Here is a 115,343-nt window from a genome sequence, read left to right as displayed (position 1 = left end):
TGAATCAGTCACTGAAATCTTATTTTGATCAGCAACCCGCGTATGTCCTGGATGGCGAAAAGAGTAAAGCAGAAGCCATGGCGAAAAAACTGGCAAAAGGTTTAGAAGTGAAGCCGGGCCAATTAGTCATCCCACTGACAGACTAGCCGACACGGCGTATTTAATTCAGATTGATTAACGGAGGAGATTACTCCTCCATATTACTGCTTTCTGACAACTCATCCCACATAGCTTGCAATGCCTCGCGGCTCAGCTGTGCCAAAGTGCGATAAAAACCACTGGTGGCATGAGCTTCTACTTTACCAAGGAAACGTCCACACCAAGGTAATAAATAGTCGTTAAACAGTTCAATTTGCGCCGCCATTTCATCTTCAGCAGCTTGATCTTCAAGCCAGGAAGCCGCAAGTAATAAACCGCCAAAGTGGTCAGTTGGCCCCTCGCCTAGCGGCATACCGCGTTGCTGAAGAAAGGCTCTAACCTCTGTTTCTGGACGAGCATCTTCATAATCGGAACCGTAAGGTGATACGCTGCGTTCGTCACCCACAAACAGGGCATGATAGTCAGCAGCCAGAACTTCGGGCTGATAATCCTGTTGCAAACGCGCCAGTAACTCACTTTGTTCTAGCGGCCAATGCTGCTCCAATTTCCCTTGGTTTATCAGGGTGAAAAGAGGCTCCAACAGTGGGTCTTGAGGTGGCCGATAAAAAAGCGAACCCAAGATGCGGCACATCAGAGAAAAATCATTCATTTATAACATCCTGTTTATTCTGTGTTTTTAACTTGTTTTTTAAAATTAAAGTTGTGACAACGTCACAAAAAATTATAGCTCGGCTAACTCAGGTATTGGCGGGCGACCACGCTGTTCGAGGTAATTCAGTAAGCGCCGTGGGCTGACATTCAAAATACGCTCTTGCGGGAAATTCACTTCAGCAATAATGCGCTCACAATGCTCAAAAATCCCCAATGAATAAGCAATATGGGAATCCGAACCCAAGGCTAGCCATCCGCCAGCATCCCGCACGGCTTCAGCTATTGCCCGGCAATTCGCTTCGCTCCCTTTACGTGAGTGTGAAAATGATGAGTTATTCAGTTCCAACGCAACATTGTAGTGTGCTGCAGCTTCGGCAATGGCTTTAATATCAATTGGATACTTAGGATTCCCCGGATGGCTAATGATATGCACATTTCCCTGCGCCATGGTGGCTATCATCGCTTGGGTATTGGCCGCTTTATCTTGCGGCGGGAACACCGGCTCATGGAAACCGGCGATCAGCAAATCGATGGCATCAAGCATCGGGCCGGTACAGTCGATGTCACCTGCCAAATTTTTAATATTTGCTTCGATACCGCGCAAAATTCCTACGCCATCAACCAGCCTCGGCCATACCTGCATGTTCATAAAATGCCAATAATGGGGGGCATCAGCCATATCGGGGCCATGGTCTGTAATGGCGAACAGTTTGATATTTTTTAGCTTAGCTTCGGCGATATAATCGTGCAGGGTACTGTAAGCATGGGTGCTGGCAATGGTATGCATATGTAAATCAACAGGATACATGACTACTCCACAAAGTCTTTTAAGGCGGGATAGCTTTTTTGCAGGCAAAGCATAGTGCGCTAATGATAGCAGGAATTCTTCTCATCAGCAGCGCTAAAACCTCGCCGGCAATTGTTAACCCCATCAAGCTGTGGAAATGCTTAAATCAATAACCCCGTCCTACATCAACTAATCCAACCGGTTCCCTTCCCGCTTCGATGGCTTGGATATTGGCAACCACCTGGTCCATTGCCACTTCAGGTAAAGTGATAGCAGCAATATGTGGGGTAATAGTAATCCGAGGATGGCTCCAGAAAGGATGCATCGAAGACAAAGGCTCTTCAGCAAACACATCTAACGTAGCTGCGGCTATTTGACCAGCACTCATTGCCGCTAATAAATCCCGCTCTAACAAATGCGCTCCCCGAGCAATATTGATGATATAAGCATTGGCATTCAATTGTGAAAAGAGTGACTGATTAAGGATACCGGCAGTCTCTGGGGTATTAGGCAACAGGTTAATCAGCAATTGTGTTCCTTGGATGAATGCAGGCAATTTTTCTTTACCCGCAAAGCTGGTGACGCCCTCAATGCACTTTAGTGTGCGGCTCCAACAACGAACGGTAAAACCAAACTCAATCAGTTTTTGGGCAACACGTTTTCCTAACACACCAGCGCCAAGGATACCTATCGTGAATTTATCGTGCTGATGTGGCTCCAGGGGTTGCCACAGCTTCTGTTGTTGTTGCAGTTGATATTCGTCCATGCGGCGAAAATAGCGTAATACTGTAGCAACAACATATTCCTGCATCTGTAACGACATTCCAGCATCTTCCAGCCGAATCAGTGGTACTCCTGCAGGTAATGTCCCTGGATAACGCCGCTCTTGATCCAAAATCGCGTCTACCCCTGCCCCCAACGCAAACACCCCTTTCAGTTCAACACAGCTGGCAAGCATTTCCTGAGGCGGCTGCCAAACCAGCGCATAATCCGCAGGTTGCGTGTCACCACGCCGCCATTGCCGAATATTCGCGGTAGGTAAGCGCGACTGTAGCCCTGACAACCACTGTTTTGCATCAAAGAATGGATGATAAAAAATAATATTCATTACTTGCCAGCTCCTTACGAAAGTACTGAATAGACTTCCGCGATTAACCCGCAGATGCAAGTGCTACTCGCACGAAATGCCGATGAAATCAGCAAACTGCGGTAACTTTCGCGAAACAGTAACAAAGCATGCATAAGAAGGTTGACGCTGGGCACACTTTTGCCTACATTACGCCGGTCGACCACGTGAATGCGGTTGATGAGAGTAGAGAAGTAACACGGTGAGGTGTCTGAGTGGCTGAAGGAGCACGCCTGGAAAGTGTGTATACGCGTAAGCGTATCGAGGGTTCGAACCCCTCCCTCACCGCCATATTAAAGTGAAAAGCCCATGAGATTCATGGGCTTTTTTCATTTGACGCGACAGAGAATGGCCAATGTCACTCGCCCTGATTCGTTATCTGCTGAAAGCCGTAATAACAGCGCTATCCTCCCTGCCAAATCCCTTCGTTTTCAAACAACAGATAAAAATAGCCGCGACTCCGCTATTTATCGACCTTGGGACTCTGTTTAAGAAAGTATTCGGTGACAGTCAGTGCCTACAAAAAAATATGATGGGTGTGAAGTTTCATCAGGAATATCTACAAAAATTAGCCTGTTGCCATAAAACTCTCCCCATCATTGGAGTCTCTTATTTAAAGGAACAGCAAAATAACAAAAACCTTTCTTTAAGAATACACACGCCTGATGGAAATTATGACGACCTGCCATTTATGGCTCACTCAATATTGAGTGTGTTCAACATTTAAACTGAGGATTTTCCTAAAATATTATGATGGCGTTTTCTGAAACTTTGGTTTAGATCATGTTCCACCTTCTCTTAGGCATGAAATTAAATATTCCATTAATAGTTAATGATTTACAGTTATTCGAATTTTCCGCGGCGTTCCAGATTAACTTCAAACGTAGCGTCAGATATCCATTAAGATGAAATAACAAGTATCCCTATTAAATCATAAGAGCCAATTGTTATTAATTGGTTATGCTGCCCTTGAAAATCACATGTTACAACGTAAAGAGCATTCCAACTCTGAAATATAAACCACAGGGGCATGACAATATGAAAATTTCTTTTATTTTATTATTACTCCTATTTTATCTGCAAAATGCATTGGCTTCTCCCTTGATAGTCGCTCATCGTGCTGGCACTGCCGACTTCCCGGAAAATACCCGACATGCTATCGATTTGTCACTATCAAATGAGGCCAATATCATCTGGATCACGGTTCAACTCAGCAAGGACGGTATTCCAGTCCTCTATCGTCCCAAAGATTTAAGCGAGTTAACTGACGGTAATGGTCTTGTTTCCGAGCACACGTTAGAAGAGTTGCGATTATTAGATGCAGCCTATTATTTTAATCAGGATGGTCAATATGTTTATCGTGGGCGAGGAGTCAAGATTCCTTCATTACATCAGGTACTTTTAAGCTATCCTGACGTGAGATTTATTATTGATATAAAATCCCCCGACGCTGACCCGAAAATAATAGCAAATGCAATAATAGAACTACGCAAAAATATCATATCACCTGAAAGGCTCACTTTCTATTCTACTGAAAGAAAATATCTCGATGCACTCCCTAAATATTTTAATAAATTCGAATCACGTCATAAAACCCGTAAGATTCTGGCTAATGCCGTTATGGCAGATAAATGTGTGATAACCAAAAAAAATAAGGGGTCATTCATTAGTAATCCAAAAAAATATTATGCTTTTGAATTAAGACGTGATGTAAAAGTAGTCGAGAGCTTTACCCTAGGCAAAGGGACGACCCGCACCCAATTAGTTTGGAACCAACGCGCAATGGAGTGCTTCAAGGAAAAGGAAAACGAAGAAGCAAAAGTCTTGCTTATTGGCATAAATTCAGTCGAGGATTATGAATTGGCTAAAAAACTCGGAGCAGATTATGTGATGGTCGACTCCCCTGTTGCGGCAAAATATTGGCACTAAATAAACATAATTTGTTTGTGATTCATCCTATGTGCGTGCGGAATAACCAGATGACAAGCAACAGATAAAAACTGCTTGACCATCTACCTGCTGCTCACTATAGTACCGCCCCGTTGCAGTGCATAGCGCGGTAACAATACGGTGAGGTGTCTGAGTGGCTGAAGGAGCACGCCTGGAAAGTGTGTATACGCGTAAGTGTATCGAGGGTTCGAACCCCTCTCTCACCGCCATATTTGAGCGAAAGGCTCTGACGAAAGTCAGGGCCTTTTTCTTTGGTGCGTACTCCGGATTTTGTTGATTAAAAAGGCCGTCAACACCGGTCTTTCGCTATACGATCGCCCAATGGAGAAAATGGCATTAATTGGCTATAAACCTCCTGATTCCGTCCTTGCCACTTGGCCTGATACAAAGCTTCATCGGCCATTTTTAATGCTTTTAACATCGACATTCCAGGTAAGTGCAGAGATGCCCCTATTGAAGTTGTCGCTTTGATTTTTCGTCCATCGACTAATTTTATCTCTAAGCTTTCAACGCACCGCCGAACGCTCTATAAAGTCCTCATCTCTAGTTGCCGACCTCAGTTAACAGGATATCTCCCCCCAAGGTGGTCAGTGCCTCTGAACTTAAAGCTTATTGCTCAGTTTCTCACATCTGATGCTAAAAAAAGACGCTACCGCTGATAATGGTGACTTTTTATTAAATCGTACGCAAAATTGCCTTGTCTGGTATGAATCGCTTAATTTAAACCACTTTATAAAACGGCTAGTTATCTACATTTCTGTCAGAGATTGATATACATCTAGATTTCATGCTGCTATTTGGCGTATCGTTGTTGTCTGCTACTCGAGACGGACCCTTATTGGCCCGCCATTTATTTTGTCTTTTCTTTATTTGGTTTGCACCTTAGATGAAAACGCACGGAATTAACGGCATTAGGCTGTTCAGCGCGATTATTGACGCTTGCTGGCGAGAAACCTATACCTTTCAACGTCTTACAAAAGATATAATTGCCGGTGTTACTGTCGGTATTATTGCCATTCCACTGGCTATGGCACTGGCAATTGCCAGTGGTGTTCCCCCACAGTACGGTTTATATACTTCAGCTATCGCCGGGATTGTTATTGCAGTCAGCGGTGGCTCCCGTTATAGCGTATCCGGCCCTACTGCGGCCTTTGTGGTTATTCTTTATCCTGTATCACAACAATTTGGTCTAGCCGGTTTATTACTGGCAACATTACTCTCCGGTGTATTTTTACTGTGCATGGGGCTGGGGAGGCTAGGCCGTTTAATTGAATATATTCCGCTGTCAGTCACTCTCGGTTTTACCTCGGGAATCGGTATCACCATTGCCACGATGCAAGTGAAAGATTTCTTTGGTTTACATCTAGCGGAAGTGCCCGAGACTTATGTAGGTAAAGTGACCGCCTTGGCGCAAGCCATGCCAACCATCAACTTCAGTGATACCTTAATTGCTACCGTTACTCTGATGGTATTGATCCTCTGGCCACGTTTAAAACTAAAGTTACCGGGTCACTTACCGGCCCTCATCGCGGGTACAGCCGTTATGGGGGTCTTATCACTTTTTGACCATCAGGTCGCCACTATTGGCTCACGTTTTGGTTATTTACTGGCTGATGGGACTCAAGGCCAGGGTATTCCCCCTATTCTGCCGCAATTTGTCTTACCCTGGCATTTACCGGCGGCGAACGGGGAAGAGTTTGTTTTGAACTGGGCGATATTTTCGGCGCTACTACCGGCCGCCTTTTCGATGGCCATGCTAGGGGCGATTGAGTCGCTACTATGCGCGGTAGTTCTTGACGGTATGACCGGAAAAAAACATCACTCAAACAGTGAGTTAATCGGTCAGGGGCTGGGTAATATGGTAGCGCCATTCTTTGGTGGCATCACCGCAACAGCCGCCATTGCGCGGTCGGCGGCTAACGTCCGCGCTGGGGCTACCTCGCCGGTATCGGCTATTATCCATGCTCTATTAGTGTTATTGGCTTTATTGATTCTGGCGCCGATGTTGTCTTATCTGCCACTGGCAGCAATGGCTTCCTTGCTATTAATCGTGGCCTGGAACATGAGTGAGGCTCATAAAGTAGTCAACCTACTACGCCGTGGGCCTAAAGACGATATTATCGTGATGCTGCTGTGTATGAGCCTGACGGTGTTATTCGATATGGTGATAGCAATCACGGTGGGTATCGTGTTGGCCTCACTGCTGTTTATGCGCCGCATTGCGCGCATGACGCAGCTGAGTGAAATACCTACAGCTGTTGATGAGAAGACGCTAGTATTGCGGGTAAATGGGCCGCTGTTTTTCGCTGCCGCTGAACGGATATTTAGTGAGTTATTGAGCCGCTGTGAAAATTACCACACTATCATTTTGCAATGGGATGCCGTCCCAGTTCTCGATGCGGGGGGACTGAATGCGTTTCTGCGCTTCACAGAGGCCTTAGACGAGCATCAGCAGCTCATTATCACGGATATCCCTTTCCAACCATTAAAGACGCTGGCAAGAGCACGGGTGCAAGCTATTGAAGGTAAGTTGAGTTTCTATAGCTCACTACCGGAAGCATTGGCGGCATTACAGCCGAAATAATTTTCTTCATGATCAACATCTTTTTCTTTTTCGCGATCAAAAAAGGCAGCATAGATAGCTGCCTTTTTATTTATTCACCGCTACAAACGTCAAGGATGCAGGAGAGTGGATTACTTGCTGGTATCCAGTTCTGGGAAGCTTTTCACCAAATCGTCGATAGCTTTCATCTGCACCAAGAACGGCTCCAACTTATCTAATGGCAATGCTGACGGGCCATCACATTTAGCACTGTTTGGCTCAGGGTGTGCTTCAATAAATAACCCAGCCAAACCTACTGCCATACCCGCACGGGCCAGTTCAGCCACTTGCGCGCGGCGGCCGCCGGATGCTGAACCAAATGGGTCGCGGCATTGCAATGCATGGGTTACGTCGAAAATAACCGGATGACCGCCAGTGGCATTGACCATCACATTGATGCCCAACATATCAACAACCAAATTGTCATAACCGAAGTTGCTACCGCGATCGCAAAGAATAACCTGGTCATTACCGGCTTCTTTGAATTTCTCGACAATATTGCCCATCTGACCGGGGCTAACGAATTGAGGTTTCTTGACATTGATAACCGCGCCAGTACGCGCCATGGCTTCGACTAAATCAGTTTGGCGAGCCAAAAATGCAGGTAACTGGATAACATCAACGACTTCAGCAACGGGCTGGCACTGGCTTATTTCGTGAACATCGGTAATCACTTTCACGCCAAATGTCTGTTTCAATTCCTGGAAAATTTTCATCCCTTCTTCCAGACCAGGGCCACGGTAAGAATGAATTGAAGAACGGTTGGCTTTGTCGAACGAGGCTTTAAAGACGTAAGGAATTCCCAGCTTTTGGGTGACGGTCACGTAATGCTCGCAGATGCGCATCGCCAAATCACGAGACTCAAGTACGTTCATGCCGCCAAATAGCACGAAAGGCAGGTCGTTCGCTACCTTGATATCGCCAATGCTAACCACTTTCTGTTCCATACAAATACCTTTCTAAAGGATAAATCGAGATTAATTATAGTGAGTTATTACTCAACAAGGTGATTGCCATAAATATACCCAAAATAATTCGAGTTGCAGGAAGGCGGCCAACACACATGCAGCTTGAAGTATGACGGGTATCAGTGCAACGTCACTCGCTGTTGCTCAATGGAGTGGATCTGCATTTTTATCATTTCAGCAATGGGGTCTTCCGGGCACTGTTCGACAAAATAGCTTAAATCAGAGATAGCAATATGATTGCAATCCAATTGGGCATAAATCAGGCCACGATCGCGAATTTCATACGGGTCATCGGGATCAAAAGCCAACACCGCTTCACTGGCACGCAAGGCCAGCTCCATCTGCTTCTCTTCCATTAATGCTGCTTTCAGCGTATCGAGCATTTTGCGTACAATTAGGGTATTTTCCGCCTCTTCCAAATCCTCATCTTCCAACTCGGCACTCAACCCCAGATTGCCTTTGATCCACACTTCCAGCATATGCTCGTTCAGTGTTTCACCATTCAGCGGGTTAATCAGCCACATTTCTTCATCTAGCCAATCCGCACGCAGAATCAATTGAGTTGGGAAAATAACTGGCATCAATGGCAGCTCCAATTGATGCGCAATGTGCAGGAAAATAACGCCCAGCGACACCGGGGTCCCCTGGCGTTTGTCCAACACGTTATCGAGCCAGATGGCATCTGACAGACGGTAAACCCCGCCTGCCCCACCAAATTTCCATTTACGATAGAACAGATCGATAAGCACTTCTAATTGCTGATCCTGATTGAGACCGGCGGGCATCGCGGCCTTGGCATCATCAACGAGCTGTTGCAGTTGCTTACGCACATCAGCCAGTGGAAAATTCTGTCGAATCTCCTGGGTAACCAGTAACACCCCATCACACAGGGACGCGTTGTTAAATTCGAAATCAGCAATGCTACTCATAGATATCCCATCAGCAGTGGTAACTTAGTTGTTGCCAGTTTTATAATCAAATACAGGCAACCCAATGCGAGTATAAAGGCAAGCCAGCGGCGATTCTGGCTGCGGGTTCGCTTACCTAATGCGACATAGCCAAGCAGGATATAGATAATAACGCCAAATAGCTTTTCAGTCAGCCATGTTCCTTGCGGACTGAAAGGGTAAAATCCAGTGATAAATATCAATACAATACCGCTGACAAACAGTAGCGTATCATTGATATGCGGCGTTATTTTTACCCAGCGTTTCTCCATCATAGCTGAACCGCGACATTTCCAGAAGAAACGTAACACAAACAGCATAATACTGATAACCACTGTCAGTAAATGCAAATACTTCATGGCGATGTAATCAACCCACATGTCTTTCAGTCCTTAATTTATGCTGAACGGGAATTTTCTTGATTAAGTGCCCCACTGGCCCAGCGTCACACGATCATTATTACCATAATCTTTATGTGTCATTACAGCACTAAATCCCACTTCTTTAAGGTGTTTCTGTACTGTATTGGCTTGCTGCCAGCCGTGTTCCAGCATTAACCAGCCTCCCGCTTCTAAATACGCCGGTGACTGGCGGATAATCTCCACCAAATCAGCCATACCTTTTGCTGAGGCCACCAGCGCACTGTGTGGTTCATAGCGCACATCGCCCTCATTAAGATGAGGGTCATTGGCATCAATATAAGGAGGATTGCTAACAATAAGAGTAAATCGCCCACTCACTGACTCAAACCAACAACTTTGCAAGAAATGCACATTATTTATCGCGAGTTTCTCGGCATTATGGCGCGCCAGAGCAACGGCTTCCGCTTTAATATCAACGCCCACCACCGCGCAATCCGGGCGTTCACTGGCTAATGCCAAAGCAATAGCGCCAGTGCCCGTCCCTAAATCCAGAATGTGGCAAGGCGTGGTGGGTAAATGCGCCAAAGCTTGCTCGACCAAGCATTCGGTGTCAGGGCGAGGAATTAATGTAGCGGAGGAAACACTCAATGGCAGGGACCAAAACTCGCGCTCCCCGACCAAATAGGCAATCGGCTCCCCCTGTTCACGGCGCGCCGCCAAGGATTCCAATACCGCCAACTGCTCAGCGGTAATGGGGGTTTCACCAAAAGCCAGTAAATAAGTTCGCGCCCGCCCAGTGACAAAACTCAGCAGAATCTCGGCATCGCGCTTCGGGCTGTCACTTTGGCTAAAACGGGCTGCCGTTAATGACAGCCAGTGCTGATAATCCATTAGTCTTGCTCGGACAACGCGGAGAGCTGATCAGCTTGATACTCTTGCACAATCGGCTGGATCAGCATATCCAGTTTACCTTCCATGACTTCATCCAGACGATAAAGTGTCAAGTTGATGCGATGGTCAGTCACGCGCCCTTGCGGGAAGTTATAAGTGCGATTACGGTCAGAACGATCGCCGGACCCTAACAAGTTACGGCGCTCAGAGGCCTCAGCCAGTTGGCGTTTTTGCATTTCTGCGGCACGGATACGTGCACCCAACACCGACATCGCCTTAGCTTTGTTCTTATGCTGTGAGCGCTCGTCCTGGCATTCCACCACAATTCCGGTTGGAATATGGGTGATCCTAATGGCCGAGTCGGTGGTGTTAACGTGCTGACCACCCGCTCCTGAAGAGCGGAAAGTATCAATACGCAAGTCACCGGCGTTAATTTCTGGCATTTCGGCTTCTGGAATCGCTGGCATCACCGCCACAGTACAAGCGGAGGTATGGATACGACCCTGTGATTCGGTTTCTGGCACGCGCTGAACACGGTGACCGCCCGATTCAAACTTTAATTGGCCGAAGACACCGTCACCGGACACCTTGGCAATCACTTCTTTATAACCGCCATGTTCACCTTCACTGGCGCTCATGATTTCCACTTTCCAGCGGCGAGACTCAGCATAGCGGCTATACATACGGAACATGTCACCGGCAAAAATAGCCGCTTCATCGCCCCCGGTTCCAGCACGGATTTCCAGGAAGCAATCGCGTTCATCATCAGGGTCTTTGGGCAATAACAGAACTTGCAATTGCTGTTCCAGCTCTTCACTACGAGCTTTAGCTTCTTTCAGTTCGTCCTGTGCCATTTCGCGCATTTCGGGATCTTCGAGCATCATTTCTGCCGCTTCGATATCATCTTGCACACTGCGCCATTCTTTAAAACAGCGAGTGACATCCGTCAATTGCGCATATTCACGTGATAACGCGCGGAAACGGTCTTGGTCGGCAATAACATTGGCATCGCCAAGGTGCGCTAACACTTCTTCGTGGCGCTCTTGTAACGCTTCCAATTTAGCAACAATAGAAGACTTCATCCGTGGTTTTAAACCCTGTAATTAGAGGAAACTAGTGCTGATCCAGCCCAAGGCTGTCGCGTAATAATTGCAACCGCTCCATATCGCCATCGCTGGCAGCTTGCTGGAGGGATTTGGTGGGGGCATGAATCAGGCGGTTAGTTAGCTTGTGGGCCAGTTCATTGACCACCTGTTCAACATTAGCACCCTGTTCAATGGCGGCTAATGCTCTTGCCGTCATCTCACTGCGAACCTGTTCAGCTTGTGAGCGGTAATCACGAATGGTTTCAACCGCTCCCTGAGCGCGTAACCAGGTCATAAAATTCATGCTTTCTTGCTGCACTATTGATTCGGCCTGAACTGCAGCAGCCTGACGTTGCGCCATATTGTGTTGAATAATCGCCTGTAAATCATCAACACTGTATAAATAGGCATTCGACAGTTTACCCACTTCCGGCTCAATATCACGCGGCACCGCGATATCAACAAACAACATCGGCTGATTGCGGCGACTTTTCAGTGCGCGCTCCACCATCCCTTTACCAATAATTGGCAATGGGCTGGCGGTGGAACTGATAATAATATCAGCATCGGCCAGACGGGCATCAATTTCTGGCAAAGTGATCACCTCAGCCCCAACCTCGGTCGCCAGCGCTTGAGCACGCTCACGGGTACGGTTGGCGATAATCATATGCTTGACTTGGTGCTCTCGCAGATGGCGGGCGACCAGCTCAATGGTTTCACCGGCACCGACCAGCAACACATTCAATTCAGAGAGTGACTCAAAGATTTGCCGCGCCAATGTACAAGCCGCAAACGCCACCGAAACGGCACTGGCACCAATTTCAGTTTCTGTGCGTACCCGTTTTGCCACAGAGAAAGACTTTTGGAATAACCGCTCCAATTCACCGGAGAGCGATTGCTCGCGCTGAGATTCCGCAAAGGCTTTTTTTACCTGCCCCAGAATTTGTGGCTCGCCCAATACCAAGGAGTCCAGCCCACTGGCGACGCGCATCAGATGGCTCACTGCGTCATTGCCATGATGCCAATACAGACTCTTTTTCACTTCATCCGGGCTGAGTTTATGATAGTTACACAACCAAGTGATCAGTTGTTCATGCAGGTTTTCTTGCTGTTCTACGCTGAGATATAGCTCAGTTCGGTTGCACGTAGACAACACGACACCGCCCTGCACCAACGGCTGTTGGAGCAAGCTAGCGAGTGCCTGATCGATCGATTCCGGTGAAAATGTCACTCGTTCACGTAACGATACAGGTGCGGTTTTGTGGTTAATGCCTAATGCAAGCAGAGTCATGAGAACGGCTTCGAGTAATACTGATGTTAGTATGGATTCTCGTCTGAACCGCATTCTACTTGATGCGCGAGATCAATAAAAGTCACAGTGCAATATCCTAACTATTATCATAAATTATGCTTAAAAATTGGTTATCCGTTGTACAACAATATTGCTTATACCCAATACAAAAGAGAACAAAATATTGACGCTCCGCCTTCAGGCCGCTAGCGTGAACAAAAATGATGCCCTTTATTCGGACGTATCACCCGGATTTGCTTTATCATTAAGTTGCTTGATCAAACGTACCGCCAGTGAAAAAACCTGCGACCGATAGGATTTATACCCATATGCCTCAGCGCAAAATCAGTTTTTATCGCCTGCTTCCATTAGCTACTCTGCTGTTAGCAGCCTGTAGCACCACGCCGCCGTCTGGCCCGGCGACCAGCCCTACATCGCCACAATGGCGTCAGCATGAACAACAATTACAGCAATTGAGCCAATTTCAAACTCGGGGTGCTTTTGCTTATCTGTCAGAAAAACAAAAAGTTTATGCCCGTTTCTTCTGGCAACAAACCGCCCCAGAGCGCTATCGCCTGTTGCTGACCAACCCACTGGGTAGCACCGAGCTAGAATTGGTCGTACAACCGGGTGTGACCCAATTGACTGACAATCAGGGCAAGCGCTATGTCAGTAATGACCCACAAGAAATGATTCAAAAATTAACCGGAATGTCTATTCCGTTAGCAAGTTTACGCCAATGGATTCTAGGGCTACCTGGCGATACGACCGATTTCACCCTCGACGATAAATATCGCCTGAAACAGCTGACTTATCAACAAAATGGCGTAACCTGGGTGGTTAATTATCAAGAATACAATACTCAAGTCACACCAGCGTTACCTAGTCGTATGGAATTGAGTCAGGGCGAGCAGCGCATCAAACTGAAGATGGATAACTGGACGGCCCAATAGTATGACTCACACCAATCAACATATTTGGCCCTCGCCCGCAAAATTGAATTTATTTCTTTATATCACCGGGCGACGTGCTGATGGTTACCATCAATTACAGACTTTGTTCCAATTTCTCGATTATGGCGACGAACTGACGATTGTGCCGCGGGACGATGAACAAATTCGGTTATTGACTCCAATTCCCGGTGTGGAAAACGAGCAAAATCTGATAATCCGCGCGGCGCGGTTACTGCAAAAATACCCCAGTGCGGCGGCAGTATCTCGAGGGGCGGATATTAGCATCGATAAACGTTTGCCCATGGGCGGTGGGCTGGGTGGCGGTTCTTCCAATGCAGCGACAGTGTTAGTGGCACTCAATACTTTGTGGGAATGTGGCTTATCTGATGAAGAATTAGCCGCTCTCGGCCTTCAGTTAGGGGCCGATGTGCCCATTTTTGTGCACGGACATGCGGCCTTTGCCGAGGGAATTGGTGAAAAGTTGCACCCCGCCGAGCCTGTAGAGAAGTGGTATTTGGTGGTTCACCCCGGTGTAAGCATCCCAACGCCCATTATTTTTTCCGATCCTGAATTAAAAAGAAATACGCCAGTACGCCCACTGGCGGCGCTTTTAAGTGCTCCTTACGCAAATGATTGCGAACCGATCGCAAGAAAACGTTTTCGCGAGGTTGAACAGGTTCTTTCATGGCTGTTAGAATACGCTCCGTCACGCCTCACCGGAACCGGCGCTTGTGTCTTTGCAGAATTTGACACTGAGTCATCGGCCCGGCAGGTGTTAAGTATTGCCCCAGAGTGGTTGCACGGTTTTGTCGCCCGTGGCGTGAACGTTTCGCCATTGCATCGTGCACGCTCTGGGAAATTTGAAAACGGTGAGTACAGATAAGAATGCACAGCAAGGGTCTAGATCATGGCACCACTGACCTGAGTTTGTGAAAATACCTGTCCCACTGGTTTGAAAGCCGGTCCATAATGTTGTTTTTGACTTTAAATACCCGTATGTATATTGCAATCAGTATGAATAACCGCCCGTGATTACTGATCTGACAATATCTTCTCTGGACGCATGCCTGAGGTTCTTCTCGTGCCTGATATGAAGCTTTTTGCTGGTAACGCCACCCCGGAACTAGCACAACGTATTGCCAACCGTTTGTACACCAGTCTTGGTGACGCCGCTGTAGGTCGTTTTAGCGACGGCGAAGTGAGCGTGCAAATCAACGAAAATGTACGCGGTGGTGATATTTTCATCATCCAGTCCACCTGCGCACCCACGAACGATAACCTGATGGAACTGGTTGTCATGGTTGATGCCCTGCGTCGCGCCTCCGCAGGCCGTATTACTGCTGTTATTCCTTACTTCGGCTACGCCCGTCAGGATCGCCGTGTGCGCTCCGCTCGTGTACCTATCACTGCCAAAGTTGTTGCCGATTTTCTCTCAAGTGTTGGGGTTGACCGCGTATTGACAGTGGATCTTCATGCTGAACAGATCCAAGGCTTCTTTGATGTTCCGGTTGATAACGTATTTGGTAGCCCAATCCTGCTGGAAGATATGTTGCAGCAGAATCTGGAAAACCCAATTGTTGTTTCTCCCGACATTGGTGGCGTTGTTCGCGCCAGAGCCATCGCAAAATTGCTGAACGATACTGATATGGCGATTATCGACAAACGCCGTCCACGCGCTAACGTTTCTCAGGTGATGCATATCATCGGTGATGTTGCTGGCCGTGACTGCGTATTAGTTGACGATATGATCGATACCGGTGGCACTTTGTGTAAAGCGGCAGAAGCATTGAAAGAACGTGGTGCCAAGCGTGTATTCGCTTACGCAACTCACCCGATCTTCTCTGGTAATGCGGTTGAAAACATCAAACACTCCGTGATTGACGAAGTGATTGTTTGTGACACAATTCCGTTATCAGCTGAAATCAAAGCATTGAAAAATGTACGAACTCTGACACTATCTGGCATGTTGGCTGAAGCCATCCGCCGTATCAGTAATGAAGAGTCGATCTCTGCGATGTTTGAGCATTAATCAATAATCGGGAGTGGATATCCCTGCGGTGCTATTTGGCCGCAGTTAGCCATGATGAGCCTCTTTGGGCATTATGTTGGGGTATGCATGACTGATAGATGATGAAGAACTATACCCTAAATCATTCGAGTTGCAGGAAGCCGACCAACGCACATACAGCTTGAACGATGACGGGTATAAAGCAGATAAAGAAAAACCCGTTGATGCAGATGCAACAACGGGTTTTCTACTTTGGGTCTATAAGTTCTTGGTCTATAAGTTCTTGGTCTATAGATTCTTGATTAACAGATTCTTGGGTCGTCATTCACTCCTCCTGAACATCAGCTCAATTTAAAGCTGTAGTAACAGGCTATGATTTGTCATACACCACGGTCAACACTCAGATTTTATGAGTGGCGTTGGTTATTACGAGTGCAACGTTTATCAAAGTGCTTAACCCACCAATAGCGGTCTGCAACTTCTTCACGCCCGCCAATACGAGCGCCAACCAACCATAACAATGCACCAACAAAAATACTCATTACTGCACCATGGGCAAAGAATTGTGGTAGGCCAAACTGAGTCACTTCAGCCAAAATTGAGTAACCTACCCCAACGACCATGGTCACCAATCCCAGCCCCATCAGCACATTACCAAGCCTTGATGCGGTTCTACGTTTCATAAGCCACCTCCACTTGAGTTGCCAATAAATAATCACTTAGCTGCGCATACAAAAATGCTTGCTTAATGCGATTATTCATGTCCACTTAATAACTTAGTATAGTCAGGCTGCTGATGAAGGTGTTGCGCTGGCGATCACATCTAAGGAATATATTTCGACAAATCTTTACACTTTCCAGACATTTGGCATTGAAATTGAATTATTACATATATTAACTATTCACATATTGAACTATTAATTCCAAATAAATTCATACTGCCAGTTTTGTCATTACGCGCCATGACGGGTAAACTGTCACACTTTAATTCCTTTAGTAATAGCGAATGACGACGTGAGCAGCATTAAATTAATCGTTGGGCTGGCAAATCCGGGTGCTGAATACGCCCAAACTCGCCATAATGCGGGGGCTTGGTATGTGGACTTATTAGCGCAACGCCACAACCAGCAACTGAAAGAAGAAAGTAAATTCTTCGGTTATACCGCACGGTTAAACCTAGCGGGCCAAGATGTGCGCTTGTTGGTGCCGTCTACATTTATGAATTTAAGTGGCAAAGCTGTTGCGGCAATGGCTGGGTTTTACCGCATCCTACCGGAAGAAATTTTAGTCGCACATGATGAGCTGGATATCCCACCCGGTGTGGCGAAATTGAAATTGGGAGGGGGCAATGGTGGCCATAATGGCCTGAAAGACATTCAGAGCAGGCTCGGCAATAATCCAAATTTCTATCGTTTACGCATAGGTATCGGCCATCCTGGCGATAAAAGTAAAGTCACCGGTTTTGTTCTCGGTAAACCGCCAGCTAGCGAACAAACCTTAATTGACGACGCGATTGATGAGTCTATTCGCTGTACTGAAATACTGCTGAAAGAAGATATTACCAAGGCAATGAATCGCCTGCATTCATTTAAAGCCACGGCATAGCGGTTCGTCCGTTCCCCGGAAAGCGACGGTGCGCCGGGGAAGTTATCTTCCACTTTATTCGTTTTTATTGCACAACGCATTGATTCCCTGCTGACCTTCAGCGGTCAGGACAACACCGGCAATAATCACTCTAACACGCCCGAGAAAATGATTACTTTTACCGTCATATTCATCCGCAATATCTTGTAGCGCCTCGCTGCAAAAAAGTTTCTCCCAATCAGCAGCTTTTTTCTTATTATCAGATAAATCGTGGCTACGCTCGAACTTGTCATTTATGGCAGTGAACGTCAATTGAACACTGTCAAAATCCTCATACAACGTCTTTTTTTTGTAACCCACATATCTCACGCTTTTACCTGATTGATTTTCTATCTGCACGCCATATTGATCGACTAACTGGGCAAAAGTTGGCCCCGAAGGTTCAGTTTCTGCCGTCAGAAACCACATACCCAAAATGCCCACCGCGCCCCCAAATAAAATCACTATTAACCATTTATAGATATTCATTTCCATGGGGATAATCCAAATTCAGTCTGTAGACCCTAATGACATGTTATCGGACATTAATCAGAAAACTTCAGATAACAGAAACGTGATCTCGGGCACAGAGTTAGATAAATCAATTACCTATGTGCCATTACGATAAAAGCAATATCCACAACGAAAGAGCATGATCGAGATAAATCGCCATTATGTGTATAATGGCGGCATAAATTTTGATTACATCGGCCTGTTAAATCTAACTGGTTGATTTTTAAGTTATTTAAGGTGATATAAAACATGGGATTCAAATGCGGTATTGTGGGCTTGCCTAACGTTGGTAAATCCACCCTGTTCAACGCGTTGACACAAGCGGGCATCGAAGCAGCTAACTTCCCGTTCTGCACCATTGAACCCAATACGGGCGTGGTGCCAATGCCGGACCCGCGTCTGGATCAACTGGCTGAGATCGTTAAACCTCAGCGCATATTGCCAACGACCATGGAGTTCGTTGATATTGCGGGCCTGGTCAAAGGGGCGTCCAAAGGCGAAGGTCTGGGTAACCAATTCTTGACTAATATTCGTGAAACCGAAGCGATTGGTCATGTGGTACGTTGTTTTGAAAATGACAATATCATCCATGTTGCTGGCAAAGTTGATCCAGTGGATGACATTGACACCATCAATACTGAGTTGGCTCTTTCCGATCTGGAAACTTGCGAGCGCGCGATTCATCGTGTGCAGAAGAAAGCCAAAGGCGGCGATAAAGATGCTAAAGCTGAACTGGAAGCACTGGAAAAATGTCTACCACATTTAGAGAACGCTGGCATGCTGCGTGCGCTGAATCTGACGGCAGAAGATAAAGCAGCCATCCGTTATTTGAGTTTCCTGACACTAAAACCGACTATGTACATTGCTAACGTCAATGAAGATGGTTTCGAAAATAACCCTTATCTGGATCAAGTCCGGGCTATTGCTGCGGGCGAAGGTTCTGTCGTGGTTGCCGTTTGTGCCGCAGTTGAATCTGATATCGCTGAGCTGGAAGATGAAGACCGTGCTGAGTTTATGGCCGAGTTGGGTATTGAAGAGCCCGGTCTGAACCGTGTGATCCGTGCCGGTTATGAGCTGCTGAATTTGCAAACCTACTTCACCGCCGGTGTTAAAGAAGTTCGCGCCTGGACTATCCCTGTCGGCGCAACAGCCCCACAAGCCGCAGGTAAGATTCACACCGACTTTGAAAAAGGCTTTATCCGCGCACAAACTATCGCTTTTGACGACTTTATTACCTACAAAGGTGAGCAAGGTGCGAAAGAAGCCGGGAAAATGCGCTCAGAAGGCAAAGAATACATCGTAAAAGATGGCGATGTGATGAACTTCCTGTTCAACGTCTAAATAGCTTCTGCTGTCTCATGAGGTTTCAGATAACCTTATGGAGAATGATAAACGCCATAAAATCCACGCACTTGCGTGGATTTTTCATTTCACAGTGTCTCAACTCATCTCGTAACAACGCAGTCAAAAATGAGTACATGGATGAGTACAACATACGAGTTTTACCCTCAAACCGATATACGGCACCAATGCAACGCTCGCAGAAGATTACCACAAACCGCTAATTGTCACCTTGCAACCGCTGGAGACTTTAGTCGTTGAAGTAGCACCAGTGACTAACAAAAAATAATTTTCACGTCATCACCAAGCCTGATAGCCACAGTTATCAGGCCTATCGCGATTCAAATTCTAAATGATACACTTGTTCTGGCTTTTGACGCTTATGGTTCAAATGTTACTATAGCTTGCTGAGGGAATTTGAAATCGCGATGACAAAGGAAACGTTTTGAACACGAAAAGCAGAATACGGTTGTGGCCACGGTTGGCGTCATATGCAATGGTTATCTTGCTATTAGCTGGGTGCTCAAACAAATCAAATCGTGACTATGCCAAGCTACCAAAAGGCAGTTACAACGACAAATCCTATACCGTTAAAAAGGGCGATACCCTCTATTTTATTGCCTGGATCAGTGACAGTGAAGTCAGTGACCTTGCCCGCATAAACAAACTAAAACCCCCTTATCGGCTGGAAGTTGGGCAAAAATTACAACTTGATAACTCAGCTTCATCTGGCCGTCTGACGTCAAATAAACCGAAGTCATCAAGTTCTGCGCTGGCTAAATCAACGCCACCGCCCGGAGCAAGCCGTTGCTGGCGTTGGCCGACCAACGGCCAAGTTATATCCAAGTATTCCACTGCCGATGGCGGCAACAAGGGGATCGATATTGCGGGTAAACGCGGGCAGCCGGTCTATGCATCAGCCAAAGGGCGAGTGGTATACGTCGGGAATCAACTGCGTGGTTATGGCAATCTCATCATGATTAAGCATGGTGAAGATTTCATCACCGCTTACGCCCATAATGACACCATGCTGGTCAATAATGCTCAGGACGTGAAAGCCGGGCAGAAAATAGCTACCATGGGGAGCTCTGGAACGGACACCCTGATGCTGCATTTTCAAATTCGTTACCGGGCAACCGCACTTGACCCACTGCGTTACCTGCCGCCGCAAGGAACAACACCTAAATGTTAATTAGTTAACGTTTTTTATGGCTTTGTACTCTTGCAGATAAACAAAAGGCTCCTGTTTAGGAGCCTTGTTTTTTGGCATTAACTTCAAACATTACATCCAGCAATCATTACGCCAGAATTTGCTTCACAAATGCTTTGATTTCTTCAACCTGACAGTTGTCGAAGAAACACTGCTGGAAGCGTTCGCCGCTAACTGCTGTTTTCACCAATTCTGGGTCGATAGCGCGCAGTGTATCCAGGTAGTTTTCTTTAATGACTGCCGCTTTCACTTGGTTCAAGATACCCGCGTTGCGCACTTGTGGCTCTTTACGCTCCAGTGGGTAGCCTTCACCTTTCACACCAGTGAAAGCCTTCTCAAAGATGTAACGCACATTCAGTTCAGCACCCCAGCCAAAACCTTTGGCGAATGGCAGTGCCAGCGCATTACCGTTGTTAATCTGAGCAAACAGGAAAGCATCCGCTGGATCGATGCAGTAACCACATACAACACCAGGATGAATATTCAATGACATCATTGCACCCTGGCCAGTACCACAGCCCGTTACCACGAAATCGACTGCTTTAGAGTTAAGCAGAATGCTGGCCATAATCCCCAGATGGATATAAGTCAGATGATGGTCATTCTCATCACTCATACCTACGTTGTATACCGGGTACGCTTTTTCCGAGGCTACGGTGTTCAGCTCTTTCAGAATTATCGCGTTTTTAGTTGCCTGACTGTTTTCCATCATCAGTGCAATTTTCATTATGTTCTCTCCGATTAGGTCAATGAAATAGAATTCATTGGATAGTTGTTTGGCTTAATTATAACGAACATAGCACTAGTAAAACAACATTTCAATTTTAATGAAAATTAGTTCTACATGCATCACATATCAGAGTAATCCGCAGGCAGCAGCCATTGGTTGGCATAGCCTAACTGACGTTTCTAAGTGAAGTCCGAGATAATACCAGCGAATTGGCCGCTGCTATTGAAGAGGGAAATGCCTTTTTACCCATGTTGCACCAAAGCGGAAGTCTCACACGAAATAAACCCAAATGTGTCTTATGCAAACTAGCAAAAAATTAATCATCGCGAACTCACTGCCGAGACAAATAAACTAAAGCCGCGCAACTCACCTGCGCGGCTTTTTTACATCCTTAGTGATGTAACATTTCGTGGACAATATCATCTTTATCTAAAGTTATCGGGTAAAAAGTCGGCCAGTTATCCATTTCTTTAAGTAGTTCTTCTTGTGACTCATTACCCATGTAAATATGGAAATGATGGGATTTTTGCGGTTCAATAATGTGGTCACTAAATTGGACATATTTAGGCGCTTTAGAGTGGGCATCTTGGCATTCATATAGATAACGCACTCCTTTCTTACCAGATTCATAGTGCATGATTTTAAAGCCGGAATAGTTGTATTGGCAGGAGTTGACTGCTTCAGGGGTATGGAAATCAATAGTATTATTCTCAATACCAATCATAGTGATATCTGTAGCGTAGCCCTTTTTATAATACTCTCTGTACTCCTCAATTTTTTTGTTTTTATTCTTTTTCGCTTTATCGACCAAAACTGGATCTAAATCCCCTTTCAATAGATATGGATTAATAGATTGCCAGACTCCATTCCAATCACTGAGTAGCCTGTCTTTAACCTCTTTATCGGTAAAAACACCCTCACTTGCTTTACGCGCGGCTTCAGATTGTTGATGCTCATGTCCGTGGCTATGTTTGCCATGTGCAAATGAATTAAAGCTGATCAATGATACGCAAACACTGAGTGTAATGATGGATAGATGGGGAAATTTTCTGGGCATGAATAACTCCTAACTGATTGCTGGATATGTAATGTTATATTATTACATATCCAGCAATCAATAGGTATTATCGACGAATAGCTAACGCTTTTTACGATTTCGATGCATATCGATAGCCACCGCACTAACAATAATAATCCCTTTAATAATGTCTTGAATGTATGAATCGACACCAATAAAAGTAAAACCACTTTTGATCAGGCCCAAAATCACCGCGCCAATGACGGTGCCGGTAATGCGCCCCACCCCTCCCATCAAACTGCTACCGCCAATCACGGCGGCGGCGATGGCATCCAGTTCATACGACTGACCCATGCTCGATTGTCCGCTACTGACTCGTGCAGCCAAAACAACCCCAGCAAGACCTGCCAATCCTCCGGCGATGGTATAAACCAACACCAGATATTTATTAACATTAATACCTGAGACTTTTGCGGAAATCATATTCCCACCAATGGCATACACATATTTGCCGTAGCGGGTATGTTTCAGAGCAATATGAAAAATAATGGCAATAACCAAGAAAATAATGACCGGCATCGCGCCTTGCCCGATAGCCGTAAAATCATCCGAGAGAAAACTCACTGGGTTGCCTTTGGTATAATATTGAGCAAGTCCTCGGGCAGAAACCATCATTCCCAATGTTGCGATAAATGGCGGGATCCCTGTACGGGTAATCAAAAAACCATTAATAAAACCACATAATATACCAACCCCGATCCCTGCTGTAATAGGAATTGCCGCAGGTAAATCTAATAAATGTGGATACATGGGGGAAATACTGTCTGATGTTTGCGCCAGGCTGGCGGCGACGACAGCAGTTAATGCAATTAAAGAGCCTGAGGAGAGATCAATACCGGTAGTAATAATGACTTGAGTTACCCCAACAGCAATAATTCCAATAATTGCCACTTGCAGAATAATGAGTAACAATCGATTGGGGTTCATTAAAAATGATTGATCGCGAATAAACCAACCTAAAAGTTCAAAGATTAATGCAATACCAATCATGACAATAAAAATACCGGTGTCTTTAGGTAGCTTTCCTTTTAGCCCGACCACGAATGAATGTTCTTTTATCGAGCCAGTTGTCAGTGATTTATCAATTTTTACATTATTCATTATCATTACCTTCCTACAATTATTCAGAGGCCAGCGCCATTATTTTTTCTTGGCTAGCATCTTGTTTATCTAATATTCCCGTAATATGTCCACCATGCATGACCATAACTCTGTCACTCATACCGAGAATTTCAGGTAACTCTGAAGAAACTAAGATAATAGCAACACCACGATTTGCCAGCTCACTAATTAAACGATAAATTTCTGATTTTGCTCCGACATCAATACCACGAGTAGGTTCATCAAGAATAAGTATTTTAGGTTGGGCTAACAACCAACGTGCAATTAAAACCTTTTGCTGATTCCCTCCACTCAAATTATTAATTATTTGATCCATGGTAGGGGTTTTGATATTTAATTTTTTAATCTGCTCCATGCAATCTTGTGCCATTTTCCCATGACTAACAAAGCCTCTTTTATTAATATAATCTGAGATATTAACAATGCTCATATTTTCGACCACTGACAGCACAAGGAATAATCCTGATTTTTTGCGGTCTTCAGTCAAAAAAGCTAATCCCTGTTCAATAGCTTTTGATGGGGAGCTGATATTGACAGGTAAGCCCTCAATAAAAATTTCGCCACTATCTGCAGGATGCATACCAAACAGGCTTTCCATAACTTCACTGCGACCTGCTCCGACCAAACCAGCCACACCCAGTATTTCACCTCGTTTCACTGAAAATGAAACATCACGGAACAAGCCTTCACGCCGCAACCCATTGACTCTTAATACTTCCTCACCGATATTGTTATTAAACTTGGGGAACATATGAGTTAGCTCACGCCCCACCATCATGGTAATTAATGATTGTTTTGTCAGGTTTTCAGTCTTATCCGTAGCAACAAACATACCATCACGAAAAATACTGACTTCATCCGTGATTTCAAAAATCTCATCCATTTTATGGCTAATATAAATAATACCTTTCCCTTGTTCTTTTAATTCATTAATAATCGCAAAAAGGTGAAAAACTTCACCTTCTGTTAGGGCGGATGTTGGTTCGTCCATGATTAACACATCAGCATCATAGGAGACGGCTTTAGCTATTTCCACCATCTGCTGGCTAGCAATATTTAACTCGCCGACTATCATGTTAGGTTTTAATTTTATATTAAGATGTTGCAATAAATTTCGTGTCTTACTGTTCAGTAAATCATGATTAACTAACCCATAGTGAACAGGTTCTCTTCCTAGCCAGATATTTTCTGCGACTGTCATATGTGGTACTAAATTTAGTTCTTGATGAATCATTGCAATTCCGGCATGGAGTGCATCTAAAGTATCCTCAAAAGTAATCTTCTCACCTCTTACTTTTATAGAGCCTTCATCCGGATGATATATCCCAATCAAACACTTCATCAATGTAGATTTACCCGCGCCATTCTCTCCCATTAATGCATGGACACTACCTGGCTTTATTTTAATGCCCACTTTATTCAGAGCCTTGACGCCAGGAAATTGCTTACTAATCCCCTCAGCCTCGAGAATGTAAGGATACATATCATCATCTCCATACCTTTATTTGGAATGAGTGCCGAATTTGTTAATCTGACAATAATAAATACGGCATTACCTTTCTATAAAAAACAACAAATACACAGATTATCTTTGCGTATAGGCCTAATTTTGAAAAGATATCACCCCACTCCATGAGTATTATTTATTGACTAGCTTTCTAAAATAATTCTATTTATTTTTTGTTTTTATTCGCGAAATCTTGATAGTTATCTTTGGTAATAAGTTGATAAGGGATCATTACGCTACTTTCAACTTTCTGACCAGACGTCAATTTAATCGCAGTCTCTACCGCCCCTTCTCCCTGTCCTTTGGCATCCTGGAAGATACTGATATTGAGGTCACCTTTCTTAATAAACTCAAGTGCGTCCGGCGTGCCGTCAATCCCACCGATCACAACACCTTTTTTCTTGGCCTGTTTTAAAGCAAGAATAGCGCCAATTGCCATTTCATCGTTATTTGAAGCAATCGCATCTATTTGCTGCCCGGATAGGATCCAATCAGTCGTGACATCAACGGCCTCTTTACGGAAGAATTTTGCAGTTTGTTTATCAATAATATGAATATCTGGGTACTGAGCGGCGACTTTCTCGACCCCGCGTGTTCTGTCACGAGTTGCCTCACTCGATAGTTCCCCCATAAGAATCACAACATTACCCTTTCCACCCATTAGTTTTGCAAGTTCCTCCATCTGTAGGCGTCCTGCAAGTTCAGAATCAGAACCCACATAGGCCATACCTGTCGGCAAAGTTATCTCCGGGCGACGATTTACAAAAACTAATGGAATTTTGGCTTTCTCAGCTAATTTAATCATGGGCTTCACGCCTTGAGTATCAACTGGATTTAGAATAATGGCATCAACACCTTGGCTAACAAAATTTTCTACTTGCTGAATTTGTTGAGCAATATCTCCCTTTGCATCTTCAAACTGCCCAGAAACATTGCCCTCTTCTTTCATTTTATTTTGCATGGACTGACGCAATATTGTCAGGAAGTTGTCATCGAAGTAAGCCATGGAAACACCAATTTTAAGGTCTTTAGCATAGGTGCATAGTGGCAGCATACAGATAGCGAGTGAGGTAATAATGATTTTTTTCAGCGTCATGATCTATATCCTTCAATAATGGAATGCATTAACATCTCAATGCCTATTTATTGAAAATAATTTTTTACAAGTGCCTAGTTCAGTACCGTGTAAAATCGCTATTTTAGACATTTTAATGCGCTTCCCGTGAATGCAACCGCCCCATCCCCGGTTTTATTTTTAAAAAAAGTAATATAAAACAATAGAATAGTATTCTTCAATTCTTGTAACGATCCTCTCCTTTATTTTTTAAACGTTTATTTCAAAATTAAGATTATTGAAATTTTTAACACCAAACAACCGAAATATGTATTTTGAACGCAGAGAATAACAAAACTATGACAGGGATCTAACAAATGATGGTAATTTGAGCACCAATGAGGGTAGCCATGAGACTCAGCAAGTGGAAAGCTGCCAGCATGTCATTCGTGAAAGAAAAGAAATAGATAGGCGAGATGAGGTGAGGTGAGGTGAGAAAAATAATGAAAGGAAATAATAGAGTAATGACCACGATGAAAGTTGTGTCATTACTCCGCTATTTTATTTAATAATCATTATAAAACAATTAATTAACTCTATTTTTTACAATGAAAAAATCTCAATATTATCGTTCGGGCAATAGATTTACCCACAAAAGACAGCTGTTAGTAACCAGTGGTTGTAATTGACCACTTTTGATTGCAGGTAGCCACCAACATCCTTGCGAAGCTGTCAGTTCGTGTGTTTCAGTGTGGCTAATAAGCCATTTTCCCCTCACCACATAGACCAGCCCACCATGTGAAGCAGGAAGTTCTTGCAACGAGCTAATTGACACCACACTAGCCTGCCAACAGCCTCGTCGGGTCATGATATTAAAATCCTGGCTAGTCCCACCGAGTAAATTTGCATGAATAGGAATATCACCTGGAAAAGCAAAAGGTTGCAATGGCGTTGAAAGTGTATGCGTCTCCCAGTCTGGGCTGGAGAGAGCCAGCCCCTCACCAGAGAGTAATGTAATCGACCGATCGATATCAGGGAAGATTGAAAACGGGCCATCTTGTTCAATCATCGCGATACTGGCACGCCAGGCAAAATCCTCTCCCCCGACTGGCCAACAGGCAATTTCGCGGGTTTCACCACCACCATTTCGCCATCGGCTAACCGGCAAACTAGCAAAATCAAAAACGGTAAAGCTCATCAGACCTCCTGTTGACAGGCTTTTAGTACCGCCAGAAAAGCCTGTGCAGTTTGCTGTTGCATTGGATGATATCTATCCACTATTACCGCATTGCCCGCCACATAAACATCCCGAATTTGCGATTTATCCCCCGCAAATAACCACCGATTCAGTAAAGAAGCAGATTCTGTGCCATCAATATAAGGATCATCGCCATCCAAAACTAGCCAGTCAGCACGATACCCCTCAGCTAACTGACCAATATTGCTGCCACAAGCTTGCCTCCCTCCAGCTAAAGCTTGGGTATAAAGTAAATCCGCTACTGCTGGATATTGTTCATTCGTCAAACGATTACGGCGCTGATCGCGCAAGCGCTGCCCATATTCTAACCACCGTAACTCTTCCACTATATTCAAAGAAACATGGCTATCAGAGCCTATCCCCCAACGCCCATGGTGTTGCAAATAATCTACTGCGGGGAAGATACCGTCACCTAAATTAGCTTCCGTTGTTGGGCATAATCCGGCTACAGCCTGACTATTAGCCAATCTAACAAGTTCTGACTCATCCAAATGTGTAGCATGAACCAGACACCAACGGCTATCGACCTCTAAATTATCATACAACCACGCCACTGGCCGTTGTCCGCTCCAAGCCAGGCAGTCGTTAACCTCTTTTTGCTGCTCGGCAATATGAATATGCACAGGTAACTGTTTATCAGAAGCCTGTAAAACCTCCTGCATCTGGCTTAACTCTACTGCACGCAGTGAATGAAAACATAAACCCAAGTTTTGCAGGGGCTGATTCGCCAGTTGTTTACTGATAACTTGCTGCTGCTTGAGATAGTTTTCTGTAGTTTGAATGAAGCGGTGCTGCCCCTGTTGGGCTGGTTGACCACCAAACCCGGCATAACTGTAGAGAACGGGTAATAGAGTCATCCCAATTCCCACGTCCTGCGCAGCCTGGCTGAGTTGCGATGTCATTTCCCCTGGGTCACTGTATGGATTACCGTCGACACTGTGATGTAAATAATGAAATTCTGCGACCTGGGTATAGCCACCTTTTAACATTTCTATATACAACTGACGGGCAATTACACCGATATGCTCCGGTGTCAATCGCTGCACCAGCCGATACATCAAATCACGCCACGTCCAAAAACTATCCTGTGGATTACCGGCAATCTCAGCTAATCCCGACATCATGCGTTGGAAAGCATGAGAATGGAGATTGGGCATGCCTGGTACTATTGGCCCTGAAAGCATCTGGCAACCTGCATCACTGCTGCCCTTCATAATGCGCTGAATGTTCCCCTGTTCATTGACAGTTATCTGTACGTCATTCGCCCATCCATCAGGTAAAAAAGCACGTTTGGTAAAATAAACTGACATAGCGATATCCCAATATTTTGTTTAGAGTCAAACGCGCCTGGCAGCAGCTGCGTCAATTAATTAAATCACTTGTATAGACATATACACACGCTAAATTCAACCGTAGACTTAGCATATAAATTTCTTATTTGACGAGGTTAACGTCGTGGCAGAACAACAAGCGGCCTTACAATTGAGTGCCGCAATGGACGATACTCCTGCTCCAATTTATCAACGGGTTAAACTGGCCATCATGCGCCAAATCAGAACCGGAGTCTGGCAGCCCCACCAACGCGTCCCTTCGGAGAGTGAACTGGTTGCAGAGTTAAGGGTCAGCCGTATGACCATCAACCGAGCACTGCGTGAACTCACCAGTGAAGGTTTTCTAATCCGTATGCAAGGCGTGGGGACCTTTGTTGCTGAAGCAAAAGCGCACAGTGCCTTACTTGAAGTTCATAATATTGCTGACGAAATCACCGCGCGAGGCCATCGCCACAGCAGTAAAATTTTGCAGTTAGAGGCGCGACCAGCAAACCCTGAAGAGGCGATTGCTCTAGGTATTCAGCCCGGCCAGCAACTGTTCTACTCGCAAATTGTTCATTATGAGAATGACATCCCCATTCAAGTCGAAAATCGTTGTGTCAATCCAAACACCGCACCCGATTATATGAAACAGGATTTCAACCAGATAACCCCTTACAGTTACCTCACCCAAGCTGCCCCGTTAACTGAAGGTGAACATATTGTTGAAGCGGTGATCCCAAATCTACTTGAGCGCCAGCTACTGCAATTAGATGAACATGAACCTTGTTTACTGATTCGCCGCCGAACCTGGTATGGAAAAGTAATCGTGACTGCAGCTCAACTGCTTTACCCCGGCTCTCGCTATCAACTCTATGGCCGTTTTACCCCACAAGGTACCGTTACGTCCTGATCAATTTTATTTCTCTTCGAGAACTGCGAAGTGTTACGCAATTGTTTAAATCCCTATCTTGCCGATAGTGAATTTATGCGCTAGGTTGTCCATGATTGTATATACAACTTAATACTGAAGATCTTGGGGAGTCAGATGGTGTCAACAATTCACTGTGACAGTTTGTGGTACGGTGCCGATATCGTGACTATGCGTGGCGGGAAATATCACCTGATCTCGCAAGGGGCAATGGCGGTTACTGACGGTAAAATAGTCTGGATCGGGCCTTATAATGAATTACCCATGCTCAATGCCTCACGCGAGGTTGTCTACCAAGGCGGCCTGATTACTCCCGGATTAATTGATTGCCATACCCACTTGGTGTTTGGTGGTGATCGTAGTGCCGAATTCGAACAACGGCTTAATGGCGTGAGTTATGCTGACATTGCAGCCAATGGTGGCGGTATTGTGTCGACCGTAAAAGCGACGAGAAATACCAGCGAACAGCAATTATTGGAGCAAGCTTTATTTCGTATAAAACCCCTCCTTGCTGAAGGAGTGACCTGCATTGAAATCAAATCCGGTTACGGCCTTAGTCTTGAAAGTGAAATGAAAATGCTCCGCGTGGCCCGCCAGTTGGGTCAATTACTACCTGTGACGGTCAAAACAACTTGTCTGGCAGCGCATGCTCTGCCACCTGAATTTGCGGGTCGAGCTGATGATTATATTGATTTTGTTTGTGGCACTATCATTCCCGAAGTTGCAAACGAAAAGTTAGCCGACGCTGTTGATGCTTTTTGTGAACACCTTGCATTCTCGCCTGCACAAGTTGAGCGCGTATTTGTAGCCGCGCAACAAGCAGGTTTACCGGTCAAACTGCATGCTGAACAACTTTCTTCCTTAAATGGGAGCACTCTGGCTGCCAAATTTAACGCCCTGTCAGCAGATCATCTTGAATACGCCACTGAGTCAGATGTCCAGGCAATGGCTAATGCTGGCACGGTCGCGGTATTACTGCCGGGCGCTTATTATTTGTTGCGAGAAACACAATGTCCTCCAATTGAGTTGTTTCGCCAATATAATGTACCAATGGCATTAGCCAGTGATGCCAATCCGGGAACATCCCCCGCACTCTCCCTGCGTTTGATGCTCAATATGGCATGCACATTATTCCGTATGACACCGGAAGAAGCGCTAGCGGGTGTCACTTGCCATGCGGCTCAAGCTCTAGGGTTACAAGATACTCAGGGAACACTGGAGACGGGTAAATTAGCCAATTGGGTCCATTGGCCATTATCACGTCCTGCAGAACTGGCTTACTGGCTTGGCGGTCAATTACCTGTAACTGTTGTTTTCAAAGGAGATACCCGACCATGAATTTAACTGATCCGTTAAGTTTTCGGGCAGGGAAACTGCCTTTACTAATCAGTATCCCACATGCAGGAACACGATTGACTCCCATCGTTGAGGCGGGATTGAGCGATGCTGCTCACCCCCTATCAGATACCGACTGGCATATTCCTCGTCTCTATGATTTCGCCCATAATATGGGTGCCAGTGTAGTCATAGGTCATTATTCCCGTTTAGTGGTCGACCTGAACCGTGCAGAAGATGATCAGCCGCTATATACCACCGCAACTACGGGTTTGTTCCCCGAAACACTGTTTGATGGTCGCCCTTGTTTTATGCCGGGTAAAACACCTTCCCCGCAGGAGCGTCAATCCTACCTGTTACATATCTGGCGCCCTTACCACCAGCAGCTTCAACTTGAGCTGGCACGGCTTAAAGATAAATTTGGCTATGCATTACTACTTGATGCTCATTCGATTGCCTCAGTTATCCCGAGGTTATTTGAGGGACAGCTACCAGATTTGAATTTCGGAACCAACAGCGGGGCCAGTTGCGCACCCTCATTAAGTAAGCAATTGATAGAATGTTGCGAACGACAAACTGCATTTAGCTATATATTAAATGGCCGTTTTAAAGGCGGTTATATAACTAGAGCATATGGTTTACCACAGGCCCACCAACACGCGGTACAACTAGAGTTATCACAGTTAAACTATATGTCTGAAACTGAGCCTTACCCCTATTTGCCAGAACGTGCTGGTCACTTACAACCGTTACTCCAGCAATTAGTCAATACCATGCTGGCATGGGGCGAACAACATTATCAACACTGATTTGCACTAATCCTTTCGCGCCCAATAATATCTGTCATACACCAGCAGTGTGTGCGTTGGCCAAGCTCATTACTCAATCCATCCATGGGCCTCGCCTCTGCGAGGCCACTGTAACCCGCGTTTAAATCGACCCCCGATAGATTTGTCTCTCTATTGCCGTCTTCATGTAACTCGAATTATTTAGTCTATATCTGAATATTTTAAATGCAAAAAAGGCGGGAATAACCCCGCCTTTCTCATTCACCTATTTCCGACACAGAAAAGGGTAATACTTGCAGTTTAAGTTAACTTAGAAACGGTAGGTCAAGTTAACAGCAACAGTATCATCTGTGCCCAGACCCAGAGGGTTGTTTTCATTCAATAAGTTAATCTGGTAGTCAACATAGGTAAACATGTTTTTATTGATGTAGTAAGTCACACCGATTTCAGCATATTTCAGCAAATCAGCACTTCCCACTGCATCCAGGTTTTTACCTTTAGACTGAACATAAGCAATCGACGGGCGAATACCATTTTCGAATTGATACTGAGCAACCAATTCTACGTTCTGGGCTTTGTTCGCGATCAATGCCTTGTATGGTGTCATATTCAAGGTTTCGCCGTACATCGCTGCCAAGTAAACTTGGTTTGCATCATATTTCAGCGCTGTAGCCCAAGCCTGAGCTTTATCACCGGTAGCACTGTTAGCCAGAGTTTTCTGACCCAAGGTACGGTTAGAGTTAGAGTACGCACCTGCGAAGCCGATACCACTGCCTTCGATGTCTTGATAATCAACAGACAAACCGAAACCGTCGCCGTTAGCTTTCTGGATTGCGCGCTCATTCTTAGAGGTATCGCCATCGTCATTGCGGCCCTGATACTGAGCTGCAACATTCAGACCTTTTACCAGACCGAAGAAATCAGAGTTACGGTAAGTTGCCAGACCGGTTGAACGACCCGTCATGTAGTTGTCGGTGTAAGCGATTGAGTCGCCACCGAACTCTGGCAACATATCAGTATAAGCTAGTGCATCGTACACTACGCCATAGTTACGGCCGTAATCAAAAGAGCCGAATTCAGCAAATTTTAAACCAGCAAAACCTAAACGGGTTTTATTGCCTTTATCACCCTGAGATTCTGCATTTTTTGCAGCAACGTTATATTCCCACTGGCCGAAACCGGTCAGTTGGCTATTGATTTGTGTTTCACCCTTAAAACCAAAACGCACATAAGTATCATCAGCATTATTATGGTTTGAGAAAAGGTATTTAGCGGCTACGCGGCCATAAAGATCCAATTTGTTGCCATCTTTATTATAAATTTCCGCTGCATTTGAAAGAGTAGGAACGATACTCAAGGTGACCGCTAAGGCCAGAACACTGCGCTTCATCATTATTTTTCCTTTAAATTTTAATAAAATTAACCTGCGGGCTAAATTAATGTTTTAGCCTCATCGAAGTTAACTTTTAATTTTTTATTGTGACCTGTCTTTGTAAAGCGAAGAAACATTATCACTAAGCACGAAAAGTTAAAACGGTAAAATTGAAGATATATAGGTATAAGTAGGTAAATAATTGTAACAAAATATTTTTTATGGAACTTTCCATAACCCTTTGATTAACTTTATTTTTAGGTAATTACATATAACCAAAATAGTGCATTAGCACCATTTTGGTGCGAAGTCATTTCAATTTGTTTCTTTTTTGTTCTTTTGAGTAATTAGATTTGTAAAATGGAGTTGATATCACACTCCTATTCTATTTTTTATATATTCAAAGCAATTTATGGACTATTTAAAACACAATAAATAAAGGGTTTAATATCCAATTTGGTGCAACAAAGAAAAAAAACATAAATGACTTTGATAGGTTTATAGAAAGTAGGGGTTTAGTATGCTTGTTAATTTGATGGGTTTTAATAAACGACATATTACTTATAGCAAATGGAATAAGATATTTTCTTATTTGGTGAATGAAAAGTGAGCTATTGATGTTAATAGTTAGCTTTTTTGAATATCAAAACCGACATATCACTTTAAATTTAACTTAAGTTGAACGCCCATAAGTGATATTACCCTGCGTAACTATCGAGGGCGGTATTAGTAATATGCCCTTATTTATATTTTTTTTAATTCACTCTCATCCATCTGCACCAACATGATCCCAGCACGTAACCCCAACGCAACCCCAGGATTCGGGAACAAGATCCATTCGTATTCATGTTCAACGCAATAATGTTCATTAAGTTGCTCTGCCAGCAATGTCCCTTGCGTATAGCGAGTGAAATTCACTGTGTCATCCGCCACCCACAGTTTAAAATCTGCATGCTGCTTAAACAGTGATTTCACCACGCGGTAGAATATTATTGCCCCGCTAGAACGCCCCGGCAGCTGTCTACCACCGGCTAATGCGCGCAAACCAGTGATGATAGAACTAAATTGTTCGAGTTGATTCTCCCCAAAGGGCAGCGCTTTACCTAATTCCAGAGTGCAACTTGCCGCCTGACAAAATTCACTACTAAAGTGGGCGAAAGTCCCCCCTGCGGCGGAGTGCATGACTAATGCCTCTAGCTCACTATCTTTTAACCAGCGCAACATGGTCGCTGAATACGGCGTGGTTTGATAAGGTAATAAACCAAATCGAGTATGATAAGAACCGCGAATCGCCGTGTGTAAATCATAATGTAGCCGTGTGGATTGTAAGTCGGCGGCAAAAAACTCGCCCACCCTTTGTTCAAGAGTTTCAGCCCGTCTAGCCTCATCAATAGGTGAGTAATTTTGATGACGCCCACCGAACATGCGATTGATATCGGCAGTGAGATAGCGTTTTCCGGCCCTGATAGCCGGTGGATTGCCTAATATGACCAACAAACGTATTGCCAAAGGCAATTTGCCTGCTAATAGATCTGATACCAATTGGTTTAGAATCTCAATCGGAGCCGTTTCATTTCCATGAATACCTGCCGATAACACCACTGACTGTGAATAACTGCCGTGGGGTATCAGCATCAACACCCCCTCATCCAGCCAGTGCCATTTAAGATTGGGAGTTTCACCGCCGGTAACCTGTGGTGGATTTCCCGAGAGTGTGGCAGACAAAAAATCTAGCATCATCGCTCCTTCCATTGACTTATAGTTTCTTATGGTGCACGCCGCTGGATGACTGGTTTGTTGGTTAATGACCTTGTTTTTATTAATGATTCTGGAACGGATATATTGAGCCAAGGTTAAGTATTTTCGTCAATTCGTCCAATGCTTGTCGCCCTTCTTGCAATAACTGCGGGTCTGCTAAATCCTTAAATTGCAAACGATCGCGATAATGTTTATCGACCCAATTATTCAGCGCTACAAACAAGGCTGGAGTCATCATCACTCGGCTATTCACCGCCGCCAACTCTGTTTCATTTAGCGCGACACGCAAGCGCAAACAGGCCGGCCCACCGCCATTGTGCATACTTTCGCGCAGGTCAAAAACTCTAACTTCATCAATTGGGCCGCCGCTATTTATCAGTTCAGATAGATATCCCCACACCGCTGGGTTTTCTTGTGATTCTTGTGGGATTACCAGCAGCATCTTCCCATTAAGTTTATTCAATAATTGGCTGTTAAATAGATAGGTCGATACCGCTTGTCCGACAGAAACTTGCGCAGCAGGTACTTCAATGGTGACTAGCTGTTGCTCAATTCGCGCCATCTTGCGGCGCAAACTATCCATTATCTGAATATCGGGCACGAATGCGTATTGGTGATGGAATAACACGTTTTGATTACTGACCGCGATAACATCGTTGTGGAATACTCCTTGATCGATAACCGCTGGATTTTGCTGAATAAAAACAGCCTGGTCAGGATCTAACAGATGTAATCGCGCCACGGCCTCGCTGGCCTCCAATGTTTGCCGGGCAGGATATCGGCTAGGTGCTATTCCGCTCTCAAGCCCTTGACGACCATAAACAAAGACCTGGATCGCGGGGTGGTCATATTCGCCCCCCAGACGGTTATGGTTTGCCGCGCCCTCATCGCCAAATAACTCAACCGAAGGCAAAGCATCGTGATGCACAAAATGACGATGGTTATTGAAAATACTTTTTAATATTGCTGACGTTGTATTGGCCTCAATGGCCCGATGAAATTTATTATTCAAGTTTGCAACAGTAAAATGAACCCGGCCATCAGCACTGTCAGCGGAGGGCGAGACTGTCGCTGCATTCGCCGTCCACATGGATGATGCTGAACTCACCGCCGACAACAGCCGTGGAGATTTGCGCGCCACCTCACTCAAGACTTGTTCATCTGAACCACTGAACCCCAGTTGGCGTAAAAAACCTAGCGCGGGGCGCTCCTGCGGTGGCAATATGCCCTGCTTGTACCCTAAATCAGCCAGCGTTTTCATTTTCAGCAAACCTTGTTTTGCCGCTAGCTTCGGGTTGGAGAGTGCATTTTGATGTTTGGCAGAGGCTTCATTGCCAAAAGACAATCCCGCATAGTGATGGGTCAGTCCAACCAATCCATCGAAGTTCACTTCATATCCTGCCATCGTATTCTCCGCTCGCGCCTATGTTCTCATTATGTCGTAGGGCTAATCAGGTAAATCGAAAGAAATCCCCGGCGACAAGGTAGCTGGCAGCGTCAAGCTTTCACTTTCGAGTGACGCCATCGGCCAGGCACAGTAATCAGCGGCGTAAAATGCACTTGGTCGATGATTCCCTGAAGCCCCGATCCCACCAAAGGGAGCTGCGCTAGAGGCTCCCGTCAACGGTTTATTCCAGTTAACAATACCCGCACGCGCCTCCAAGAGCAGTTGATCGAACTGTTCTCTGTCCTCTGAAACCAAACCAATGGCTAAACCGAATCGGGTTTGATTCGCTATTTTTAGTGCCTCACTAAAATCGGTATAGCGAATCACACTCACCAGCGGGCCAAAATATTCTTCATCAGGGGCCTCACTGAGGCCGGTGATATCAATAATACCCGGTGTTAAAACGGTGCTTTGGCTATCGGGGCGAGTCATGGTCAATAAGGATTGCCCCCCTAATGCCAGCAGATGTTGTTGAGCTACCAGCATTTTTTCAGCCGCCTGAGCGGAAATCACCGCCCCCATAAAAGGAGCCGGTTGACTATCCCAGCGCCCGATACGCAGCGCTTTAGCTACCGCCACAAAACGCTGTAAAAATGCATCACCTTGCTCACCGCGTTTAACTAACAGGCGGCGCGAGCAGGTACAGCGCTGACCGGCGGAGATAAACGCAGACTGAATCGCGAGGTTGACTGCCGCATCACAGTCTTTCACTTGCTCGATGATCAGCGCATTATTTCCGCCCATCTCCAGCGCCAAAATTTTCTCTGGCTGACCGGCCAGTTTTTGATGCAAGTGGTAACCGGTATTGGCGCTGCCGGTAAACAGCAAGCCATCAATATCAGGTTGAGCCGCCAGTGCTTCGCCGGTTTCTCGCCCGCCCTGCACTAAATTGAGCACGCCATCAGGAATACCTGCCGATTGCCATAATTTGACGGTTTCTTCTGCTGTCACCGGGGTCAGTTCACTGGGTTTAAACACCACCGTGTTGCCCGCTAACAATGCAGGGACAATATGCCCATTCGGTAAATGTCCGGGGAAGTTATAAGGGCCAAATACTGCCAACACGCCATGCGGCCGGTGCCGTAGCACTGAAACGCCATCCGCCATCGGGGTTTGGCTGCTGCCGGTGCGGGTTTGATAGGCTTGCAATGAAATGGCCACTTTGCCCACCATGGCCTGCACTTCTGTCAGAGTTTCCCAGTGTGGTTTACTGGTTTCCAGGCTAATGGTGCGCGCCAATGGCTGTTTATGTTGTTCAAGTAATGCGGCAAAACGTTGAACAATGGCCACCCGCTGTTCCAGTGGCGTCCGTGCCCAAGCGGGGAAAGCATCGCGCGCCGCACTACAGGCGGCGGCAACATCTGTGCTGTCAGCGGCACGCGCTTGCCATAATAATTGCTGATCCATAGGGTCATGTTTGTCGAAATGAGCACCTTTGCCAGTGCGCCATTGCCCCTGAATAAACAGTGCTGGATGGGTCATTTTCTTGTCTCCGGTGCAAAAAGGCTAATTATCCGAACCGAATCACCGGCGATGACCCCCAGTGCGGCTGCATTTTCAGTGGTTAAATGCAGCAATTCGTCTGATAGATGAGTGTGAATCAATATTGCGCGGAAATATTGGTAACTGTCATTGGTCACTAAATAGGCGGTGCCAGTTGGGTCAATATCGCTATCATCGATAACGACTTTTCGTTGGCTGCTATCACGCACCGCCCGAACTTCATCAATACTGGCTTCCAATGTCGGGCCACCATCAAAGATATCGACATACCCTTGATATTGCAGGCCTTCAGTCTCCAGAACCGCCCGCGCAGGTGCAGTGTGGGGGTGAACCTGACCTATCACCGCACGGGCTTCCTCGGCCAGGAAATCCACATACAACGGGTGTTTTGGCATCAATTCAGCAATAAATGCTTTTTGCCCCGTCCCACTCAAATAATCCGCTTTAGCGAATTCGATAGCGAAAAAGTGGCGGCCAACGTTTTCCCAAAATGGCGAACGCCCCTGCTCATCGGTGTAACCGCGCATCTCGGCGATCACTTTGCGGGAGAAAAACTGACGAAATGCGGCAATAAACAGAAAGCGGACTTTTGATAAGAAAGGGCCGTTTTTATCCTTACGATATTCAGGATCAAGAAACAGAGTGCAGAGTTCGCTGTAGCCAGTGTGGTCATTGCTCAAGAATAGGGTCGGGACTGATTTGTACACATTGAGCGTTTTGGAGGCGTGAACCAGAGTCCCCACGCGGAAGTTATACCAAGGGTCATTCATTCCCACGGCCACTTCAATGGCGCTGACCCCTACGACTTTATCCCGCTCAGTATCTTCCAACACAAACAGATAACCCTGTTCACCTACCGCCAAAGAACCTTGCCAGGTATTCAATGCACGCTCGATTCTCGCTTCGAGATGCTGCTCATTTTGCGGCAGTGAGGTCATGCCAACGCCGGTTTTTCCAGCCAACTCAAAAATATCGGCTAAATCACGGCGCTCTACCGGGCGAACTCTCATCATATTCAAGGTCCTTGCTGACTGCCGAAGTGTTACGGCTTATGTGTTACGGCTTAGCCTTACGACAAACCTGCTCAATACCCAGAGCAAGTCGGGCTAACCCCTCTTTAATATCCTGTCGTGAAATAATCAGTGACGGCGCAAAGCGCACCACATCAGGGCCAGCAATCAAGGCGATTAGCCCATGTTGAGCGGCGGCCTGAATGATGTCTTTAGACTTACCGGCGTAATCACTGTTGAGTACGCAGCCAATCAATAAACCGCGCCCACGGATTTCGGCGAAAACCTTGTGGCGAGCATTAATCTCTGCCAACCCCTCTAAAAACCACTGATGCCTTTCTTTCACACCCGCCAGTACCTCAGGAGTATTGATGAGGGATAAAACAGTTCCCGCAACCGCACACGCCAACGGGTTACCGCCGTAAGTTGTCCCGTGGCTCCCCACATTCAGGGCACTGGCATATTTTGTGGTGGTCAACATCGCCGCAATGGGGAACCCACCGCCGAGGGCTTTAGCGCTGGTCAGGACATCAGGCGTGACGCCATAATGCATATAGGCATACAGCTCGCCGGTGCGGCCCACCCCGGTTTGTACTTCATCAAAAATCAGTAAGGCATTATGGCGATCGCACAATGCCCGCAGGCCATGTAGAAACTCGGTTTCTGCGGGTAACACACCGCCCTCACCCTGAATCGGTTCGACAATCACCGCACAGGTTTGGTCATTGATTAGCGCCTCAGCAGAGGCCAGATCATTGAAAATACCGTGGCTAATTCCACCCGGTAACGGAGCAAAATCCTGTGAGTATTTCGGCTGCCCGCCCGCCGAGACAGTAAAGAGTGTCCGGCCATGAAACGCGTTTCTAAAGGCGACAATCTGATTCTTTTCACCCTGTTGCCCCGGTTTATTGGCAAAATTATCCAATGCATATTTGCGTGCCAGTTTCAGCGCCGCTTCATTGGCTTCAGCCCCTGAGTTACAAAAAAACACTTTCTCGGCGAAGGTGGCATCAATCAATTGCTTCGCCAGACGCAGTACCGGCTCATTGGTATAGCCATTGCCCAAATGCCATACTTTGTCTGCTTGCTCAATCAATGCAGCTTTCACGGCTGGATGCCCATGCCCCAAGGCATTGACAGCAATACCCCCGGCAAAATCGATATAAGATTTACCCTGCTGATCCCACAACAATGCCCCTTCACCACGTACCACAATAAAATCTGCCGGAGCATAGGTCGGGACTATCCATTCATCAAAAGACTGTCGGGTAACCGGGATTGGCTGTTCCATAGAGACCTCTTTAATCAGCGTAAATAAGGATGAGAAACTTGTCGTGAGGAACCACTTTGCCACCCAACAAAATCTCTTATTCTGGAAATAATGAAGAATGAAATATATTCACCTGACATAAAGTGTAGAGCAGCTTTCGTGCCACACCGACCACAATGTGAATAAAATGTTTAATTCCCATTAAAACAAATATTTAAAATGCATAATTATGCAAATAGCCAGCATTCATACTGTATTAATCGGCTAAATTGGCCTATCCCGTGGGTTTCACTCGAAATTATATGCATTCAATGCCAATTTTGATTTTTGCTCTGTCAGATCACACTTTGGCAACATAAAATCAACAATAGATATTCTTAGCGCCCTATAAATGAGCATTGAGCGCATCAATTAAGTGCATTTCTACTGTTGAATAAGTGGGTAAGAAGTGTGGGATTAAGCCGTTTATGCATAACACGTTTACTTATCACAATAGCGAAAGTAAAAATAAAGCGGTCATTTCAGCAGAAGAAAATGTGGCTATGGCTCCATTTTCTGGAGCCGCCTGTCTGATTGTATTGAGAAGCCTTGATTGTATTGAAAAGCAGAGTATTGAGGAAAGGTGGCCGGGCTAACGCGAGCGGCTATCATCACCACAGGTCAGTTGAATTATCAACATAGCCAAAATGCGAATGGCCTTTTCACTTTGTTCCGACCAGGCAAATGAAGCATTCAAACGAAAACAGTGATCAAATTGCTGGCCGGTGGTGAACATTCTCCCCGGTGCAATACTGACCCCCTGCGCCAGTGCTCGCTGGTATAATTCACTGGCATTGAAAGGCGGTTCCAGTTCCAACCATAAGAAATATCCCCCTGCGGGGTGACTGATTTTAACATTCTTGGGAAAGTGCTCCACCACTGCCTGGCGCAGTGCATTGAGCCGCTGTTCCATGATGCGGCGCAAACGGCGCAGGTGAGTATCGTACCCCCCTTGGCTGAGATAATCGGCAATGGCTAACTGGGTCGGAACACTGGCGGAAACCGTACTCATCAATTGCAAATGTTGCACCCGCTGCGCGTGTTCACCTGCCGCGACCCAGCCGACGCGAAACCCCGGAGCCAAACATTTAGAAAAAGAGGAGCAATGCAAAATTTGCCGGTGTTGATCGAGGGCTTTGGCCGGCAACGGGCGCTCAGCGCCGAAATACAATTCGCCATAAACATCATCTTCAATCAGCGAGATATTATTTTGTTGCAGCAAACCCACCAGCCGTTTTTTCTGTGGCCAAGACATAGTGCAACCTAGCGGATTCTGGAAATGCGTCATTAACCAACAAGCTTTGATGGGGTACTGACTGATGACCTGCTCAAGCGCATCGAGATCCATCCCCTGCTGCGGGTGTGTGGTAATGGCGATGGCTTTTAAGCGCAAGCGTTCAATGGCCTGCAATGCACCATAAAATGCTGGCGACTCAATCACTACCCAATCTCCGGGTTGCGTAACCGCCTGTAAACTCAGGCTAAGCGACTCCATCGCACCGGCGGTAATCACAATTTCCTCCGGTGAAACATTCATCCCACTAGCGGCATAACGCTGAGCAATATTGCGCCGTAAACTTTCATTGCCCGGCGGTAAGTTAGTCATTGAGCTTTGTGGTGATATTTTGCGCGCGACACTGGCTAGCGCACGTGACAAGCGGGGTTGCAGCAATAAACTGGGGTCAGGAAATGCAGAACCCAAAGGTATTATGGCGGGATCTTTCCCCGCCTGTAGCACATCAAAAATAAAGGTATTAATGTCTACCTGCTCATCCAGATGCAGTTTTTTGCCGCGCTGTGGCTGAGGCAATTGGGTCGGGCGCGAAGCAACATAATATCCTGATTGCGGGCGCGCCACGATCCAGCCCTGACTTTCCAGTAACTGATAAGACTGCACCACGGTCATTAAGCTTAACCCCGATTGCTTACAACTTTCTCGCAATGAAGGCAGTTTGTCGCCCGCTTGCCAGACCTTGGATTGTATTTGCGCCCGAATTTGTTGCGCTAACTGTTCATATCGCGTCATAGACCAACTGTTATAGGTAAGATTTAATTAATTGTCACTATTATAGCCACTTTAACTTATGGTTAACTAACTGCCAAGTTTACACCCGAAATAATCGCCCGTTGCAGCTCTCCCGAATAATCAATATGGCGCGATTTATTTTCTAGATTGATGAGGCAGTACCATGTTTACAGCGAGGTCGCTATGTTTGGCTTAACCGCTCTCGAGTTGGCCAGGATCCAATTCGCTTTCACCATTTCGTTCCATATCATCTTCCCAGCGATCACTATTGGGCTGGCCAGCTTTCTGGCGGTGCTCGAAGGTTTATGGCTAAAAACCAAAAATGAGGATTACCGCGATCTTTACCATTTCTGGTCAAAAATCTTTGCCGTCAACTTTGGTATGGGGGTCGTCTCTGGTCTGGTGATGGCCTACCAGTTTGGCACTAACTGGAGCTTTTTCTCTGAATTTGCAGGCAGCATCACCGGCCCGCTGCTGACTTATGAAGTCCTGACAGCCTTCTTCCTCGAAGCCGGTTTTCTTGGTGTGATGTTGTTTGGCTGGCATCGTGTTGGCCCCGGTTTGCATTTCTTTGCCACCTGCATGGTGGCATTGGGCACCCTCATGTCGACCTTCTGGATATTGGCTTCCAATAGCTGGATGCAAACGCCCCAAGGCTTTGAAGTGATTAATGGGCAAGTGGTGCCGGTTGACTGGCTAAAAGTGATATTCAACCCCTCTTTCCCCTACCGCTTGCTGCACATGTCGACCGCCGCTTTTCTGGCCTCAGCATTCTTTGTCGGTGCTTCTGCCGCCTGGCATTTACTGCGCAAACGCGATACCCCCGCGATGCGAAAAATGCTGTCGATGGCAATGTGGATGGCCTTGATTATCGCCCCACTGCAAGCCGTTATTGGTGATGCCCATGGCCTAAATACACTGGAATATCAACCGGCTAAAATTGCAGCCATTGAGGGGCACTGGGAAAATAAACCCGGTGAACCTACGCCGCTTATCCTGTTTGGCTGGCCGGACATGAAGCAAGAGAAAACCCATTTCGCGCTGAAAATCCCCTATTTAGGGAGTCTTATTCTGACTCACAGCTTGGAAAAACAGATCCCAGCGCTGAAATCTTTCCCACCGGAAGATCGCCCGAACTCAACCATTGTTTTTTGGTCTTTCCGCATTATGGTCGGGTTAGGCATGTTAATGATTTTGGCCGGTTTTTGGAGTTTGTGGCTCCGTTGGCGTGGTGGTCTGTATCAGTCACGCCCCTTCCTTTATTTTGTATTGTGGATGGGGCCATCGGGGTTGATTGCTATTCTGGCGGGCTGGTTTACCACCGAAGTGGGCCGCCAGCCGTGGATTGTCTATGGTTTACAGCGCACCAGTGATGCAGTTTCATCCCATGGTGAGATACATATGAGCATCAGCTTGCTGATATTTATCCTGGTGTATGGCTCAGTCTTTGGTGTCGGTTACGCCTATATGATGCGGCTCATCCGCAAAGGACCAAAAGCGCATGAAGGTCATCAACAAGATAAAGGTGGCCCCGGTCAACACGCCACGCCAGCTCGCCCTCTGTCAGCAATTCGTGAACCGCTTAATGCTGATGGCGATTTATTGACGTCCGACAATAACCCAAAGAGGAGCTCATGATGGGCATTGATCTTCCACTGATTTGGTTTGTCATTATTGTCTTTAGCACCATGATGTACGTGGTGATGGATGGCTTTGATTTAGGGATTGGCATTCTGTTCCCGCTGGTTAAAAACAGCCGGGATCGGGACTTAATGATGAACAGCGTCGCCCCAGTCTGGGATGGCAACGAAACCTGGCTGGTGCTGGGTGGCGCGGCGCTACTGGGGGCTTTCCCACTGGCTTACGCGGTTATTCTTGATGCTCTGGCTATTCCGCTGACTTTAATGCTGCTGGGGCTCATTTTCCGTGGTGTTGCATTTGAGTTTCGTTTTAAAGCCAGCCAGGAAAAACAGCATATCTGGGATAAAGCCTTTATTGGCGGCTCGCTGATTGCCACTTTCACTCAGGGCATGGTAGTCGGGGCATTTATTCACGGCTTCCCAGTCACCGGGCGCAGCTACAGTGGCGGGCCATTTGATTGGTTTACCCCTTTTGCACTGTTCTGCGGCTTGGGTCTGGTCATTGCGTATGCTCTACTTGGCTGTACCTGGCTCATCATGAAAACCGACGGTCATGTGCAGCAAGTAATGCAAAAACTGGCAAGGCCACTGACATTGATGATGCTACTCATTATTATCATTATCAGCGTGTGGACACCCCTGAGCCACCCACAAATTGCGGCGCGTTGGTTCAGCTTACCTAATCTTTTCTGGTTCCTGCCCGTCCCATTATTGGTGCTATTGGCAAGCGGGTCTTTACTGCGCGCCGTCAAACATGGCGGGCATTATGCCCCATTCCTGCTGACTTTGTTGTTAGTGTTTTTGGGCTACAGCGGATTAGGTATCAGCATTTGGCCTTATCTTATTCCGCCATCAATTACCTTATGGCAAGCAGCCGCCCCACCACAGAGCTTGGGATTCATGCTGGTCGGCGCACTGTTTATTATCCCAATCATTCTGGTTTATACCTTCTGGAGCTACTATGTGTTCAGGGGAAAAATCAATCACGAACAGGGTTATCACTGAATGATGAAATCACAATCATCTTCCCAACCACTTGAGCCAGTAAAATCCCCGTGGTGGAAGAGAGTCGGTTGGATGCTACTGATCTGGTGCGGCAGTGTGCTGGCTTTATTGGCAGTTTCCATGCTGTTCCGTATGATGATGACAGCCGCCGGTATGAAATCCCACTAACACTAATATTGCGGGATTAAACACGGCAAGGCTGCCACGCTTATAGGTTAAAGGAATGCCACTTTATGAAACGTTACCTAATTCCATTAGTTAATCAGATTGCCTTACTGATGATACTACTGGGCATGTTGGGGTTGGCGGGTATGACAATTTCGTCATGGATGGCTCAAAGCATTCAAGGTAATGCGCATGCAATCAATAAAGCAGGTTCCCTGCGCATGCAAAGTTATCGGCTGCTTTCCATGGTGCCGCTAGATAAGGGGGATTTACCCTATCTGGCGGCACTGGAGCAAGATAAAACCAGCAGTGATTTACAGCTTTCACTCCAACGGGAGGGCTTAACTAGCCAATACCAGCAAATTGAACGTTACTGGCAAACGACCTTAAAACCACAACTGCTACGAGCTAAGCAGCCCGATGATGTCGCTACCAGTGTGGCCGATTTTGTCCACCAACTGGATGCATTGGTACTCGCTATCGACCATAAAACCGAGCAGCGCCTATTGCTGGTGACTATGATTCAGTTGGTTTTCATTGTGCTGACTCTGGGGCTGATGATCGCCACTATTTATTATCTCCGCCGCCGTTTATTGCGCCCATGGCTGCAATTGATCTCGATGGCGAACGCAATTGGCCGCGGTGATTTCAGCAAGCGCTTCACTCAACCCTATCAGCGAGACGAAATGGGGATGCTGGGAACCGCATTAAACCGCATGTCGCAGGAGCTTTCATTAATTTATAGTGATTTGGAGCAACGTGTCGTCCAGAAAACGGCTGATTTACAACAGAAAAACCAAGTATTGGCTTTCCTTTATCATAGCAGTCGCCAGTTGCATACCCATCAGCCACTCAGTGAACGTTTGGTGCCAGTGATTGAGCAATTGCAAACCCTGACACCGCTGGAGAATGTACAAATTTGTCTGTATGAAAATCACCTTTACCGCTCACAACTGACTGATGCTTTGGATGGTGAATATTTGCCGCCGCAAAATCGCCCGACTCAGTTAACTATTAGCGGTTCATCTATTGTTGCGGATCGTGCGGCATCACGGGAATCTCTTAGTTGGAGTTTGTCCGATAAGTTGGGTCAATATGGCTTATTACTGGCAAAGCTTCCTTCAGAGAACCCGCTCAATTCAGATCAGCAACAATTAGTGAATATGTTAGTTGAGCAATTGACCAGCACATTGGCACTGGAAAGTCAGGCCAGACACCAGCAGCAATTACTGCTTATGGAAGAGCGTTCCGCCATTGCCCGCGAACTGCATGACTCCATCGCTCAGTCACTTTCCTGTTTGAAAATACAAATTAGCTGTTTGCAAATTCAGGTTCCGGACTTGCCAGAACCCAGTAAGTTATTGATTAAGCAAATGCGCGATGAACTTAATACTGCCTACCGCCAACTACGTGAGTTGCTGACCACCTTCCGTTTGAAACTCAATGCCGCGACATTACAGGCCGCACTTCAAACATTGGTCAATGAATTCAGCGAGCGCGCCAACTTGCCTATTACACTCGATTTCAACTTACCGCCAGATGCAGTTCCTAACCATCAAGCCATTCATATGGTCAATATCGCGCGGGAAGCACTGAATAATATTTATAAGCATGCCCGCGCCAGTGAGGCCGCAGTCAACGTCATGGTCGAGCAAGGTGATATCGTCATGTCAATCATCGACAATGGCCGTGGGATTGGTCAAGCCAGTAAGCGGCCAAATCATTACGGCCTGATGATTATGCATGATAGAGCCGCCAGCCTGAATGGGCATTGTGATATTCGCCAACGGGAATCAGGTGGGACAGAGGTACGGGTGCAATTTACCCCGGACAATGATGATCTTGACTGACGATTTTGTCAGAATCATCAGACCATTTTACTGATAAGCTAAATTTCGTAATCAAGCACCACTTCATCTACTGCTTCCGCCAACACTTTCTCTTTAATGTCATGTAGGGAAAGTGTTGGATTGCAGAGTTGGATAAAGAACCAGATAAAGTTACGTTGTAACTGCCCCCGTTTTAACCCCAACCATACTGTATTGGCATCAAACAGATGCTCAGCATTGAGCCGTACCAGACCTTTGTCGCGATGTGCTTCATAAGACATATCCGCCAAAATACCTACGCCCATGCCCAGTTCGACATAGGTTTTAATGACATCAGAATCTTGTGCGCTGAGGGCAATATCGGGGGTTAATCCTGCATTTTTAAAAGCATTATCCAGACGGGAACGGCCAGTTATTCCTTGCCGGTAAGTAATTAATGGCAAGGTACTCAAGGTTTCCAGAGTAATGTTCGATTCTTGTGTTAATGGGTGATTTTCTGGCACCACAATCGCGTGGTGCCAGCGATAATAAGGAAATGCTGCGACAGATTCATCACTCATCAATAATTCAGTGGCAATGCCGATATCGGCCTCGCCGGATCGCAACATCGCGGTAATTTCTTGCGGATTTCCTTGGCTAATCACCAACTTGACCTGCGGATACAACAAGCGAAACTCTTTAATCACTCGCGGTAAGCTATAACGTGCTTGAGTATGTGTAGTCGCTATATGTAGCTGCCCACTATCATTATTGCTAAATACATCTGCCAGACGGCGGATTTGATTAGCATCATTTAACATGCGCTCCGCGACGGTCAGTAACTCTTTGCCCGGCTCAGTCATCCCCAATAGCCGCTTTCCTCGTCGGATGAATATCTCAATGCCTAATTCTTCTTCCAACTCGCGGATATGCCGGCTGACACCGGACTGCGAAGTAAATAGTGTGTTTGCCACTTCGGTCAGATTGTAATTGCAACGGGCTGATTCCCGAATAATTTTAAGCTGTTGGAAATTCATACTAAGCCCCTTTCATTTCATTCTGTTTGATATACCCAAAGAACCCGGCGTTACAGATAGGCGGTGAGTGAAGGTCACCAATAATGCTGCGGCGGCTTCACGTCCGAGGGGTAGCAATAGATTTACGGGGGATATGGGTGACAAACAAATACAAAAAAACCGTTGCTTATGTTTTTTTGTACTAAGCAAAGTGAATGGCATTCCTAAAAAGGTGTCTTTAGACGTGAAATTGAGAAATAGCCTTATTTTTCAAAAAATAAAAATTTATAGAACATGGCAAATTTGACTCAGCCAAATGCTCAAAAACAAAATCGGCTATAATAAATAACTTTTTAATATAGCACCTTGCCCTGCTCCCGCCGCGATCAATGCCGCTTTTCGTGTTTCTTATATTGTTCTTATGCAACTTGTCTTTATAAAAATTACTTTCATGCAAATAATTATCATTAAGATTTATTAATGGTATAATTCATCTCTTATAAAACACCATAAAATCAGAAGGAAAGACTGTGACCCAAAAATCAACCACAGCAACCTCAGCCCCCCCTAAATATCGTCCAACTCCTCCGCGCTTGGTGCAGGTAAGAAAGGTGGCAGACACTTCCCCACATTTGCGTAGAATCACTTTCCACAGCCCAACATTGCATAACTACCCAGCTGATTGTGCTGGGGCGCATCTGAAAGTCTTCCTACCATTAGCCCATCAAACACAGCCGGAATTACCGGTTCTTGGCGAGAAAGGCCCACAATGGCCCGCAGCAGATGTGCGCCCCATTGTTCGAACCTATTCTGTTCGCGCCATCCGTCCTGAAACTTGTGAAATAGACATTGAATTCGCCATTCATGACCATAGCGGCCCAGCGGTAGATTTTGCTCGTCATGCCAAAGTGGGTGATTGGATAGGGATAACGAATCCTGGCGGGCCTGAAACCATGCTACCTGCGGCAACATACAGTTATCTGGTTGGAGATCCTTCTTCACTGCCCGCCATCGCCGCATTGTTGGAAACATTACCCGCCAATGCGCAAGGGCATGCCATTATTCGTGTCGATACTCCGCAAGATGTGCTTAATCTGGTGAAACCGGCGGGTGTTGAACTTAGTTGGATTATTGGCGGTACCGAGAAAACCGATGATGTTGTCACCCAATTCTGCGCACTGGATTTGCCGATGGAAGAAGCGACATTTTGGCTGGCCGGTGAAGACCGGATGGTGGTGCAGTTGCGCCGTTACCTGCGCCGTGAAAAAAGCTGTGACCGCCAGCAACTCTATGCCGTCCCTTATTGGCGTGAGGGTTTGAATGAAGAGGATTATCATCACAAACGCCATGAAGTGATGGACAATATTGACGACTAGATCTCATTAATATCTGTAGAATCAATGGACATTACTTTGTCGTGTCCATTTTACTGATTCTTTTTTGCCTTTTCCCGTTAAAACCTTGTAAATTTCCTGCGACAATTCCCTGTTATTTGTTAGTCTTAAAGCTACTTAGCCTGCAATACGGCACTTAATTATCGTTAAATGGCTCTAATGCCCATTTAGCGCAGTAAAGTTATTAGGAGCGTGCTCGAAATGAAGTCGCAAAATGATCCTGGCCGATCTAAATCTCGCCATCACGAATATTCCCTTCTCCTGCCTATTTTTGCGCTGGTTATCCTTAATATTTGGGGAGATACCAGCAATTTTGCTGCCATTATCGTGATCAACCTGATTGCACTGGTCGGTATTCTGAGTAGTGCTTTCAGTGTCGTTCGTCATGCTGACGTTCTGGCACACCGTTTGGGCGAACCTTATGGTTCATTGATCCTCAGCCTATCCGTGGTGGTGTTGGAGGTCAGTTTGATCTCGGCGATGATGGCAACAGGCGATGCTGCACCCGCATTGATGCGCGACACACTCTATTCCATCATCATGATTGTTGTCGGGGGGTTGGTCGGGGTGTCCTTGCTGCTCGGTGGGCGTAAATTTGCGACCCAACATGTCAATTTAGTCGGTATTAAACAGTATCTGATGGCTATCTTCCCGTTAGCTATCATTGTGTTGGTATTACCCAGCACTTTGCCAGATGGCAGTTTTAGTGTGGCACAATCACTGGTTGTCGCGGCAATTTCAGCGGCGATGTATGGTGTTTTCCTGCTGATTCAAACCAAAACCCACCAAAGTTTGTTTGTCTACGAACATGAAGATGATGGTGATGACCCTCACCACGGTAAACCGTCTTCTCACAGTAGCCTGTGGCACACAGTTTGGCTGTTAGTTCATTTAGTTGCGGTTATCGCGGTTACCAAATTTGATGCTAACCCATTGGAAGCGCTGTTGACCGAGTTAAACGCACCCGCGAAATTTACCGGTTTCCTGATTGCCTTACTTATCCTGTCACCGGAAGGGTTGGGAGCATTAAAAGCGGTGTTGGCGAATCAGGTTCAGCGAGCAATGAATCTGTTCTTTGGTTCGGTGCTGGCCACCATTTCACTGACCGTGCCGGCGGTAACTTTAATTGCCGTACTGACGGGGCAAGAGTTGAACTTTGGTCTGGAAGCGCCACATATCGTGGTCATGGTCAGTGTCTTGATTCTGTCGCAAATCTCATTCTCTACCGGTAGAACCAACGTGCTCAACGGCACCGCCCATCTGGCCTTGTTTGCCGCGTATATGATGACGATTATGTTGTAGCGACAATTCTTTGTCGATATCCCCGTAAGGGGATAAGCAAAGGGCAAGCGTTTGATGCGCTTGCCCTTTTTTATCAGCTCATCTACTCATAAACTTGAATTATGAATAAGCATTCAAAGTATGCTGACAGAGCGCAGAGCGGACACAGTCCTGCTTATCAAAGCGGATTATGCCAATCATTTCATCCTCAGCAAAACGCTCCAATGCATCGCTGAGACCTGATTTCACGCCACGCGGCAAGTCGCATTGGGTGATATCACCATTAACGATGACCGTGACATTTTCACCGAGACGGGTCAGAAACATCTTCATTTGGCTGGCGGTCACGTTTTGTGCCTCATCGAGGATCACCACCGCATTCTCAAAGGTACGCCCGCGCATATACGCGAAAGGCGCAATTTCAACTTTGCCGATTTCCGGCCGTAGACAATATTGCATGAAAGAAGATCCGAGGCGGCGCAGCAGAATGTCATACACCGGGCGGAAGTAAGGCGCGAATTTTTCAGAGATATCACCGGGCAGGAAGCCCAAATCCTCATCTGCCTGTAACACAGGTCGCGTCACAATTATCCGATCAACTTCTTTATGAATTAATGCTTCAGCGGCCTTGGCCGCGCTGATAAAGGTTTTACCACACCCTGCTTCACCGGTAGCGAAGATGAGTAGTTTACTTTCTATGGCTGATAAGTAATGACCTTGAGCTTCCGTACGCGCCTGAATAACGGAGGTATCACGGCTATCCCGCGCCATACCTATTGATTCAACACCGCCCATTTGCACTAACGATGTCACGTTTTCTTCCTCACGTTGGCGATGGCTACGTGAATCACGTCTAATAACACGTTTAGCTTCACGACGAGCTTTGATCACTGCTTTCTGTCTTCCCATAGTGGCACCTTTCAGTTTGATTCAACTACCGCCGAGCAAAAATTGCCCGCGCGATGATGTTTCACATTCAGATGAGGTTTTGGCTTCCTTTGCAGCCAATAATAGCCAATGAAAATGCGAATAAAGTTAGCCCCCCAGCCCAATAAGCCGGATGAAAACAATATCGCAAGGGAGTGATAACGTGATGTTGATACTGGAAACGAGGATGACGAAAATACTGGAATTTTAGAGTCGGAGAGTAAGCCCTCGTAACAACGAGTCGCTTGATTGAAACTTTGATTTTGTCTTAACAGCCCAATCATGGACTCTACCATTAGCGATCCCCGCAGTGATAAACAACAGCCTAAACTATAATCAGCTTAAACAATGCACCGTGTGAAAAATACCGCCAGATGATTACAGTATAATGACACTCGTAAAATTCGCGATAGCAAAATGTAAAAAAATATAACATTCCCATCTGCTCGTTTTTTACTCTAATTACTTTTTATATCACGCGATACTATTAACTCACTTTTAGTTCCCGGCATTAAACCGGCTTTGTTATTTCGCCCTTGCTTTTTTGTTTATTTTTTAAGCAAAGGCGATAATTAAAAATAACCTAACTAGACAATAAGATAGCGTTAATCTTAATTAATTTGGTGGTCATCAGCGGCTAATTCGTAAATCCTGTAAACGTGTTTTTTGCTTGCCTTCATTATCAAAGTTATCTCTCGCCAGCCAATCATTAAATGCTTGCTTAATGAGCGGCCATTCGCGGTCAGTGATGGCGTACCAATTGGTATCTCTATTACGCCCTTTGGTCACAATCGCCTGCCGAAATTGCCCCTCATACTGAAAACCAAATCTTATTGCAGCAGCATTTGAAGGCCCATTCAATGAATCACATTTCCACTCACAACGGCGATAACCTAATTTGTCGAATACATAATGTAAGAGTAAATAGATAGCTTCGGTACCGGCTGAATGACGTTTTAAGCGCGGTGACCAATTCACTGAACCAATCTCAATTACACCATTTTTTTCATCAATTCGCTGTAGGCCAACCGTCCCCAAAGCCACAGCAGATTGCGCCTCGACTACCGTATAGTGGAAAGCATCTTTAGCATTAATTAATGTTTGCAGATATTGCTGAAAATCCGCTTCACTTTCTGGCCGTTCACAATAAAAATAGGTCCAATCACTCGTATCGGCGGCCATGTGATAAGCCTGATACAAAGATATTTCATGTTTATCTGAGTCAACGGGAACCAAATGGCAAAAATTCCCCGGTAAATCGTCTGGTTGAGGTCGCAGTGCGGATTGCCAGTGCGGCAACTCTGCGCCAATAATTTGTCCGAAATGATTTTGATTCACTGTATGCTCCGGTTATCACGTCACTGTCAGAAGAATATCAAAAGGTTATCACCGCCATAATGTCTGGTAAATCATAGCAATATATAAGACAAAGGGGTAAATGAAAGCGGAGTTTTATGGAGCCAACTTGGGGGAATAACATAAAATAAATTCTGAATACCCGATATAAGTTAGCAATCAGGTATTCAGAGAAAAATAGCCCTTAGCCTCGGCGTAAATTAACCACCGGTGCAACTTCGGGAAGTTGTAACCCTTCTTTGACTTCCAACAGTTGCCCGTGTTCATCGTTATACAATGTGAGACAAGAGCCCGCTTTTAATTGCGCAATAACCTCACTCGACATTTCCATGCTATTCGCCAGTTCTTCATCATCCAAATGAGCCCGATGCCCACGGCGCTCAACTTGAAAACGCACTTGGTTATATTTGGCCCAAACAATTAGCACTATGGCATTAAATGCTGCAATGGCTGCATATAAGGCTAATGTCGTCAAACCGGCCAGAATATACATTCTGAACGGAACCGGCCCCATATTTGGCGCTTCATGGACCATATCCAGAAAGCCCTTCACAAACAGGAAGATAAAACCAAACCAAGCTAATGCCGTAATAATAATGTCAATCAAGCGCGGGATGAGCCGCTGTTCAGTATGAATCAGAAGTGTGCTCATGGTTTAACCCTCCCGATGCCGCGGTCTGGGCTTATCCAGCGCGCACGTTTACGTTTGGTATTCAGCATGACTTTTGGGAACGAAACCACGGTGGTGAACAAGCTCAGCATCCAGTAAACCATCGGATACCAGATGATCCAAAACAGTGAACTGCCCAATTTAGGTTCATAGCGCCGTTCAATCACCAAACTGATAGCAAACTGCAATAGACAAGTCAGCGCCAATACCATCCCGGTAAACGCGGGCGGGAAGATCGTTTGCACATGGATTCCCGGCGGCAATGTTATCACCATCCCCAGCAGGAACAGGATGATGCTGAACAGGTAAGTAAAGGCCCAAGTGATTGACAGTGAATATTCCAAGAACAAGATCCACATCCGGCGATTACGCCAGCGCCACAACTTGAACATATTCTTCAGGAAAACCTCCGCCCCACCCTGTGCCCAGCGCAGCCGTTGTTTCCACAAGCCACCTAAGGTTTCTGGCATTAAAATCCAGCACAAACCACGGGGTTCAAAGAACACTGACCAATGCCTTATCTGGAGTTTCCAACTGATATCAATGTCTTCGGTTATCATATCTGGGCTCCAGTAGCCCACATCTGCCAATGCTCTACGGCGAAAAGCCGCTACCACACCGGAAACAGTGAAAACTTGCCCATAAACGCGTTGAGTCCGCTTAATCAACCCAATGATAGAAGAGAATTCCCCCACTTGAACACGGCCAATCAAAGTTGAGCGCGTGCGGATACGCGGGTTCCCCGTCACCGCGCCAGTCCGTGGGTTGGCAATCATCGGTGCAACCAGATAAGGCACCGCATGCTTATCCAGCAAGGCGTCGCCATCTATACACACCAGATACTCACTGCGTGCGGCTGCCGTTCCCATCCTTAAGGCAATAGCTTTGCCCTGATTATGGGCCAGGTGAATGACGCGCAGACGAGGGTCTTCGACCAACATGGCATCCAGCACTTGTGCCGTGTCATCGCTGGAACCATCATTTATAGCAATGACTTCAATGTTGGTATAACTCTGTGCTAATGCCGCGTGAATGGTTTCCCGTGCATTCTCCCCTTCGTTAAAACAAGGAATGAGAATAGATACCAGTGGGTTGCCTTTCAGCTCTGGAGGGGGGACATCATCGCCCCACGCCCAATGTCTTTCTCGACGGAACCAGAAATAGACCCCCCCCGTTATCCAAATACCGGACATAAAGAGTGGATAGAAGAAGACAAAATTCAACAGCACGTCGCCAGTAAAGAGCAAGATCATGCCCGCAGGGATACTCAGCACCAGGCATAGGATGAGTAATGCAATAATTCTATCGATCATATAAAGGGTACCAGGCAGAAGATAGCACAGGGCGGACATCTTTTAGCGGTGGTTCGCCAGTGATAAAGTTATCCGGATAGTAACCAAAATTTTGCGCGCCATTTAACTGCAACTGGCGCATCCATCCCGCCAGTATCGGGCCGCTGATGGCATTGTTGCCCTCAGGTTTGGTCCAGTCCTTTGATTGCAGTTCAAATACGGTTTTATTGAGTGCCCCCGGCCGCTGAGCAACTTTATTGACCAGCTGAGATAACCACTCATTAGATTCTGATAACGGCACTTTCTCCATTAACGGCATGGCCATCGGGGCAACCCAATCATAGTTCGCCAGGAAATCATCAAGATTCTGTGCAAACCATGCTTCGCTTTCCGGTTCTAAAATCGGCATCGCGAATATATTGCGGGCTGATTTGACTTGCGGGCCGCGAATATCACGTACCTGACGGGTCAACTCATTGGTAAAATCAACCAAATATCGACTTTTATAACGAGTCCAGCGCGCCATCATTTCTGGGTCTTTGCGTATCTCAGCAATCGAGCCGGGGAAGCCCGCTTTTTGGTAGGCAGTGATCGCATCCGGCGACGCATCTTCAAAATCAGACATGACTGCATCGTCGTGATAAAGAATGCCGTCGATAGGTGCGCTATAGGCTAAATCGCGATAAATATCGATAATGCGCTGCCGGACTTCTGGATTGAATGGAGATAAGCGGCGATATTGGTCAGGATCGATGCTGGTTTTACCGGTTTTTGGATCAATACGTTTAATCCGCGGTAAAGATGGGTCCATATCAAAGGCCAGTACGGGCATCCAGGCATAGACATCAACATCCGGACGTGAAGCTAACTGCCATGCTACGCGGTTAAACAAGTCCTGACGCATCGGTATCCAGCGGTTAGGGAAGTAGACCTGCCGAATATTGCCATCCCCTTTCGGGTCGGAAAATGCTTGTAAAAATACCGTGGTCACACGTAAATCAGAGATCCTCTGGACTAATTTATCAAGGTTTTCTCTTTCCTGTACTGGGTCAGGATCATAGAGATAATCCAAATCAACATGCGCTACCCGCATGATGTCCTTTTCCTGAACCGAGGTGACTAACTGAGCAAAATCTTTCAATGACGGATTATTACTGATCAAAATACGTGGGATATTCATCAAGTCATTGACGTTGCCAATACCCGGTTCCAGAGTCATCGCCATTTGGTAACCGTGCTGGCGCAAGATATTCAAAACAGTGCCGTTTGGTGCGCCGTACGGCCAGACCCAGACCCGCGGCTGTTTGCCGGTTGCTTTAATAATTCGCTCAGTTATCAATGAAATGTCTTTTTCCATCCGCTGCTTAAATGCAGCTTCAGTTTCATACTTTTTCGTCTTCGGGTCATATATCAGGTTAGCGGCAGCAGGTTCGGTATTCCCTTGCGGGTTCGCTATCACGCCATAATGCGAGGCATAGGTATGCGCACCGATTTCAATCAGATTGGACTTGGCCATTTCACTGATCTGCTTCCAGGTCAGGAAACGGTCCCTATCCGTGCTTAAACCACCAAAATCTACCTTTTTATTGGCCGGGGTATCAATCCATGTCCCCACAGGGGCCAATATCGCAGGCAATTTATTCGCCTCTAATAGCGGGTAAACCCGATTGTAAAAACTGCTATAACCATCATCAAAAGTCAGTAATACGGCTTTGTTTGGTAACGGGGTTCCCCCATTCCTGGCCGCCAGAATTTGGTCAACAGAGACGACGTGGTAGCGATTGTCTTTTAGCCAAGCGAGTTGTTCACTTAGTGCACTGCTTCTTACCGATAAATAGCGCTGATCTGCCGAATCATCTTCAACATCATGGTAAGCAATGACCACAAACGTATTCTTCTGCCACGGTCTTTCACTCAGCGGCAATGCGCGCTCGGCCGGTGGGACAAATACGGGTTTTTCTGCATAACAGACCGACGCCAGCAACGTCACTAATCCAACAACCAATATCCGAATAAAAAATTGTATCTTCGCCATAGCGATTTCCCTTAGAAACGGTAATTCAAATCGAAAGCGAGTGAGAGGTCATGCTCACGGACCCCATCATAAGGGCGCTTATCGTAGGTTAGGGCCAATCCGGTATCGACAACGTCATTCCATTGCACACGCTGGCCATAACTTGCCGTGGTAACCAGGCCATTGCCGTAGTTTTTCTCCCAGTAACCACCGACACCCAGTTGCACTTGCTGGCTCCAGATAGTTTTATAATGGCGGTACATAATGTGATTTAAGGTCACCGCGGGTACATAAGTGAAATCACGTTTTGGATTGTAATAAATCACGTCTTCTTTGGTATTGGTGCTAGCTGCCAACCCTAAATTGAAATCGGCCGTCAGGTAAGGGCCGCTCCAGATACGCTGACGCCCATTCAATTCGTATTCCCACCGATTGTTACCGTCAGAGAAATCAGACGGGGTGATATTAAATTCAACATCACGGCGTTCATCGTTTTTCCACAACACAAATGCAGAGGCACTGTTGGCGGTGATATTGTTTTTCATCGCCCGCAGCGGCGTATCTTTCGCCAATCTTTCGAACTGCCCCCCCACGCGCCAATGGTCATTAAACTCATACCAGGTTGATAAACGGAATCCGGTTTTATTGCCAAAACCATAATTCTGATTATTCACTTCAGCTTCAGCCCAGTGGTCACGGGAAGTCCACTCGCCCCCTAATCGGGTCGCACGATTGATACCCTTACCTTCTTCAAATTGAGCATTATCAAAGCTGCCGCCGCCAAACACGCGCCAGTTTTCGGCAATAGGTGGGCTATATAAAATCGCCTCAAGGCCGTAATCTTTGTCACCCGTGATGGGGCTTCCAGAGGAGATGACGCGGTTACCGGTCACCCGCAGTTCATACATATTATGAACTTTGCGTTGGCGGTCTAATTCTTGCGACGGCACATCTTCCGGAGAGCGCGCAATCACATCGTCAGTCAATAATTCCATCTGATGCCACTCTTGCAGATCCATCGCCGTTTCAGCTTGCGCCCGTTCCAGAATCAGGCTGCGTGGTGCCAGCGACTCGACTGCCTTCAACTCTTGTTCCGATTTACGCGGCAAATCTCTGGCCAGATAAACGCTGGCTAAAGCAATGCGTAAATTTTGGTTAGCAGGAGCCGTGCTGGAGAGGGTCTCCAGTTTTTTCTGGGCTGCTGGCAGGTCATTAAGGGCCACCAGCGATTGAACCAGCAAGGTTTGACCTTCCATCCAATCATCATTGGGTTCTTTGCCCGGCAGACCATACACCCCTACCTGATAAGGAGTTTGTTCGCTGTAGTTCTTGGCAAATTGATGAGCCTTATCCAACTGCTCACTTTCATTCAAAGCGTAATAGAGATCATCAGCATCCAGCAGGTCATCACTGTTGCGGAATGTTTTACCGTCGGCGTAATACAAACTGGTGAGAATCGGCGCGGCTTTTTCCGGCATCCGGCGATCAATATAAGCAGAAGCTGCCCAACGGCGGGCATAATCAGGCATTTTGTAGCCCTCAGCTTCCATGCTTTCATATTCTTTAATCAGTTCTTCGGTATGGCGGCGAACCAATAATGCACCGAGCCTATCAATTCGCGCCCGCTGATAATCGTCCTGCGCCTCAGGCTCTTTGCTCCAACGGGCTAATAAATCCTGATAATCTGCCAAAGCCTGATCCGCGATATAAAAACGTTCTGTTTCACTGCGGGTCGGTAGCACGGCCATACGAACTTGTTCAGCCGCCGCATCTCTTTCAAGCTGTCGATACTGCTCGGCCGTAACCAGTTTTGGGTTCTCTTTAGCAAGCTGTAATGCTGGGTCGGCAATACGGTTTCTTTGCAAAATCTCGAGGTGACTTTTTAATACTTCCTCAGATTCTGGCGCTAATCGCACCGCCTCACTGGAGGCCTGTAATGCATCATAATTGCGATCGGTGGCTCGGTTCAGATAAGCCAGAGTCATATAGTTTTGCGCCGAGGGGTTGCGGTCAGCTAACTCTTTTGCCTGTTGTAAAGCCGCGCCACCACGACCAGAATCCGCCTGTGTCATGATCATGCCAGTGATAAGGTCGGGGTTAGTGGGGTCTTTCTTTAAGCTGCTTTGCCACAGTGCCAGAGCTTGATCCCAACGTTTTTCATTACGATAAGCACGCGCCGCAGAAGCCAGGCCACGTGAGGAGAGATTTATTGAAGAATGATATCTTTCGTAAACATCAATGACTTCCTGGTTACGCCCAGCCCATCCCGCAATTTGCAGCCAGTCGTCAACTTGACCACTATTAAGTGGCCCTGCTTTAGATTCTTTCTGTAAATAATCAAGGACCGGTGCGGTATCCCCAGCTCTGGCTTTGATGATTAATGAATCATACTGTGTATCTGCCAATACGGGATTAACAGAAAGACCGGAAATTAATAGCGCTAATAAAGTCATTCTGTGCCGGTGCAACGGGCGCAGCAGTGTCGTAAATGCGTTATACATTATATAACCCTTAAGCCAGCAACTTGTTTGATTTTCAAGAAAAGCTACTTCATGAACATCCATTTTTCATTATGGAATTATGATGAAATGAAGTCCTTAGAATGTATTACAACATGTTACATAGGATAGTTGAAAGGAAATACTATTGTCGAATTATTATAGAACATTGTTATTCCAGCGATTAATAGAGACGAAAATGTAGTGCGGGCGTTAATTCTGATTGATTTAGGATTATTCTTAGATAAATATCCTGTAAAAAGGCAAAATTTAAAGACTAAATATTTTTACTAAGGGAATCCTGCGACATAGTGTTCTGCAAAAAAGATGACAAAAAGTGATCTCCAGACCATTTTTGGCGAGGATTTGTATTTATCTTATTGATTTAATACAAAATTAATTATATTTACATACCCATAGAGTGATAAAGTCATAAGCAAGAGAAATTATAACCTATGTTATAATAATAAATAGAATAGCGTTACTCCCTAATGAAGTTAACAGTCCCCATTATCGGATGATTAAATAAAAATAAACTTTAACTCTATATTTCGTATGAGAATTTTCTTGTTTTATATATTTTAAACCATGCTGTAATCAGGATTGAGAATAGACCCAGTTAAAAGATAAAAGGGTCTGTTTTAGAAATGAGTTTAATTCAGATAAAATGAGGCGCGGTGCAAAAATTAATTACAACGACACAAATCGCGATTTGATTTGCTTAAAAATTCAAAACCGTTATTGGTAATGAGGATCATATCTTCCAGCATAATCGAGCCAATACCGATGCCGTAATAAGGTGTTTCGAGACTTAGCACCATCCCAGGGAGAAATGTTTCCGTTGCCAGTGGGCTGACAAAAGGTGCTTCTTCCAGCCCCAAAAATACACCATCGCCATGGCCAAGATGACCGCGGTTATAATGGGGCAAACCGGAGGTTTTAATAACAGCCATGGTGGTGTCAAATACATCTTTTAACTTAACGCCCGGTGCCACCATTGATAGCATATGTTCGTGCCCGGCTCTTATTGTGTTGTATATCTGCTGCGTAAGCTCATCCGGCTCCCCCAGCACAAATGTTCTGGCAAGATCCGCACCATAACCCGCCACATCTACCCCGCAATCAAACTTAATTAAATCCCCGAGCTTTGCTGGGGTCTCATCAGCAAACATTTTAGGTGAGAAATTATCGCCGACAGAAATAAGATTAAAGCGAGAGAAATTGGTCTCGGGGAAGGTCATGACAGCAGCTTTAAATGCAGCGGTCAATTCTGCTGCCGTACAACCCACACGGATATGTTTAGCGGCACTGGCGATACCGAACTCAGTAATTTCAGCACTTTTACGCAGGTATTTAATCTCCCACGGGCTTTTAACCATTCGGATTTCATTGAACAGCGGCGTTGAATCAACCCACTTTAGCCCCGGAGCGACTTTATCTAACACATTTTTACCGCCGTTAGACATAGCCTGTAATTCAATTGCAATGGTTTTATCCAACACGCCAGCACTCGCAAGGGCCTCTTTCACTAAACCAAAAACAGCTTCTACTGGTGGGCCAATAGGTCGTTCGCGCTTTCTCTGATGATTAAGTGGGTTCCGCGGGTCATCAACATCAACCCATACCGGGAAGGTTTTCAGCACCATGTTGGGCATATCAAAGTGGGTGCTGGCGGCTTCAAACTCATTCATGATGATATGAGACGGAATGCTTTCATCACGAAACATAATGGCGATAGCTGCACCCGTGTGCCGGAAGGTATACATAAAGAAACTGGCGAAACCAGTCAGGTAATAGAAATTATCACAGACGGTAACCACCAGAGCGTCAAGCCCTTCGCGCTCCATGACTACACGGGCTTTACGGCTGACCGCATCTAAATGGGCAATTTTTTCTTTATTCACCGGAATGTCCTTCAAGGCTTACTTTATCTGTAAGCTGAATCATATACCGGTTATGAGCGAGATTCTAACGGGCAATCATGACAACTGCCGACACCCGGCAGTTTATTCCGTTGGCAACAAGTGCGGCGTTCCATATCACCATTTCTTGGAATAACAGTGCGATAGAGGGGATTGTCTCGCCCATCCGGCAAGCTTGAAGTGAGAAAAAAGTTTTCAATAATAGTGTCATAGCCCTCAATAGGCCCCAGCTTATTCGCAAATTCGCGTAGATACCAAAACATCAAATAACCTACGTTATTCCATATCAGCCGGATATTAGCTTTTGGCTGGCGCTCTATTTTCGCCATAACAGGAATAATATGATGATCGAGTAATAAATAGAGCCGCTCAAGTAAAGATGACGGTGATTTATCTCGCCTATTATGGTTATCTAGCCAACTACGGCCATCTAACCAACCATGCTGATAGTAGATAATTTCGGGCCGCCCTGTGGTATGAAATTTAACCCGAACTCTTTCAGGGCGGATATCTATTACTCTGGGTAATGCCAGTAACATCAAGATCATCGGTGGGATCACCAGACCGAAATACCATTGCCCCCATAATGAGTGCAGCGCTTTATGATGCGGATTAAGCTCGGTACCGTCGTAGTAATGCTTTTCATAGTTTTGCATCAATATGGGTAAGTTATTTTCTGCCGCCCACTGTTCCAATAACACACTTTCTTCAGGTATTTCAATTGCATTGACATAAAAAGATTCGGAGAAGTGCACGAACGTACGGGCAAACAAACTGGCAATTTCATCAGAAATCGCCGTTGTTGAAGGATAAATTACCTCAGCTGTATTCGACACAATCCATACTCCACGGGACTCATAGAGATGATATTATTACATTCAGTGATAATGATTATCAATAAAGTTAATTAATAATTCTCAACAGCATTAAATGCTAAAATACCACTCCATTTTGGTCATAACAGAAATGGATTTTGTCATTGATAATTAGTGATTAATCAATCCTATAACTCACCGACAGAATGCCTTTCTTCTCCGAAATTGACTGCACAGTAACCTTACCCAACGCGCCCGAAGAACTCACGTGAGTACCGCCACAAGCGTAAGCCGGCAGTTCGCCAAAACTAACTTCGCGGAAATCACCCTGTACAGAAATATGTCGCGGTAAATCTTGCTGGATAAATTGCTCCAAAGTCGCCTGAATAGCATCAATATCAATCAGTTGTGGGTTTTGTGACCGTTTAAATGACACTTTGCTTTCCCCTGGCCAGTGGTGCGCTTTCACCGGAAGCCAACCATAACTTTCACCAATATTGCCAATCAGATGCCCTGCTGAATGCAGGCGAGTATTTAACAGACGGCGTTCACTGTCCACAACAGCGCGATAGGTTCCCGGAGCAATGGGCTGCGCCAGGTAATGAATTAATTGCCCCTGCTGTAGAACAACCCGCAATACATTATTATCGCCAATATAACCTGTATCTGAAGGTTGCCCACCGCCTTGCGGGTGGAAAATCGTGGCCGGCAATATCACGGCAAACTCCTCGCCATCAGATGTGCAGCTCAACACATCAACATCCATAGTCAGTGTATCGTTTTCAAAAAATAGACGGGTTGTCATCATCATTATCCTTTTATCATTTCCATTATTATTATATTGATGTCAGTCTGGCGTGATAATCCGTCACATACTCAAAGGACTGTTGCGCTGTGAGCACAAATTTTCCACTAGCATTGCTAAGTGAAATGGCCATTTTTGTTAAAGTAGTCGAAACCGGCAGTTTTTCAGCTGTCGCCCGCCAATTAGGGGTTTCACCTTCGGCAATTAGCCGCAGTGTCAGCCGGCTCGAGAAAGCGCTGGCAACCCGTTTATTGCAACGAACCACCCGTAAATTGCGCTTGAGTGAAAGTGGAGAGGAGGTTTTTAAACGCTGCAACGCAATGCTCTGCGCCGCCAACTCGGTAATGGAGGTCAGTGGTCAATACAATCAGGAGCCGGAAGGGCTTATCCGCATCAGTGTGCCAAAAGCGGTAGGCCGTTTTGTGGTTCACCCCCATATACCCGAATTTTTGCGGCGCTACAGCAAAATAGATGTGCAGCTAATATTAGATGACCGCTATGTCGATTTGATTGATGAAAATGTGGATTTGGCAATTCGAATCACCGACCAGCCACCATCAGGAATGATCGGGCGGCAATTAATGGACATTGAACATTTACTGTGTGCAACACCTGAATATCTTGCCGCTCACGGATCGCCACTGCATCCCCATGATTTAGCTAAACATAGTTGTATTTATCTGGGTGAAACACCGGGGGATGCGCGCTGGAAATTCCGCCAAGGGACTAAAGCTGTCACAGTCGCAGCCAAAGGCCGTTATGCGGCGAACCACACTGGCGTCAGACTGGATGCAGTATTGCAGCATCTTGGTATTGGCAGTTTGCCCTATTTTACGGCCAGAACCGCCCTACAACAGGGGCTGGTGGTGCAGGTATTACCCGAGTGGCGTTTTATCAGCTCATATAGCGGCGGCTTATGGTTACTTTACCCACCAACGCGCTATTTACCCCCCAAACTTCGCGTATTTATTGATTATATCGTCGGTCGTTTACGCGATGAACCCAAGTTACCGCCCCGCTAAATATCACGAGGCAGTTACTATTTCGTACTGCATAAATTCCGTACCACGTAATTAGTTTTTTCGCGCCAACATGGTCGCAAAGCGCAGTTTTATCCGGTTACCTTGCTCATCGGTCTTATGTAGCTGTCCGACATCTTCGTTGTATTTAATGATGTCCCAATCTTTATAGTAATGACTTAACTCACCCGACTTTAAGGTGAAAGAGAAAGGCACAGTACAAGGGAAGTCATCAGTCGACATGGCCGAGATAATCAGGTTGTAACCACCGGGTAAGGTACACTCTTGCATATTATTGATAATATGCGGGATTCTCTCTGGTTGTAGGAACATCAATACCACTGTCGAGAGAATAAAATCGTAGCGATTATCCAGACTGGCTTCATTGATATTATAAGTGCTGGCCGCTATATTTTGTCGTTCTTCCTGCTCAATGATTTGTTGTAACCGACTGATACTTTCACCATTTTTATCCACAGCGGCCACATCAAAACCTAATAAATTCAGATACAATGAATTGCGTCCGGAGCCACAGCCTAAATCAAGTGCTTTACCAGGTTTGACTGTTTTTACCGCCTCAATCACTTCGGAATGTGTCGGGGTTAAATTGTATTTCTTATGATAAAAATCTTCCGGCGTGCAATAAAAACTGAGTTGGCATTGCAGATCATCTGAACAGGCGGCAATACGATGCCAGACTTGTGGCTCAATAAACGGGGGTTGATGTTCACAAGAAAATGAGTGCCTTTCCAGGGTGTTACCCGCTTCATCAAGGATTAAAAAGTCCATCTCTCCACTCAGGAGAGTCAGCTTGGCCCACGTCCCGGCTTTAGTATTGTGTTTTTCACGAAACATCGCGGGTACGCCAGCACTGTCCCAGACCGGTAATTCTTTATAGCAAAGCAAGGCTGATGTATTTTCCATGCTGTTATTCCTCAGATAATTTAAAGATGCATTTTATATGCAACATATAGTACAGCATAACTTCTATTAAATGAAGTCGTCCAAACAGATAAGAATACAGTAGGGATTTAGTTTATTTAATCAATGAAATCATTAAAATAGTGAGTATTTCACATCACGGAATTTTAGATTTAGCCCCTTTTAAGCTCTCTATATGGTCTGCCAATTTTTGTATATCAACGTCAGTCAGATGTGCTTTGGCCTTATTGCCCCTGCCGACAATTTTGCCGTCACGTCGTGCAGTCAGGCCATCGACGATTTCATCACGAGATAGCGATATTAATGGCGGCGCTTTATCCAGCCCTTTTCGATCCGCCAAACGCCCATGACAACTTGAACAGGTTTGTTTATAGATATGTTCACCGTCAGTCGCGGCCTGAGAGGTGGCGCTAAACACCAGGATGCATGCAGCCAGCAGTAAGATTTTCATCTTGTTCCCGTTGCCCAATGTTGGAACAATGTGGCCAGATCTTTTTCGTTACGTGCGCCCTGATGTAACTCAGTGACTTTGCCGTTGCGGTCAATCATAAAAGAGGTTGGCGTGCCAATGACCTGATAGCGCTCCTGGGTGATACCCAGTTGATCGCGAATAACGGGATAACTGATATTACGCTGCGCCAATACCGAGCCAATATCTACCTGTTCGGAATCAGTATTAATCGCCACCACCACGATATCCTGCTGATATTGTTGGCTCAGTTTATCCAAAGCGGCCATCTCAGCCAGACAGCCACCACAGCTTGCTGACCAAAAGTTGAGGTAAACCTGTTTGCCTTTCCATTGTTCGAGTGCCACGGGTTTACCTTGCAGGTCATAAGCGGCCAATGGAGGTGCCGCCTCTCCCACAGCCACTTCTTCTTGCTTACAAGCACTCAGCAGCAACAGTAAAGCGCATAAACTCACTGTTTTGATTTGATTACGCCACATGATGCCGACTCTCCTCCTTAAGATATTTACCGTGCTGGAGCCGGATGATCCGATCAGCAACACACCCTAAATCCGGATTGTGAGTGACCATAACAATGGTTCTGCCTTGTTGATGAATATGATTGAGCAAATCTAATACCCGCTGTTCATTCTCCTCATCAAGGTTACCGGTAGGTTCATCAGCAAAAATAATGGGCGGCTGATTGACCAGTGCGCGCGCGATACATACCCGCTGCTGCTCACCGCCAGAAAGCTGGCTAGGTAAATGGCCCATACGTGGCGTCATCCCTACCTGTTCCAATACTTGCCGAGCAGCAGTTTCATCCACCACACTGTGATAATGCTGCGCCAACATAATGTTCTCCAGCGCAGTCAGATAAGGAATAAGGTGGAATTGCTGGAAAACCAACCCAATTTTATCTGCGCGAAATTTCCTGCGCCCTTCTTCATCAAGACCCGCGGCATCAATGCCATCAAGCAATACCTGCCCCTCACTTACGGTATCGAGGCAAGTTAAGATATTCATTAACGTGGTTTTACCTGAACCCGATGCCCCCATAATCGCTACGAATTCGCCACGATTAATGCGGATATTGATGTCTTCCAGCGCCGTCACCTGCCCAAAACGTTTGTATAAATGCCGAGTTTCAATAACCGCATCCGTGGTGTGTTTAGGTTGCACCCATGTGTGTGGCGATGTCATTTGCTACTCTCCTTTCAGGACTTTAGCAGGTTCAATATGAATAGCTCGTCGAGTGGGAACAATTGCCGCCACTGCGGCCACTAACAATGACAATATCAACGTTAGCGGCAATACCGGTGCGCGCAAAGCAATTGCCGCGTTGAAGACGGTTTGCCCCAATACCTGCGCCAGCACATAACCTAGCAACGCGCCACAAATGGCCGCCGCCAGCGAGATTATCAATGTTTCAGTCAACATCTGGCGAATAATATCGCCGCCACTGGCACCCAGCGCTTTTTGTAACGCGAACTCTTTCGAACGCTCACCTACTATTGCCATTAACGTGGTGTTGACGCACAGCGATGACAGAATGAGGATAACCACTGAGACCAGCCCCATCAGCCCTTTTATCTTATCGAGAACCTGCCCTTCAGAGGCGGAAACCTTACGAATTGGCCTAATTTCAAGGCTCGGATATTGCTCGCGAAGATGGCTGGCAAAGGTTTCGACCTGGCCCACATCATTGCTGACACTCAGCAATGCATTACTGATACGCCCCGGTTGATTCAGCCATTTCTGCGCCAGTTCCAGATTGATAATCAACATGTTATCGGTGGCATCACCGGCTTCTACAATACCTTTAACTTGTAAACGCTGCCGTTCACTCCCATTGACCAACGTGATGGTATCGCCGACTTTGACGTGCAAACGCTCAGCCAGTTTGACGCCAATCATGGCATTACGATCATCAAAACTGACACCAATCCAGTTACCCGTCACTTGCCAATAAGGGACTAACTGCTGCAAAGATTCAAACCACACGCCCATCAGCACGACTTTTTCCAGCTCAGTGCGTGCCATCCCATAAATATAGGGGCTGGAGGCATTGATAAGCCCTTTCGGCGCAGCATCAATAATAGGCTGAAACTGCCCTTGTTCAAACGCGTTGCCGTGCCCTGGGCCGATGTAGAAATTCGCACCAAACGTGCGCAATTCCTGACTCATTTTGGCATTAATATCGAAATAAACTGCTGACATTGCGGTGACAATCGCCGCGCCGACGGTCAATGCTGCGAATACAACACTGACCCGCTGCATGCGCAGACGCAGCGCCCGTAACACTAAGCGCCAGAACATGCCATCCAGCCCTTTATGCTGTGTAACCCGAGGATTAACGGCCATAGAGCACCTCCACCGGATAAAGACGAGCAATGCGCCGGGCGGGGAACCACGTCCCAATCACGGCAATCAAAACGGAGATAACCAATACGCAAGGCACCACCATCCAGGCAAAACTCAGTGGGGCGCCAAACAGCATCAGACCGATGGTTTTTGCCAACCCCCACCCGGCCACACACCCTGCCAAACCGCCAATCAAGCCGCTGATTGCTGCTTCAAGATAAAACAGCATCAAAATTTGCCATTGCCGAGCGCCCAAGGCTTTCATCAAACCAATTTCTTTAGCCCGCTCCATAATCGTGCTGGTCATCAGTGACGCTATCCCCATGGCGGCAGCAATCAGGGCTGCCAATGTGACCACCACCAACAATAGCTGTATTTTTTCAATCACCAATCCCTCTGACGCGGCGACTTGCCAGATAGGCCGAACCACGGAGCCAGATATTGCCTCTTCTAATTGGTGTGCAATGGAAGAAACATAGGCCGTGCAATACCATAAGTCATATTCTTCGGCATTGAGGGCTTCAAGATTTTCGCGCGCTTTACGCGATAACTCATTCTCCGGCACCGTCAGGGCCGAGACCCTGATAGCCTGAACTTTCCCCGGCAATCCAAGTAGTGATTGCACGGCGGCCAGCGGCAACACGAGCCGCCCCTCCTCTTCACCCCCACTGCTTAGCACACCACTTATTTTCACTTTCAGCGGGCCAGAAGCACCGTTGAGATTTAACTCATCACCAATTTTCCAACCTGTTTGCTGTGCGAGCTGCTTACCCAATAAAGCCTGTACCTCTTGGGCATCAGGTTTAACCGGCTCTTGTGGCCAGTCACCAGTAACCTGCCAATAGGGGCTGATAATTTGCTGGCCGGTGTGATAGTCCTCTTCATCAGGCACATCAACCGGCTGATTAAAATAAGTGCCTAATAGCGAAATATCCTGACCATTGACCTCAGTTTCCCCACTCAGCAATGGGGCAAAACCGACAATGTTATTACGCCAAAAAATGTCTTTAATATTGGGTAATTCGGCCTGATCCAGAAAATCCTGCCCTGTGAGCGGGTTACTTTTCTCACCAAACAGTGAGGGCAATGCCACTTGACCGGCGGGTTCAATCAGAATGTTGGCGCCATAGGATTTCAGTTCACGGGACATTTTATCGCCAATGTCTATCGAAACCGCCAACAGTGAAGAGATAAGCCCTGCGGCCAGAAACACCGTAAATACGGCCAGTGATTTACGCCGGACATTTCTGAACCAAGACTGCTTGAGCATTCGCCACAGCATAATTATGGGTTCTCCTGCGAGTCATTGTCTTCAGCACCGATAACTGGGGTGACAAATTGCTCAGGATGTGCGCGGAAACGATTGTAATTGGCCTCCGACGAGAAGAAGTAGGTTTTATCCCCATAGCTGTATTTGAACTCGGCCTTTTGGTTAGTCAGGTGAGTTTTGTCAACCGGATCAATTACATCTAAGGTAATCACAGTCGTGAAATAATTAACGCCCGCCTCAAGAGAAGCTTTGGGAATAACCAACTCTTTATCATCACTTTTCCAATCTTCCAGCGGGATCGGGTTGCATCCTCCGGCTTTACCAATAGACGGAATGAAAATATGCACCGCACAAGCAACACAAATGACCTGATTGCCCTCCATCACATAGCCCTGATCACCGCATAACAAGCAGGCGTCAAAAACCACACTCAGGCGCAAACGGTCTGGATAGCGGTTGATAATAAAGAAGCGAACAGCTTTACCATCATCAGCTACCCAGACAAAACGGTGTAATTTACCATCCCGCACTTGCTCGACGGGGATATGCACTAGCCCATCGGCGGCGAGTGTGACGGGCAAAGCTTCAGATAATTGAGGTGGTTGAGAGGCGACTTTATCCCAGTAAAATTGGGCACCTGCAACCACAATCCAGGCTAACAAGGCGAAAATAAAGATTCTGCGTACGTTACGATAACCTGCCAGTGCCTTGCGATGGGCAATGGGTTCTGAGTTTCCGGCCACCACTTTACTGGCGCGGCGCAACGGCATTAAATAACACAGAGTTGTTATCGCCAACAATAGCGCACACAGGTAGCTCAACCAGGCATGCCCATTGGTGACTAAAGCAACATAACTGAGTAGTGATTTGGTTAACGGCAACACCTGTAACTTCATCAATAACAGGATTGCATCGCCACTGAGTGGCAAAATCAGCAAGAGTGTTAAAAGTATTAACAATGGCCAGCGACCACGCGGCAACTGCCTAATCATCATCAGCAATAATACCGCACAGAATATTACCCAAGTGAATGCCACCACAATGGCTGCCAGATTAAGCAGCAAATCGGTATTGATCACGTGAGTATTGGTAAAGGCACCCAGATTGGGGTTATTTCCCCAATTAAAGGCGGCGCCCAATACCAACAAAGCTTGCCAGCAATAGCCTAATGAGCGGCGAGGAGTAAATTGGCTTAATAAGAATAATAGCAATGCGAGGAGTTGCCCCCCTGCCAGAGCTAACTGCAATTGTTGCGATTTAGGGTAATGGGCACCGGCCCACATTCCCAAAACCACCATGAGTATTGTTATCCATACGACCCGATTTATTGCAGGCGCGGGCCTAACCGCCCAACTTAGCCCCAGTAACAACGCCACGGGTAAAAAAGCTTGTAATACGGAAACAAAAAAGTAACTCATTAGCACACCTTGGAGGAATCACAACACCTGCCAGTTATCACTGCTCAACTTTACAGGAAACTGATAACACCCTTAACTAACTGTTCAATATGAAGAAAAACCGCGATAACTGTTTCAGCCATCGCGGTTGTTGTTATCAATTCAGACCGGTGTATTTAAAGTCGTAGCTCACGTCAAAGGGTTTCCACCAGCGGCCGACACCGGTTTCGCTATCGGTATGGCGATGCAAACCTGCTTTGGATGGCTCGCTAATATGATAGGTAACTTTGTAATTGCCTACGCCCATCATTTTGATGTTAGCGCCATAGTGTGGGCCATCACTGGCTACCATTGGCATAAAGGTGCCTTCTTGTTTAGCGCCTGTATCCGTATTCACTAAGGTGTATGCGATAGTCAGGTACGGCATCCATTCACCAGCGCCGAAACCGTTCTTATTACCTTCAGTAGCATGAATATCTGCTTCTAAATGGATATCGGCTTTCGCTGCTGGCAAGCCCATGCCGCGAGGTTCCATATCAATCGGCTGTAAGTAAACCGCAGCAATTTCCATATCATTAATTTTGATAGGTTCACCCGCTGGGTACTCTTTAAAGGCGAAGGCAGCAGGGGCTGCAAAAATGCTGGCCATGATGCTGCTGGCAATAATCGTTTTCTTCATAGTCATGTAGCACACCCTCAGGTATTAAATGATAAGTACATTTCGTTATTCATACCGGCATCATGCCGGGCCACTATGTTGCGATATTACTTGCCGAAATAGCGCGACCACGCCGCTGCATGACACACAGCGCAACCAATGCGGCAATCAGCAGTATTCCTTGCGGAATCAAGGTCTCCAGATAGGGATAAATCCCCAACCAACTAATTTCTGGCACGCCTGGTAGCAGTGTTGGCTCAAATAATTTACCTTCAATCAATTCAAGAACACTCTTACCGGCGAACACAAATGCCATCAGATACATAAAGCCGCCAGTAAACATAAAGAAAGGTTTTAGCGGCAATTTGACGACAGTAAAACGCATCACCAGATAAGCCAGCAGCAAGATAACGCAGCCAACCCCAAAACCGGCCAAAATCGATAAATGGCCGCTGGTTGTACTGGCATCACCCATTAAAGCCAGATAGAACAGGACCGTTTCAGCGCCTTCGCGATATACCGCCAAGAAACTGGTCAGCCATAGCCCTATCATTGATCCACTGCTGAGTGACTTGGAGAATTTCCCCTCCAGGTAAGCTTTCCATTGGCGTGCTTCCGTCTTTGATAGCAACCAATAACTCATTGAGAACAGCATCACCACGGCAATCATCATGGTGAAACCTTCCAGTAATTCACGGCTTTGCCCTGAATTGGCAAATAGCCACTGGAAGACAAAGGCAGTTAACACACTGGCAATTAAGGCCACCACGACAGATTGGCGAATCAGTGGCAATTTATCGTGATGATTGTTTTTGATCAGATAGGCGATGATAGCGGCCACAATCAGCAAGGCTTCCAGCCCTTCGCGGACAATAATAAGCAGGCTGTAAATGAACAGACTCCAATCAGTTTCATCCCCGCCTCCGAGCATTTCGACCGCACTGCCCAAATCTTTTTGCAAGGCGGCAGCTTCTGTTTGTAACTGTTCAACTGGCTGGCCAGCTTTTATCAAACTGACTAAACGGGTGAAATGACCTTCTAATGTGGATTTAAATGCAGCATCGCGCGAGCCAACTTTATTCTCCATGCCGCTGGCTTCAAATAAATCAAAATAAGTATCCTGAATGGCCATCATTGCTGGCGTGGTTTGCCCATTCTGGTATTGATTGATGGCATTGGTAATCGCCTGATTTATTTTGCTCGAAACAGCCGCCCAGTCGGCATTCACCTGCCCATCGGGGTTAGCATTTGATGGTGAAGATTGCCCTATAGCAGGCTGATCGGCGCTAACTTGTTGCTGTTCGCGCGTCGTCGGTAAACCCGGCAATGTATCTTCAATGGTCTGAAGTAGCCCAGTGACACGGTAAGCAACTTCAGTTATTTGGTCCGGTTTGCTGGTTAAATCGATGAGAGCTGTGAATTGTTGATTAATTGCTGCTGCTTGTTGCGCTGAGCGATTCCCGCGCACCGACATCTCCATTTCAGAGTTTTTAAACCCCTGATAGTGCGCTTGTTGCACACTTTGGCTGGCAGCAGTAAATTTACCCTCTTGGTATTCACTGATAGCCTGCGCCAATAAGTCATCAATAATCTTAAAACTCTGCTGCCAGTAGAGCGCAATATCGCTATTTTCATATGCGGCATGTTGCTGTTCGGCAGTAAGTTTATGCCCATCAGTCAGGACTGGCAGCACGGCGGTTAATTCACCTTTCAGCCAGTTAATTTTATTATCAACCTCAGCTTGTGGTTTCCCCTCACCGATCATGCGCCGGATTTCACCAAAAGCGGCTTCCATTTGATAACTTTTCTGCGCCGAAATATTGATACGAATCGGCCCTTCCAAATTCTCAAACACTTCAAAATACGCCATTTGCACCGTGGTGCGAGCCTCATCATTATTCTGTTGTTGGTACAACTGAGAGGTTTTATCAAGGCGGGATTGGATATCATTGACCCAATGCTGATAATCTGGTGTCGCCCACGCCATAGAACTGGATAGCCACCAACAGCAGCAAAGCAGGAAAAATTTGTGCCAAATTCGCATAATGAGTGACGCACATGAGGTTGATAATGAGATTTATTAACATTAACACTAAACAACAGAAATGTGTCTTGATCCGTATCAAAAAATATTTAGTCTTTTGAATTTTTGTTTAATAAATGCGGCGTACCCCGCAAGATAAGAAAGAGTAATGGCAATGAACAAGGCGGTTTAGTGATGAATAACATTCAAACGGAATATGAACACATTCGCGCCACTATCGGTGGCAATTGTTTAATAACGCGGCTAACTATTGGTCATGAATCGACAACGGTGATCACCGATGATTCTGACATGATTTTCTCTGAACAGCGTCTTACTGTTGGCTCGAATCATGTTGCGTTGAACTATTTCAAACATAATCCCCCCACGGCAGATGAGATGGAAACCGCCATTATGGTGGTTGAAGATGAAGTCATAAGAATCAGTTCTGCTGTGAATAAAACCTCACGATTGATTACTACCGACCATTATATGGCCGAAATTGCACAAGTTGCGGGTTTACCCATGCAAGCGGAAATAGTGATGTCCCTGGAGTCTGTTGAGCGGATGTTTGACCGGCTGGCTGCGGTTATGATGGGCAGGCCGGCAGCCTCTGAGGGGATACCCGCAGATAATGAATTTGCCGCACGTTTGCTGATTTTACGCGAATTTATGCATCATTTGCAGTTTCCTTCAATCACGATACTCACATCGGTACAATAAGTTCCCAGCAGACTTGGCGCGTAAGCGCCTTCCCCCTCAAGCTGCCTTGCTCACCGTGTTGCGTCTCGCGTATCAGTATTCTTGTTTCTCCTTTTATATATTTTATTTTCTTTTTGATTAACGACAATAGAACAAAATCTGCCACAATAAATTGCTTTATTTTTACACAGTAAAGATAGTTATCAATGAGACTTACTCACCCAGTATTCAATAATAGCTATGAATACTGACCATGGAATTGACCAAAATAAGCCTATAACGGATGGAGGCGATAATGAAAGGGTATTATTTTACTTTTATGACTATTTAAAATAATCACCCAGAATTTATCTTTTAAATATGCTAAATAAACTTATTGACTCATTAATTATTGATAATGACTTTTTTGCTAAATTAAAAACATCTTCGTGTTCAATTGAGGAGAATGAGGTTTTCCTTCACAGCTTGCCGACAACAGAAGGAAGCATCACATCATCCATATTATCTAAACCGGTGTCTATCGAATGGGATAAATTAGGCATCCCGAGTATTACTGGGGATAATATAGAGGATGTCAGCTACAGCCTGGGCTATATCCATGCGCAAGAACGTTTTTTCCAGATGGATTTGTTACGGCGCCTTGCAGCCGGTGAACTAGCCGAACTATTAGGCGATGAAAAAGAAGTCATTGAAACCGACATCCAAAATCGGCGTTGGTTATTACGTTCACAGGCAATAAACACACTAACAGGCTTGCCAATAGAGGAGAAAAATATATTAGCGAAATATACCCAAGGTGTTAATGACGGATTAAAGTCTAAAATAATAGTTTCATTTGAATATGTTGTTTTAATGACTGAAGCCACCCAATGGAAAGAGGAAGATTCTTTATTAGTCCTTTATGCGTTGTCTTTGGAACTGCAACAGAAACAAATGGGCCGAGTTTATGCCCGAGGGTGGATTGATGCGCATACCAATCTAGCCCAGAAAACGTTTCTACTACCTGATAGCTCCTCTTGGGATACACCTCTTTCTGGGCAAGTCCCCCCCTCGCCCCCGATTGCAGAAACACCACCAGATTGGTGGGGAGAGGGCCATGAAAATGTGCGAACACTACCCTCCCAAGCCCCATTTTATGGGAGTAATAGTTTTGCGGTTGATGCCAAACACAGTAAAAACGGGCAAGCAATACTGGCAAATGATATGCACCTGTCGCTGATGTTACCGAATACCTGGTATCGCGCATCACTAAACTATTCGTCACAGGATAAAAAGGAAACATTCGCATTATCTGGCCTGACATTACCGGGCGTACCGGTCATTATCATTGGCTGCAATGAGCATATATCTTGGGGCTTTACACATTCCTATGCAGATACGCTGGATTGGGTAAAAACGCCCGAACCTTTGTCACACTGGCCGGTAAAAACAGAATGTATTAAAGTTAAACGAGGTAAGGATATTAAAATTGATATCCACGTTAGCCCTTATGGCCCGGTGATATCAACCGCACAAGGTAATATGGCAATGCGATGGGCAATGCAATTACCCAATGCTATTGATCTACACTTTCTAACGATTAACCAAGCCCTTACGGCTTCTCAGGCCATTGATATCGCGACAAACTCTGGTATGCCCGCGCTAAATATGTTTGTTGCTGATAAGAATGGTAATATTGGCTGGGCACTGGTCGGAACATTACCTGACCGTAATATAAAAGGTGACGTCAATACATTTCCCGTTGATGAAAATAACCAATGGAAAAATGATGCTCTGCCCGCCGCACAACACCCTCGAATTATTAATCCCTCATCAGGGCTTTTGTGGAATGCCAACAACCGCCAAAGCTTCAGTTCAGACTATGACAATATTGGTGATGGCGGTGCCGATATTGGTGTGCGAGCATGGGAAATTAAGCAGCGTCTTATTGAAGAAACCAAACTAAACGCTGATGATATGCGAGCAATACAGTTAGATAATACCGCCAATCTATTTATTGCCTGGCGGAAAGTTCTCGTGCCATTAATAACGGATAATTTTCTAATTAATCAGCCGCTCCGTCGTCAGGCTCTTGATTTAATATATCAATGGGAGGGGAGCGCAGATATCTCCTCTGTCGGATATCGTATCCTCTCTGTGTGGCGGGATATGATTTATAAAAATCTATTTGGTAAGTTAGATAACCAGTTAGAAGCACAGTGGCCATCGGCAAATTATTTGACGGCCAATACTCGGTGGGACGAAACCGTCATGGCCTTAATTCATTCAGCACAGCATACAAAATGGGTGCCTCATGGGTTTACTGGTTGGGATGACTTTATTGTTAGCCAACTGGATACCGTGTTAGCCGCGCTGGTGGCTCAAGAAGGTCAATTATTTGCAGCGACTTGGGGGAAAGCAAATAAGGCCGCTATCATGCACCCATTTGCCAAAAATATCCCCGCATTAAGGTTGTTTCTGGCCGCGCCTGATGATGAACTTTCTGGCGATCACAATCTGCCCCATGTTTGCCGCCCTGATTTTGGTGCTTCATGTCGCCTTGTTGCCTATCCGGGTGATGCATCAAAAGGAACATTGACCTTGCCTGGTGGCCAAAGTGGGCACCCCACTAGTCCGTGGTTTCTGGCCGGTCATGAATATTGGGTTCATGGATTGTCTTTGCCCTTAGAACCGGGGCCAGCACAAAAAACGCTGACGATACAGCCACCGGAAAGTGATGCTGTCTAGTGAGCATTTTGGATAAGGTTAATAAAAAACTGACAGCGGCTGTATTCACAACACACTGTCAGTTCACAGCAGACAGGCAGTCTTTTTTACTGCCTGCTATTTTACTTTATCAACCCTTATTTAGCGTCTTTTTTAGCCAGATTGTCCGCAGGTAATTCTCCTGGCAGATAATTAGGTAAGCGACCCGCAGGGAAGATAGCCAGCAGTGATAACAACGCCATAATCAATAAGCCAAACTTCAGCGAACGAAGACGAGCTTCTTCATTGACTCGCACAGCTTCAGCGATCTGTTCAGGTGTTGCAGTGGTTTGCGCTAACACGCCTTGCAGGCGGTCATTGCTTACGAAGTTGATGCTGTCCATATTCACTTGCGCCTGAATTTCTGGCGTCAGGATCGGGGTTTCAGCCACACCGCGCATCACGTTGGCACTGAGCAAACCGACCAACAAGGCACCCGCTACTGCGGTACCAATGGCGTTTGCCAAGTTGTTAGTGGTGCCACGCAGTGAACCGACATCGCCCGCCAGTTCTTTCGGTGAAGCACTGACCAATACGTTGAACAGTAAAGTTACCAAAGCACCTTGAGCAAGGCCAAACACCACCAAACCAAACAGTACAGCGAACTCACTCCAGTTATTGCGCACCACAAATGCCAGCCATAACAGAGCAATAGTACAGGTGATGAAACCATAACGGCCGATTTTGCGTGGTGTTAATTTTTTGTAGAAACGAACAATCAACATCGCGGAGAAGAACACTGACAAGTTAAATGGCATCATGGCAATGGCGGTTGCCATCGGCGTACTGCCCTGCACTATCTGAATATACAACGGAACCGAGAAGTTCAGCATAGCTTCCAGCGCCACCACGGCGAACATAGCGAATACCGCCGCTTTCTCCGTCGGTGAGCTAAGTACTTCCAGTGCCAGCAAAGGAGTTTCCCCTTGTTCCTGACGGCGGCGGGTCCAGACCACAAATGCTTGACCCAGGACAATACCCAGCACAATCATAAAGGGTGCCGGTGAGAAGCCCAGCAAATCAAATGGCGCACCATCACGAACCAGGCCAAAGCCCCAGCGGTTCAGGTTGTTAAAACCAAACGACAGCAAAATAATCGCCGATGCCGCCAGAATCACACCGAATATATCGATGCCCACTTCCGGGCGACCTTGGTCTGATTTCAAACGGAAACTCAACACAAAGATGATTGCAGATAACACAATCAAAATACCGAACGCCGGACGCCAGCCAATATAGGTTCCCAGAACGCCACCGATCATGAATGCCGCTACACCGGCACCCGCACGAGCAGAACCTAAAGCACCTAGTGCCGTAGCCTGTTGCGTACCACGGTAGTTTTCAGCAATCAAAGCCACCAAAGCGGGCACCAACGCTGCACCTGCCAGGCCACTTAATGCCTGGGCGCTAATCATCACGGTTACATTCGGGCTGAATGTCATCATGACCTGCGCCATACCAAATAACAATACCGTGCTGCGGAATACGATCAATGGCCCGAAGCGCTGGTTGAGTTTGGCACCCAACATAACGAAACCGGCAACAGACAGTGAGTACATCACGATTGCGGTTGCAATCGTCGTCGGTGGCACATTAAAGCTTTTTACCATCCCACCCAACGCTACCGGCAGGGAGGCTACGTTAAATGACATCAGAATTTGGGCTAATGCGATGGTTATCATCGGCACCCAAGATTCCTTAACTTCCGCGCCTGCGCGGTGAGTTGATTGACTCGCCATAAATATTTCTATCCTTTTGAAAAACAATATTTTTTAAGCTAAATCCGGTTTCACAAAACACTTTCACATTAAATTAACCGGTTTTTGGGCTATACCTGACTCTCACGGCTCAACTTTTTTCGGTGTAAGGCTCAGAAACAAACATGTCCATCCCAAGACTACGTGATAAGAACCGGGCTGCCAGTTGCCCTTTAACGCTGTTACCCGCACCATCCAGTAACGGTGCAAAAGTCCCCAAGCCACCTTTACCGGGTGACACCGTCACAATTCCGCCACCAATACCACTTTTCCCAGGAAGGCCAATGTCATAAAGCCAGTCCCCAGATGTTTCGTACAACCCTGCGGTTACCATTACCGCTAATGCGTAATGGCAGACATCATTATCTACAACCCGCTCGCGAGTCAGTGGGTTGACGCCCCCGTCAGCCAGGGTCGCGCCCATGACAGCTAAATCTCGGGCACTGACATTGAGTGAACATTGGCGGGTATATAAATCTGTGGCAATGAGCGGATCACACCCCAGGCGGCCATAGCCTTCCAACACATTAGCAATGCCACGGTTGCGGAAATTGGTTTCGCACGCTGATTGATACACTTCTTCATTCAAGGTCAGTTCACGGCCAGCAAAGCGGCATAAACCGTCATAAATGAATTTCCACTGCTCATCACTGGTCGCGCCCGGTACCAGGCTGGTGGTGGCGATAGCACCGGAGTTAACCATTGGATTAGTGCGTCCATCGGGTGCCCGCTCAATGGCAGTCACTGAATTAAATGCCATACCTGTGCTGTTAACGCCGAGTTTTTCGCGTGCAACTTTCGCCCCAATGGCCTGACAGACCAAAGCAAAAACAAAAGGTTTGGAGACACTCATGATGGTAAATTCATAATCGACATCGCCGGCTGAATGTACTTTACCGTTAGTGCCGACCATGCATACACCAAAGAGATTGGGAGGAATGCGTTCTAATGCGGGATAAACCGCAGAAACCACACCATCAGTATCAGTACCAAACCGCTTGTGAGCTTCTTGCACTAATTTAACGACAGTGTCTGGGTCCGGTAGATGCCCGGTTGATACATAGTCGATAATTCCATTTTTACTATCATCTGTAGGCATGTCGTGATCTCCCGTTTACCGCCTGTTTATTTTCTGCCTTTCTCTTACCTTTATGGCTTATTTTAAGCGACAGAAATACCTCTACGTTTTATTTTATATGAAATAGTAATAATGATTTTTTGCTTCATTGATCCTTAGCTTTATCAATAAATCATAAAATTCTCACAATAAGATATCCTAGCTTAAGAAAGCTGTATATCAGTTGTTTTGAATAATGTGATTATACTTATCGAGAGAAAAAAACATCAGAACCATTGCAATATCATGACAATAAAGATAAGGAAGGTGGTTTTTTAACGGGGGTTATCTAATTGAAAACAGCAGATTAATATGTCAAGTGGCATTAATTTGAAATATTAGTCACTTATTATCGATAAAGAGCCGCGAATATCGCCATTCAGTGTATTTCGACACTCGAGTCTGACCAACAATTAACTATTTATGACTGGTAGGGTTTTATCCAATCCAACCCTGCTACTGTACCCATACGGGGATGATACTCGCAACCGACCCAACCATTATAGTTAATCTCATCAAGTAGCCCGAATAAGTAAGCGTAATTAATCTCACCTTCATCTGGTTCATGACGATTTGGTACTGATGCAATCTGAATATGACCATAACGCCCCACCAACGAGGTAATTAAATGGCTGAGATTACCGTCTACTATTTGTGCATGGAATAAATCTAACTGCATAAACACATTGGGGCGGTCGATGAGATTAACCCAATCCAGCACTTCATACTGGCTAGAGAAAAGGTAATGAGGTTTTATATTTGGGTTCAATGCTTCAATCATGACATTAATATCATGTTCGGCAAACCGGTCTGCGGCATAACGAATATTTTCAACAAAAACCTGCTGATAATCTTCCCGAGCCGCATTCACAGGCACCACGCCGGCCATAACGTGGACAGACGGACAGCCCAGCACCCGCGCATACTCCAATGCTAAATCAATATCACGACGGGCATCCTTTTCTCGCCCCGGCAGTGCGGCCAGTCCCCACTCACCGGTACGAATATCGCCGGGTGAGGTATTAAACAGCACCTGTTGCAACCCCTGGTCTTTCAGTTTTTCCGCCAATTGTGCGGCTGGATAATCGTAGGGAAATAAAAACTCTACGGCAGAAAAACCAGCATCTTTAGCAGCCTTAAAACGTTCAAGGAAAGGGACTTCGGTAAACATCATGGATAAATTAGCGGCAAATTTAGGCATGGCTAATTCCTTAATTCGGCAACTTCATTATCGGTCAGATAACGAATAGGCCGGTCGCTCAGGGTAAATATCAGACGCGCAGTTTCCTCTAACTCTTCCATATTATCCGCCGCCTCGCGCAAACTTTTCCCCACCACCACCGGGCCATGATTAGCTAATAAAAAAGCACGATATTGCGGGGCCAACTTTGCTACTGGCTGATGCATCAAAATACGGCAAGATATCCACCTATTTGGCATTGCCTCTCACCGATTTTGATGTAGTTATCACTGATGCTAGCCTGTCATCGACAGCCCAGGATGAACTAGCGGCCAAAGAGATTGAATTGATTATCACCCAAGTTCCGCGCCAATCTGATTAATTACAAATAGTCTCCCCCCCCTCATACACTGAGTGAATAATCTCTCGAGGGGGTAAATTTGATAACTATATAAATCGTTATGTAGCTAAAGTAATTCTAAGTCTTAGCACCCTAATAAATAAACAGCGTAAACTATCAGGTGATTTCGTTTGCATACTGTTTTTTTTTGCAACTATTTATACCGTACCCCGGTCATCAATTTAGACGTCTGAAGATTACGCAAGCCGGTGTCTCTGGAGCATGACATGAATAACGCAACAACGGCTGGAAAGCAAAAAGTGCCGTTACGACTCAGTACGTCGATCACTCTCATGGTTTCAGGAGTTATTATTTCTGTGCTATTGGTGGTTCACTCGCTATTCTTCATTCAGCTCAGCCAGATGGCACAAGATGGTTTGCAAAACAAAGCAGTAGCTGTCGCTCGGGCCTTATCATTCTCACCAACCATCATTAATGGATTAACTAATCCTGAAGCCGGTCGACAAATTCAGGCTTATACCCGCGAAGTTCAACAGGCTAATGACCTGCTATTTATTGTTGTGACTGATATGAATGGCATTCGTTATTCACATCCTAATCCTGAGATGATCGGACAACATTTTATCGGCAATGATTTGCAACCTGCGCTACAGGGCAAAGAAAATAGCGCGATAAACCGGGGTGTACTGGAAAAAGCGTTGCGTATTTTTATTCCTGTCTATGAGCCTCACGGGAAACAAATAGGCGTGGTGGCCATTGGGATTTCTCTTACCAGTATTGATTCGGTTGTTAGTGAAACCCGCTGGACTATCCCGTGGACCATATTATTTGGGGCACTTATTGGCTCACTCGGCACCTGGCTTTTAGTGAAAACACTGAAAAAAATCATGTTGGGTTTCGAGCCATACGAAATATCTAACTTATTTGAACAGCGCAACGCGATGCTGCAATCGATTAAAGAAGGCGTTATCGCTGTTGATGCTAATTCACGTATTACTGTGGTTAATCACGAAGCCAAGCGTTTATTTAAACAAAGTGGGCCAATGGAGAATTTACTACTCAGTAATGCCAGCAAATATTGGCCCGTGCGTTTGTATTTACAGCAAGTTCTGGAAACCGGTATTGCCCGCCGTGATGAGGAAATAAACTTTAATGGCAGTATATTGCTGACCAATACCGTTCCGGTGGTCGTGAAAGGCGATATTATTGGTGCCATCGCCACTTTCCGCGATAAAACTGAAGTCAGCCAATTGATGCAGCGTCTGACCGGTATGGTGCATTATGCCGATGCATTACGAGCACAATCGCACGAGTTTATGAATAAACTCCACGTTATTTTGGGCTTATTGCATATGAAGTATTATCAACAACTTGAAGATTATATTGTTAAAACATCTAATAATTATCAGGCGGAAATTGGTTCCCTACTGCGCAAGATAAAATCCCCCGTGATTGCGGGATTTTTACTGGGCAAAATCAATCGAGCGCGCGATTTGGGCATTACATTATCCATCAGCGACGATAGCCTGTTACCGGATATTGATAATGAACAAATAACGACGACCTTAATTACAGTTTTAGGCAATCTGATTGAGAATGCCATGGAAGCCATTGGTGACCAGTCTCAACGGGAAATTAATGTCAGCTTCCATTATCAACATGGCCGGGTACATTGTGTTGTCAGTGATGATGGGCCAGGTATTGCAGCAGAGTTACAAGACAGTATTTTTGATAATGGTTTTTCCACCAAAGGGAATGAACACGGCATAGGTTTAAGCCTGGTTCGGCAGAGTTTAGAAAGTATTGGCGGCAATATTGAATTTGATTCTGAAGCGGGCGTTTTTACACAATTCTTTATCAGTCTTCCCTACGATATCACCTTGAATAACACGACTTCTAGTGACAATATTTCAAACAACAGCGCGGTAAATCATGATTAATGTATTAATAGTGGATGATGACGCAATGGTCGCTGAGCTGAACAAGTGTTATCTGAACCAAGTGGCAGGTTTCAACTGTTGTGGGTCAGTATCCAGTTTGCAGCAAGCCCGGGATCATTTAATGGCAGCAGAGCACCCCATTGACTTGGTGCTATTAGACGTTTTCATGCGCCAAGACAATGGATTAGATTTATTACCCGTCCTACGTGAATTTAGTGAACATACCGATGTTATTGTTATTTCATCCGCCACTGATGTGAATACCATCAAAAAAGCGCTGCAATATGGGGTTGTTGATTACTTAATTAAGCCATTCCAATTTTCGCGCTTTGAAGAAGCCCTGTCGACTTATCGTGAAAAACAGAGTTTGCTAGGGCAACGCGAATATTGTGCCCAAGAGGATGTCGATTCCTTACTACGGCGGAGTAATGCCGCCCCTGCCGAGCGAAAAAAATTACCCAAAGGACTCACAGCACAAACACTACGCACTGTTTGTGAATGGATTCAAGAAGTGCAAGATGGTGAGTTTTCGACTGAACAGATGGCGAACGCTATTGGAATTTCACGAGTATCTTGCCGTAAGTATTTGATTTACCTATCTGATACTGAAGTTCTAAGCACTAAAGTTCTGTATGGTGCAACAGGCCGCCCAGTTTATCTTTATAAACTCATGCCCAGCCAGCAGGAGGTATTGAAACAGTATTGCCAATAGTATGGGCGCTAAAACTTAATAACCAACGGTATCCAATAAGAAATACCGTTGGTTATGTCATTCACATAAAAATCATTTACATTATCCAACCTAACAACAAGGTAGCGCCAATCACGGTGGATGCACCGCCGATGCGGGTTGCTATCTGGGCAAAAGGCATCAATGACATGCGGTTAGATGCCGACAATATCGCAACATCCCCCGTCCCCCCTAATCCACTATGACAACTGGTCACGATGGAAGCTTCTACTGGATACATATTTAGATAAGGGGCGATAATGAAACTGACCGCAGCCATTGATAAAACAACAGAGCCGCACACCACGACATAGCCAATGGAGAACACCGCGACAACACTTTCTAGCGGAACATACAGCATCCCCAGGCCAATCATCAGGGGCCAAACCAATGTAGTAGAGACAAATTTGTACCAACTGTGCGCGCCCTGCTCCATTTTAGTCGGAATAACTTGCGCATATTTACACATCACGGCAATCAAAATCATCAGTACCGGGCCGGGAATATGCACAATTTTTTCAAATAATCCGCCCACAATAAAGAAAGCGCAGGTCATCAATAATCCGCCGCCCATCAACTGGAAGTCAGCTTGTTTTGGCCCTTCTTGCGAAGTGAATATCGCATTGTCCTGTGCTGAACGAATTAACATTCCCTCGCCATTCAAATCCTTACGCCAGATACCAATACGGGCCAACACTCCCGCACAAATAATGGCAAAAATGTTACCCATTACCGCAGCCGGGGCCAACTGCGCGACATAAATATCAGGACTCTGCCCAAGAATGGCTGAATAAGCCAATGATAAAGGCAAGATACCCTCCCCAATCCCCCCACCGATAATCGGCACGATAATAAAGAAGAATGTGTGATAAAGGGTAAAACCGAATAACTTACCCACCAGCAAACCGGTGGCGACGGCAGTTAGGGTTCCCACCACCAATGGAACAAACATTCGCGTCATTCCTTGAATAAGCACCACGCGATTCATACCAAGAATACTGCCAACCACCAGACTAGCGATGACGAAATAGAGTAAATTCGCCTCCTTCATCAACAAGTGGACCGTATCTAGTGTATTGATTTGGAAAAAACCGAAGTAAACCAACACTGACGGCACCATGAGACACAAAATAGCCGGGCCACCAATATCTTTTAAGACCGGTATATGGCGACCAATATGAGATAATACAAAGCCCATCGTCATAATAACCGCCAAACCACCAATCATATTCTTGGGTAGATAACTGGAATAAGCCGAAATAAACACAATGGCCGAAATGGTCATAAATAATGCCATTGGCATGGTATTGATATTCATCTGGTTTAAGCTGATAAATAATTTTTTGATAGCGGACTTATCCGCCATATCAACACCTTCGACAGGGGTGAGAGTAATATCCTGATGTATTTTTTTCATTTTGGACCTAATGTTGGGTGACACCGAAGAAAATAGAGGTAGAAATATCGCCTAACTCATTCAAAAATTTGGCAAACCTGGCACGTAAAACTATTAACGGCATCAATAAAAAAATGTAGAATACAAATGCACCGCCTAAAAATACCACCCAAACCAGAATGAAAGAATAGTAAACAGACATATACTTACTGTATTTGTTAACAGCGCTACAGGTTTATTTTAATTAACTTAACTCGGTGTTTTGTAATTAAATAATTTGAAGATTTTCAGGTTTTTTTGTTATGATTTTTAGTTGATAATAAGCAAATTAATATTTTATATGTGGAAATTAGCATTCAGTCATCCATTGATGACAAAAATAAAAAACACAGTTTAATGTATAGCAAACCTGCGAGCAACCTCGATAGCTGTTCATCAATCATTGTGCTTATCCAATCCAACTCAATATCCTCTCATTCAACATCAGGGTTTAACTTGTTATTGGCCTAATTTGTTAAATACAATTCAATTATCATGTGAATACTATGGTTAACAATCTTTTATGAAAAAATAAATAATAAATTTAAAGAATATCAAAGAACCCCCTGCCAAGTCAAGAAAAAGTGCAATTCAATGAGGAAAAATAATTACAAAATATAAAATAAGTCTAAAAATAATTCGCATAAAAAACACTAAATAGTTTTATAACTAAAAAAACCCAACTCGCCACATTCACTTATACAACAGACAGTTGCGAACCACTCTGAATTTAATCAATACTCATAGCGAATGTATTTATATGAAAGCATTTTGTGTAATTATAAATTAAACTTAGCCATTCAATTACTGACTTCGGTAATACAATAAAAAAAATAATTTATATGTGAATATTATTTTGCCTCATCACGACAGAAACGATAGCATGCCCTCCCATAATTCAATAGTAATGATATATACCATAACAAGTGAAGGCGCTAAGACGCTATTTATGCATTAACCTTTAGCAATCGGTTGCAGTAATACATTCACGATGATTGCACAACAGACAGGAAAATAGGGAATGTCTATGATGTCAGGAAAACACTCTGCAGAAACCCATCACGCGGCGAGAAAACGCTGGTTAGATTCTCATGATACGGGCTATCACAAAAGTATGGGCCGACGTCATATACAAATGATAGCGATCGGTGGTTCTATTGGTACTGGCTTATTTTTGGGCACCGGTGCTCGCTTGCAAATGGCTGGCCCAGCATTAGCCTTGGTTTATTTGGTCTGTGGTATTTTCTCTTTTTTCATTCTCAGAGCACTTGGTGAACTGATTTTACACCGCCCCTCCAGTGGCAGCTTTGTTTCTTATGCCCGTGAGTTTCTCGGCGAAAAAGCCTCATATGTTGCTGGATGGATGTATTTTCTAAACTGGGCAATGACCGGGATAGTCGATATCACCGCCGTTGCTCTCTATATGCATTATTGGGGAACTTTTTCTGATGTGCCCCAATGGTTATTTGCATTAGGCGCACTTTCAATTGTCGCTACCATGAATATGATTGGCGTGAAATGGTTTGCAGAAATGGAGTTCTGGTTTGCATTGATCAAAGTCGCCGCCATTTCCATATTTCTGATCGTGGGCGTGGTGTTTCTCGGTACTGGCCAAAGTGTTGGCGGGCACCCGTCAGGTATGCATCTGATTACTGATAATGGCGGATTTTTCCCGCACGGATTACTCCCCGCACTGATATTAGTTCAAGGTGTTATATTTGCTTTTGCCGGTATCGAGTTAATTGGTACTGCCGCCGGGGAATGTAAAGACCCGGAAAAAATGCTGCCCAAAGCTATCAATAGTGTGATTTTACGCATTGGTCTGTTTTATGTCGGCTCCGTAGTGCTACTGGTATGCTTGCTGCCGTGGAATGCCTATCAGGCGGGACAAAGCCCTTTCGTAACATTTTTCAGTAACTTAGGCGTTCCATACATTGGAACAATTATGAATATTGTGGTGCTATCTGCCGCCCTTTCCAGCCTAAACTCCGGTCTCTACTCTACAGGTCGTATTCTGCGCTCATTGTCGATGGGGGGATCCGCACCGAAATTCATGTCGAAAATGAGTCCCCAATCTGTTCCTTATGCCGGGATTCTGGTCACTGTCGGCATCTATGTCTTCGGAGTATTACTCAATTATCTTGTTCCCTCACAAGTATTTGAAATTGTTTTGAATATTGCATCATTAGGGATTATTAGCTCATGGGCATTCATCATTGTGTGTCAGATGAAATTACGTCAGGCAATTAAAAAAGGAACAGCTAAACCTGTCGCCTTCAAAATGCCCGGCGCTCCCGTGACCTCCTGGTTAACATTATTCTTCCTGGCAGGTGTATTAGTGATGATGGCGTTCGACTATCCGAATGGCACCTGGACCATTGCAGCTTTACCGGTGGTCGCTATATTATTGGTCATTGGTTGGTTTAGTTTGCGTAAACGCGCCCGCGAAGTTGCCGAAGATCCCATTGATATCCCCCTCAAAGAGGGTAAGACAAAAATAGTACAGCCCGCTGAGTTACATCAGCAAAAATCAGCTAGCTAGAGACTGATACTCAGTCTGTGGGGGGATAAATAAACCACGGACTGAGTTTAATACGGACAGGGTAAAAGTTTATATCAAGCATCTGCTGAAAAGTGAGACGTAAACTTATTTACATCTATAGTAACTTTATTTCACTCTGCCCGGCCCCGATTAAATCAGTGACAGAGAGTAAATTCGTGAAAACTCACCCCATGGGTGATAACCCACTCCGGTAAAGGTAAATCCATATTTTTCATAGAAACCAATATGGTCAGTACATAAATGTAATTCGTCGAAACCTAATTGTTTGGTCTCTTCAGCCAGGTGTTTTATTAGCAGCGCACCATAAGCATGGCCGCGAAAGTGTTCTTCAATATAGAGAGCACACAGCCAAGGGTACAAGTCCATACGACTGATGAAATCATTAGTAATCAGGCCGGCACCACCAATAATCTCAGAATTAAACTCCATTAAATACCATTGCGGTAACGGATTTTTTGCACCAATACATTGAGTAATACAATCTTGATAAAGCATTTTGGTTTCATCCGTGGCCCACTTACTTTGAAAGTAATGAATAGCTTTATCTTTATATTCTGGCTGATTTCTCACCGAGATAATCTTTATCATAAAATTATACCTGCCATCGATGTGTAATTGCTATTTTTGGTAGAGATCCCAGCGATTACCGTATATATCTTCAAATACGACCACCATGCCATAGGCTTCTTTGCGAGGACCTTAACAGAAAGTCCCTCCTTTTGACTTCATTAATTCATAATCACGCCAGAAGTTCTCGGTCTCAAGGAAAAGGCATTCCCGCCACCACACTGATTGCCAATAAATGTCGCTTGCATGATGATGGCATTCGGGATGTTTGTATTTATGCTGCAAACCGTCCCCTATCAAGATTTTCAGCATCAAATGGCATGGTGTCACCCGTCCAATGCGCGTATTGGCAAGCGACCAAGTAGCCAATTTTTAGGGCCGGACGAGGAGTCAATTACTCTATCCGGCGGGGTAGCAAACTGGCTTAATACCCGCACCACCGAAAAACCGGAGGTAAAGGTAAAACGCAAGCGCAAAGAACCAGAAGAGAAACAGGGCGAATACTTGATTGGCACCGATGAAAATGTGCTGACATTACGCACCACTTACGCCAGCAAACACAATGCACAGCGAGCGGCCAAATCGAATTGGGAACGGCTGCAACGGGGCGCGGCGAAATTCTCTATCCAACTTGCGAAAGGGCGCGCAGATCTCTCCCCAGAAGTACCGGTTAAAGTGATTGGATTCAAAAAACAGATTGATGAAGCTGATTGGACGTTGGTCACAGTGACTCACTCCGTGAGTGACAGCGGCTTTACTACCGTGCTGGAATTAGAGGTGAAAATAGATGATTTGGATATGGAATGATGATTTTTAATCAATAATCACGCATAATTATCATTAACACCGGCCATAGCCGGGATGATACTGGAGTCCGGATCATGTTCAATTGCCCTTTATGCCACAGCAGCCCATACCCGCAGCAGCAGCCAAATCACCATCGAAACCAAAGAGCGCTATCACCAGTGCATTAATGTGAATTGCGGTCATACTTTTGTGACGATGGAAAGTTTTATGCGTTCAATATCAAAGCCCGGCGAGATTAACCCTGTGATACCCCACCCGCAAACCGGCGGCCAAGTGGTTATGTTCTGACGGCTGGAAATAAATTTATCTGCCCTGCTCTCATCCCGCTTTTGCGGGATTTTTTATGGCAGCAAAAAAACGATGCTGCCACCCTGCTGCCATTTTGCTGCCACTTGCCAAATTTCAGGCACAAAAAAACCGCCTCACGGCGGTTAACGACATACTCATACTACTTTGTTTTACTTAGATTTGTTTCCATGGTGCCCGGGGCGGGACTTGAACCCGCACAGCCATAAGCCGAGGGATTTTAAATCCCTTGTGTCTACCGATTTCACCACCCGGGCTCTGGAAAACTGGAGGCGCGTCCCGGAGTCGAACCGAGGTAGACGGATTTGCAATCCGTAGCATGGCCACTCTGCCAACGCGCCTTATTCTTCTTTGCCTTACTGCTGAGGTTCGCTTATAGCCAACCTACTAATTTGGAGCGGGAAACGAGACTCGAACTCGCGACCCCGACCTTGGCAAGGTCGTGCTCTACCAACTGAGCTATTCCCGCAACATCAGAACTTACTGATTTTTTTGCTATCTTTCGACATTTGGTTGCTGCCGTCTGATGCGATGCATTCTACTTACCTGACGCGATGAGTCAATAAAATTATCTGACTAATTCGTTCGTTTGCTGCTTTTTCCGGCGCTTCGATCAAGGTTCGAGCAAATCTTTCCAGGCAGCGTTTAAATATTGAAACATTGACCAAAATGTCAGTACCGCGGCAATGTAGAGTAGAACAAAGCTCGCAAGCTCAATATTGTGGTCAGGACGCCAAAGTAACCCAACTAATGAGCCCATTTGAGCAGTTGTTTTTACCTTACCAATCCATGAAACCGCAACACTGCTGCGTTTACCAATTTCAGCCATCCATTCCCGGAGAGAGGAAATGATAATTTCACGGGCAATCATGGTCGCTGCCGGCAAAGTAATCCACCAGACATGGTAATATTCAGCAACCAACACTAATGCGATGGCCACCATAACTTTATCCGCAACAGGGTCAAGAAAAGCCCCAAAACGGGTTGTTTGCTTCCAGCGGCGGGCTAAAAAGCCATCGAACCAATCGGTTGCTGCTGCAAACACGAAAATGATGGCACAAACCATCGGAGCCCAGACGAATGGCAGGTAAAACGCCAAAACGAAGAATGGGATGAGTACAACACGAAACAGGGTAAGCCAAGTCGGTATATTCAATTGCATAATGCTACGATAACTATCTGGCTGGTGTGGATATTATGAGTATGGTGCAACATTAGCTTCAGTGTTTCAATGCATTGTAGATTTTTTCTGCCAATGCTTGTGAAATACTCGGCACTTTTGCAATTTCCTCGACGCTAGCATTAAGTAAAGGTTGCAGTCCCCCCATATACTTCAGCAGTATTTGCCGCCGTTTAGGGCCAACTCCCTCTATCATTTCTAATGCACTAGTATTTTTTACTTTTGAACGACGCTGCCTATGCCCAGTTATTGCATGATTGTGAGAATCGTCACGAATATGTTGAATTAAATGTAATGCAGGAGAGTCTGGCGGCAATGAAAAGCCCTCCCCTTCAGCTGCCAGAAACAATGTTTCTAGCCCTGCTTTTCGGTCACTTCCTTTAGCAACCCCAACTAATAGCGGTTTTTGCTTGTCCCACGTAACATTTAGTGAAGCAAAAACGTCAAAAGCTTGGGATAACTGACCTTTACCACCGTCAATAAAGATAACGTCGGGGATCTTTTTATCATCTAATGCTTTGCCGTATCGGCGTTTCAGCACTTGAGACATAGCCGCATAATCATCACCCGGCGTGATACCACTAATATTGTAGCGCCTATATTCCGAACGTACAGGACCATTTGCGTCAAATACCACACAAGATGCTACTGTCTGTTCTCCCATCGTATGACTGATATCAAAACATTCCATCCGATTTATCTCATCAAGATTAAGAATCTTAGCCAACTCTTTCATTCGTTGATGGATAGTTGATTGCTGCGATAACCGTGTCACCAGTGCTGTTGAAGCATTCGTCCGAGCAAGTTTGAGGTAACGAGCTCGATCACCACGAGGACGACTTTGGATCTGAATTTTTCTTCCCGCCAGTTCAGAAAGAGAGGATGCCAACAGATCCTTTTCCTCAAGGGTGAAATCTAACAAAATTTCACCCGGGAGCGTACGCCCTTGGCTTCCTTGTAAGTAAAACTGCCCGACGAATGTCTGAACAACTTCACTCAATTCAGTTCCAGCAGGAACCTTGGGGAAATAACTTCGGCTTCCCAGAACCTTTCCCTGCCGAATAAACAACACATGTACACAAGCTAATCCAGCATCAAACGCTACCCCGATGACATCGAGATCTTCACTGTCGCCGGAAACAAACTGCTGCTCCGTAACGCGCCGTACCGCTTGTATTTGGTCACGAATACGCGCCGCATCTTCAAAATGAAGCAATCGACTGGCATCTTCCATGCGTGAAATCAATTGCGTCAATACTTGTTGGTCTTTGCCTGAGAGGAACAAACGCACATAATCGACCTGGCGCTGATACTCTTCTTCAGTCACTAATCCGGTAACACAGGGCCCAGAACAACGGCCAATTTGGTATTGCAGACACGGCCGCGAGCGATTGCGATAAACACTGTTTTCACATTGTCTAACAGGAAAAAGCTTTTGTAATAATGCTAAAGTTTCGCGAACGGCATAGGAATTTGGAAATGGCCCAAAATATTCCCCTTTCTCATGCTTTGCACCACGATGAATCGCCAGACGAGGATGCTTATCTGCACTGAGGAAAATAAGTGGATACGATTTATCATCCCGCAACAACACATTGTAACGGGGCTGATAAAGTTTGATGTAATTATGCTCAAGTAAGAGCGCTTCCGTCTCCGTATGAGTGACGGTTACATCAATCTGGGCAATATTCTTAACTAAGGTTTCCGTTTTACGGCTCGCAACCTGAGCACGGAAATAGCTAGTCAGGCGCTTTTTGAGATCTTTTGCTTTGCCGACATAAATAACTGTTCCCGCCTTATCATACATGCGGTAAACACCAGGTTGGCTGGTGACAGTTTTCAAAAACTCTTTAGAATCAAAACAATCAGTCACTATTTGATAACGTCTCCGCGTTAAACAGCCCATGGCGGATAGCCAAGTGGGTCAATTCAACGTCACCACTAATATTAAGCTTACTAAACATCCGGTAACGGTAACTGTTCACCGTTTTTGGGCTCAGATGAAGTTGTTCCGATATCTCATTCACCTTCTGGCCTTTCGTTATCATGAGCATAATTTGTAACTCACGCTCAGATAAACAACTAAAAGGTGTTTCCGTCGAGGGTTCCAACTGCCCCAACGCCATTTGCTGTGCAATATCTGAGGCTATGTAACGTTGCCCCGAATGAACAGCACGGATAGCAGTCACTACATCCTGAGGTGCCGCACCTTTACTTAAGTACCCACAGGCACCCGCCTGCATAACTTTCGCGGGTAATGGATTCTCAGTATGAATAGTCAACATGATAACTTTAGTATCCGGAGAGAAGCGTAAAATTTTACGTGTAGCCTCCAACCCGCCGATGCCGGGCATATTCATATCCATCAATACGATATCAACAATATGGCTGCGGCACCATTTTACCGCATCTTCACCACACTGCATCTCATCCGCTACTTTGATACCCTTGATGTCTTCAAGAATGCGTCGTATCCCTGCGCGCACCAGTTCGTGGTCATCAACAAGAAGAACGCTAATCAAAGAAAATTCTCCAAAAATAAGGGAGTAACCTAATCACGCTTTACTTACAGTAATGATATTACTTGTTTTCGGGCAAAGAATGAATACAGAATAATTGCAAATTCATATCTATATCGTTTGACAGATATTGTTTTCATCAACATTTTTACTATGTACATAAAATTTCAGATGTATCAATTAATGACAAGATAAAAAAGAAAAGTTTTTTTAAGATTTTTCTTGTGGTTATCTATTCGTTCATAAAAAAAATAATTTTCACCCTCAGAAAAGTTATTTTTATGCCAGCAAACACAACATATTGATACAACTAACAATCAGATAATTTTGTTCTATTTTTAAGTATAGGAATTATTCTTATTTTTTTATTTATTATTGATCTTTTATTCACTATGAAAATGCGTGATTTTTAACATAATTTACCCATTATAAGAAAATATGGACATTATGAACTTAATTAAGTTAATCCATCCAGCACGAATAGAGGCATAGATTGGCCACAGCATCAGCATAAATACTCTCTTGGCTTGTGGCGCTCATTGAAGATTGCGCACATGTTATCAAAGCTAATCATCAGTTTATGATATAATACGATAACTGTTTAATAATGCCGCTTATGTTCACTGTCGTGCGGGTCTACCTGCATCCATCTTGTCCACAAGCAAGCGACTACTTCAGGAAAAAAAATGAGTAATCCAGACTTTACCACTTCTGCTGATCCAGAAACTTTAGCCAATGAAGTTGCATGTTTGAAAGCTACTGTAACCCTGCTGCTAAAAGCGATCGGCCAAGCCGATGCGGGGAAAGTAATCTTAAATATCGAACGTTCCATTGCCGATATCGAAGACACTGCTCAAGCTGAAGTTTTCGCCAATACACTGGCTCAAATTAAAAGCGGCTATCGTCAATAGCAGCAAGTGACAGCCTGTAATATCCCTATGCAGTCATGCTGCCGATATAGAAAATTCTTTTTCTTTCATCGAAATATACTCTATCGGCAGCTTATTTTATGGTCGTTCGAGACAATGATGAGCCTATTACTTAAAGCATTAATCGGTGCCAGCGTTGTGGTGTTAATTGGAATATTATCGAAAACACGTAATTACTATATTGCGGGCTTGATCCCATTGTTTCCAACGTTTGCGCTTCTTGCGCATTATATTGTCGGCAGTGAACGTAGCATCGAAGCATTGCGTGTAACAATTATTTTTGGCTTATGGGCAATCATTCCTTACTTTATCTATCTGATATCACTTTATTTTTTTCTTGACCACCTACGTTTATCCATTGCGTTAAGTGCCGCTGTTTTATGTTGGATTATTGCAGCCTGGATACTCATATCAGCCTGGAGTCAGTGGCACAGTTAACGGCGACTATGTTATAAACCTCGTCTAATCAGCGTAATAGCAACAAAACAAGGGCATGAATAGCCAGCATTATTACAGAAAAAGTCAGGTTTAAATTACTGATTGACTTTGATCTCACCTCATCAGACGGCTCATCACTGACCTGAATTTTTCTGATTTTGTAAATCCAGTAGCCACCAAGCACCACAAAAAATAGTGCTAATGATACCGCCAACAGAGGATAACCCCAGACCAAATACTCGCTTAGCCCTGCAACAACAAACCAAATAATGACGAAGACCATGATTAAACACCTAACGTTTTTGGGGTATACAAGGTTAACTCACATCATATTATTGCAAAAACTCTTTTTGTACCCAAAGGCTCACACTCCCCCCACTTACTGGGAATACCGCCTCACCAGAATCATCTGTAGTAATAATAGCCGGATGATTACCTAAAAAATCAGCAAACTCTTTATTAGCTAAGTCTTCCCCAAGCGTGATTACTTTCTTATTTTCCGCACCATTAGAAAGAATAACAACACAGCCGGGGTCTTCCTCTGTGCCAGCTCGCACAAAAGCAATACAATTCTTATCATCAAAATAGTCACTTTGTGCACCATGTGCGAAGCGCTTTCTAGCTTGAATTAATTTATCTAACTCCGCAATGATTGGCATTTCTATTTGATAAGTCCCGCCATCATCCCCAGTATCTTCATAGCTAGTACCAAATAAATCAGGATAAAACACGCATGGGATTCCCTGCTCACGAATTAAAATTAATGCGTATGCTAGCGGTTTAAACCAAGGCTCGACTGGCGCTTCTAGTGATTGGAGTGGCTGAGTGTCATGATTTGCCACTATAGTGATGGTATGCATTGGATCGGCTTCAATTAATGTCCCACTGAACACTTGTGTAAGATCAAAATCCTCACCTTGATTTGAAGCTTCGTGAAACTTGTGGTGTAAAGCGACATCAAACAGCATTGCCAAACCTTCAACCCGTTCCAGATATTGTTGTAACTTTGTAATATCAGGTGACCAATATTCCGCGATAATCAGCAAATCATGTTCCGCTTTATTTTGTACGTGCTGAATCCATTGTTTAAAGAACCATGCAGGAATATGCTTTACTGCATCCAAACGGAAACCATCAATGGGTAGTGTTTCTAACAACCATTCCCCCCAATACTTTAGCTCCTCTATTACTGCGGGGTTACGAAAATCAATATCGGCTCCCATTAGATAATCAAAATTACCTAACTCATCGTCAACTTCGGTTCCCCAACCTTCATTGCTATAATCATTTATAATCTTAAAAATACCTTCATCTGCCGGATCTTCAATATGGTCAACGCCATTAATGCACTGCTTATCCCAAATAAAGGAGGAATATATTTCATTACGGCCCGGAAAAGTAAATCGGGTATAAGCCTGGGCATCGATAACCTCATCGTCAATGTCAGTACGGTTTTCAATATTGACGTTATGGACACTTACCGCTTCTTTTTCATCAGCACCCATTTTATGATTGAATACAACATCAAAAAGGATTTTGATATCCACTTCCTTTAAGCGATTAATTGCATTCACAAGCTCCTCTTTATTTCCGTATTTTGTCGCCTGAGTCCCCTTCTGATCAAATTCACCTAAATCAAATAAGTCATAGGTATCATATCCGACAGAATATCCACCCGAGGCTCCTTTATAGGCTGGAGGAAGCCAAACATAATTAATCCCAAGTTGACTAATATGCTCTGCTTGCTCAGCGACCTCCTGCCATAGCTTACCTCCGTCAGGATAATACCAATGAAAGAACTGAAAAATAGTGGGGTTTTTCATAGGCTTGACACTCCATTTTACCGTTATCTCATAGTATGGCTCACTTTATAAAATTTGGGCGGGCAATAAGGTAATAGACTGTGTATTTCTTTTACTAATGGGATAATGTAAGCCTTATCTATCATTGATTTAGGGGTATTCAGATTCCTATTATTCTCTTATAACAGCTGGCTGTTAGCTGAAAGCACGCCCCTTGCTTAGTTACGCCAAACTTAGTCGTTCAATTGATGGATTGGATGGTGCTCCGGAGTGGCCAGTAAATGGCTATCAGGCTGAAGGGAAACGGGTAACAGATTGGTTGGCTAAGAGGGTTATCAAACAGCATAGAACCTTAGGAAATTATATTAATACTTTGATTAAGCATGGTTTTGTTATTACACATTTAGAAGAATGGGGCCCAACAGCACAACAAATTACAGATTGGCCTGCATTGGATGAGGAAAAGGAGCGCCCTGAGGTTGGGATTTTTATTTTATACAAATTCTTCAGCAATAGATTATCGACCGGTCTTCCATGGAAAATCGTTCCTTGTGAAACACCATCTTTATCTATTAAAGGATACTTATCAAAAAACCAAGCTTGAAAATATGATTGACCATCAAAAGCATGTATTTCAATTGATGTTATACGGTCTTGCAATAGCTCTACTTTGCGGTCATGCTGTTGAAAATCTGTTTGAAACTCAGCAGTAGGCGCTGGGAGTTCTCCGTCAAATCGTCCTTCAACGCAAAATTTGTTTGGTAACGCCAATAAGGATTTGTATTTATCATTTGCATAAATAAACTTTGATTGATTATCTTTTGCCCCCCAAGGTTCAGAGCTTAGCGCCCAAAAATGTATTAATAATTTGAGAGCGTCGTATAGATTTTCATTCATTCAATTCACCTTTTAGTATTGGGATTATATTTTAATTATTAATTAAATAATAAATTACTCATCTTGTCTTTATACTTAAGTCGTGATTATTTAATTATTAAATAGCGGTTACCATCAAATGTTCAGGCCATTTTTTACTCTGCTGACTAAAAGGATGTTTGGCATGATAAATTTTTCAAATTTTGCTGGAAATAAAGTAAAAGAAGACCCTGTGGTGGGTATATCAATTATAGAAATGTTTAAGAAAGAGGGGTTACAGGCCTATGGTACAATAATTGATCAAGGAAAGTATGTTGTCTGCCATAGTCATACTGAGGGTGAGGAATGGTATATCATCCTTTCGGGAGAGGGTTCAATTTGGACAGCAGACGTTATAGAGGGTATTTTAAAAAATCACCGAGAAGATAAATTTAGCAAAGGTTCTGTATTTTGCATTTATCCCAATACTGCACATCAACTCATCGCAAAAACAACGGTAGAATTCGTATTCTTATGTCCAGAATCGCATATTACCGATGACAGATATATGTTTGAAAATATTTTTAGGTAAGATGATCAACGAATAAAAAGACTTTCCGGATCAGTGCTGCATCAACCTTGAACTTGAAGTTCCACTATTAGATACAACATATTGATAAATATTGAAAATAAACTTCAAGATGAAGAATTAAACGTCTTGATGTCGCCGCCATGAAGCAACGGAGGTGGCGCAATTCCCTATCAATCTTCTACACACATTGAACATCGAGTTAATTGCTGTTTTCCTGTTGCCTTTGATATATCAGCAAGTCTAGTTCGGGCGCTTTCCCCGAAACGCGTGACAACATCGCATGAACCTGCCCTCGATGATGGGCCTGGTGATTGAACCAGTGAGCCAAAGCAGACCAGATAATCTGCTTTTTCAGCTCTGGCGTCGAAGCCCGGCGATAGGTGATAGTGGTACTCAGGTCGGCTTCCGACAACCCCACGATAAAATCAACGATCTTCTCATCTTCTTCTTTCCGTGCCAGTCTTAAACTAGGCAAATCATTGTCGAATAGAATCTGGTCCAAACAATACCCTGTTTCAGGTAATGCGCTTAACCGATGCCTCCATATCCGGTCGGTCACGAGTAGGTGATTTAGCGTTCCCTCGATAGATCCAAAGAAAGCACCACAATCGTTACGATAGGCATCTGAGCCAATCTGTCCAACACAGGAATACAAACGCTCATTCGCCCATGCGTTGTATCCTGCCAGAATGTTGAAATGTAATTTGAGTGAACTCATAAAGTTATCCGTAGTACAGAACAGTCGACTTAAACCCAATCATCCCGAAGATACAGATGTGAGTTTTTGAAAATTATCGTTAATGCGACTTGCGCGCTTCCCCGCGATCACTTGGCAGGGTATGTCTGAAAAATTCGGTTATCGCCACCCGGAGGCTTTTGCAGAGACAAAATACCGGTTGTTCTGAACATGCTTATTCATCCACCGCCCAGTCCTGCACCAGTGAAGCCCGGTGATACAGCGCAGAACAGTGGTCTCATGAATGAACTGTGATTGAGCAATCATGGCCGTTGACCAGCCCTGAGCAGACCAAAGCACAGAACGAATCCTGTCGCAGACACGGCGGTTACGACTTTGTCGGTGCTGAATCTCAAGGACTGCAATTTGTTCAGGTGAGAGTCTGATGTTCATGAAATGAGCATGATCCCCAGACTACGAAAAATCAAGCATCTCAAATGATTATCAGTATAACGCATTGAATAAAAACAGATTATTTATCAATTTGAGTAATTTAAAGTAGTTAATAAACTCAAATGAACGTTGAAGTGTTTATTATGATGAAATGCCCTATTTGCCGTTGCACAGCACATACTCGATCCAGTCGTGAAATATCTGCCGAAACTAAAGAGAGATATAATCAGTGTACCAATATTAATTACGGACACATCTTTATTATAATGGAGACATTTTATTCGCTCTATTATGACGCTGGGTGTTATTAATAAAATTCCGCCACATTCAACTGCTCAAGGGCAATCAACGCTCAATTTCTCATTATATTATTTGGCTAAAAAACAACCTGCTAACTCGCGGTTTTTTTTAGCGTCAAAATATCGCCATTGCCACAGATTTCTGTCGCCATTTTGTCGCCACTACTTTTGGGGGTTTTAACTGAGGGTTTTGTAATTTATTGATATTTCGGAGTTTGTTGGTGGGTCGTGCAGGGTTCGAACCTGCGACTAATGCCCCCTAAAATCACATGTAACAGACTGTTTTTAAAGCCTAAAACTGCATTCACACTTCTCTCTGGTACACATGCCACCATATACATAGCTACGCTTACCCACATCACTCGTATGATTTTTAGAACAACTCAATCAATAGCTGATCATTAGCATCTCAAATGCTACACTCTTGCCATTACTTAAAATGACTCTTATTGACAAATGCTTAAGCTATTTTCAAAATATTTTACAGTTGGTATTTTTAATACCGCTATCCACTGGGTAGTGTTTGCCGTTTGCCTTTACGCTTTCCACACTAATCAGGCGCTGGCTAACTTCATCGCTTTCTGTGTAGCAGTGACATTCTCATTCTTTGCTAATGCCCGATTCACATTTAAGGCACGCACAACGACAGTGCGATACATGCTTTATGTCGGGTTCATGGGGGTGCTTAGCGTAGCAACGGGCTGGTTTGCTGATTACTTCGGACTCCCTGCCCTGTTTACGCTGATATGCTTCTCAGCCATCAGTCTTGTATGCGGATTTTTCTACTCGAAATTCATTGTATTTAGGGAAACTAAATGAAAATTTCTCTGGTTGTGCCTGTATTCAACGAAGAAGACGCGATCCCCATCTTCTATAAAGCAGTTCGCGAATATGAGCCACTAAAGCCTTATGAGATTGAGATTGTTTTTATCGATGATGGAAGCAAAGACTCAACAAAAAATATAATAAATATGTTACTTATACGGATACTGGCTGGGCTTGCTGTATTTGCATTTACTTGTACTATGTGCATGATTGCAAACAAACTGATTTATGGCAACTCTATTCTGGTCATCCATCACTAATGAACGCTATGTTATTCCTTGCTGGAGCAAAGTTAATTGGAATTGATATGCAAGGAAAACATATCGGCAGAATTTTATGGAAAACACAGATGTCCATGTGTAAAATAAAGAATAAGGAAGATAGATATGAATTTCAAATTTGACTCCGGCAGTAAAATAATTTTACTTCTTACAATACTGTTTGCACTTCCTATCTTGATGAATGGAATTTATTATCAAGATGATATATTAAGATCACTGACAGGTGTCGACGGCTCTTGGAATGATAGAGGTCGTCTACTATCAACAGCAGTTTTAGTGGCACTTGGGTTCGGCGGAGACTTCCTTGTAAATCTATTCCCATTTACATACATAATTGCTGTGATTGTTTTAGCTATGTCTTCTATTATACTTTACAATAGATTCGCAATAGAGCGAAGCATTCTGTCTGGCGTAGCATTCTCTCTTTTTTCATTAAATCCATTCTTATTACAGAATTTATCATATCAATTTGATAGCCTCCCAATGATGCTTTCTATTTTTTTTGCAACAGTTCCCTTTTCTGTTTATTTCACTGAGAAAAAAATACATCATAGAATGATATTAACAATAGCATGTCTAATTATATCATTGAGTTTATATCAAATAGCCATTAATATTTTCATTTCATTAAGTGCTATAGAAATAATCCATTCTATTTACAAATCAAACTATTCAACTGCCTCTATAAAAAGAGCGCTTGAAAAGGTTTTTTTACTTATTGTTAGCATGTTGATTTACTTAAAAAGTATCACTCCATTTTTATCCCAAACGATCCCCACTAAGATTATTGAAAATACAGCCTACTTCCATATAAACCTTAATAAATACCTAGAAATACTAAACCCATTAGACACCAACCCATTTCATATGGCTTGGGGCATCCCTATTATATTATCATGCATTGCTTTGGCTTTAATGGTTTATAAGATAATTATAAATAATAATAAATTTTCCATGAGATTTTATCTAATCAGTTTAATAGCATTAAGCTTTATTATAGTAATATTTTCTATTTTTGGCCCATTCATTTTAATACAAAATACCGTCGTGCAGCCAAGAGTCATGATGGGTTTATCTGGATTGATGGTGTTAGTCGCATTTTTATGCTCCACGATAAAAACCAGATTCCCAATAGCAATTTTATTGATACCTCCCGTTGTATTGAGCCTTTCTATTTCATCTGCATTTGGGAATGCCAGTAAATCACAGCGAAATTTAGAAGATAAAGTTTTTTTTGACATTGCTAATAACATACCAGAATCATGGAAAAGTGGTGATATATATGTTTATGGACAGATAAGTACTACTCAAGCTGCAAAAATGGAAATAAAAAGATTTCCCATTATAAAGCGGCTGACAGTACCTTTATATGATTGGACCGGGATGCTTATGTTGGGGCATTATGATGTACGCTCACGGATAGATAACCCGAATAGTTTTAACAAGTATAGAGGTGATATAATTATTGATAAAAATAATTATACACTTGAGCATGGAAAGAGAAATATCGTTATTCTCAAGTAATTCAAAGCCCAAGCCATAACCTTGCGGCCATGCTTTATATTTGGTTTATGGGGACTGAGTGTTACCACGTGATTTTGCAGCAGAATCACGTGGCTTACCCTCCCGATATTCACGCTCGTAGCGTTCTCCACTATCAGCTGCGTAGTGGGTTCTTCTATTCTAAATTTATCGTTTTGTGGAGTTAAAAATAGTGAAAATATCCCTGATTGTACCGGTATTCAACGAAGAAGACGCGATCCCTATCTTCTATAAGGCAGTTCGTGAATATGATCTACTAAAACCTTATGAGATTGAGATTGTTTTCATCAATGATGGGAGCAAGGACTCAACTGAAAATATTATTAACGCTCTGGCTATTTCAGATAAACTAGTTAAACCATTAAGTTTTACCCGTAACTTTGGTAAAGAACCGGCTTTATTCGCCGGGCTTGACCACGCGACAGGTGATGCAATTATCCCTATTGATGTTGACCTACAAGACCCGATTGATGTAATACCTCAGCTAATCGAAAAATGGAAAGCTGGTGCGGAGGTTGTTTTAGCTAAACGCTCAGATCGCTCCACTGACAGTGGGCTTAAGCGAAAATCAGCAGAATGGTTCTATAAGCTCCACAATAAAATCAGCACCCCAAAAATAGAAGAAAATGTGGGTGATTTCAGATTAATGTCTCGCGAAACAGTTGAGAATATCAAGCTACTCCCAGAACGTAACCTATTCATGAAGGGAATATTGTCGTGGGTTGGTGGCAAGACTGAAGTTGTGGAGTATTCACGTGCTGAACGTTGCGCCGGAGAATCGAAATTTAACGGGTGGAAATTGTGGAACCTAGCTATTGAAGGGATCACCAGCTTCTCTACATTCCCGCTTCGCATATGGTCATACATTGGCCTTGGCGTATCTGCATTCGCATTTATTTACGCAGCATGGATGATTGTAGATAAATTGATTTGGGGAAATCCGGTTCCTGGCTACCCATCTTTAATGACCGCAATACTATTTCTTGGCGGGATTCAGCTAATAGGGATAGGGGTTTTAGGGGAGTATATTGGGCGAATATATATGGAAACAAAAAATCGCCCTCGTCACCTAATATCAAAAAAAAAATCATAGAGAGTAATCATGATAAGCAACAAGAAAAATGGAATAATAATATCTATTGTTATAATGGCTTTTTGTCTTCCAATATTTATGCTTGACAAGCCATATACTGACGATTATGCAAGGACTATAGTTGGCTATTTTGGATGGTCTAATGATGGTAGGCCGTTGGCAGACTTGCTTGTATATATATTAAACCTAGGGCCAAACCTAACGGACATATCCCCGCTAAGCCACATTACCTCCCTGTGTGCCTTGGTTTTTTCATGTTATATAATAGCAACATACGTTATTAATAGAGATGGTTTTATAGCCTCTCTATCAGCAACAATATTAGTATTAAGTCCATTTTTCATTCATAACCTTTTATATAGGTATGACTCTCCGATAATGGCATTTTCCATATTATGCTGCTGCATTCCGTTTGTAAATAAACTAAGAGAAAATAATTTACATATAGCGATAGCTTCTTTTATTATGCCAATGGCATCGCTTATGCTTTATCAGGCAAGTTTTCCGTTATTTTTCTGCTTGGCAACAGTTGAATATTTTAGAATATGTAGGGACGGGGAAAATGGAAAGTTAAACACCCCGTTCCTAAGATGCGTGTCAGCAGGTCTATCACTGATAGTCTATCAACTTCTAATTTCTCCATTTTTCATAATGGGAGATTATGTTGTAAACCATTCATCTCCATTGCCAGCAAGTATTGATGGATTAAAAAATGCAATAAATAACATATCACTTTATATTGATTATATAAGTAATGTAGCAACAAAACCATGGTTGGCTGTTTTTTGCGCATTAATAGTATTATCATCTATATCAATAACATCATGCGTTAGAGCTATAGGCATATCACGTAAATTATCATTTAACTTGCTATGTCTTGCTTTCGGAGTTTTCGTATCAACAATAATGTTCTTTATGACCCTTCAGCCAGCTTACTATGCAAGAGTAATGATTGGGTTTAATTCTATTATAATGATGTTGTTTTGTATTTGCTGTTTAAAAAATGAATTTAAGTACAATTTAATCTTAGGCTTTTTAGTGTCATTGATGACTTTGATATATTTATCAGCAGATTCAAATATATTGAATTATATAAAAACAACATACAACAATGAAAAACAAATTTCATTCATGCTTAAAGTTGACATGTCAAATATAGATCCAGAATCTCCAATATATATACACGGATACCCAGCTAATACGACTGAAGCAGTAAGAATACTTAAGAAGTACCCATATGCTGCAGGAATATACCACCCGGACTTGGGGTGGAATACGACCAGAGTATTTGCTGAAATAGAAACTCCTTTTTTCAAAGCTGAGAAGGGAATTTACAATCCATCAAATGATGATGTTTGTGGGAAGGTAATCAAAAAGTGGAATGGGTCATACACCATCACTTTAAAAGATAACAAATACCACGCTATATTTAGAAATGTTAAGTGTTGAATGTCATAAGCCCCGACCTAACGCCGGGGCTTACTCCTTATTTTATAACTTGTATCGTTAGTTTATACTGCACTGTAACCCCGCCCACATTAGACTGTAATTGTATCTGTGTCTCTGTAGATGAAATTATACCCAACACCATTGGGCTGCTTGTTGTAGAGCCAATTACTAGCGCTGTATAATCTAAAATTTTATAACCAGACGGTGCATCTAACGCTACGCAACCATCGCCACCGCTGGTAACTTTAGTCTGCCATGTCGTATGTGTGGCTACATCAGCACCAATAGGTGTGTACCCAGACGGGAAGTCGTCAGTTAATATATTTCGTGTATTCAAAGAGCGAAATAGGTTAAATTTCGCACGTGTAAGGCCGAATAACGCGGCGTTGGAAATATAACCACCAATTATTGAAATAGCATTTCCGCTAGCCATGTTATGAACATATCTGATATAGCTTGGGTCATCGGTAATGTTTACGCCAAAATACTCCGGATTAATAACAGTGACATTATTATTTAAACCATATGAAAATATAAAAGCACGGGAGACTGAAGAGATCTGCGGGGTACTTCTACCCATCAACCCATCGATCTGAGCTTTGGCACCATTTATACTTGATGAGCTATTATATGAGTAATCATTAAAATAAAGGTTATTCAATGTGATGTTATTACCTGCCCCGCAAGTAATATGTGTCCCTTGATACGCCTCTATTCCTAAGAAAAATTCTACGTTACTACACTTGATGCTGACAAATCTAAAATAAGCTTTTTTTGCAGTACTTCAGAGGAGAGGAGGCTTATTCCCGTATATAAAGAAAAGCCAGTCACTCAATCAACTAAATATTCTCACCAAGCGTTTATGCGATCACTTCTGAGAATGGCTGCTAATGAATGGGGGTGGTTAGATGCAGTGCCAATAATCAAAGCGAGGCCACCAAAAAACAAACGAATACGTTGGTTTACTCAGGAAGAGGCCTCAAGGCTAATTAACGCCATTCCAGATTACTTAAAACCTGTCGTAATGTTCGCCCTTGCCACTGGATTGCGGAGATCGAACATACTTAACCTTGAATGGTCTCAACTGGATATTCAAAGAAAGATAGCCTGGATACATTCTGAGGATGCGAAAAATGGCAGAGCGATAGGCGCCGCCCTAAATGACACAGCATGCAAAGTTTTGCGTGGGCAGATTGGGAAGCATAATCGATGGTTTTTTGTTCACATGTCATCATCAGTGAAACCTAACGGAAAATTAACACCAGAAATAAGGAAAATGAGAGTTGACGGAAATAAGGCTTGGAAGGCTGGATTAAAAAGAGCCGGAATAGAAGATTTTCGATTTCATGATTTAAGGCATACATGGGCAAGTTGGTTAGTTCAATCCGGAGTTCCTATTTCTGCGTTACAAGAAATGGGAGGATGGGAAAGTATTGAAATGGTGAGAAGGTATGCACACCTTTCACCAATTCATTTAACTCAACATGCTAAACAAATAGACGGAATATTAAATCTTAATGGCACGAATATGGCACGCGAATATAATCAAGATATATTTAATGTGGTCTAACTGATTGATTTTGTTGGTGGGTCGTGCAGGGTTCGAACCTGCGACCAATTGATTAAGAGTCAACTGCTCTACCAACTGAGCTAACGACCCAACGGCAATAATTATTCTCCTGTTGGACTTGGCTGTCAAACACTTCATCGGATTTTTCTCTTTATACCGCGTGAGATTCCTCTCTACGAATTAATTATGCACCTGATGCTGACGATTATTGTTAGTTATGTAACTTCATGTTGTAATTCCATATGCTGTGATGAACTTAACAAAATTCAGTGTGTGAAATATAAACACTGGAAAATGAGGCGCATTGTGTAATTATTGTTGCGAAGATATTAAATAATTTGAAAATTGTACTTAAAGCATACAAAAAATCTAATAGACAGACAGGGTAAGACCAAAGAGCCAACATAGAGCTCAACAACTTCACAAATACAGGAAGAGGGAATGGGAAAGATGGTAGACCAATCCAAGATAGTGGCAAAACCGTTGCCGGAACCTGAAGAGCACCTTCAACGAAGTCTCTCCAACCGTCATATTCAGCTGATAGCTATCGGCGGCGCCATAGGTACTGGTTTGTTTATGGGATCGGGTAAAACCATCAGCCTTGCCGGGCCGTCAATTATTTTTGTTTATATGATTATCGGTTTTATGTTGTTTTTCGTGATGCGAGCAATGGGTGAATTGCTGCTGTCGAATCTGAAATATAAATCATTCAGTGATTTTGCCGCTGATTTGCTTGGCCCATGGGCGGGGTTTTTCACTGGCTGGACTTATTGGTTTTGTTGGGTGATAACCGGCATCGCGGATGTTGTTGCCATCACGGCTTATGCGCAATTCTGGTTCCCTGGTTTCTCACAATGGGTCGCTTCATTATTAGTGGTTTTACTGCTGCTGTCGCTGAATCTGGCAACAGTAAAAATGTTCGGTGAAATGGAATTCTGGTTCGCTATGATCAAAATTGTGGCCATTGTGGCTCTGATCTTTGCTGGCCTGACCATGGTATTAATGAGTTATCAGTCACCTTCTGGCACTACTGCATCATTTGCCCATTTATGGAATGATGGAGGAATGTTCCCGAAAGGAATCAGTGGCTTCTTTGCTGGTTTCCAGATTGCTGTCTTTGCTTTTGTGGGCATTGAATTGGTTGGGACCACCGCCGCTGAAACCAAAGATCCAGAGGTGGTATTGCCGCGTGCGATTAACTCCATTCCTATCCGCATCATAATGTTCTATGTCTTCTCATTGATTATGATTATGTCGGTGACCCCATGGAGTTCAGTGGTTGCCGATAAAAGCCCGTTTGTTGAGTTATTCGTTTTAGTCGGCTTACCCGCAGCTGCCAGTGTTATCAACTTTGTGGTGTTAACTTCTGCGGCCTCGTCAGCCAACAGTGGCGTATTCTCCACCAGCCGTATGCTGTTCGGTTTAGCGAAAGAAGGCGATGCGCCAAAACAATTTGGTAAGTTATCGCGCCGTTCTGTTCCCGCCTCTGGCCTGACATTCTCTTGTATTTGCTTGCTAGGTGGCGTGGTGCTGATTTACCTTATTCCGAACGTCATGACCGTATTTACTCTGGTCACCACGGTATCGGCGATTTTATTTATGTTCGTCTGGACCATCATCCTTTGCTCTTATCTGGTGTATCGCAAAAGACGCCCGGCGCTACATAAAAAGTCCATCTACAAAATGCCAGCCGGTATTTTCATGTCTTGGGTGTGCATGGCATTCTTCGCCTTTGTATTGGTATTGTTGACACTGGAAAGTGATACCCGCCAGGCACTGATTGTGACGCCATTGTGGTTTGTCATTCTCACCATCGGCTATATCATCTTGAAAAAGCGCAAAACTCACCTATACGACAGTAATTTGTAGTCATTATCTGGCGTCAGAGTTTTTCTGGCGCCAGTTTTAGCGGCCCACCCTATTCAGTTATTGGTGTCATGCTGAGTGATAGCCCATAACATAAAGCTGCCCATGATTCGCAATTCTCTTGGTCAAGGGACGGTTATCGCTTCACGCAACCTACTGGATGTTAAACCAAAATGTTGCTGAAAACGCGACGCTGAAATATAACCGTGTTGCGCGGCAATTTCGCCTATTGGCAGCGATGTAGTTTGTACAGGAGAGCCGATATTGCGCCATAACGCTCTTATATTATGCTAAAAAGCTCAATATAGAGCGTTATCATATTAATCTAATTACTCAAGGTGTAGTTTGCCATCTTGCCAAGAAAGCTGGGTCACTGCTGAGGTGGCAACACCATCAGTTGTTTCTCCTCCCACCAAAATCACTTTATCTTTATCTTGAATAGATACGCCGTAACCCAGTGGTTGAGGTAATTTCCCAACAACCTGCCATTGATTATCCACCAGCGCATAAATGGGTTGTTGCCACTGTTTTTTCAGCCCTTTATGGGCATATAACTGACCTGCATTGAATTGTTTCCATGAACCGGGGAAGTTGGCCCCACCGCCCACTAGCACCACATCATGGCTAATGCCAGCAAAAGCCCCCGCCAGCCCTTCTTGTTCCGCACCTTTTTCAGCAATCAAATCCGGCTGCTGTTGCCATTGGAGTTCTGTCCCCTGCTTTTTACCCTGCCACACTGCCGTCGTCCGTAAGCCGGGCTTAATTTCACCGTTTATTAATATAAGATTGCTATTTATAGTCGCGATAGCTGATCCTGCGGTCCCTAAAAATGGCATCTGCCCGCCACTTTTCCACTGATTTTTGGCCGGGTCATACACTAATACATCGCGGTTATAGAAATAGTCCGCCGGTTTCTGTTCAAAATACGCATTAATAACCGCATTTTTCTGAGTTTCATTGCTGCCCGCAGAGGCCAGATCCGCGAAATAACCATCGAAAATAGCCTTATTGACGCCCCCTAGCAGCAGCGCCTGAGAGCCATTCAGGGTAGTGGCGGCAGTTCCGACCAAGCCACGCGGTGCTCGTGTTGCCAACGGCTGCCATTGATTAGTTTGCGGGTCATATCGATAAACATCATTCAGTGCGCTTACCTGTGTGTCGCTGGCGGCATTTTTACCCACCCCACCAAAAACATATAATTTACCGTCTAATGCTACCGTGACGGCCTGTTCACGGGGTTGACCTGGGAAATCGGCTATTTTCTGCCAACCGTCACTGGCTTTATCTGTATCAAGGCGATACCAGGATTGACCGGCACTGCCGAGACCGATATATAAATTGTTATTAATCCGAGTACCCGTTCCATATTTAAAAGGGACAGGTACATCGGGATAACTCTCAGCATTAGCGTAAGATAAAGAAAGCGTGACAAGGGGAATAAGCACCCCCAGCAGAATGACTTTTGTACTCAATTTTTTCTTATATTGATGATATATCTGAGTCATCAAGATGTTCCTCATTAATTAATCGTTATATTGGGTTGAGTGGTGACAACAACAAAACTCCATAACTAATTCATCATTGGAGTTTTACTTCCATTGAAGATATTAATCGGACGTTACACTGTCAATGTAGATAGTCAGTAATTGTGATAAATACCCCGCTGCTGGATGAAGGCTTGAGCTGAATTAGCGCGGCTATTCTTTACTAAACTGGCCGAATCAAGGCAGTCACCCTTGTGGCAGACAGATGTCGGGTTATTGTCTGGTTGCTGTCGTGGTGATGTTGCGTACTTACGTTTAGGTTTGTAGATATACTTTCAAATCTCAGGGGAGTTAAGAATGAATCTTTATCGTATTCGTGAATTACGCCAGGCGCGGGCTTGGTCACAAGAGCAATTAGCGGAACTCTGTAGCCTCAACGTACGCACTATTCAGCGAATCGAAAATGGCGAACAAGCCAGTCTCGAAACCTTGAGTGCCATTGCGGCGGTGATGGAATTGAAAGTCAGCGAACTCTATTCACTTGATGCCAATCAACCTCAAGATGGGCCTGGCGAAGCAGTTGATCAGCGAGTATTAGATGCACGTAAAGCTGTTGAAAATGAAATGTCATTTTTGCGCCAATTACTGCGGGCCGTTATCCTGTGCGCCATATTATTTGCCATTAACTGGTTTACTTCCCCCAGCTATATGTGGGCTTGGTGGGTGGTTTTGGGCTTAAGCATCCCATTGGGATTAAGAGCCATAAACCTTTTCTTATTAGGTAATTGGGTTGAACGCTGGCAGCAAAAGCGCCTACAAAAGAAGTTACGCAATTTGTAATCAAACTGAGAAAATTAATGTCTCCAGATTGGAGATTTCTTATTACAGTGACTTTCTGTGCGGCCAACATTGCAGCTTGAGCGTATTGGCGTATGGTTAATAAGTATCATAAGCAGCGACTATGATTACATCATCAGCATTATTCAATAAATATGATTGGAGCAAAGCGAGATGGCGAAAATTCTAGTGCTTTACTATTCCATGTATGGGCATATCGAAACACTTGCCGGTGCAATTGCCGAGGGTGCCCAAAAAGTCAGCGGCGTTGAAGTGACCATTAAGCGCGTGCCGGAAACCATGTCAGCCGATATTATCGCCAAAGCGGGAGGGAAAACCAACCAAAAAGCCCCCGTGGCAACCCCGCAAGAGTTAGCAGATTACGATGGCATCATTTTCGGTACGCCAACTCGCTTTGGTAATATGGCGGGGCAAATGCGTACATTCCTTGATCAAACCGGTGGGCTGTGGGCTTCCGGCGCATTGTATGGCAAAGTCGCCAGTGTATTTGCCTCTACTGGAACCGGCGGCGGGCAAGAACACACTATCACTTCAACCTGGACCACCTTAGCCCATCACGGTTTTATCATTGTCCCTATCGGCTATGGTGCCAAAGAGCTATTCGATGTTTCGCATACCCGTGGTGGCACGCCTTATGGCGCAACCACTATTGCTGGTGGTGATGGTTCCCGCCAACCTAGCGCGGAGGAACTCGCCATTGCACGTTTCCAGGGCGAACATGTAGCGAAAATCACAGCCAAATTAACGCGTTAAAGGGTCAGAAAAAGCACCGCAAAAGTGGTGCTTTATTTCAATATACTATAAATAATTCGAGTTGCAGGAAGGCGGCAAACGAGTGACAAATCGGTGAAAACTGATTTGAACAGCATTTATGCTAGCCCGTAGGGTGAGCCTCTTTGAGGCTCATTAATCCTCAGGAGTTTACACAAGTAAGTGGCTGGGGTGACAAATCTGCCGGGAGCAGATTTGAACGCTGCTTGCAGCGGCCTCGCAGAGGCGAGGCCCATGGACGGGCCGAGTAGTGAAAGCAGCCAACACACATGCAGCTTGAATTATGACGAACACATTAAGCTTCCAGTAATCCTTGCGCCAGATAGTGATTAGCATCCGAAACCCCCGGTAAGACGAAGAAGTAGCCCCCGCCAATAGGTTTTACATACTCTTCGAGCGCTTCTCCATCCAGCCGTTTTTGCACGGTCAAAAACGCTTTTTCTAAATCGGACTGATAGCAGACAAATAATAGTCCCATGTCCAATTGCCCCGAATTTGATACGCCCAGTGAATAGCTGTAGCCACGGCGCAGCATCAAGTTATTCTGAGTTTCCGCCGTGCGCGGATTGGCCAGCCGAATATGCGCATCCATCGGGATCACTTTGCCGTCAGGGTCTTTAGTGTAATCCGGTTCATCATGCTCATGTATCATGCCCAAAGGCGCACCGCTGTGTTTATCACGGCCAAAAATAGTTTGCTGTTCTTGCAAGGGCGTCCGATCCCAGAACTCGACTTTGAAGCGGATAATTCGTGCCGCCTGATAGCTCCCCCCTACCGCCCAGACAGGTTCTCCGGCATTTCCCTGAACCCAGACCACTTGATTCATCAGCGGCTTATCACTGGTTTTTGGATTGGCGGTTCCGTCTTTAAAACCTAACAAATTGATGGGCGTTTCTTTACCTCTGCTGCGAGCGGCATGGGCAGAAATAAACCCTTCGCGCTTCCAGCGAACACTGAGAAGATCCGGCGAATGCTTGATAATATCGCGCAACGCATGGATCACGGTTTCATTAGTATTAGCGCAAATTTGCAGCAATATATCACCATGACACAAACCCGCATCCAATGAATCATTAGGAAAGCGGCTCATTCTCTGAAGCCGCAGTGGTTTTTGCCCTTGCAAGCCAAAACGCTCATCAAACAGCGAATCGCCGACAGAAACAGTGATCGTCAGGTTATCGGGATAAATTTCCGGCCCCATAATGCCCGAATCCAATGGCGGCAGTTTCGCATTCACTGAAGGCGCATGTCCGCCAGTGGTCAAAAAAGCAATACGCTCAGTTAATAGCTTGAATAGCCGAATCAATGCGGTTTTATCTGTTGCCAACACATCAAATGCCACCAACATCATCGCCGCTTGCTGCGAGGTTAATACGCCAGATTGATGCTGACCGTAAAAAGGCTGTTTTTGCCAGCGATCATCTTGCGCGGAAGCAGCCTCTGGAGTAGGACAATCCGCAGCACGGGCTATTTTTGCCGCACCGAGCGCCAATGCGCCACTCATCATCCCCATTCCCAAGAGCAAACGCCGACGAGAGGGTAAAGCGGCCTCATTATCTTTATCTTGCTGATACGGCCCGTGTTGCGGGCCGGTTTTCTTACTCATTTTAATGCCTCAATCCAGACCCAATACGCCACGCAGTTGAGCAAGGTCTTCTGCCAGTGCCGTAATCGGCCCTTTCATCGCATTGCGATCTGCATCGGTTAACTTCTCGTAGGATTCGTAGCCATCTTTAGTGCGGTATTTCGCTAATATGCCAGCAACTGTGGCGAAGTTGGCATCGATCTTATCCAATAATGGTTTATCGGCTTTTTCCAGCAATGGCCGCAACAGATTAACAATTTTCTGTGCGCCATCGACGTTTGCCTGGAAATCCCACAAATCTGTGCGGCTATAGCGATCTTCTTCACCACTGATTTTACTGGCGGCCACTTCTTCAATTAAACCTGCAGCCCCACCCACGACTTTGTTCGGCGCAAATGTTAGGCCGGTAATACGTTTTTGCAGTTCCAGCGTGTCTTGATACAGTTGGTCAGCAAATTTATCAGCCCCTTTGGTGGTATTGTCGCCAAATAGGCTTTTTTCTAAACGGTGGAAACCGGTGAATTTTGGATCAGCCGCTTTCTGTTCAAAATCGTCTTCACGGGCATCAATACTGCCGTCCAAATCAGAGAACAATTCAGCAATCGGTTCGATACGCTCATAATGCTGACGAGTCGGTGCGTAGAGCTTACGGGCTAAGGCCAAATCACCTTTTTTCACTGCATCAGTGAAAGCTTTGGTTTGAGTGACTAACTGAGCCACTTCTTGAATAACATACACTTTATACTCGGCAATCGGCCCCACCAGTGCCATGGCATCCGGCTTGGTCGCAGTGTCAGAACCAGCAGTAACGGTCAATTTACCTTTAGGGTTACTGAGTAAACCGCAGGTCATATCGTATTCACCCGGTTCCAGGTTGGCAGTCATTTTCTGGGTAAAACCTGGCGCGATATTCTCACGTTCTTCAACCACCATAACCCCTTTCAGGATTTCCCACTCCAACCCTTTTTGGCTGGCATTGTGAACAATAAACTGTGTTTTACCGGCGGGGATAGACAGCGCCATTGGCTCACATTGTTTATCAGTGACTGTGATTTTAACCTGAGGAATATCAGCAGCCTGTGCGCTAATGGCGAAAGCAGGCAGTGCCAGTAAAGCGGCATGTAGAGCTGTGCGACGGAAGAACCGGTTAGACATGTTATAAATCCCTGAATTATTAGTTAGTTTTCCGCGCAGCCGGTACGGTTAAAGCCGCCGTGGCGCGTGGTGGAAGGAAAAAGAAAATCAATGCCGGAATCAAATAAATAAAGTAGACCGCGACTTCACTGACGGTAGGAGCTTCCTGATAGCCAAACATGCCCTCGAGGAAGGTGCCTAATAAAGAGTGTGTTGAAAGCACATTGGTCAGGTCAAAAGCGATATCTTGGAAATGGTTCCACAGGCCGGCTTCATGGAAGGCTCTTATCGCCCCAGCAGCAAGACCGGCGGCCACAAACAGAATAAACAGGCTGGTCCATTTGAAGAATTTAGCCAGATGTAATTTAACGCCGCCCCAGTAGATAGCTATACCGACCAAAATAGCGCAGCTCAGGCCCAATATTGCGCCGATGGGTGCGCCAATTCCGACATCCTGCTGAAAAGCAGCTAATAAAAAGAAAACTGACTCCAGACCTTCGCGCGCCACGGCAAAAAAGACCATTGCGACTAATGCCCATCCTTGGCCTCGGCCTTTTTTACTATCAAATTTCAGGGCGTTATCAATGGCCCCTTCTAAGTGAACTTTGACTGACTTAGAGACTTTGCGCATCCAGAAAACCATATAGGTTAATATGCAAACCGCCACCACGGCGATAATCCCTTCGAACAGCTCTTGTTGTTTTTGTGGGAACTCACCGGTGGTTTCATTAATAAATATACCGATAGCCAGGCAAAGTGCGGCGGCGGTGATAACCCCCACCCATACTGCCCCCATCCATTGACCGCGTTGAGTACGTTTAAGATAACTGGCGATCAAGCTGACAATCAGCGCCGCCTCCAGCCCTTCACGAAACATAATAAGAAATGGGACAAACATGCTAAACACCCCTGAGGTGGGCAGTAAGGAAAATATGCGATTAAGAACATCGTCAATAAACGTAAAGAAAAGTAAAACGATAGTGATTATCATTCTGGCAAAAAGAAATTCAAGAGGCGGAATAAGAATATTGTTAAGCAAACTGTGGCAAGTTGTTTCTGGCGGGTTAAATAGCAAATAAATTCATTAGGATACAAATTAATGCAGTAATGAAGTCCAGGCGGTATTTTCTATAAAAAAGCCCCCTGTTTTGCAGGAGGCTATGTGGATTAAAGATAAAAGTTATTTTTAGACAGTTTTAAACTCAGCTTCCGCCTGACGAAAACGTTCGGTCATCGCATTGCTCGGGCTTTTACCCAGTAAACTCACCACTAGGATCGCGATACTGGCGAACAAGAAACCGGGGATAATTTCGTATAAACCCAACCAGGCATATTGCTTCCAAACAATCACCGTAATTGCGCCGACCAGCATCCCCACCAACGCACCATTGCGGGTCATCCGTGGCCACATGACTGAAATTAGAACCACTGGCCCAAAGGCCGCACCAAAGCCCGCCCAAGCATAACTCACCAGACCAAGCACCCGGTTATCGGGGTCCGCTGCTAATGCGATGGCAATTAACGCCACCAACAACACCATGGCACGCCCCACCCAGACCAACTCTTTCTGGCTGGCTTTTTTACGCAGAAACGCTTTGTACAAATCTTCCGTTAATGCACTGGAGCACACCAATAATTGGCAGCTTAACGTACTCATTACCGCCGCCAAAATCGCAGACAGCAAAATACCGGCCATCCATGGATTGAACAGCAACTTGGCTAATTCAATAAAGACGCGCTCACCATTTTGAGTCACACTTCCGGCGTATTGCGGATTGTTCTCGAAGTAGGCAATCCCGAAGAAACCCACGGCAATAGTCCCTGCCAAACACAGAATCATCCAGGTCATACTGATACGGCGGGCGCTACGAATAGTGCGGTGAGAGTCTGCCGCCATAAAACGCGCCAGAATATGTGGCTGACCAAAATAGCCCAAGCCCCAACCCAGCAGAGAAAGGATAGCAACCAGATTCAACCCTTTGAACATATCAATATTGGCAGGGTTTTTCGCGGCAATAACCATCACTGAGGTATCAATCCCCCCCACAGCCAGGATCACCATAATTGGGGTCAGAATCAGCGCAAAAATCATCAATGTCGCTTGTACAGTATCAGTCCAACTGACCGCCAGGAAACCGCCAATAAAGGTATAAGCGATAGTAGCCGCAGCCCCTGCCCACAAGGCGGTGCTGTAGTTCATGTCAAAAGTGCTTTCGAATAACCGCGCTCCGGCAACGATTCCTGAAGCACAATAAATA

Annotated in this window: 99 protein-coding genes, 6 tRNA genes and 10 pseudogenes (2 of these 115 only partly in view); 45 read left to right on the top strand and 70 right to left on the bottom strand. The window is 45.0% G+C overall.

Annotated elements, in window-relative coordinates; translation table 11 throughout:
* Positions 1 to 146, top strand: the final stretch of a protein-coding gene (locus OP863_RS09040; protein ID WP_038633416.1) for a lipoprotein. Its footprint begins 418 nt before the window's first position; 146 of the gene's 564 nt are visible here — the last part of the coding sequence; its start codon lies beyond the left edge, outside the window; it ends in the stop codon at positions 144 to 146.
* A gap of 41 nt (positions 147 to 187) precedes the next feature.
* Here the strand turns inward: OP863_RS09040 and OP863_RS09035 are convergent, their stop codons facing one another.
* The 3 genes from OP863_RS09035 to ghrA form a co-directional block, all read right to left on the bottom strand.
* Complete coding sequence (locus OP863_RS09035) at positions 188 to 748, bottom strand: TorD/DmsD family molecular chaperone (RefSeq protein ID WP_038633419.1); 561 nt, start codon at positions 746 to 748, stop codon at positions 188 to 190.
* Positions 749 to 820: 72 nt separating this feature from the next.
* On the bottom strand, positions 821 to 1,558 hold the full coding sequence (locus OP863_RS09030) for a phosphatase (RefSeq protein WP_145589064.1): 738 nt from the start codon (positions 1,556 to 1,558) through the stop codon (positions 821 to 823).
* Positions 1,559 to 1,703: 145 nt separating this feature from the next.
* Positions 1,704 to 2,645: a glyoxylate/hydroxypyruvate reductase GhrA gene (gene ghrA, locus OP863_RS09025; protein WP_265526147.1), complete on the bottom strand. Its 942-nt coding sequence runs from the start codon at positions 2,643 to 2,645 to the stop codon at positions 1,704 to 1,706.
* Between the two features lie 219 nt (positions 2,646 to 2,864).
* Here ghrA and OP863_RS09020 point away from each other — a divergent pair.
* The 4 genes from OP863_RS09020 to OP863_RS09005 all read left to right on the top strand — a co-directional run bounded on the left by OP863_RS09020 (position 2,865) and on the right by OP863_RS09005 (position 4,822).
* Positions 2,865 to 2,954, top strand: a tRNA-Ser gene (locus tag OP863_RS09020).
* A 64-nt stretch (positions 2,955 to 3,018) separates the two neighbouring features.
* Complete coding sequence (locus OP863_RS09015) at positions 3,019 to 3,390, top strand: hypothetical protein (protein WP_038633428.1); 372 nt, start codon at positions 3,019 to 3,021, stop codon at positions 3,388 to 3,390.
* 311 nt (positions 3,391 to 3,701) lie between these two features.
* Entirely contained in the window at positions 3,702 to 4,592 is an 891-nt protein-coding gene (locus OP863_RS09010; RefSeq protein WP_265526145.1) for a glycerophosphodiester phosphodiesterase family protein, read from the top strand.
* A gap of 140 nt (positions 4,593 to 4,732) precedes the next feature.
* Positions 4,733 to 4,822, top strand: a tRNA-Ser gene (locus OP863_RS09005).
* Positions 4,823 to 4,902: 80 nt separating this feature from the next.
* Here OP863_RS09005 and OP863_RS09000 read toward each other — a convergent pair.
* Positions 4,903 to 5,136 (bottom strand): annotated as a pseudogene (locus tag OP863_RS09000) (GGDEF domain-containing protein); the annotation flags it as partial.
* A gap of 363 nt (positions 5,137 to 5,499) precedes the next feature.
* On the opposite strand from OP863_RS09000, the gene dauA reads away from it, so the two are divergent.
* Positions 5,500 to 7,197 carry a C4-dicarboxylic acid transporter DauA gene (dauA, locus tag OP863_RS08995; RefSeq protein WP_050291760.1) on the top strand — a complete coding sequence of 566 codons (1,698 nt, stop codon included), beginning with the start codon at positions 5,500 to 5,502 and terminating at the stop codon, positions 7,195 to 7,197.
* A gap of 110 nt (positions 7,198 to 7,307) precedes the next feature.
* Here dauA and kdsA read toward each other — a convergent pair whose 3' ends face one another.
* The 6 genes from kdsA to hemA all read right to left on the bottom strand — a co-directional run bounded on the left by kdsA (position 7,308) and on the right by hemA (position 12,759).
* The gene (gene kdsA / locus OP863_RS08990; RefSeq protein ID WP_049556238.1) at positions 7,308 to 8,162 is read right to left on the bottom strand and encodes a 3-deoxy-8-phosphooctulonate synthase; all 855 of its coding nucleotides are present in this window, start codon (positions 8,160 to 8,162) and stop codon (positions 7,308 to 7,310) included.
* Between the two features lie 140 nt (positions 8,163 to 8,302).
* Positions 8,303 to 9,112, bottom strand: a complete 810-nt coding sequence (sirB1, locus tag OP863_RS08985; protein ID WP_050291761.1) for an invasion regulator SirB1 — start codon at positions 9,110 to 9,112, stop codon at positions 8,303 to 8,305.
* Positions 9,109 to 9,510: a SirB2 family protein gene (locus OP863_RS08980; protein WP_038633442.1), complete on the bottom strand. Its 402-nt coding sequence runs from the start codon at positions 9,508 to 9,510 to the stop codon at positions 9,109 to 9,111. Before OP863_RS08980 ends, sirB1 begins: the two co-directional genes overlap by 4 nt.
* A 42-nt stretch (positions 9,511 to 9,552) precedes the next feature.
* Positions 9,553 to 10,383, bottom strand: coding sequence for a peptide chain release factor N(5)-glutamine methyltransferase (gene prmC, locus OP863_RS08975; RefSeq protein WP_038633445.1), 831 nt, complete (start codon positions 10,381 to 10,383; stop codon positions 9,553 to 9,555).
* A complete protein-coding gene (gene prfA / locus OP863_RS08970) occupies positions 10,383 to 11,465 on the bottom strand; it encodes a peptide chain release factor 1 (protein ID WP_038633448.1) in 1,083 nt (360 codons plus the stop codon). Before prfA ends, prmC begins: the two co-directional genes overlap by 1 nt.
* A gap of 31 nt (positions 11,466 to 11,496) precedes the next feature.
* The gene (gene hemA, locus OP863_RS08965; RefSeq protein WP_038633451.1) at positions 11,497 to 12,759 is read right to left on the bottom strand and encodes a glutamyl-tRNA reductase; all 1,263 of its coding nucleotides are present in this window, start codon (positions 12,757 to 12,759) and stop codon (positions 11,497 to 11,499) included.
* A 329-nt stretch (positions 12,760 to 13,088) separates the two neighbouring features.
* Between hemA and lolB the strand changes: the two genes are divergently transcribed.
* The 3 genes from lolB (at position 13,089) to prs (ending at position 15,741) form a co-directional block, all read left to right on the top strand.
* Positions 13,089 to 13,712 (top strand): lipoprotein insertase outer membrane protein LolB, encoded by a 624-nt coding sequence (gene lolB / locus OP863_RS08960; protein ID WP_145510146.1) that lies wholly within the window; start codon positions 13,089 to 13,091, stop codon positions 13,710 to 13,712.
* Between the two features lies 1 nt (position 13,713).
* On the top strand, positions 13,714 to 14,595 hold the full coding sequence (gene ispE / locus OP863_RS08955; protein WP_145591340.1) for a 4-(cytidine 5'-diphospho)-2-C-methyl-D-erythritol kinase: 882 nt from the start codon (positions 13,714 to 13,716) through the stop codon (positions 14,593 to 14,595).
* A 198-nt stretch (positions 14,596 to 14,793) separates the two neighbouring features.
* Positions 14,794 to 15,741, top strand: coding sequence for a ribose-phosphate diphosphokinase (gene prs / locus OP863_RS08950; RefSeq protein ID WP_004390739.1), 948 nt, complete (start codon positions 14,794 to 14,796; stop codon positions 15,739 to 15,741).
* Positions 15,742 to 16,127: 386 nt separating this feature from the next.
* Here prs and ychH read toward each other — a convergent pair whose 3' ends face one another.
* Entirely contained in the window at positions 16,128 to 16,403 is a 276-nt protein-coding gene (gene ychH / locus OP863_RS08945) for a stress-induced protein YchH (RefSeq protein ID WP_038633461.1), read from the bottom strand.
* 331 nt (positions 16,404 to 16,734) lie between these two features.
* Here ychH and pth point away from each other — a divergent pair, with 331 nt between their 5' ends.
* On the top strand, positions 16,735 to 17,325 hold the full coding sequence (gene pth, locus OP863_RS08940) for an aminoacyl-tRNA hydrolase (protein ID WP_038633464.1): 591 nt from the start codon (positions 16,735 to 16,737) through the stop codon (positions 17,323 to 17,325).
* Between the two features lie 54 nt (positions 17,326 to 17,379).
* Here pth and OP863_RS08935 read toward each other — a convergent pair whose 3' ends face one another.
* Positions 17,380 to 17,838 (bottom strand): hypothetical protein, encoded by a 459-nt coding sequence (locus tag OP863_RS08935; RefSeq protein WP_145589072.1) that lies wholly within the window; start codon positions 17,836 to 17,838, stop codon positions 17,380 to 17,382.
* A 267-nt stretch (positions 17,839 to 18,105) separates the two neighbouring features.
* On the opposite strand from OP863_RS08935, the gene ychF reads away from it, so the two are divergent.
* Positions 18,106 to 19,197 carry a redox-regulated ATPase YchF gene (gene ychF, locus OP863_RS08930; protein WP_004390746.1) on the top strand — a complete coding sequence of 364 codons (1,092 nt, stop codon included), beginning with the start codon at positions 18,106 to 18,108 and terminating at the stop codon, positions 19,195 to 19,197.
* Positions 19,198 to 19,660: 463 nt separating this feature from the next.
* The gene (gene actS / locus OP863_RS08925) at positions 19,661 to 20,389 is read left to right on the top strand and encodes an amidase activator ActS (RefSeq protein WP_038639560.1); all 729 of its coding nucleotides are present in this window, start codon (positions 19,661 to 19,663) and stop codon (positions 20,387 to 20,389) included.
* 106 nt (positions 20,390 to 20,495) lie between these two features.
* On the opposite strand, the gene OP863_RS08920 is transcribed toward actS, so the two are convergent.
* The 7 genes from OP863_RS08920 to OP863_RS08890 form a co-directional block, all read right to left on the bottom strand.
* Positions 20,496 to 21,134: an RpiB/LacA/LacB family sugar-phosphate isomerase gene (locus OP863_RS08920; protein ID WP_038633469.1), complete on the bottom strand. Its 639-nt coding sequence runs from the start codon at positions 21,132 to 21,134 to the stop codon at positions 20,496 to 20,498.
* A 394-nt stretch (positions 21,135 to 21,528) separates the two neighbouring features.
* Positions 21,529 to 22,194, bottom strand: coding sequence for a metal-binding protein ZinT (gene zinT, locus OP863_RS08915; protein WP_265526144.1), 666 nt, complete (start codon positions 22,192 to 22,194; stop codon positions 21,529 to 21,531).
* Between the two features lie 81 nt (positions 22,195 to 22,275).
* Positions 22,276 to 23,316, bottom strand: coding sequence for an ABC transporter permease (locus OP863_RS08910; protein WP_038633476.1), 1,041 nt, complete (start codon positions 23,314 to 23,316; stop codon positions 22,276 to 22,278).
* 19 nt (positions 23,317 to 23,335) lie between these two features.
* Positions 23,336 to 24,820, bottom strand: a complete 1,485-nt coding sequence (locus OP863_RS08905) for a sugar ABC transporter ATP-binding protein (protein WP_145589075.1) — start codon at positions 24,818 to 24,820, stop codon at positions 23,336 to 23,338.
* Positions 24,821 to 25,010: 190 nt separating this feature from the next.
* Positions 25,011 to 25,940, bottom strand: a complete 930-nt coding sequence (locus tag OP863_RS08900) for a sugar ABC transporter substrate-binding protein (protein ID WP_038633482.1) — start codon at positions 25,938 to 25,940, stop codon at positions 25,011 to 25,013.
* A 583-nt stretch (positions 25,941 to 26,523) separates the two neighbouring features.
* Positions 26,524 to 27,096, bottom strand: a complete 573-nt coding sequence (locus tag OP863_RS08895) for a HutD family protein (protein ID WP_265526142.1) — start codon at positions 27,094 to 27,096, stop codon at positions 26,524 to 26,526.
* On the bottom strand, positions 27,096 to 28,466 hold the full coding sequence (locus OP863_RS08890; protein WP_265526141.1) for a formimidoylglutamate deiminase: 1,371 nt from the start codon (positions 28,464 to 28,466) through the stop codon (positions 27,096 to 27,098). Before OP863_RS08890 ends, OP863_RS08895 begins: the two co-directional genes overlap by 1 nt.
* Before the next feature lie 145 nt (positions 28,467 to 28,611).
* Here OP863_RS08890 and hutC point away from each other — a divergent pair, with 145 nt between their 5' ends.
* The 3 genes from hutC to hutG all read left to right on the top strand — a co-directional run bounded on the left by hutC (position 28,612) and on the right by hutG (position 31,541).
* Entirely contained in the window at positions 28,612 to 29,379 is a 768-nt protein-coding gene (gene hutC / locus OP863_RS08885; protein ID WP_038633490.1) for a histidine utilization repressor, read from the top strand.
* Positions 29,380 to 29,514: 135 nt separating this feature from the next.
* Positions 29,515 to 30,735 (top strand): imidazolonepropionase, encoded by a 1,221-nt coding sequence (gene hutI, locus OP863_RS08880; protein WP_145540808.1) that lies wholly within the window; start codon positions 29,515 to 29,517, stop codon positions 30,733 to 30,735.
* Positions 30,732 to 31,541, top strand: a complete 810-nt coding sequence (gene hutG / locus OP863_RS08875; RefSeq protein WP_145589552.1) for an N-formylglutamate deformylase — start codon at positions 30,732 to 30,734, stop codon at positions 31,539 to 31,541. The genes hutI and hutG overlap by 4 nt, the downstream gene beginning before the upstream one ends.
* A gap of 289 nt (positions 31,542 to 31,830) precedes the next feature.
* Here the strand turns inward: hutG and OP863_RS08870 are convergent, their stop codons facing one another.
* From OP863_RS08870 to OP863_RS08840, 7 genes are all read right to left on the bottom strand, one after another.
* A complete protein-coding gene (locus OP863_RS08870) occupies positions 31,831 to 32,913 on the bottom strand; it encodes a porin (RefSeq protein ID WP_145589551.1) in 1,083 nt (360 codons plus the stop codon).
* 723 nt (positions 32,914 to 33,636) lie between these two features.
* Positions 33,637 to 34,629, bottom strand: coding sequence for a succinylglutamate desuccinylase (astE, locus tag OP863_RS08865; protein ID WP_145589550.1), 993 nt, complete (start codon positions 34,627 to 34,629; stop codon positions 33,637 to 33,639).
* Between the two features lie 82 nt (positions 34,630 to 34,711).
* A complete protein-coding gene (gene astB, locus OP863_RS08860) occupies positions 34,712 to 36,055 on the bottom strand; it encodes an N-succinylarginine dihydrolase (protein WP_265526140.1) in 1,344 nt (447 codons plus the stop codon).
* A gap of 42 nt (positions 36,056 to 36,097) precedes the next feature.
* The gene (gene astD / locus OP863_RS08855; RefSeq protein ID WP_265526138.1) at positions 36,098 to 37,579 is read right to left on the bottom strand and encodes a succinylglutamate-semialdehyde dehydrogenase; all 1,482 of its coding nucleotides are present in this window, start codon (positions 37,577 to 37,579) and stop codon (positions 36,098 to 36,100) included.
* On the bottom strand, positions 37,576 to 38,613 hold the full coding sequence (gene astA / locus OP863_RS08850) for an arginine N-succinyltransferase (protein WP_038633511.1): 1,038 nt from the start codon (positions 38,611 to 38,613) through the stop codon (positions 37,576 to 37,578). The genes astD and astA overlap by 4 nt, the downstream gene beginning before the upstream one ends.
* A 43-nt stretch (positions 38,614 to 38,656) precedes the next feature.
* Positions 38,657 to 39,901 (bottom strand): aspartate aminotransferase family protein, encoded by a 1,245-nt coding sequence (locus tag OP863_RS08845; protein WP_145589546.1) that lies wholly within the window; start codon positions 39,899 to 39,901, stop codon positions 38,657 to 38,659.
* Positions 39,902 to 40,511: 610 nt separating this feature from the next.
* Positions 40,512 to 41,945, bottom strand: a complete 1,434-nt coding sequence (locus OP863_RS08840) for a PLP-dependent aminotransferase family protein (RefSeq protein WP_145509705.1) — start codon at positions 41,943 to 41,945, stop codon at positions 40,512 to 40,514.
* 183 nt (positions 41,946 to 42,128) lie between these two features.
* Between OP863_RS08840 and OP863_RS08835 the strand changes: the two genes are divergently transcribed.
* The 4 genes from OP863_RS08835 to narX all read left to right on the top strand — a co-directional run bounded on the left by OP863_RS08835 (position 42,129) and on the right by narX (position 46,605).
* A complete protein-coding gene (locus OP863_RS08835; protein WP_265526136.1) occupies positions 42,129 to 43,583 on the top strand; it encodes a cytochrome ubiquinol oxidase subunit I in 1,455 nt (484 codons plus the stop codon).
* Positions 43,583 to 44,590, top strand: coding sequence for a cytochrome d ubiquinol oxidase subunit II (gene cydB, locus OP863_RS08830; protein WP_038633523.1), 1,008 nt, complete (start codon positions 43,583 to 43,585; stop codon positions 44,588 to 44,590). The genes OP863_RS08835 and cydB overlap by 1 nt, the downstream gene beginning before the upstream one ends.
* Positions 44,591 to 44,758 (top strand): DUF2474 domain-containing protein, encoded by a 168-nt coding sequence (locus OP863_RS08825; protein ID WP_145589544.1) that lies wholly within the window; start codon positions 44,591 to 44,593, stop codon positions 44,756 to 44,758. It begins immediately after the preceding gene.
* A gap of 65 nt (positions 44,759 to 44,823) precedes the next feature.
* Positions 44,824 to 46,605, top strand: coding sequence for a nitrate/nitrite two-component system sensor histidine kinase NarX (gene narX / locus OP863_RS08820; protein WP_145591637.1), 1,782 nt, complete (start codon positions 44,824 to 44,826; stop codon positions 46,603 to 46,605).
* Positions 46,606 to 46,643: 38 nt separating this feature from the next.
* On the opposite strand, the gene cbl is transcribed toward narX, so the two are convergent.
* On the bottom strand, positions 46,644 to 47,600 hold the full coding sequence (gene cbl / locus OP863_RS08815; protein WP_145591636.1) for an HTH-type transcriptional regulator Cbl: 957 nt from the start codon (positions 47,598 to 47,600) through the stop codon (positions 46,644 to 46,646).
* A 509-nt stretch (positions 47,601 to 48,109) separates the two neighbouring features.
* Here cbl and OP863_RS08810 point away from each other — a divergent pair.
* Both OP863_RS08810 and chaA read left to right on the top strand, forming a co-directional pair.
* Positions 48,110 to 48,955, top strand: coding sequence for a siderophore-interacting protein (locus tag OP863_RS08810; protein WP_145589542.1), 846 nt, complete (start codon positions 48,110 to 48,112; stop codon positions 48,953 to 48,955).
* Positions 48,956 to 49,174: 219 nt separating this feature from the next.
* Positions 49,175 to 50,275 carry a sodium-potassium/proton antiporter ChaA gene (gene chaA, locus OP863_RS08805; protein ID WP_038633532.1) on the top strand — a complete coding sequence of 367 codons (1,101 nt, stop codon included), beginning with the start codon at positions 49,175 to 49,177 and terminating at the stop codon, positions 50,273 to 50,275.
* Positions 50,276 to 50,374: 99 nt separating this feature from the next.
* On the opposite strand, the gene phoH is transcribed toward chaA, so the two are convergent.
* The 10 genes and pseudogenes from phoH to OP863_RS08760 form a co-directional block, all read right to left on the bottom strand.
* A complete protein-coding gene (gene phoH, locus OP863_RS08800; protein ID WP_005169005.1) occupies positions 50,375 to 51,163 on the bottom strand; it encodes a phosphate starvation-inducible protein PhoH in 789 nt (262 codons plus the stop codon).
* A gap of 67 nt (positions 51,164 to 51,230) precedes the next feature.
* Positions 51,231 to 51,477: pseudogene (locus tag OP863_RS19995) on the bottom strand (hypothetical protein).
* A 334-nt stretch (positions 51,478 to 51,811) separates the two neighbouring features.
* Positions 51,812 to 52,519 carry a GNAT family N-acetyltransferase gene (locus OP863_RS08795; protein ID WP_038633544.1) on the bottom strand — a complete coding sequence of 236 codons (708 nt, stop codon included), beginning with the start codon at positions 52,517 to 52,519 and terminating at the stop codon, positions 51,812 to 51,814.
* A 202-nt stretch (positions 52,520 to 52,721) separates the two neighbouring features.
* Complete coding sequence (gene pgaD, locus OP863_RS08790) at positions 52,722 to 53,189, bottom strand: poly-beta-1,6-N-acetyl-D-glucosamine biosynthesis protein PgaD (protein ID WP_145589541.1); 468 nt, start codon at positions 53,187 to 53,189, stop codon at positions 52,722 to 52,724.
* On the bottom strand, positions 53,186 to 54,520 hold the full coding sequence (gene pgaC, locus OP863_RS08785; RefSeq protein ID WP_038633549.1) for a poly-beta-1,6-N-acetyl-D-glucosamine synthase: 1,335 nt from the start codon (positions 54,518 to 54,520) through the stop codon (positions 53,186 to 53,188). Before pgaC ends, pgaD begins: the two co-directional genes overlap by 4 nt.
* Positions 54,510 to 56,534, bottom strand: coding sequence for a poly-beta-1,6-N-acetyl-D-glucosamine N-deacetylase PgaB (pgaB, locus tag OP863_RS08780; protein ID WP_038633552.1), 2,025 nt, complete (start codon positions 56,532 to 56,534; stop codon positions 54,510 to 54,512). Before pgaB ends, pgaC begins: the two co-directional genes overlap by 11 nt.
* Before the next feature lie 11 nt (positions 56,535 to 56,545).
* Positions 56,546 to 59,014 carry a poly-beta-1,6 N-acetyl-D-glucosamine export porin PgaA gene (gene pgaA, locus OP863_RS08775; RefSeq protein ID WP_265526135.1) on the bottom strand — a complete coding sequence of 823 codons (2,469 nt, stop codon included), beginning with the start codon at positions 59,012 to 59,014 and terminating at the stop codon, positions 56,546 to 56,548.
* A gap of 683 nt (positions 59,015 to 59,697) precedes the next feature.
* Entirely contained in the window at positions 59,698 to 60,915 is a 1,218-nt protein-coding gene (locus tag OP863_RS08770; RefSeq protein WP_265526134.1) for a M24 family metallopeptidase, read from the bottom strand.
* Positions 60,916 to 60,965: 50 nt separating this feature from the next.
* A complete protein-coding gene (fhuF, locus tag OP863_RS08765) occupies positions 60,966 to 61,769 on the bottom strand; it encodes a siderophore-iron reductase FhuF (protein WP_265526132.1) in 804 nt (267 codons plus the stop codon).
* A gap of 157 nt (positions 61,770 to 61,926) precedes the next feature.
* Positions 61,927 to 62,553, bottom strand: a complete 627-nt coding sequence (locus tag OP863_RS08760; protein ID WP_145589644.1) for an alanyl-tRNA editing protein — start codon at positions 62,551 to 62,553, stop codon at positions 61,927 to 61,929.
* A gap of 89 nt (positions 62,554 to 62,642) precedes the next feature.
* On the opposite strand from OP863_RS08760, the gene OP863_RS08755 reads away from it, so the two are divergent.
* Positions 62,643 to 63,575, top strand: a complete 933-nt coding sequence (locus tag OP863_RS08755; protein WP_265526131.1) for a LysR family transcriptional regulator — start codon at positions 62,643 to 62,645, stop codon at positions 63,573 to 63,575.
* Between the two features lie 51 nt (positions 63,576 to 63,626).
* On the opposite strand, the gene tehB is transcribed toward OP863_RS08755, so the two are convergent.
* The 9 genes from tehB to OP863_RS08710 form a co-directional block, all read right to left on the bottom strand.
* A complete protein-coding gene (tehB, locus tag OP863_RS08750) occupies positions 63,627 to 64,496 on the bottom strand; it encodes an SAM-dependent methyltransferase TehB (RefSeq protein WP_038633568.1) in 870 nt (289 codons plus the stop codon).
* A 154-nt stretch (positions 64,497 to 64,650) separates the two neighbouring features.
* Positions 64,651 to 64,965, bottom strand: coding sequence for a c-type cytochrome (locus OP863_RS08745; RefSeq protein ID WP_038633571.1), 315 nt, complete (start codon positions 64,963 to 64,965; stop codon positions 64,651 to 64,653).
* Positions 64,962 to 65,462 (bottom strand): TlpA family protein disulfide reductase, encoded by a 501-nt coding sequence (locus OP863_RS08740; RefSeq protein ID WP_265526130.1) that lies wholly within the window; start codon positions 65,460 to 65,462, stop codon positions 64,962 to 64,964. Before OP863_RS08740 ends, OP863_RS08745 begins: the two co-directional genes overlap by 4 nt.
* Positions 65,452 to 66,165, bottom strand: coding sequence for an ABC transporter ATP-binding protein (locus tag OP863_RS08735; protein ID WP_042562363.1), 714 nt, complete (start codon positions 66,163 to 66,165; stop codon positions 65,452 to 65,454). Before OP863_RS08735 ends, OP863_RS08740 begins: the two co-directional genes overlap by 11 nt.
* Positions 66,166 to 66,168: 3 nt before the next feature.
* A complete protein-coding gene (locus tag OP863_RS08730; protein ID WP_186368251.1) occupies positions 66,169 to 67,281 on the bottom strand; it encodes an ABC transporter permease in 1,113 nt (370 codons plus the stop codon).
* Positions 67,282 to 67,315: 34 nt separating this feature from the next.
* Positions 67,316 to 68,608 (bottom strand): ABC transporter permease, encoded by a 1,293-nt coding sequence (locus OP863_RS08725; RefSeq protein ID WP_038633580.1) that lies wholly within the window; start codon positions 68,606 to 68,608, stop codon positions 67,316 to 67,318.
* 2 nt (positions 68,609 to 68,610) lie between these two features.
* A complete protein-coding gene (locus OP863_RS08720; protein ID WP_145587723.1) occupies positions 68,611 to 70,014 on the bottom strand; it encodes a Fe-S-containing protein in 1,404 nt (467 codons plus the stop codon).
* A gap of 136 nt (positions 70,015 to 70,150) precedes the next feature.
* The gene (locus OP863_RS08715; RefSeq protein ID WP_038633586.1) at positions 70,151 to 70,678 is read right to left on the bottom strand and encodes an iron transporter; all 528 of its coding nucleotides are present in this window, start codon (positions 70,676 to 70,678) and stop codon (positions 70,151 to 70,153) included.
* 67 nt (positions 70,679 to 70,745) lie between these two features.
* Entirely contained in the window at positions 70,746 to 72,695 is a 1,950-nt protein-coding gene (locus OP863_RS08710) for an FTR1 family iron permease (RefSeq protein WP_265526129.1), read from the bottom strand.
* A 174-nt stretch (positions 72,696 to 72,869) separates the two neighbouring features.
* Here OP863_RS08710 and OP863_RS08705 point away from each other — a divergent pair, with 174 nt between their 5' ends.
* Positions 72,870 to 73,397, top strand: coding sequence for a hypothetical protein (locus tag OP863_RS08705; protein WP_265526128.1), 528 nt, complete (start codon positions 72,870 to 72,872; stop codon positions 73,395 to 73,397).
* A 339-nt stretch (positions 73,398 to 73,736) separates the two neighbouring features.
* Positions 73,737 to 76,103, top strand: coding sequence for a penicillin acylase family protein (locus tag OP863_RS08700; RefSeq protein WP_265526127.1), 2,367 nt, complete (start codon positions 73,737 to 73,739; stop codon positions 76,101 to 76,103).
* A 116-nt stretch (positions 76,104 to 76,219) separates the two neighbouring features.
* Here the strand turns inward: OP863_RS08700 and OP863_RS08695 are convergent, their stop codons facing one another.
* The 4 genes and pseudogenes from OP863_RS08695 to OP863_RS08680 form a co-directional block, all read right to left on the bottom strand.
* Complete coding sequence (locus OP863_RS08695; RefSeq protein ID WP_038633595.1) at positions 76,220 to 77,860, bottom strand: MFS transporter; 1,641 nt, start codon at positions 77,858 to 77,860, stop codon at positions 76,220 to 76,222.
* A 109-nt stretch (positions 77,861 to 77,969) separates the two neighbouring features.
* Entirely contained in the window at positions 77,970 to 78,977 is a 1,008-nt protein-coding gene (glsA, locus tag OP863_RS08690; protein ID WP_145591193.1) for a glutaminase A, read from the bottom strand.
* Positions 78,978 to 79,416: 439 nt separating this feature from the next.
* On the bottom strand, positions 79,417 to 80,196 hold the full coding sequence (otnI, locus tag OP863_RS08685; RefSeq protein ID WP_265526126.1) for a 2-oxo-tetronate isomerase: 780 nt from the start codon (positions 80,194 to 80,196) through the stop codon (positions 79,417 to 79,419).
* A gap of 2 nt (positions 80,197 to 80,198) precedes the next feature.
* Positions 80,199 to 80,396, bottom strand: a pseudogene (locus tag OP863_RS08680) (class II aldolase/adducin family protein); the annotation flags it as partial.
* On the opposite strand from OP863_RS08680, the pseudogene OP863_RS08675 reads away from it, so the two are divergent.
* The 3 genes and pseudogenes from OP863_RS08675 to dcuR form a co-directional block, all read left to right on the top strand.
* Positions 80,384 to 80,557, top strand: a pseudogene (locus OP863_RS08675) (DeoR family transcriptional regulator); the annotation flags it as partial. The pseudogenes OP863_RS08680 and OP863_RS08675 sit on opposite strands and share 13 nt — an antisense overlap.
* A gap of 245 nt (positions 80,558 to 80,802) precedes the next feature.
* Positions 80,803 to 82,476 carry a sensor histidine kinase gene (locus OP863_RS08670; RefSeq protein ID WP_265526125.1) on the top strand — a complete coding sequence of 558 codons (1,674 nt, stop codon included), beginning with the start codon at positions 80,803 to 80,805 and terminating at the stop codon, positions 82,474 to 82,476.
* Positions 82,469 to 83,188: a two-component system response regulator DcuR gene (gene dcuR / locus OP863_RS08665; RefSeq protein WP_038633615.1), complete on the top strand. Its 720-nt coding sequence runs from the start codon at positions 82,469 to 82,471 to the stop codon at positions 83,186 to 83,188. Before OP863_RS08670 ends, dcuR begins: the two co-directional genes overlap by 8 nt.
* Before the next feature lie 76 nt (positions 83,189 to 83,264).
* Here the strand turns inward: dcuR and OP863_RS08660 are convergent, their stop codons facing one another.
* A complete protein-coding gene (locus tag OP863_RS08660) occupies positions 83,265 to 84,623 on the bottom strand; it encodes a 2-hydroxycarboxylate transporter family protein (RefSeq protein WP_145587744.1) in 1,359 nt (452 codons plus the stop codon).
* 1,045 nt (positions 84,624 to 85,668) lie between these two features.
* On the opposite strand from OP863_RS08660, the gene ansP reads away from it, so the two are divergent.
* Complete coding sequence (gene ansP / locus OP863_RS08655) at positions 85,669 to 87,183, top strand: L-asparagine permease (protein ID WP_265526250.1); 1,515 nt, start codon at positions 85,669 to 85,671, stop codon at positions 87,181 to 87,183.
* Between the two features lie 150 nt (positions 87,184 to 87,333).
* Here ansP and OP863_RS08650 read toward each other — a convergent pair whose 3' ends face one another.
* Together OP863_RS08650 and OP863_RS08645 are read right to left on the bottom strand one after the other, a co-directional pair.
* The gene (locus tag OP863_RS08650; protein ID WP_145588144.1) at positions 87,334 to 87,792 is read right to left on the bottom strand and encodes a GNAT family N-acetyltransferase; all 459 of its coding nucleotides are present in this window, start codon (positions 87,790 to 87,792) and stop codon (positions 87,334 to 87,336) included.
* 30 nt (positions 87,793 to 87,822) lie between these two features.
* Positions 87,823 to 88,016: pseudogene (locus OP863_RS08645) on the bottom strand (VOC family protein); the annotation flags it as partial.
* Between the two features lie 70 nt (positions 88,017 to 88,086).
* Here OP863_RS08645 and OP863_RS08635 point away from each other — a divergent pair.
* Both OP863_RS08635 and OP863_RS08630 read left to right on the top strand, forming a co-directional pair.
* On the top strand, positions 88,087 to 88,578 hold the full coding sequence (locus OP863_RS08635) for a phage tail protein (RefSeq protein WP_416222826.1): 492 nt from the start codon (positions 88,087 to 88,089) through the stop codon (positions 88,576 to 88,578).
* 74 nt (positions 88,579 to 88,652) lie between these two features.
* Positions 88,653 to 88,866 (top strand): annotated as a pseudogene (locus OP863_RS08630) (ogr/Delta-like zinc finger family protein).
* Between the two features lie 189 nt (positions 88,867 to 89,055).
* Here the strand turns inward: OP863_RS08630 and OP863_RS08625 are convergent.
* From OP863_RS08625 to uvrY, 6 genes are all read right to left on the bottom strand, one after another.
* Positions 89,056 to 89,141, bottom strand: a tRNA-Leu gene (locus tag OP863_RS08625).
* 10 nt (positions 89,142 to 89,151) lie between these two features.
* A tRNA-Cys gene (locus tag OP863_RS08620) sits at positions 89,152 to 89,225 on the bottom strand.
* Positions 89,226 to 89,277: 52 nt separating this feature from the next.
* Positions 89,278 to 89,353 (bottom strand) — tRNA-Gly (locus OP863_RS08615).
* A gap of 144 nt (positions 89,354 to 89,497) precedes the next feature.
* The gene (gene pgsA, locus OP863_RS08610; protein WP_038633627.1) at positions 89,498 to 90,046 is read right to left on the bottom strand and encodes a CDP-diacylglycerol--glycerol-3-phosphate 3-phosphatidyltransferase; all 549 of its coding nucleotides are present in this window, start codon (positions 90,044 to 90,046) and stop codon (positions 89,498 to 89,500) included.
* Between the two features lie 58 nt (positions 90,047 to 90,104).
* Positions 90,105 to 91,937 (bottom strand): excinuclease ABC subunit UvrC, encoded by a 1,833-nt coding sequence (gene uvrC / locus OP863_RS08605; protein WP_145588433.1) that lies wholly within the window; start codon positions 91,935 to 91,937, stop codon positions 90,105 to 90,107.
* Complete coding sequence (uvrY, locus tag OP863_RS08600) at positions 91,930 to 92,586, bottom strand: UvrY/SirA/GacA family response regulator transcription factor (protein ID WP_038633633.1); 657 nt, start codon at positions 92,584 to 92,586, stop codon at positions 91,930 to 91,932. The genes uvrC and uvrY overlap by 8 nt, the downstream gene beginning before the upstream one ends.
* 683 nt (positions 92,587 to 93,269) lie before the next feature.
* Between uvrY and OP863_RS08595 the strand changes: the two genes are divergently transcribed.
* Positions 93,270 to 93,494 carry a DUF2594 family protein gene (locus OP863_RS08595; protein ID WP_038633636.1) on the top strand — a complete coding sequence of 75 codons (225 nt, stop codon included), beginning with the start codon at positions 93,270 to 93,272 and terminating at the stop codon, positions 93,492 to 93,494.
* 117 nt (positions 93,495 to 93,611) lie between these two features.
* On the top strand, positions 93,612 to 93,950 hold the full coding sequence (locus OP863_RS08590; RefSeq protein WP_050291805.1) for a GlpM family protein: 339 nt from the start codon (positions 93,612 to 93,614) through the stop codon (positions 93,948 to 93,950).
* Positions 93,951 to 93,978: 28 nt separating this feature from the next.
* On the opposite strand, the gene OP863_RS08585 is transcribed toward OP863_RS08590, so the two are convergent.
* Both OP863_RS08585 and amyA read right to left on the bottom strand, forming a co-directional pair.
* Positions 93,979 to 94,233 carry a hypothetical protein gene (locus OP863_RS08585; RefSeq protein ID WP_038633638.1) on the bottom strand — a complete coding sequence of 85 codons (255 nt, stop codon included), beginning with the start codon at positions 94,231 to 94,233 and terminating at the stop codon, positions 93,979 to 93,981.
* 49 nt (positions 94,234 to 94,282) lie between these two features.
* Positions 94,283 to 95,773, bottom strand: coding sequence for an alpha-amylase (amyA, locus tag OP863_RS08580; RefSeq protein ID WP_265526124.1), 1,491 nt, complete (start codon positions 95,771 to 95,773; stop codon positions 94,283 to 94,285).
* Positions 95,774 to 96,008: 235 nt separating this feature from the next.
* Between amyA and OP863_RS08575 the strand changes: the two are divergent.
* Positions 96,009 to 96,254 (top strand): annotated as a pseudogene (locus tag OP863_RS08575) (SAM-dependent methyltransferase); the annotation flags it as partial.
* On the opposite strand, the pseudogene OP863_RS08570 reads toward OP863_RS08575, so the two are convergent.
* Positions 96,227 to 96,649: pseudogene (locus OP863_RS08570) on the bottom strand (PAS domain-containing protein); the annotation flags it as partial. The pseudogenes OP863_RS08575 and OP863_RS08570 sit on opposite strands and share 28 nt — an antisense overlap.
* 163 nt (positions 96,650 to 96,812) lie before the next feature.
* Here OP863_RS08570 and OP863_RS08565 point away from each other — a divergent pair.
* Positions 96,813 to 97,199, top strand: coding sequence for a cupin domain-containing protein (locus tag OP863_RS08565; protein WP_265526123.1), 387 nt, complete (start codon positions 96,813 to 96,815; stop codon positions 97,197 to 97,199).
* A gap of 199 nt (positions 97,200 to 97,398) precedes the next feature.
* Here the strand turns inward: OP863_RS08565 and OP863_RS08560 are convergent, their stop codons facing one another.
* Positions 97,399 to 97,917, bottom strand: a complete 519-nt coding sequence (locus tag OP863_RS08560) for a DinB family protein (RefSeq protein WP_265526122.1) — start codon at positions 97,915 to 97,917, stop codon at positions 97,399 to 97,401.
* A gap of 269 nt (positions 97,918 to 98,186) precedes the next feature.
* On the opposite strand from OP863_RS08560, the gene OP863_RS08555 reads away from it, so the two are divergent.
* From OP863_RS08555 to OP863_RS08525, 7 genes and pseudogenes are all read left to right on the top strand, one after another.
* Positions 98,187 to 98,321, top strand: a complete 135-nt coding sequence (locus OP863_RS08555; RefSeq protein WP_261369766.1) for a hypothetical protein — start codon at positions 98,187 to 98,189, stop codon at positions 98,319 to 98,321.
* 129 nt (positions 98,322 to 98,450) lie between these two features.
* Complete coding sequence (locus OP863_RS08550) at positions 98,451 to 98,639, top strand: ogr/Delta-like zinc finger family protein (RefSeq protein WP_416222824.1); 189 nt, start codon at positions 98,451 to 98,453, stop codon at positions 98,637 to 98,639.
* 444 nt (positions 98,640 to 99,083) lie between these two features.
* Positions 99,084 to 99,446: a GtrA family protein gene (locus tag OP863_RS08545; protein ID WP_265526120.1), complete on the top strand. Its 363-nt coding sequence runs from the start codon at positions 99,084 to 99,086 to the stop codon at positions 99,444 to 99,446.
* Positions 99,443 to 99,610, top strand: a pseudogene (locus OP863_RS08540) (glycosyltransferase); the annotation flags it as partial. The gene OP863_RS08545 and the pseudogene OP863_RS08540, both read left to right, overlap by 4 nt.
* Positions 99,611 to 99,838: 228 nt before the next feature.
* The gene (locus tag OP863_RS08535; protein ID WP_265526118.1) at positions 99,839 to 101,257 is read left to right on the top strand and encodes a glucosyltransferase domain-containing protein; all 1,419 of its coding nucleotides are present in this window, start codon (positions 99,839 to 99,841) and stop codon (positions 101,255 to 101,257) included.
* Between the two features lie 190 nt (positions 101,258 to 101,447).
* Complete coding sequence (locus tag OP863_RS08530; RefSeq protein ID WP_265526116.1) at positions 101,448 to 102,368, top strand: glycosyltransferase family 2 protein; 921 nt, start codon at positions 101,448 to 101,450, stop codon at positions 102,366 to 102,368.
* Positions 102,369 to 102,377: 9 nt separating this feature from the next.
* On the top strand, positions 102,378 to 103,817 hold the full coding sequence (locus OP863_RS08525) for a glucosyltransferase domain-containing protein (RefSeq protein ID WP_265526114.1): 1,440 nt from the start codon (positions 102,378 to 102,380) through the stop codon (positions 103,815 to 103,817).
* Positions 103,818 to 103,854: 37 nt separating this feature from the next.
* On the opposite strand, the gene OP863_RS08520 is transcribed toward OP863_RS08525, so the two are convergent.
* Positions 103,855 to 104,478 carry a hypothetical protein gene (locus OP863_RS08520; RefSeq protein ID WP_265526112.1) on the bottom strand — a complete coding sequence of 208 codons (624 nt, stop codon included), beginning with the start codon at positions 104,476 to 104,478 and terminating at the stop codon, positions 103,855 to 103,857.
* A gap of 144 nt (positions 104,479 to 104,622) precedes the next feature.
* Here OP863_RS08520 and OP863_RS08515 point away from each other — a divergent pair.
* A pseudogene (locus OP863_RS08515) lies at positions 104,623 to 105,387 on the top strand (site-specific integrase); the annotation flags it as partial.
* Between the two features lie 14 nt (positions 105,388 to 105,401).
* Here OP863_RS08515 and OP863_RS08510 read toward each other — a convergent pair.
* A tRNA-Lys gene (locus OP863_RS08510) sits at positions 105,402 to 105,477 on the bottom strand.
* Between the two features lie 360 nt (positions 105,478 to 105,837).
* Between OP863_RS08510 and cycA the strand changes: the two genes are divergently transcribed.
* Positions 105,838 to 107,256, top strand: coding sequence for a D-serine/D-alanine/glycine transporter (cycA, locus tag OP863_RS08505; protein WP_186368227.1), 1,419 nt, complete (start codon positions 105,838 to 105,840; stop codon positions 107,254 to 107,256).
* A gap of 326 nt (positions 107,257 to 107,582) precedes the next feature.
* Here the strand turns inward: cycA and OP863_RS08500 are convergent, their stop codons facing one another.
* A complete protein-coding gene (locus OP863_RS08500; protein WP_145589111.1) occupies positions 107,583 to 108,758 on the bottom strand; it encodes an N-acetylneuraminate epimerase in 1,176 nt (391 codons plus the stop codon).
* A 336-nt stretch (positions 108,759 to 109,094) separates the two neighbouring features.
* On the opposite strand from OP863_RS08500, the gene OP863_RS08495 reads away from it, so the two are divergent.
* Together OP863_RS08495 and wrbA are read left to right on the top strand one after the other, a co-directional pair.
* The gene (locus OP863_RS08495; RefSeq protein WP_145589110.1) at positions 109,095 to 109,577 is read left to right on the top strand and encodes a helix-turn-helix domain-containing protein; all 483 of its coding nucleotides are present in this window, start codon (positions 109,095 to 109,097) and stop codon (positions 109,575 to 109,577) included.
* Between the two features lie 171 nt (positions 109,578 to 109,748).
* Positions 109,749 to 110,348, top strand: a complete 600-nt coding sequence (wrbA, locus tag OP863_RS08490) for an NAD(P)H:quinone oxidoreductase (RefSeq protein ID WP_038633669.1) — start codon at positions 109,749 to 109,751, stop codon at positions 110,346 to 110,348.
* Between the two features lie 313 nt (positions 110,349 to 110,661).
* Here wrbA and efeB read toward each other — a convergent pair whose 3' ends face one another.
* The 4 genes from efeB to putP all read right to left on the bottom strand — a co-directional run.
* Positions 110,662 to 111,972 (bottom strand): iron uptake transporter deferrochelatase/peroxidase subunit, encoded by a 1,311-nt coding sequence (gene efeB / locus OP863_RS08485; RefSeq protein WP_145589109.1) that lies wholly within the window; start codon positions 111,970 to 111,972, stop codon positions 110,662 to 110,664.
* A 9-nt stretch (positions 111,973 to 111,981) separates the two neighbouring features.
* Positions 111,982 to 113,106, bottom strand: a complete 1,125-nt coding sequence (gene efeO / locus OP863_RS08480) for an iron uptake system protein EfeO (protein WP_265526110.1) — start codon at positions 113,104 to 113,106, stop codon at positions 111,982 to 111,984.
* Positions 113,107 to 113,125: 19 nt separating this feature from the next.
* Entirely contained in the window at positions 113,126 to 113,983 is an 858-nt protein-coding gene (gene efeU, locus OP863_RS08475) for an iron uptake transporter permease EfeU (protein ID WP_265526108.1), read from the bottom strand.
* 288 nt (positions 113,984 to 114,271) lie between these two features.
* Positions 114,272 to 115,343, bottom strand: partial view of a sodium/proline symporter PutP gene (gene putP / locus OP863_RS08470; protein ID WP_038633681.1) — the 3' portion only. 413 nt of this gene lie beyond the right edge of the window; the window shows 1,072 of its 1,485 coding nt (coding positions 414-1,485); its start codon lies off the right edge, out of view — the gene reads right to left on this strand; its stop codon occupies positions 114,272 to 114,274.

Origin of the sequence: Yersinia sp. SCPM-O-B-9106 (C-191), assembly GCF_026183365.1 — a bacterium.
GTDB classification, from domain to species: Bacteria; Pseudomonadota; Gammaproteobacteria; order Enterobacterales; family Enterobacteriaceae; genus Yersinia; species Yersinia rochesterensis.
Note: the sequence above shows the minus strand (reverse complement) of the source record. Positions and strands in the feature narration are given on the sequence as shown.

Coding starts and splice junctions, on each gene's coding strand:
- OP863_RS08525 (WP_265526114.1), top strand. CDS start 102,378: ATGATAAGCAACAAGAAAAATGGAATAATAATATCTATTGTTATAATG.
- hutI (WP_145540808.1), top strand. CDS start 29,515: ATGGTGTCAACAATTCACTGTGACAGTTTGTGGTACGGTGCCGATATC.
- pgaB (WP_038633552.1), bottom strand. CDS start 56,534: ATGGCGAAGATACAATTTTTTATTCGGATATTGGTTGTTGGATTAGTG.
- astA (WP_038633511.1), bottom strand. CDS start 38,613: ATGATGAGAGTTCGCCCGGTAGAGCGCCGTGATTTAGCCGATATTTTT.
- cydB (WP_038633523.1), top strand. CDS start 43,583: ATGGGCATTGATCTTCCACTGATTTGGTTTGTCATTATTGTCTTTAGC.
- OP863_RS08495 (WP_145589110.1), top strand. CDS start 109,095: ATGAATCTTTATCGTATTCGTGAATTACGCCAGGCGCGGGCTTGGTCA.
- dcuR (WP_038633615.1), top strand. CDS start 82,469: ATGATTAATGTATTAATAGTGGATGATGACGCAATGGTCGCTGAGCTG.
- chaA (WP_038633532.1), top strand. CDS start 49,175: ATGAAGTCGCAAAATGATCCTGGCCGATCTAAATCTCGCCATCACGAA.
- OP863_RS08840 (WP_145509705.1), bottom strand. CDS start 41,945: ATGACGCGATATGAACAGTTAGCGCAACAAATTCGGGCGCAAATACAA.
- OP863_RS08745 (WP_038633571.1), bottom strand. CDS start 64,965: ATGAAAATCTTACTGCTGGCTGCATGCATCCTGGTGTTTAGCGCCACC.
- OP863_RS08710 (WP_265526129.1), bottom strand. CDS start 72,695: ATGCGAATTTGGCACAAATTTTTCCTGCTTTGCTGCTGTTGGTGGCTA.
- OP863_RS08670 (WP_265526125.1), top strand. CDS start 80,803: ATGAATAACGCAACAACGGCTGGAAAGCAAAAAGTGCCGTTACGACTC.
- OP863_RS09015 (WP_038633428.1), top strand. CDS start 3,019: ATGTCACTCGCCCTGATTCGTTATCTGCTGAAAGCCGTAATAACAGCG.
- dauA (WP_050291760.1), top strand. CDS start 5,500: ATGAAAACGCACGGAATTAACGGCATTAGGCTGTTCAGCGCGATTATT.
- OP863_RS08935 (WP_145589072.1), bottom strand. CDS start 17,838: ATGGAAATGAATATCTATAAATGGTTAATAGTGATTTTATTTGGGGGC.
- OP863_RS08870 (WP_145589551.1), bottom strand. CDS start 32,913: ATGATGAAGCGCAGTGTTCTGGCCTTAGCGGTCACCTTGAGTATCGTT.
- OP863_RS08535 (WP_265526118.1), top strand. CDS start 99,839: ATGAATTTCAAATTTGACTCCGGCAGTAAAATAATTTTACTTCTTACA.
- ansP (WP_265526250.1), top strand. CDS start 85,669: ATGATGTCAGGAAAACACTCTGCAGAAACCCATCACGCGGCGAGAAAA.
- prfA (WP_038633448.1), bottom strand. CDS start 11,465: ATGAAGTCTTCTATTGTTGCTAAATTGGAAGCGTTACAAGAGCGCCAC.
- OP863_RS08635 (WP_416222826.1), top strand. CDS start 88,087: ATGGCATGGTGTCACCCGTCCAATGCGCGTATTGGCAAGCGACCAAGT.
- OP863_RS08705 (WP_265526128.1), top strand. CDS start 72,870: ATGAATAACATTCAAACGGAATATGAACACATTCGCGCCACTATCGGT.
- astE (WP_145589550.1), bottom strand. CDS start 34,629: ATGCTAGATTTTTTGTCTGCCACACTCTCGGGAAATCCACCACAGGTT.
- prmC (WP_038633445.1), bottom strand. CDS start 10,383: ATGGATTATCAGCACTGGCTGTCATTAACGGCAGCCCGTTTTAGCCAA.
- OP863_RS08550 (WP_416222824.1), top strand. CDS start 98,451: ATGAACGTTGAAGTGTTTATTATGATGAAATGCCCTATTTGCCGTTGC.
- cbl (WP_145591636.1), bottom strand. CDS start 47,600: ATGAATTTCCAACAGCTTAAAATTATTCGGGAATCAGCCCGTTGCAAT.
- OP863_RS08545 (WP_265526120.1), top strand. CDS start 99,084: ATGCTTAAGCTATTTTCAAAATATTTTACAGTTGGTATTTTTAATACC.
- OP863_RS08730 (WP_186368251.1), bottom strand. CDS start 67,281: ATGTTCTGGCGCTTAGTGTTACGGGCGCTGCGTCTGCGCATGCAGCGG.
- glsA (WP_145591193.1), bottom strand. CDS start 78,977: ATGCCTACAGATGATAGTAAAAATGGAATTATCGACTATGTATCAACC.
- ychF (WP_004390746.1), top strand. CDS start 18,106: ATGGGATTCAAATGCGGTATTGTGGGCTTGCCTAACGTTGGTAAATCC.
- OP863_RS08910 (WP_038633476.1), bottom strand. CDS start 23,316: ATGAATAATGTAAAAATTGATAAATCACTGACAACTGGCTCGATAAAA.
- OP863_RS08980 (WP_038633442.1), bottom strand. CDS start 9,510: ATGTGGGTTGATTACATCGCCATGAAGTATTTGCATTTACTGACAGTG.
- OP863_RS08845 (WP_145589546.1), bottom strand. CDS start 39,901: ATGGAACAGCCAATCCCGGTTACCCGACAGTCTTTTGATGAATGGATA.
- sirB1 (WP_050291761.1), bottom strand. CDS start 9,112: ATGAGTAGCATTGCTGATTTCGAATTTAACAACGCGTCCCTGTGTGAT.
- OP863_RS08895 (WP_265526142.1), bottom strand. CDS start 27,096: ATGAGCTTTACCGTTTTTGATTTTGCTAGTTTGCCGGTTAGCCGATGG.
- ghrA (WP_265526147.1), bottom strand. CDS start 2,645: ATGAATATTATTTTTTATCATCCATTCTTTGATGCAAAACAGTGGTTG.
- OP863_RS08650 (WP_145588144.1), bottom strand. CDS start 87,792: ATGATAAAGATTATCTCGGTGAGAAATCAGCCAGAATATAAAGATAAA.
- OP863_RS08725 (WP_038633580.1), bottom strand. CDS start 68,608: ATGCTGTGGCGAATGCTCAAGCAGTCTTGGTTCAGAAATGTCCGGCGT.
- OP863_RS08900 (WP_038633482.1), bottom strand. CDS start 25,940: ATGACGCTGAAAAAAATCATTATTACCTCACTCGCTATCTGTATGCTG.
- efeB (WP_145589109.1), bottom strand. CDS start 111,972: ATGAGTAAGAAAACCGGCCCGCAACACGGGCCGTATCAGCAAGATAAA.
- otnI (WP_265526126.1), bottom strand. CDS start 80,196: ATGCCTAAATTTGCCGCTAATTTATCCATGATGTTTACCGAAGTCCCT.
- OP863_RS08825 (WP_145589544.1), top strand. CDS start 44,591: ATGATGAAATCACAATCATCTTCCCAACCACTTGAGCCAGTAAAATCC.
- OP863_RS08760 (WP_145589644.1), bottom strand. CDS start 62,553: ATGACAACCCGTCTATTTTTTGAAAACGATACACTGACTATGGATGTT.
- OP863_RS08695 (WP_038633595.1), bottom strand. CDS start 77,860: ATGGCGAGTCAATCAACTCACCGCGCAGGCGCGGAAGTTAAGGAATCT.
- pgaA (WP_265526135.1), bottom strand. CDS start 59,014: ATGTATAACGCATTTACGACACTGCTGCGCCCGTTGCACCGGCACAGA.
- OP863_RS08585 (WP_038633638.1), bottom strand. CDS start 94,233: ATGGTCTTCGTCATTATTTGGTTTGTTGTTGCAGGGCTAAGCGAGTAT.
- lolB (WP_145510146.1), top strand. CDS start 13,089: ATGCCTCAGCGCAAAATCAGTTTTTATCGCCTGCTTCCATTAGCTACT.
- OP863_RS09010 (WP_265526145.1), top strand. CDS start 3,702: ATGAAAATTTCTTTTATTTTATTATTACTCCTATTTTATCTGCAAAAT.
- OP863_RS08565 (WP_265526123.1), top strand. CDS start 96,813: ATGATAAATTTTTCAAATTTTGCTGGAAATAAAGTAAAAGAAGACCCT.
- phoH (WP_005169005.1), bottom strand. CDS start 51,163: ATGGGAAGACAGAAAGCAGTGATCAAAGCTCGTCGTGAAGCTAAACGT.
- amyA (WP_265526124.1), bottom strand. CDS start 95,773: ATGAAAAACCCCACTATTTTTCAGTTCTTTCATTGGTATTATCCTGAC.
- pgaD (WP_145589541.1), bottom strand. CDS start 53,189: ATGAGCACACTTCTGATTCATACTGAACAGCGGCTCATCCCGCGCTTG.
- OP863_RS08740 (WP_265526130.1), bottom strand. CDS start 65,462: ATGTGGCGTAATCAAATCAAAACAGTGAGTTTATGCGCTTTACTGTTG.
- cycA (WP_186368227.1), top strand. CDS start 105,838: ATGGTAGACCAATCCAAGATAGTGGCAAAACCGTTGCCGGAACCTGAA.
- OP863_RS08835 (WP_265526136.1), top strand. CDS start 42,129: ATGTTTGGCTTAACCGCTCTCGAGTTGGCCAGGATCCAATTCGCTTTC.
- OP863_RS08890 (WP_265526141.1), bottom strand. CDS start 28,466: ATGTCAGTTTATTTTACCAAACGTGCTTTTTTACCTGATGGATGGGCG.
- efeU (WP_265526108.1), bottom strand. CDS start 113,983: ATGTTTGTCCCATTTCTTATTATGTTTCGTGAAGGGCTGGAGGCGGCG.
- zinT (WP_265526144.1), bottom strand. CDS start 22,194: ATGCCCAGAAAATTTCCCCATCTATCCATCATTACACTCAGTGTTTGC.
- ychH (WP_038633461.1), bottom strand. CDS start 16,403: ATGAAACGTAGAACCGCATCAAGGCTTGGTAATGTGCTGATGGGGCTG.
- OP863_RS08720 (WP_145587723.1), bottom strand. CDS start 70,014: ATGAGTTACTTTTTTGTTTCCGTATTACAAGCTTTTTTACCCGTGGCG.
- kdsA (WP_049556238.1), bottom strand. CDS start 8,162: ATGGAACAGAAAGTGGTTAGCATTGGCGATATCAAGGTAGCGAACGAC.
- OP863_RS09035 (WP_038633419.1), bottom strand. CDS start 748: ATGAATGATTTTTCTCTGATGTGCCGCATCTTGGGTTCGCTTTTTTAT.
- OP863_RS08660 (WP_145587744.1), bottom strand. CDS start 84,623: ATGAAAAAAATACATCAGGATATTACTCTCACCCCTGTCGAAGGTGTT.
- pgaC (WP_038633549.1), bottom strand. CDS start 54,520: ATGATCGATAGAATTATTGCATTACTCATCCTATGCCTGGTGCTGAGT.
- wrbA (WP_038633669.1), top strand. CDS start 109,749: ATGGCGAAAATTCTAGTGCTTTACTATTCCATGTATGGGCATATCGAA.
- OP863_RS08595 (WP_038633636.1), top strand. CDS start 93,270: ATGAGTAATCCAGACTTTACCACTTCTGCTGATCCAGAAACTTTAGCC.
- OP863_RS08920 (WP_038633469.1), bottom strand. CDS start 21,134: ATGAAAATTGCACTGATGATGGAAAACAGTCAGGCAACTAAAAACGCG.
- hutG (WP_145589552.1), top strand. CDS start 30,732: ATGAATTTAACTGATCCGTTAAGTTTTCGGGCAGGGAAACTGCCTTTA.
- astD (WP_265526138.1), bottom strand. CDS start 37,579: ATGACCCATCCAGCACTGTTTATTCAGGGGCAATGGCGCACTGGCAAA.
- OP863_RS08735 (WP_042562363.1), bottom strand. CDS start 66,165: ATGACATCGCCACACACATGGGTGCAACCTAAACACACCACGGATGCG.
- pgsA (WP_038633627.1), bottom strand. CDS start 90,046: ATGCAATTGAATATACCGACTTGGCTTACCCTGTTTCGTGTTGTACTC.
- ispE (WP_145591340.1), top strand. CDS start 13,714: ATGACTCACACCAATCAACATATTTGGCCCTCGCCCGCAAAATTGAAT.
- hemA (WP_038633451.1), bottom strand. CDS start 12,759: ATGACTCTGCTTGCATTAGGCATTAACCACAAAACCGCACCTGTATCG.
- OP863_RS08715 (WP_038633586.1), bottom strand. CDS start 70,678: ATGACTATGAAGAAAACGATTATTGCCAGCAGCATCATGGCCAGCATT.
- OP863_RS08590 (WP_050291805.1), top strand. CDS start 93,612: ATGAGCCTATTACTTAAAGCATTAATCGGTGCCAGCGTTGTGGTGTTA.
- OP863_RS08560 (WP_265526122.1), bottom strand. CDS start 97,917: ATGAGTTCACTCAAATTACATTTCAACATTCTGGCAGGATACAACGCA.
- OP863_RS08700 (WP_265526127.1), top strand. CDS start 73,737: ATGCTAAATAAACTTATTGACTCATTAATTATTGATAATGACTTTTTT.
- narX (WP_145591637.1), top strand. CDS start 44,824: ATGAAACGTTACCTAATTCCATTAGTTAATCAGATTGCCTTACTGATG.
- OP863_RS09030 (WP_145589064.1), bottom strand. CDS start 1,558: ATGTATCCTGTTGATTTACATATGCATACCATTGCCAGCACCCATGCT.
- OP863_RS08905 (WP_145589075.1), bottom strand. CDS start 24,820: ATGTATCCTTACATTCTCGAGGCTGAGGGGATTAGTAAGCAATTTCCT.
- tehB (WP_038633568.1), bottom strand. CDS start 64,496: ATGGAAAATACATCAGCCTTGCTTTGCTATAAAGAATTACCGGTCTGG.
- OP863_RS08500 (WP_145589111.1), bottom strand. CDS start 108,758: ATGACTCAGATATATCATCAATATAAGAAAAAATTGAGTACAAAAGTC.
- efeO (WP_265526110.1), bottom strand. CDS start 113,106: ATGTCTAACCGGTTCTTCCGTCGCACAGCTCTACATGCCGCTTTACTG.
- astB (WP_265526140.1), bottom strand. CDS start 36,055: ATGGCAGGATATGAAGTGAACTTCGATGGATTGGTTGGACTGACCCAT.